The sequence below is a fragment of the Calditrichota bacterium genome (genome assembly GCA_020637445.1).
Classification (GTDB): Bacteria; Electryoneota; RPQS01; order RPQS01; family RPQS01; genus JABWCQ01.
Window position 1 is genome coordinate 576,714 of record JACJVZ010000002.1, and the last position, 115,343, is coordinate 692,056.

General features: G+C 53.8%; 98 protein-coding genes and 1 pseudogene (2 of these 99 cut by a window edge). 25 read left to right on the plus strand and 74 right to left on the minus strand.

Annotated features, from left to right (window positions below):
• Positions 1-1,205, minus strand: the 5' portion of a protein-coding gene (locus tag H6507_10305) for a T9SS type A sorting domain-containing protein (GenBank protein ID MCB9369489.1). Its footprint begins 526 nt before the window's first position; only the first 1,205 of its 1,731 coding nucleotides appear in the window; it begins with the start codon at positions 1,203-1,205; its stop codon lies beyond the left edge, outside the window.
• On the opposite strand from H6507_10305, the gene H6507_10310 reads away from it, so the two are divergent.
• Positions 1,183-1,416, plus strand: a complete 234-nt coding sequence (locus H6507_10310; protein MCB9369490.1) for a hypothetical protein — start codon at positions 1,183-1,185, stop codon at positions 1,414-1,416. The two genes, H6507_10305 and H6507_10310, sit on opposite strands and share 23 nt — an antisense overlap.
• Before the next feature lie 38 nt (positions 1,417-1,454).
• On the opposite strand, the gene H6507_10315 is transcribed toward H6507_10310, so the two are convergent.
• The 25 genes from H6507_10315 to H6507_10435 form a co-directional block, all read right to left on the minus strand.
• The gene (locus tag H6507_10315; GenBank protein MCB9369491.1) at positions 1,455-2,495 is read right to left on the minus strand and encodes a T9SS type A sorting domain-containing protein; all 1,041 of its coding nucleotides are present in this window, start codon (positions 2,493-2,495) and stop codon (positions 1,455-1,457) included.
• 20 nt (positions 2,496-2,515) lie between these two features.
• On the minus strand, positions 2,516-3,298 hold the full coding sequence (locus tag H6507_10320; protein MCB9369492.1) for a proprotein convertase P-domain-containing protein: 783 nt from the start codon (positions 3,296-3,298) through the stop codon (positions 2,516-2,518).
• Positions 3,299-3,380: 82 nt separating this feature from the next.
• Positions 3,381-4,409, minus strand: coding sequence for a T9SS type A sorting domain-containing protein (locus tag H6507_10325; protein ID MCB9369493.1), 1,029 nt, complete (start codon positions 4,407-4,409; stop codon positions 3,381-3,383).
• A 25-nt stretch (positions 4,410-4,434) separates the two neighbouring features.
• The gene (locus H6507_10330) at positions 4,435-5,559 is read right to left on the minus strand and encodes a hypothetical protein (protein MCB9369494.1); all 1,125 of its coding nucleotides are present in this window, start codon (positions 5,557-5,559) and stop codon (positions 4,435-4,437) included.
• A 50-nt stretch (positions 5,560-5,609) separates the two neighbouring features.
• On the minus strand, positions 5,610-6,398 hold the full coding sequence (locus tag H6507_10335) for a dienelactone hydrolase family protein (protein ID MCB9369495.1): 789 nt from the start codon (positions 6,396-6,398) through the stop codon (positions 5,610-5,612).
• Complete coding sequence (locus H6507_10340) at positions 6,395-6,976, minus strand: inorganic diphosphatase (protein MCB9369496.1); 582 nt, start codon at positions 6,974-6,976, stop codon at positions 6,395-6,397. The genes H6507_10335 and H6507_10340 overlap by 4 nt, the downstream gene beginning before the upstream one ends.
• A gap of 12 nt (positions 6,977-6,988) precedes the next feature.
• Positions 6,989-7,849: an SDR family oxidoreductase gene (locus H6507_10345; GenBank protein MCB9369497.1), complete on the minus strand. Its 861-nt coding sequence runs from the start codon at positions 7,847-7,849 to the stop codon at positions 6,989-6,991.
• Positions 7,849-8,778, minus strand: a complete 930-nt coding sequence (locus tag H6507_10350; protein ID MCB9369498.1) for a TerC family protein — start codon at positions 8,776-8,778, stop codon at positions 7,849-7,851. The genes H6507_10345 and H6507_10350 overlap by 1 nt, the downstream gene beginning before the upstream one ends.
• Positions 8,779-8,781: 3 nt before the next feature.
• On the minus strand, positions 8,782-9,567 hold the full coding sequence (locus tag H6507_10355) for a methyltransferase domain-containing protein (protein MCB9369499.1): 786 nt from the start codon (positions 9,565-9,567) through the stop codon (positions 8,782-8,784).
• Positions 9,567-10,127: an META domain-containing protein gene (locus tag H6507_10360; GenBank protein ID MCB9369500.1), complete on the minus strand. Its 561-nt coding sequence runs from the start codon at positions 10,125-10,127 to the stop codon at positions 9,567-9,569. The genes H6507_10355 and H6507_10360 overlap by 1 nt, the downstream gene beginning before the upstream one ends.
• Complete coding sequence (locus H6507_10365) at positions 10,124-10,990, minus strand: NAD(P)H-binding protein (GenBank protein MCB9369501.1); 867 nt, start codon at positions 10,988-10,990, stop codon at positions 10,124-10,126. Before H6507_10365 ends, H6507_10360 begins: the two co-directional genes overlap by 4 nt.
• Positions 10,978-11,340 (minus strand): hypothetical protein, encoded by a 363-nt coding sequence (locus H6507_10370; protein MCB9369502.1) that lies wholly within the window; start codon positions 11,338-11,340, stop codon positions 10,978-10,980. The genes H6507_10365 and H6507_10370 overlap by 13 nt, the downstream gene beginning before the upstream one ends.
• A 6-nt stretch (positions 11,341-11,346) precedes the next feature.
• Positions 11,347-12,345, minus strand: coding sequence for an aldo/keto reductase (locus H6507_10375; protein MCB9369503.1), 999 nt, complete (start codon positions 12,343-12,345; stop codon positions 11,347-11,349).
• 62 nt (positions 12,346-12,407) lie between these two features.
• Positions 12,408-13,862 (minus strand): T9SS type A sorting domain-containing protein, encoded by a 1,455-nt coding sequence (locus tag H6507_10380; protein ID MCB9369504.1) that lies wholly within the window; start codon positions 13,860-13,862, stop codon positions 12,408-12,410.
• Between the two features lie 45 nt (positions 13,863-13,907).
• Positions 13,908-15,365, minus strand: a complete 1,458-nt coding sequence (locus tag H6507_10385) for a T9SS type A sorting domain-containing protein (protein ID MCB9369505.1) — start codon at positions 15,363-15,365, stop codon at positions 13,908-13,910.
• Between the two features lie 123 nt (positions 15,366-15,488).
• On the minus strand, positions 15,489-17,354 hold the full coding sequence (locus H6507_10390; protein ID MCB9369506.1) for a glutamate mutase L: 1,866 nt from the start codon (positions 17,352-17,354) through the stop codon (positions 15,489-15,491).
• Between the two features lie 40 nt (positions 17,355-17,394).
• Positions 17,395-18,360 carry a DUF4892 domain-containing protein gene (locus tag H6507_10395; GenBank protein MCB9369507.1) on the minus strand — a complete coding sequence of 322 codons (966 nt, stop codon included), beginning with the start codon at positions 18,358-18,360 and terminating at the stop codon, positions 17,395-17,397.
• 24 nt (positions 18,361-18,384) lie between these two features.
• Complete coding sequence (locus H6507_10400; protein MCB9369508.1) at positions 18,385-18,612, minus strand: ferredoxin; 228 nt, start codon at positions 18,610-18,612, stop codon at positions 18,385-18,387.
• A 109-nt stretch (positions 18,613-18,721) separates the two neighbouring features.
• Positions 18,722-19,969 carry a cytochrome P450 gene (locus H6507_10405; GenBank protein ID MCB9369509.1) on the minus strand — a complete coding sequence of 416 codons (1,248 nt, stop codon included), beginning with the start codon at positions 19,967-19,969 and terminating at the stop codon, positions 18,722-18,724.
• A gap of 150 nt (positions 19,970-20,119) precedes the next feature.
• Positions 20,120-20,785 (minus strand): phosphoribosylanthranilate isomerase, encoded by a 666-nt coding sequence (locus H6507_10410; protein ID MCB9369510.1) that lies wholly within the window; start codon positions 20,783-20,785, stop codon positions 20,120-20,122.
• Positions 20,782-21,291, minus strand: a complete 510-nt coding sequence (locus H6507_10415) for a LemA family protein (protein ID MCB9369511.1) — start codon at positions 21,289-21,291, stop codon at positions 20,782-20,784. The genes H6507_10410 and H6507_10415 overlap by 4 nt, the downstream gene beginning before the upstream one ends.
• Before the next feature lie 2 nt (positions 21,292-21,293).
• On the minus strand, positions 21,294-23,198 hold the full coding sequence (locus H6507_10420) for a DUF2207 domain-containing protein (GenBank protein MCB9369512.1): 1,905 nt from the start codon (positions 23,196-23,198) through the stop codon (positions 21,294-21,296).
• A 57-nt stretch (positions 23,199-23,255) separates the two neighbouring features.
• A complete protein-coding gene (locus H6507_10425; GenBank protein ID MCB9369513.1) occupies positions 23,256-24,077 on the minus strand; it encodes a hypothetical protein in 822 nt (273 codons plus the stop codon).
• Entirely contained in the window at positions 24,065-24,295 is a 231-nt protein-coding gene (locus tag H6507_10430; GenBank protein ID MCB9369514.1) for a hypothetical protein, read from the minus strand. Before H6507_10430 ends, H6507_10425 begins: the two co-directional genes overlap by 13 nt.
• A 36-nt stretch (positions 24,296-24,331) precedes the next feature.
• Positions 24,332-25,534 (minus strand): hypothetical protein, encoded by a 1,203-nt coding sequence (locus H6507_10435; GenBank protein MCB9369515.1) that lies wholly within the window; start codon positions 25,532-25,534, stop codon positions 24,332-24,334.
• Between the two features lie 539 nt (positions 25,535-26,073).
• On the opposite strand from H6507_10435, the gene H6507_10440 reads away from it, so the two are divergent.
• The 7 genes from H6507_10440 to H6507_10470 all read left to right on the plus strand — a co-directional run bounded on the left by H6507_10440 (position 26,074) and on the right by H6507_10470 (position 31,904).
• The gene (locus H6507_10440) at positions 26,074-26,460 is read left to right on the plus strand and encodes a hypothetical protein (protein ID MCB9369516.1); all 387 of its coding nucleotides are present in this window, start codon (positions 26,074-26,076) and stop codon (positions 26,458-26,460) included.
• Between the two features lie 404 nt (positions 26,461-26,864).
• The gene (locus H6507_10445) at positions 26,865-27,308 is read left to right on the plus strand and encodes a hypothetical protein (protein MCB9369517.1); all 444 of its coding nucleotides are present in this window, start codon (positions 26,865-26,867) and stop codon (positions 27,306-27,308) included.
• A 289-nt stretch (positions 27,309-27,597) separates the two neighbouring features.
• On the plus strand, positions 27,598-28,668 hold the full coding sequence (locus H6507_10450; GenBank protein ID MCB9369518.1) for a hypothetical protein: 1,071 nt from the start codon (positions 27,598-27,600) through the stop codon (positions 28,666-28,668).
• 366 nt (positions 28,669-29,034) lie between these two features.
• Positions 29,035-29,403 (plus strand): hypothetical protein, encoded by a 369-nt coding sequence (locus H6507_10455; protein MCB9369519.1) that lies wholly within the window; start codon positions 29,035-29,037, stop codon positions 29,401-29,403.
• 9 nt (positions 29,404-29,412) lie between these two features.
• On the plus strand, positions 29,413-30,237 hold the full coding sequence (locus H6507_10460) for a hypothetical protein (GenBank protein MCB9369520.1): 825 nt from the start codon (positions 29,413-29,415) through the stop codon (positions 30,235-30,237).
• Positions 30,238-30,240: 3 nt separating this feature from the next.
• On the plus strand, positions 30,241-30,501 hold the full coding sequence (locus H6507_10465) for a hypothetical protein (protein ID MCB9369521.1): 261 nt from the start codon (positions 30,241-30,243) through the stop codon (positions 30,499-30,501).
• Entirely contained in the window at positions 30,486-31,904 is a 1,419-nt protein-coding gene (locus H6507_10470; GenBank protein ID MCB9369522.1) for a hypothetical protein, read from the plus strand. The genes H6507_10465 and H6507_10470 overlap by 16 nt, the downstream gene beginning before the upstream one ends.
• Positions 31,905-31,957: 53 nt before the next feature.
• On the opposite strand, the gene H6507_10475 is transcribed toward H6507_10470, so the two are convergent.
• The 6 genes from H6507_10475 to H6507_10500 form a co-directional block, all read right to left on the minus strand.
• Complete coding sequence (locus H6507_10475) at positions 31,958-34,582, minus strand: hypothetical protein (protein ID MCB9369523.1); 2,625 nt, start codon at positions 34,580-34,582, stop codon at positions 31,958-31,960.
• A gap of 185 nt (positions 34,583-34,767) precedes the next feature.
• A complete protein-coding gene (locus tag H6507_10480; protein MCB9369524.1) occupies positions 34,768-37,185 on the minus strand; it encodes a hypothetical protein in 2,418 nt (805 codons plus the stop codon).
• 128 nt (positions 37,186-37,313) lie between these two features.
• Positions 37,314-39,920, minus strand: coding sequence for a hypothetical protein (locus H6507_10485; protein ID MCB9369525.1), 2,607 nt, complete (start codon positions 39,918-39,920; stop codon positions 37,314-37,316).
• A gap of 219 nt (positions 39,921-40,139) precedes the next feature.
• Complete coding sequence (locus H6507_10490) at positions 40,140-42,275, minus strand: T9SS type A sorting domain-containing protein (GenBank protein MCB9369526.1); 2,136 nt, start codon at positions 42,273-42,275, stop codon at positions 40,140-40,142.
• Between the two features lie 260 nt (positions 42,276-42,535).
• Entirely contained in the window at positions 42,536-43,771 is a 1,236-nt protein-coding gene (locus tag H6507_10495) for a T9SS type A sorting domain-containing protein (GenBank protein MCB9369527.1), read from the minus strand.
• A gap of 227 nt (positions 43,772-43,998) precedes the next feature.
• A complete protein-coding gene (locus tag H6507_10500; GenBank protein ID MCB9369528.1) occupies positions 43,999-45,264 on the minus strand; it encodes a T9SS type A sorting domain-containing protein in 1,266 nt (421 codons plus the stop codon).
• A 99-nt stretch (positions 45,265-45,363) separates the two neighbouring features.
• Between H6507_10500 and H6507_10505 the strand changes: the two genes are divergently transcribed.
• Positions 45,364-46,653: a hypothetical protein gene (locus H6507_10505; GenBank protein MCB9369529.1), complete on the plus strand. Its 1,290-nt coding sequence runs from the start codon at positions 45,364-45,366 to the stop codon at positions 46,651-46,653.
• 97 nt (positions 46,654-46,750) lie between these two features.
• On the opposite strand, the gene H6507_10510 is transcribed toward H6507_10505, so the two are convergent.
• The 6 genes from H6507_10510 to H6507_10535 form a co-directional block, all read right to left on the minus strand.
• Positions 46,751-49,261, minus strand: coding sequence for a hypothetical protein (locus H6507_10510; GenBank protein MCB9369530.1), 2,511 nt, complete (start codon positions 49,259-49,261; stop codon positions 46,751-46,753).
• A 237-nt stretch (positions 49,262-49,498) separates the two neighbouring features.
• Positions 49,499-50,110, minus strand: a complete 612-nt coding sequence (locus tag H6507_10515; GenBank protein MCB9369531.1) for a hypothetical protein — start codon at positions 50,108-50,110, stop codon at positions 49,499-49,501.
• 258 nt (positions 50,111-50,368) lie between these two features.
• Positions 50,369-51,571 carry a hypothetical protein gene (locus H6507_10520; protein MCB9369532.1) on the minus strand — a complete coding sequence of 401 codons (1,203 nt, stop codon included), beginning with the start codon at positions 51,569-51,571 and terminating at the stop codon, positions 50,369-50,371.
• An 8-nt stretch (positions 51,572-51,579) separates the two neighbouring features.
• A complete protein-coding gene (locus H6507_10525) occupies positions 51,580-52,638 on the minus strand; it encodes a hypothetical protein (GenBank protein MCB9369533.1) in 1,059 nt (352 codons plus the stop codon).
• A 188-nt stretch (positions 52,639-52,826) separates the two neighbouring features.
• On the minus strand, positions 52,827-56,174 hold the full coding sequence (locus H6507_10530; protein ID MCB9369534.1) for a trypsin-like peptidase domain-containing protein: 3,348 nt from the start codon (positions 56,172-56,174) through the stop codon (positions 52,827-52,829).
• Between the two features lie 236 nt (positions 56,175-56,410).
• On the minus strand, positions 56,411-58,489 hold the full coding sequence (locus H6507_10535; GenBank protein MCB9369535.1) for a trypsin-like peptidase domain-containing protein: 2,079 nt from the start codon (positions 58,487-58,489) through the stop codon (positions 56,411-56,413).
• Positions 58,490-58,627: 138 nt separating this feature from the next.
• Between H6507_10535 and H6507_10540 the strand changes: the two genes are divergently transcribed.
• Positions 58,628-59,296: a hypothetical protein gene (locus H6507_10540; protein ID MCB9369536.1), complete on the plus strand. Its 669-nt coding sequence runs from the start codon at positions 58,628-58,630 to the stop codon at positions 59,294-59,296.
• 98 nt (positions 59,297-59,394) lie between these two features.
• Here H6507_10540 and H6507_10545 read toward each other — a convergent pair whose 3' ends face one another.
• The 13 genes and pseudogenes from H6507_10545 to pyrF all read right to left on the minus strand — a co-directional run bounded on the left by H6507_10545 (position 59,395) and on the right by pyrF (position 70,157).
• Positions 59,395-59,790, minus strand: coding sequence for an MGMT family protein (locus H6507_10545; protein MCB9369537.1), 396 nt, complete (start codon positions 59,788-59,790; stop codon positions 59,395-59,397).
• On the minus strand, positions 59,783-60,679 hold the full coding sequence (locus H6507_10550; protein ID MCB9369538.1) for a hypothetical protein: 897 nt from the start codon (positions 60,677-60,679) through the stop codon (positions 59,783-59,785). The genes H6507_10545 and H6507_10550 overlap by 8 nt, the downstream gene beginning before the upstream one ends.
• 90 nt (positions 60,680-60,769) lie before the next feature.
• On the minus strand, positions 60,770-61,177 hold the full coding sequence (locus H6507_10555; protein ID MCB9369539.1) for a type II secretion system protein GspG: 408 nt from the start codon (positions 61,175-61,177) through the stop codon (positions 60,770-60,772).
• A 303-nt stretch (positions 61,178-61,480) separates the two neighbouring features.
• The gene (locus H6507_10560) at positions 61,481-64,468 is read right to left on the minus strand and encodes a hypothetical protein (GenBank protein ID MCB9369540.1); all 2,988 of its coding nucleotides are present in this window, start codon (positions 64,466-64,468) and stop codon (positions 61,481-61,483) included.
• A 200-nt stretch (positions 64,469-64,668) separates the two neighbouring features.
• A complete protein-coding gene (locus H6507_10565) occupies positions 64,669-65,259 on the minus strand; it encodes a peptidylprolyl isomerase (GenBank protein MCB9369541.1) in 591 nt (196 codons plus the stop codon).
• A gap of 167 nt (positions 65,260-65,426) precedes the next feature.
• Positions 65,427-65,735 (minus strand): annotated as a pseudogene (locus tag H6507_10570) (GIY-YIG nuclease family protein).
• Positions 65,736-65,832: 97 nt separating this feature from the next.
• Positions 65,833-66,594, minus strand: coding sequence for an MBL fold metallo-hydrolase (locus tag H6507_10575; GenBank protein MCB9369542.1), 762 nt, complete (start codon positions 66,592-66,594; stop codon positions 65,833-65,835).
• 35 nt (positions 66,595-66,629) lie between these two features.
• Positions 66,630-67,145 carry an RDD family protein gene (locus H6507_10580; GenBank protein ID MCB9369543.1) on the minus strand — a complete coding sequence of 172 codons (516 nt, stop codon included), beginning with the start codon at positions 67,143-67,145 and terminating at the stop codon, positions 66,630-66,632.
• A 111-nt stretch (positions 67,146-67,256) separates the two neighbouring features.
• Positions 67,257-67,574: a zinc ribbon domain-containing protein gene (locus H6507_10585; protein MCB9369544.1), complete on the minus strand. Its 318-nt coding sequence runs from the start codon at positions 67,572-67,574 to the stop codon at positions 67,257-67,259.
• 9 nt (positions 67,575-67,583) lie between these two features.
• On the minus strand, positions 67,584-68,147 hold the full coding sequence (locus tag H6507_10590) for an orotate phosphoribosyltransferase (GenBank protein MCB9369545.1): 564 nt from the start codon (positions 68,145-68,147) through the stop codon (positions 67,584-67,586).
• Positions 68,144-68,818: an RDD family protein gene (locus H6507_10595; protein ID MCB9369546.1), complete on the minus strand. Its 675-nt coding sequence runs from the start codon at positions 68,816-68,818 to the stop codon at positions 68,144-68,146. Before H6507_10595 ends, H6507_10590 begins: the two co-directional genes overlap by 4 nt.
• Positions 68,815-69,213: a DUF559 domain-containing protein gene (locus H6507_10600; GenBank protein ID MCB9369547.1), complete on the minus strand. Its 399-nt coding sequence runs from the start codon at positions 69,211-69,213 to the stop codon at positions 68,815-68,817. The genes H6507_10595 and H6507_10600 overlap by 4 nt, the downstream gene beginning before the upstream one ends.
• 149 nt (positions 69,214-69,362) lie before the next feature.
• Complete coding sequence (pyrF, locus tag H6507_10605; GenBank protein MCB9369548.1) at positions 69,363-70,157, minus strand: orotidine-5'-phosphate decarboxylase; 795 nt, start codon at positions 70,155-70,157, stop codon at positions 69,363-69,365.
• A gap of 178 nt (positions 70,158-70,335) precedes the next feature.
• Here pyrF and H6507_10610 point away from each other — a divergent pair, with 178 nt between their 5' ends.
• Together H6507_10610 and H6507_10615 are read left to right on the plus strand one after the other, a co-directional pair.
• Positions 70,336-71,589: an SO_0444 family Cu/Zn efflux transporter gene (locus H6507_10610; protein MCB9369549.1), complete on the plus strand. Its 1,254-nt coding sequence runs from the start codon at positions 70,336-70,338 to the stop codon at positions 71,587-71,589.
• 127 nt (positions 71,590-71,716) lie between these two features.
• A complete protein-coding gene (locus H6507_10615; protein MCB9369550.1) occupies positions 71,717-72,688 on the plus strand; it encodes a hypothetical protein in 972 nt (323 codons plus the stop codon).
• Between the two features lie 13 nt (positions 72,689-72,701).
• Here H6507_10615 and alr read toward each other — a convergent pair whose 3' ends face one another.
• From alr to H6507_10630, 3 genes are all read right to left on the minus strand, one after another.
• Complete coding sequence (alr, locus tag H6507_10620; protein ID MCB9369551.1) at positions 72,702-73,820, minus strand: alanine racemase; 1,119 nt, start codon at positions 73,818-73,820, stop codon at positions 72,702-72,704.
• A gap of 117 nt (positions 73,821-73,937) precedes the next feature.
• Entirely contained in the window at positions 73,938-74,546 is a 609-nt protein-coding gene (locus H6507_10625) for a hypothetical protein (protein MCB9369552.1), read from the minus strand.
• Positions 74,543-75,136 carry a hypothetical protein gene (locus tag H6507_10630; GenBank protein MCB9369553.1) on the minus strand — a complete coding sequence of 198 codons (594 nt, stop codon included), beginning with the start codon at positions 75,134-75,136 and terminating at the stop codon, positions 74,543-74,545. Before H6507_10630 ends, H6507_10625 begins: the two co-directional genes overlap by 4 nt.
• 279 nt (positions 75,137-75,415) lie before the next feature.
• Here H6507_10630 and H6507_10635 point away from each other — a divergent pair, with 279 nt between their 5' ends.
• From H6507_10635 to H6507_10660, 6 genes are all read left to right on the plus strand, one after another.
• Positions 75,416-76,024: a MotA/TolQ/ExbB proton channel family protein gene (locus H6507_10635; protein ID MCB9369554.1), complete on the plus strand. Its 609-nt coding sequence runs from the start codon at positions 75,416-75,418 to the stop codon at positions 76,022-76,024.
• Between the two features lies 1 nt (position 76,025).
• A complete protein-coding gene (locus tag H6507_10640) occupies positions 76,026-76,469 on the plus strand; it encodes a biopolymer transporter ExbD (GenBank protein ID MCB9369555.1) in 444 nt (147 codons plus the stop codon).
• Positions 76,466-77,563 carry a hypothetical protein gene (locus H6507_10645; protein ID MCB9369556.1) on the plus strand — a complete coding sequence of 366 codons (1,098 nt, stop codon included), beginning with the start codon at positions 76,466-76,468 and terminating at the stop codon, positions 77,561-77,563. Before H6507_10640 ends, H6507_10645 begins: the two co-directional genes overlap by 4 nt.
• Positions 77,564-77,630: 67 nt before the next feature.
• On the plus strand, positions 77,631-78,071 hold the full coding sequence (locus tag H6507_10650; GenBank protein ID MCB9369557.1) for a DUF559 domain-containing protein: 441 nt from the start codon (positions 77,631-77,633) through the stop codon (positions 78,069-78,071).
• Entirely contained in the window at positions 78,064-79,386 is a 1,323-nt protein-coding gene (locus H6507_10655; protein ID MCB9369558.1) for a hypothetical protein, read from the plus strand. Before H6507_10650 ends, H6507_10655 begins: the two co-directional genes overlap by 8 nt.
• Positions 79,386-81,080 (plus strand): hypothetical protein, encoded by a 1,695-nt coding sequence (locus H6507_10660; GenBank protein MCB9369559.1) that lies wholly within the window; start codon positions 79,386-79,388, stop codon positions 81,078-81,080. Before H6507_10655 ends, H6507_10660 begins: the two co-directional genes overlap by 1 nt.
• A gap of 91 nt (positions 81,081-81,171) precedes the next feature.
• On the opposite strand, the gene pgl is transcribed toward H6507_10660, so the two are convergent.
• Genes pgl through gnd form a run of 4 tightly spaced genes read right to left on the minus strand, consistent with a single transcriptional unit; the run spans position 81,172 to position 85,371 of the window.
• Positions 81,172-81,894, minus strand: a complete 723-nt coding sequence (pgl, locus tag H6507_10665) for a 6-phosphogluconolactonase (GenBank protein ID MCB9369560.1) — start codon at positions 81,892-81,894, stop codon at positions 81,172-81,174.
• Positions 81,891-82,946: a glucose-6-phosphate dehydrogenase assembly protein OpcA gene (locus H6507_10670; protein ID MCB9369561.1), complete on the minus strand. Its 1,056-nt coding sequence runs from the start codon at positions 82,944-82,946 to the stop codon at positions 81,891-81,893. The genes pgl and H6507_10670 overlap by 4 nt, the downstream gene beginning before the upstream one ends.
• Complete coding sequence (gene zwf / locus H6507_10675) at positions 82,943-84,475, minus strand: glucose-6-phosphate dehydrogenase (protein ID MCB9369562.1); 1,533 nt, start codon at positions 84,473-84,475, stop codon at positions 82,943-82,945. Before zwf ends, H6507_10670 begins: the two co-directional genes overlap by 4 nt.
• Entirely contained in the window at positions 84,472-85,371 is a 900-nt protein-coding gene (gene gnd / locus H6507_10680; GenBank protein MCB9369563.1) for a decarboxylating 6-phosphogluconate dehydrogenase, read from the minus strand. Before gnd ends, zwf begins: the two co-directional genes overlap by 4 nt.
• Positions 85,372-85,575: 204 nt before the next feature.
• On the opposite strand from gnd, the gene H6507_10685 reads away from it, so the two are divergent.
• The 3 genes from H6507_10685 to H6507_10695 are packed head-to-tail and all read left to right on the plus strand — an operon-like array spanning position 85,576 to position 90,795.
• Positions 85,576-87,081, plus strand: coding sequence for a glycosyltransferase family 39 protein (locus H6507_10685; protein MCB9369564.1), 1,506 nt, complete (start codon positions 85,576-85,578; stop codon positions 87,079-87,081).
• Complete coding sequence (locus tag H6507_10690; GenBank protein ID MCB9369565.1) at positions 87,078-88,847, plus strand: glycosyltransferase; 1,770 nt, start codon at positions 87,078-87,080, stop codon at positions 88,845-88,847. The genes H6507_10685 and H6507_10690 overlap by 4 nt, the downstream gene beginning before the upstream one ends.
• Entirely contained in the window at positions 88,819-90,795 is a 1,977-nt protein-coding gene (locus H6507_10695; protein MCB9369566.1) for a tetratricopeptide repeat protein, read from the plus strand. Before H6507_10690 ends, H6507_10695 begins: the two co-directional genes overlap by 29 nt.
• A gap of 72 nt (positions 90,796-90,867) precedes the next feature.
• On the opposite strand, the gene H6507_10700 is transcribed toward H6507_10695, so the two are convergent.
• From H6507_10700 to H6507_10745, 10 genes are all read right to left on the minus strand, one after another.
• On the minus strand, positions 90,868-92,052 hold the full coding sequence (locus H6507_10700; GenBank protein MCB9369567.1) for a T9SS type A sorting domain-containing protein: 1,185 nt from the start codon (positions 92,050-92,052) through the stop codon (positions 90,868-90,870).
• Positions 92,053-92,808: 756 nt separating this feature from the next.
• Positions 92,809-94,521 carry a choice-of-anchor J domain-containing protein gene (locus tag H6507_10705; protein MCB9369568.1) on the minus strand — a complete coding sequence of 571 codons (1,713 nt, stop codon included), beginning with the start codon at positions 94,519-94,521 and terminating at the stop codon, positions 92,809-92,811.
• Positions 94,522-94,591: 70 nt separating this feature from the next.
• Positions 94,592-96,343, minus strand: a complete 1,752-nt coding sequence (locus tag H6507_10710; protein MCB9369569.1) for a proprotein convertase P-domain-containing protein — start codon at positions 96,341-96,343, stop codon at positions 94,592-94,594.
• Positions 96,279-96,764, minus strand: coding sequence for a GNAT family N-acetyltransferase (locus tag H6507_10715; protein MCB9369570.1), 486 nt, complete (start codon positions 96,762-96,764; stop codon positions 96,279-96,281). Before H6507_10715 ends, H6507_10710 begins: the two co-directional genes overlap by 65 nt.
• Before the next feature lie 98 nt (positions 96,765-96,862).
• A complete protein-coding gene (locus H6507_10720) occupies positions 96,863-98,065 on the minus strand; it encodes an acetyl-CoA C-acyltransferase (protein MCB9369571.1) in 1,203 nt (400 codons plus the stop codon).
• Positions 98,066-98,190: 125 nt separating this feature from the next.
• Positions 98,191-98,775 carry a VTT domain-containing protein gene (locus tag H6507_10725; protein MCB9369572.1) on the minus strand — a complete coding sequence of 195 codons (585 nt, stop codon included), beginning with the start codon at positions 98,773-98,775 and terminating at the stop codon, positions 98,191-98,193.
• Positions 98,776-98,781: 6 nt separating this feature from the next.
• Positions 98,782-99,657: a hypothetical protein gene (locus tag H6507_10730; GenBank protein MCB9369573.1), complete on the minus strand. Its 876-nt coding sequence runs from the start codon at positions 99,655-99,657 to the stop codon at positions 98,782-98,784.
• Complete coding sequence (locus tag H6507_10735; GenBank protein ID MCB9369574.1) at positions 99,657-100,703, minus strand: hypothetical protein; 1,047 nt, start codon at positions 100,701-100,703, stop codon at positions 99,657-99,659. Before H6507_10735 ends, H6507_10730 begins: the two co-directional genes overlap by 1 nt.
• A gap of 6 nt (positions 100,704-100,709) precedes the next feature.
• A complete protein-coding gene (locus H6507_10740; protein ID MCB9369575.1) occupies positions 100,710-101,822 on the minus strand; it encodes a patatin-like phospholipase family protein in 1,113 nt (370 codons plus the stop codon).
• A 102-nt stretch (positions 101,823-101,924) separates the two neighbouring features.
• On the minus strand, positions 101,925-102,782 hold the full coding sequence (locus H6507_10745) for a class I SAM-dependent methyltransferase (GenBank protein ID MCB9369576.1): 858 nt from the start codon (positions 102,780-102,782) through the stop codon (positions 101,925-101,927).
• Between the two features lie 164 nt (positions 102,783-102,946).
• Here H6507_10745 and H6507_10750 point away from each other — a divergent pair, with 164 nt between their 5' ends.
• Positions 102,947-104,071 (plus strand): aminopeptidase, encoded by a 1,125-nt coding sequence (locus tag H6507_10750; protein MCB9369577.1) that lies wholly within the window; start codon positions 102,947-102,949, stop codon positions 104,069-104,071.
• Between the two features lie 71 nt (positions 104,072-104,142).
• Here the strand turns inward: H6507_10750 and H6507_10755 are convergent, their stop codons facing one another.
• The 4 genes from H6507_10755 to H6507_10770 all read right to left on the minus strand — a co-directional run bounded on the left by H6507_10755 (position 104,143) and on the right by H6507_10770 (position 109,273).
• Complete coding sequence (locus H6507_10755; GenBank protein ID MCB9369578.1) at positions 104,143-105,711, minus strand: T9SS type A sorting domain-containing protein; 1,569 nt, start codon at positions 105,709-105,711, stop codon at positions 104,143-104,145.
• Between the two features lie 686 nt (positions 105,712-106,397).
• Complete coding sequence (locus H6507_10760; protein MCB9369579.1) at positions 106,398-108,011, minus strand: T9SS type A sorting domain-containing protein; 1,614 nt, start codon at positions 108,009-108,011, stop codon at positions 106,398-106,400.
• Positions 108,012-108,138: 127 nt separating this feature from the next.
• The gene (locus H6507_10765; protein MCB9369580.1) at positions 108,139-108,375 is read right to left on the minus strand and encodes a hypothetical protein; all 237 of its coding nucleotides are present in this window, start codon (positions 108,373-108,375) and stop codon (positions 108,139-108,141) included.
• 271 nt (positions 108,376-108,646) lie between these two features.
• Positions 108,647-109,273, minus strand: a complete 627-nt coding sequence (locus H6507_10770) for an NADPH-dependent F420 reductase (GenBank protein MCB9369581.1) — start codon at positions 109,271-109,273, stop codon at positions 108,647-108,649.
• A gap of 160 nt (positions 109,274-109,433) precedes the next feature.
• On the opposite strand from H6507_10770, the gene H6507_10775 reads away from it, so the two are divergent.
• The 3 genes from H6507_10775 to H6507_10785 all read left to right on the plus strand — a co-directional run bounded on the left by H6507_10775 (position 109,434) and on the right by H6507_10785 (position 112,833).
• On the plus strand, positions 109,434-109,985 hold the full coding sequence (locus tag H6507_10775) for a LemA family protein (GenBank protein ID MCB9369582.1): 552 nt from the start codon (positions 109,434-109,436) through the stop codon (positions 109,983-109,985).
• Positions 109,982-110,938 carry a M48 family metallopeptidase gene (locus H6507_10780; GenBank protein MCB9369583.1) on the plus strand — a complete coding sequence of 319 codons (957 nt, stop codon included), beginning with the start codon at positions 109,982-109,984 and terminating at the stop codon, positions 110,936-110,938. Before H6507_10775 ends, H6507_10780 begins: the two co-directional genes overlap by 4 nt.
• 134 nt (positions 110,939-111,072) lie before the next feature.
• Positions 111,073-112,833, plus strand: a complete 1,761-nt coding sequence (locus H6507_10785; protein ID MCB9369584.1) for a T9SS type A sorting domain-containing protein — start codon at positions 111,073-111,075, stop codon at positions 112,831-112,833.
• An 80-nt stretch (positions 112,834-112,913) separates the two neighbouring features.
• On the opposite strand, the gene H6507_10790 is transcribed toward H6507_10785, so the two are convergent.
• Both H6507_10790 and H6507_10795 read right to left on the minus strand, forming a co-directional pair.
• Positions 112,914-114,578, minus strand: coding sequence for an SMP-30/gluconolactonase/LRE family protein (locus tag H6507_10790; protein MCB9369585.1), 1,665 nt, complete (start codon positions 114,576-114,578; stop codon positions 112,914-112,916).
• Between the two features lie 313 nt (positions 114,579-114,891).
• A protein-coding gene (locus tag H6507_10795) for an SRPBCC domain-containing protein (protein MCB9369586.1) crosses the window boundary here: on the minus strand, positions 114,892-115,343 show its 3' portion. It continues 43 nt past the right edge of the window; only the last 452 of its 495 coding nucleotides appear in the window; its start codon lies beyond the right edge, outside the window; it ends in the stop codon at positions 114,892-114,894.

Genomic DNA, 115,343 nt, shown 5'->3' on the forward strand with positions numbered 1-115,343 from the left:
CTGGCGGGCACACCGAAAATTTCTACGGTGTCGTACGACGCATGTGTCGTCGTGAACCCGAGCGGCGGCAAACGATTGTCTTTCAAGTGCTGAGACGCGCGTAGCAGCGTCCACGTGCGGTTGTTTTCGTTGTCGCCCATGACCGCTTCGTACACCTGCACTTGATTGGGTTCCGTGATGACGTCGTGATGAGGTTCAAACGGCAAATCGTAACCGACTATCTCTCCGTCGTCACCCCATGCTCCCGATTCGAAGACGACGCGGCCTTGACCGTCTTCCGCGCGCACGTCAAGCCACATCCGGCGCAGCGGAATTCCCGTCGGAATCTTGTGACCTGTCAAATTGATTAACTCGACATTCAGGTAGACCGAATCGTTGGCCGTCGTGACGTCGAGATGCATGTCGACCGAACGCTGCGACAAACTTCGTTGTGTTTCGGCGATGGTGGAATCGAAATGCTGGGCAAGCGCGGTGACGCCCAACTCGTCCGCGTAGTCGCGCAAAATCCGCAGCATCGTAATATTTGCACCGACAAACATATGCTGCCGATAGGGGGAGCGCAGTTCTTGGTGCCACGGCGGCATCAAAGAAATGTCCTGGGCGCTCTGCGCTTGCCGCATGTGGCAGTCCTGACAAGACGTCTCGCCTTCCTGACCGTAAAAACTGTTCTTCCATTCGACGTAGGGAGTCTGCTCGGGGAATTCACCGATGATGTTGCCCGCCGCATCGAGCGACGGAGTGAACAGCGTGTGGCACGTCGCGCAGAGCTCGGATTGATGAACGTGTGCGCTGTAGACCGGATCAAACCCCGTGTTGTTATACATCGGCCAATTCAGCGGAAGTTCAAACGGACCGAAGATTAGCCGTTCGTCGGTAATTTCGTAATGCCCGCTGTAACTCTCCGGCGTACCGAAATTGTCCGGCTGAACCTGATGACAAACCGTGCAAGTCACGCCGTCACGCGCAAGCGCATCAGAGTCGAGCATTTCAAACGTGTAATTCTCGATGCTGTCGTAGTGCGCCTGCGTGAAGCCCGCGGGTACGTGGCAAATCGTGCAGCGGTTTTGAATCAAGTCGCTGTGCTGCGGGAACGCGGCGAGCTCCGTCGCGACCTTGGCCCGCCATAGCGGATCTTTAGCGCTGTTGGCCATCATCGTGGACCGCCACTGCGAAACGGGAGAGATGTCGGTTCCGTTTTCGACCATGATTAGGCCGTCGGATTCGTGGCACATCACACATGTGCCGGAGCCGCTGAACAATGTGGTCTCATCGGACGGCAGATTTTGTGCATTTCCGGCCGACGTAACGGCCAAGAGTAAGAAGATAAAGATTCGCATTAAATTTGACTTGAACATGATTCAGAGTATACGAGTTTCCGTGCAGCTTAGCAATCCGGTTGCGGCGATGCGTGGCTAATTTGAGTCGTTTACGAATTGAGCGGGCTTAATTACATTCTACTTCACGAGCCGCATGGGAATATTTTGGACGGCGTCGCCAGTGCGCACTTGGGCAAAATAGGCTCCGCTGCTCCAACTTGATCCGTCGATTGGAACAGAATAGTCGCCCGCCAAAAACTCAAATTCACGATGGCTGACGACCTGTCCCAGTTCGTTGAATACCGTCAACTCGAGTTTGCCGGGCTTTAATAGTTGGACAGGCAAAGTGGTCGTTGGGTTGAATGGGTTCGGATAGTTCTGCCGTACGGCAAGTTTTTCGGCAAGCGGTCCGCGTGACGGATCGACGGCCGTCGTCGTGTTGCGCACGATGCTCAGATCGCCGACGGTGAATCCCGGGCCGCAATTCTCCGTGCACGTGAATTGCACTTCCAAGCCGGCGGTTTGACTGATCCAAGAGAACGAGTACTCCTCACGATACTCGATCAACGAACCGTTCATGTACGTCTTGTGCGTCTCGTAGAAATTGTCGCGCAGCGTTTGCGCGTCCCAAAACGGAGTAGCCATCATACCCCAGCCGTCGATTTCGTGAACGGACGAGTCACGCTGCTGTATAACGACTCCTTCTTCCGGCTCGATTTCGAGAACGGATAAGGTTGTCCATTCCGATCCAATCATCAACGGCAGCGGCAAGAGCAAGACGTCGGACTCGGTGTGTACCGTGTAGCTCGAATCGCCTTCAATTACGCCGATTCCCAAACCGAACGCGCCGTTGTGTTCGATACGCGCATATGTGAAGAGTTGCTCTTCTGCGTCGATTTCATGAATACAAAGAGTCGCCGACGGAAACTCACTTCCGAACTGAGTTTCAGACGGTGGAATCCAATACTCGTCGGACGTCGGAGCCAATTCGTAAGACGCGACGTCCCATGCCCTGTTTGCTCCTCCGTCCCCAGGATTGAAAGTCACGTCGTAGGCTTCGTAGTACGTATAGTGCGTTCCCATCGGCGGAAGATCATCCGCCGTTAGTGTAATTTGCGAGAACGCCGTCGACAAAGTGCTTAAGAGAATCACTAACGTGAAAAACATACGCCTTAACATATATACCTCCCTGACTTGACCTACTTAAGTAGAATCAACCGCGCCCGCCTTTCGTCGTTTCCATTGCGAATGCGCGCAAAATATACTCCCGTACTCCAGCCGGATCCGTCGATTAATAGATCGTGCCGTCCGGCCGCAAGCGTATAGCGGGAGTCTGCAACGGTTTGTCCCAGTTGGTTGTAGATGATTAACGAAATCTCGGAAGGCCGCGCAAGCTCGACAGGAAGTCTCGTCGTCGAGTTGAACGGATTGGGATAGTTTGGCAAAATCAAGAAACTCTCGGCGGCAACCGGTGTGCGCGCACTTGCTGCCGTGTCGACCAACACTTCCATGCGCCACGCCTCGATCACACCGACGTCGCCTGCATGATTGTCAGTGACCCTGAGCGTCCACGTGCCGTGCGTGGACAGCCCGTCAAACAAAGTCAGAGCCCGGTCCGGAATATAGTCGCCGGTAAAAGGCGGCGAACCGGAACAAATCGGAATACTTGCTTCGTCATCGAAGCGGGTGTCGATGTAGTTATTTCCGGACAGACCGCACTCGTAGGCCAATCGCACGACGTCATCCCCGTTTGGCGCTTCGATGTACAGCCGCAAGTCTTGATCATACGTGTGCGTAATCGTTACGACCACGTTTACATCGAGAATTACATACCACGGTTGAATCATTAAGTAAGATTCCACAATGCCGACCGGACCGTCGGGAATCGCGACAGGCACGTCGTCGGATTCAAAAGTCACCACGGACTGCGAGTACAGATTCGAAACTAACAGCAAAACTAAAATCAAAAATAGGCAACGCATCCTGTCCTCCATTCCAACATGCGTCCGAGCGGAAGATAAAAGGGGCGGCACGGCGCTCGCGTGCCGCCCCTATGATAGAGTACTACTTGACCAACACCATCCTCGTGGACTGCACTTCGTTTCCAGCCATGACCTTCGCGAAGTAGCTGCCGCTGCCCCACGCACTACCGTCAATCGGAAGATTGTGCTGACCTGCGGAAAGGTCCATAGACTGCGAATAGACGGCTTGACCCATTTCATTGTAAATCGTCATCTCAACTTTGGCAGACTTCGCCAATTCGACCGGCAACACCGTCGTCGGGTTGAACGGGTTGGGATAATTTTGCGACACGCGGAAATTCTCCGCAACAGGGCCGCGCGGTTCGTCGGCATTTACCGCACCTTCCGACGTGTAGATCAAATCGCCCGTCGTGTAACCGGGGCCGGTCGCGCCGGAATTTGAGAATGACATTCCGCGCAGTGGATTCGAGGTGATGAATTGATAATCCCACGTTTCCGTTGTTGCGCCGATCTGCTGGCCATTCAGGTACGAGGCAGTGAAACCGTGACCCAACACGCGCAAAGCGGATTCCGTCCAAGACGGCGTTATCAGATTGCCCCACGCATTTGCGACATTGTAAGTACTGTCAATCGTAACAGTCACAAATCCGGGAACCGGTTCCAAAGAAATACGAATCACAGATGACCACGTCGTGTTGTAGGTACACGGAAACGGAACAACAAGTTCATCGTCGTCGGGAATGTTAATAAAGCCGCCGCCAACTTCAGTAGCGAACCCGAGGTACCACATACCTTCGGAGGTAGTCCTCATGTAAGACCATGATCCGGAACCGTCAATGGTCGCGGCCACTTCCGCCGAAGGAAAACTTGCGGCAAAAGGCGTCGATGAAGGATCAACGTACTGAATTCCGTCGGCTGATCCGAATGCAATGGGAGTAATATCCCAATTGATGTTTCCGGAGCCTGACGTGCAATCGAACGTCAGAGTTCCGCCAGCATGATCAGAAGCGGTTTGTCCCACCACGGGGGCGCTGCTTTGGTTAAGTGTGATCTGCGCAAACGCGCTTACGCTCAGGATCAGCAACACCACATAAGTTGTAAAAAGTTTCATTCTTGTCTTCCCAGTCTTTTTGTTTCTATGCTTCGATTTTTTCGATATTCGCGCGAGGCAGCACGACGACTTCGCCCGTGCCGTCGAGTTTCACTTTCAACACTCGTACTTTGGCTTCGGTCTCGAGTGCGCTTAGTTCCGGCGGCAACTCGCTCACCGTGCCGATTTTACCGAACCACGGCTCGCGAATGACACGAACCAGATCATTCAGTTCGAGACCCGCGGGTTCGTGGTCTTTTTCTTCATGATGCGACACGTCTTTCTTGGCAATAATGATTTCCGGACGCATCACACCGGCGCGGATTTGAGTCGCGCCGCTCACTGAAGCGCTGTGGCCTTCGTTCCGTTTCAACAAGTCAAACGTGCGCGCGGCCATCGCGATCTTCCCGAATCCTTCTGTCAATACGAGCGTAATCCCTATCTGCTCACCGCCGGTAATGGCGACGCCTTGCTCATAGCCCAACAGCTTCTTCAGGTCGAAACTGTCAAAACCACCCACGACCAGTGCCGCAGCGCCGCCCGCGATGGCCTTCTTGACGGCCTCAAAGGAAGCGAACGCTCCGCCAACCAAGATCGCATGCTTGCAATCGGCCGGAATCTTGCTTTCGTCAATCACCTCATCAGGAGAGTTTGCAATCATCTTGAGCTTGCCGTAGGTTTCGCCTCCGATGCCGAAAATTCCCTGAATGAATGCGCCGACGGCTTGCACTTCGACGCCCTCTTCGGCGAAAACTTCCGTTACGCGCCCGTCGATGTACGATTCGATTTGGACCGGAATCGGCGGATCCCGAAAGATCAACTGGCCCGTCACGTCGGATACGGATTCCAACGATCCGGTCACAGGAGACTTCAGTTTGTTTTTAAAGAGACCGAAAAACGACTTCGCTTCGGCGATGATTTGGTCCTTTTCAACTTTGTCACCTTCCTTGATCGTCAGTGTCCCCCGCACGTCGCCCGGCAAGACTCCCAGCAAGTTTGCCGCATTCAGTGGTGTGACATTGCCCGGCAAATCCGTTCGCGCGACGGTTTGGTCGGCGGCCAAGTGTTCGCCGATCTGGACGGTCACGTGACCCTTAAGCGGCAGAATTCGATCCTTGGTGATAACGGTGGTTTCAGAGACCCGCAGTCCCGGTGTAAATGATGTTGCCATTACTCTCGCTGTTTATTTCAATTCTCAAAAAATCGCAGGAAGTCGAAAGGTCACTCTTTCTTGTCCGCAAAAACGCCGCTCAAGAAGACGCGCATTTCGTCCATCGAGGCCTTTTCCGCTTCGGCATTGTAGGAAACGCCGTCCAGACCATACGTATCTGCTTTCGGATTGGTGAAGGCATGCTTCGCACCGGGGAAAATGACCATTTTGTAGTCGACACCGGCGTCTTTCATTTCCGTTTCAAACTCTTCGACATCTGTCATCGGAGAGAACGGATCGACGTCTCCTTGGAAGGCGAGCACTTTGCCCGTGATGTTCTTGGCCATCTCGGGATGCACAGTCTTCAGGCCGCCGTGAAACGAAACGACGCCCTTCAAGTCCGCACCGTTGCGGGCAAGCTCTAATGCGCATGTTCCGCCGAAACAAAATCCAATGGCTGCGATCTTCGATGAATCGACATGCTCTTGTTTCAAAAGCTCGTCGTAACCGACCTTGGTCATTTTGGCAAAGTTATCAAAATTCTGATAGAACTGCCCCGCAAGTTTGCCCGCTTCGTCGGCTTTGTCGGTCACAACACCCTTGCCGTACATATCCACGGCAAACGCAATGTAACCCAACTGCGCCAATTCACGCGCACGCTGTCGCGGATAATCGGTCAGTCCCCACCACTCCGGAAACACCAAAACTCCCGGCCGCAAATCTTTAATTTCGGAATCATAGGCCAGATAGCCCTGATACTCTTTGCCGTCGACCGTGTAGTCAATGTACTTCCCCGTCACGGAAGCCTGTACGGAATATGCACAGCACATGAGTGTCACCCAAAACAGAATTTTCTTCATTTGGAACCCCGCTTGCTTGTTTTTCTGACGGCCTTCTTGGCCGCCGTCTTCTTCTTCACCGGCTTGCTATTCGCGTGCTTGATGCAATCCTTAATGGTCTGTTCGGCTTCCCAACGGTCTTTCCAACCCATCGAAGTGACGTGCTTGCCCTCAAGCTCTTTGTAGACCCTGAAAAAGTGGTCCATTTCCCTCAAGAAGTGCGGCGGAACGTCCGACAGGCTGTGATAGGTTTCAAATGAAGGATCAGTCGAAGGCACGGCGAGAATCTTTTCGTCTCCGCCTTTTTCGTCCTGCATCATCAACACTCCCAGCGGACGCGCGGCTACGACACAGCCGGGAAACGTGGGAGTCTTTACCATCACCAAAACGTCCAGCGGGTCGCCGTCGTCCGCGAGGGTTCCGGGCACAAATCCGTAGTCGCCGGGATAGTGCACGGGCGAAAACAGCGGCCGGTCGAGCACGATCGCGCCCAGCTCACTGTCATATTCGTACTTGTTGCGATGGCCGTACGGCACTTCGATCACAACGAAAATCTCGTTAGGAATTCGCCGCCCGGGTGGCAGCTCATGCAGCTTCAAGGGATGCCTTTCTTAGAGTTGAGGTCTTTTTGGCAAGCGATGCTCAAGGTTCATTCCACGCAACAGCGCGCCCTGAACTTCGCCGCAGATTTGGTTAATCATCTTCAGTCCGCCCGAGTCTTTTCTCAAAGCCACGCGCAGCGGACGTTCTGTACGCGGCATTTCAATGACTTTCAACATGGCCCGCGTCACGTCATGCGGATCAGGAGCCATTTCGCTTTGGAGCATTTCGCTGATGTTCCGGTGGATGCTCTCCGCTTCCGCTTGCTCCACGGGATAGTCTGCGAGTCTGTCTTGATCATCCGGTTTCAAAATGTTCCCCCGAAAACCGGACGGATAAGCTCCCGGCTGTAAGATCACGGTGTCAATTCCGTGCGTCGAAAGTTCATAGCTCAGCGTTTCCGCGTAGGCTTCAAGCGCGTACTTGCTCGCGCAATAGGCCGACATGTACGGCAGCACTGTGCGGCCCAATCCGCTTGAAACGTAAATCAAGAGTCCTGATTTGCGCGCGCGCATGCCGGGAAGTACCGCGCGGTTCAGTCTATGCACGCCGATCAGATTCACTTCCATTATATAGGAGAGCTGTTCAGTCGTGCTGCCTTCCGCGACTCCCGTGATTCCAAGGCCCGCATTGTGGATTACTGCATCCACGTCACCCGCAAGTTCCGCCGCTTTCGAGACGGAATCGTCTTGTGTGACATCCAGTTCAAGCACGCGCACGCCGGAAAGTTCTGCAAGCTCTCGGGCTGCCTTCTGATTGCGGCCCAGAGGATCGCGCATGCTCGCGACAACGCTGTGTCCTGCGGCCGACAGTTCGCGTGTTGCGAGATTTCCAAATCCGCTCGAGCAGCCCGTGATAAGTATGGTTGCCACTATTTTGTGTTCTTTTCAGGAATTGCCAATGAAAGTAAAACGGATATCGTCAGCACGCCTGCGACGACTCCCAGCGACCAACCGATGGGTATCGCGTAAGCCGTGTGGCCGAGCAGCATCTTGACGCCAACAAAGGTCAGCACGACGGACAAGCCAAACTTCAGGTAGCGGAATTTGTGCATCACTCCAGACAGCGCGAAGTACAAAGACCGCAAGCCCAATATCGCGAACACATTCGACGTGAACACGACAAACGGATCGCGCGTCACCGCGAACACAGCGGGAATCGAGTCCACGGCGAACAAGACGTCCGAAACTTCGACGACCAGCAGCGCCACGAGCAAGGGGGTGGCATGACGGACGCCCTTTTCCACGACGAAAAAGTTTTTGTCGTGGTACTTAGTCGTGACGGGCATTACTTTGCGAAGGATACGCACAGCCGGGTTTTTTTCAGGATCCACTCCATGTTCGTCGGATATGGCCATGCGAATTCCCGTGAAGATCAGAAATGCTCCGAAGATATAGATCACCCATTCGAAATGTGTGATCAGTGCGGTGCCCACGCCGATCATGATGCCGCGCATGATCAATGCGCCCAAAATTCCCCAAAACAACACGCGGTGCTGAAGATGAGCGGGAACTTTGAAATACGAAAAGATGAGAATGAACACGAAGATATTGTCCACCGAGAGCGAAGCCTCGATGATATATCCCGTCAAAAACTCAACCGCGGTGTGCTGGCCCTTCCACCACCATACGAATCCGCAGTAGCCCATCGCCAAAAGAAACCAGAACACGACCCAACCCAAGGCTTCTTTGTGATTGACGGCGTGCGGGCGTTTATGAAAGACTCCCAGATCAAGCAGCAGCAGCGCGAGGATGCCGACTGTAAAAATGATCCACTTGATCGTTTCGAAATCAAAGTGCAACGTCTAACCGGGCCTTCTGCAGATGACTGCGTGGAATGAATTCCCCAACGTAAATTTGCCTTGCGAGTCCGCGAACTGTTCTACCGCGCGGGCCATCGTATCGCGGACAACGGCTTCTCCCAACTCGCGGATCGTGAATTGAGTCGCCGACGTGCCCGATTGACCCCTCCAAAACTCTTCAAAAGAGCCGTAGGTACGATCCAGCCAAATATCTTCGGATTCCAAGAGTTCGAGCTTCGCATCCTCTAAAGCCTTGTGCAGTTTGCGCGGCGGAGAAAGCGAAAATGGTCCTTCGAATTTAAACGGCTTGTCGAAGAGCTTGCGCACCGAAGAACCGACCGCGGCAAACGTCGACGTTTTCGGGTCGCCGAACACAACGATGCCGAGCGGCGAGCCGGATTTGGCCACGCGCGCGAATTCGCCGAGCGCTATTACCGGAGATTCCGTGAACTGCAGAGAGTTCAATGCCATCACTGAATCGAACGTCGCATCGGCAAACGGCAGCGCTTCGGAATCTGCTATGTGATATGCGGCCTGTGGTGCGCGCTGCTTGCTGATTGCGAGCATTTCTGGGGAAACGTCCGTCCCCGTGACTTGCGCTCCGCGGGCAAGCGCTTTCACGATTGATCCGCCCGATCCGCAACCCGCATCCAAAATATGCGCGGGGATTCCGTTCACGATTCGATCTAAAACCCAATCGGTCAGCGGCAAACTGTACGACTCATGTTCGTCGGCCCACAATTGCGCGCCGGCACCCCACAATGCCGCTTGACGAATTCCCGAAGCCATCAGTTCAAGTAAACTGCTTCAAACTCCATCACACGCTTGCCGCCTTCGGTCAACCACAACTTGTCTTCACCCTCCAAACTATAACCGTCGACGGTGGTGAGGCCCTGCAGGAACGGTTTTTCGATCTCCATCGCGTTTTGGCACAGCACTTTTGTCGAGGCAAATCCGTTAAAAGAAATCTTCGGTCCGTCGAGCTTGTATTTACACCCGAAGCGATTGCAGCCGCCGCTGCCCGTCATCTTGTCCGTCATCGCGGAAAACGATATGTAGGGGTCGCTGCGAAAATCACTCGAAACTTCCACCCGTTGACCGTTCAGCCGCACAAGTTTCCAGCGTTTGTTCTTGATTGGATTCGCGTCCGCGATCTGTCCGGGTGCGGGAAGGTTTGTGCGATCCAGCTTTCTCGCAGTGTCCGGGCGGCTCGCTGACAGTGTGTCCTGTGCGGAATTTTGCATTTGTTCTTGCTTGGATTCCTGCTGCGGAGCCGTCTTATTATCGTCCGCCTTTTTGCCGCAACCTATTAGAGCGACTGCGAGCACGAGTACAATTGCCCACCTCATGGCATCTGCTCCTTTGTCCAGTCTTCCAAAGTTAACATCGGTTCTCCCAGCAGTTCCCACGCTTCCGCCGCGTCGCCGGTTTCACCGTAGGTCTCAAAGTTGGACATGAACTCCGCGAAATCCTCAAGCCAACCGTTTTCCTCGTCTTCTTGCGCAAATTTCTTTGTTTCTTCAATTGACATCTGCTCGACGGGCAGGCCCGGCCGCAGTATCTCGCAGTAGCGCTTCAGCGCGTCGAACATCTTATATCCTTGCGGACCGTGAACGGTGTAGCGTTTGTGTCCCGCAAAATCGTAATCCTGCATGACCGCCGACACCATCTTGGCGTAGTCTGACGCGGCGACGAAGTGCCACGTAAGCGGCTGCATGCCAACCATCAGCGCGCGGTCAGGCAGCACAAAGTAGTCCAAACTCTCGAGAAACCAAGTGCAGCCCCAGTTCACGGTCGGAACTTCACCGGCTTCGAGCGCAAGTATTCCCTTGGAAAATGCCGCACGTCTTTCCCACGGGTGGTCCGGGTCGGGCTTCCAATCGCCGGTGATAATCGAGATCTTTTGCAGGCCGCATTCCTTTGCGGCTTTGGCTATGTTGACGAGTCCTTGGTGCAGGACGTCGTCGGGCGACGCTTCGTGATCCGTTCCGAGATTGACGTGAACGGCTTCGCAGCCTTCAAAGCCGTGAAGCAGCGACTCGTAGTCCGTCACGTCCGCATGCGCGTATTCGGGACGCATTCCCAACATTTCTTTGGCGTAAATCGGTTCGCGGCTCAACACGCGCACGGCGAAATCATCTTCGAGCAATTGCCGCACGACGGGACCACCCAGCAGTCCCGTCGCACCGATCACGGCGATCATTTCTGACATACTGTATCCGGTTTCATCTCCGTTATCTCTTCGATCACTACTCCCGCGCGCACGTTTCCGTCAGTCGAGTCATCCTCCGTCCGGCCGAAAAACTCGACGTAAACAGGCTCGCCGTTCTGTCGCATGTTCACGTATGCGCGTTCCACTTCCAGCCAATCGCCTTTGAACTTCACGGCATAGCGGTCGCCCGTCCCGCATTCGACGAACGATGCCGCGTCCGCCATGTAGCTCATCATGCCGGTCATCGGTACTGCTTCCGCGCGATGCTGTTTCATCAGCTCCCGCGCTTGCTTGCCGCTCTGACAGCCAAAGATGAAGAGCGAAATTGCAAAAACGACGACAAGCCGCATGGCTGACTACAGACTCTCCGCCATCGTTGATTTCATGCTCGCTTCAGGATAGCGCGTTCCCATGATTGAACCCGGCTGCGACATCGTATCGAGTTCCGACATATCCTGAGCCGAAAGTTTGATATTCAGCGCGGCAAGGTTTTCTTCCAATCGGTAAATCTTGCGCGTTCCCGGAATCGGAAGCATGTCTTCACCTTTGGTCAAAACCCAAGCCAAGGCGAGCTGCGCCGGTGTGCACTTGTGCTCCTTGGCCTTGGACTCGATCTTGGCCAGCCATTGATTGTTTGATTCAAGGTTTTCACCACTGAAACGCGGGTACATAGAGCGAGCGTCACCCGGCTTGACAATATCTTTCGCACTCTTGAACTGTCCTGTCAAAAATCCGCGGCCGAGCGGGCTGTAGGGAACCACGGCTATTCCTAATTCGCGGCACGTCGGGATTACGTCGGCTTCGATATCGCGCGTCCAAAGCGAATATTCGTATTGCCCGGCGCTGATCGGATGCACGGCGTGCGCGCGGCGAATGGTTTTCGGTCCAGCTTCAGATATTCCAAGATAGCGAACCTTGCCCGCGTCTACCAGTTCTTTCATCGCACCCCAAGTGTCTTCGATGGGGACGGTCGTATCGATACGATGCTGGTAGTAGAGATCGATCACGTCGACGCCAAGCCGCTTCAGGCTCATGTCACACGCTCGCTTCACATACTCCGGTTTGCCGTTTACGCCGAGAAAGGTGCCGTCGTTGCCGCGCACGTTGGCGAACTTCGTCGCCAGAAACACGTCGTTGCGGCGGTCTTTCAGGACGCGTGAAAGCAGGACTTCATTCAAGCCCACACCGTACATATCTGCCGTATCCCAAAAGTTGCAGCCCAATTCGAGCGCGTGATTCAGGACTTTCAAATTTTCTTGTGTGTCAGACGCTCCGTAAAACTCCGACATACCCATGCAGCCCAGCCCCAGCGCCGAGACTTTGGGTCCGTTCTTTCCTAATTGGCGTTGTGAAATTGCCATCCGTTCAGTTCCTAATGGAGTTGGTTTCGTATTTTGCAGCTATCAGATTCGTGAAGTCACTTGAGAAGCATGGTCTTGACAACCTTGCTTTCTTGTCCGGCTTCAACACGAATGAAGTACGTCCCACCGGCAAGCCCGGTTCCATCGAAGGTCAATACGTGCTTGCCCGCAGCAAATTGGCGGTCCGCCAAAACTCTCGCTTGCCGGCCAAGCAAATCGTAGGCAAGCACTTTCACTGGCGAGCTGCTGGGAATATCAAAGGAAACGCGTGCAGCACTGTTGAAAGGATTCGGATAAACTTGCACGTCGAAGTCTTCCGCTATGAATCGGTCATTCTCAGCGGGATCGGTCACCGACAGCGCTGCGGTCTTGAAAACAAATGATCGTGACGGTGCTGTGCTGCTCCACCCCGTGCCGATGACGTGCAAGTCGTCGGTCAGCAAACATCCGTAGTTCCAATAGTTTTGCGCGTAGACGTCATGCCAGCGCACGTTGCCTGCCGGGTCCAAGCGGGCGATAAGCAGTGAAATCTCGACGTACACCAGTGGTTCGACGCTGCCGACCATCACAATATCCCCGTCGGGAAGCTCTTCGATCATGTGCACCGTTTCCCAATTCGGAAGCTGCAGCGGAAGATTGTGATCGAGTGTTCGCGTCCATAGTTCGTGTCCCGCCGAATCAAGCCGAGCCACGAAGAAATCGCGTCCGGTGGCCTCGTGATACACCGCGCCGCCGACCAAATATCCTCCGTCCGCAGTCAACCCGACCGCCCAACCTTCGTCAGTCAAACTCGGATTGTCGAACGAATAGCCCCATTCGATGTTTCCGCCCGCGTCGATCTTGACCGCTCCAACGTCATATTCTTCCGGTATGTCATTCGTGACTAAGGACGCGAAGCACCCTCCGTCCGGAGTTTCTATGATGTCGTAGATCGGCGTGTACCGAACTCCTCCGATGGAAGTCTCCCAAACCACTTCACCGTCCGAAGTCGTCTTCACCACGCGGCCAAAGGTCGGCGCAAAATTCCCCGGTGAAGAGACCTCGCCGCCCAGCAAGTATCCTCCGTCCGCGCAAACATCGAGCGCGTACATCGTGAAATGTGCCGTGTCAGAGCTGAACTCGAATGTTCTCAGCGAATCGCCGAATTCGTCGAACTCCATCAGCACGGTTCGCGCGAAGGTGTCAGGCACGGCCCACATGGTTCCAACTACGACGAGATTGCGGTCGTGGTTCTCGCGGACTTGATATATGTCAATGTTGATTCGACTGTGGATTTCACTGTACCACAGCGACGTTCCGCTCGAGTCAAGTTTGCGCAGACTGCAGAAATAAGAATCGTCGCTCTGGTGTGTTTCAGGAATCACACAACCGTTGTCGTAAGTCTGACACGGCATGTACGGCACATCGACAAAACCGGCAACGTCGAAAGTGCGTGTCCATTCAACTTCCGGCGGCTGCGCAAAGAGCTGCAAAGTGCAAAGTAGAATTGTAAGAACTGCAAGACGTGTCACGATTGCTCCTGTAACCTGGGTGAATTGCCAAAAAGCAGTGCTGGGTTACTTAAGCAGTATTGTCTTGAGAGTCTCCTTGTGCGGTCCCGCGCTCAACCCTATGAAATAAACTCCGCTGGTAAGTCCGCTGCCGTCGAACAGAAGTTGATGTCGTCCCGCCGAATAGAATTGATCCGTAAGCAGCACGGCGCGTTGTCCCAGTGTGTTATAGATTGCCGCTTTGACGTTGGATGCAATTGGCAAATCAAACTGAACACGCGCAACTGAATTGAACGGATTCGGGTATGTCGTCGCGGCGAAATCGTACGGAACGGGAGGTGCTTCCGCGTCGTCGACGGGAATGAACACCCGGTCGAGCTTCTGAACATAGATTTCAGTCTCACTGCCAAATCCCGTCCAGCCCTGCAGCACGACGTAACCGTCGTCCGTGACAATTCCTCCCCGCGATTGCTTGCCGCGCTGATAGCATTCCTGCCAATCGATTTCTCCTTCGGAGGTAAATCGCGCCAGCACAGAGCAATATTCTCCCCCTAACAGCGTTTCCGCAGTTCCAATCATCAGCGCGCCGCCGTCCGGAAGTCCCGCAAGCGTCCACGGTAGTTCGTAGTCCGGGATGATGACCTGTCCCAGATGGTGAAATGTGTTCGCCCATTGCTGAATACCGTCCGAGTCGAGTTGTATGACCGTGAAATCGTAGCCGGTGCTCATATCATAGGACATGCCGCCGACAAGATAACCGCCGTCGAGAGTTTTGGCTACGGCAAATCCTTCGTTAACGGAAGTTGTATCTCCGTATTTGAAGTCAAACTGCGGAGCTCCTGCGGCGTCAAGCTTCAGTGCCCGGATTTGCGTGTCAAACGTGACCGTATCCGTCCACGACCCCACGAGAATTGCGCCGCCGTCCGACGTGGATTCCACGTCCCAAAACGGACTATAGCCCGCAGAAAATACTTGCTGCCATACAATTTCGCCATTCGCGTCGGTTCGGACAACAAGTCCGTCTTGCCTCGACGTATGCGCCGGTCTGAACGAGCCGGAGATTACGAACCCGCCGTCTGACGTAAGACTGAAATTGGTCGGCCAATAGTACGTGGAAGCAGCTCCGATTTCGAAGCTGCGCAGCGAGTCTCCGTCCGCGCTCAGAAAGATCATTAAATAGCTGGTCGATTCCTCAGAAGGATTCTGAATATTGCTCAATAGCGCAATCTCATGAGTAGCCAGCTCATGGACGGCTGCTACAACCATACTCTCCGTTGGATCGAGCGTCGTCTCCCACACAAGATCGCCGTCGGAGCTAATCTTGCGCACGGTGCAAAAGCTCAGTGAATCCTGAGTATGGTACCCCGGAATTAGATAGCAATTGTCGTGCGTCTGAGAGGCCTCGCCATCCGCGAAATCTCGAAAACCGGCATTGTCATAAACTCTCGTCCAAAGCGTGTCCGGCGGTTGCGCCGAGGCCACGGAGAAACCAAGCAGAAAAAGCAAGCAAGCTGCGCGTGTCATGTTCCCTCCATGTGTCCTTGTCAAACCAAGAACAGTTTCGTGAAAACTCCCTTTTCAAACCGTTATTCAAAGAGCAAACTTCGCCCGGCATGGAACAAAATTGTCCATGCGAATTACAAGCAACTATTTCCTAACCGTCGCCACTCCGTCGTCATGCGCGTCGGCCAGGATGAAGTCTTGAATCTTCGACCACTTCTGAATCTTGGCGACGCGGTTTTCAGTTTGCGGAGTCAGGTCAAGCGGACGGCCGCGCGTGTCGATAATGACTCCGACAACTCCGCCGTGCAATGTGGTTTGAATTTCTTTGCCGGAGCCTGCGCCGACGTCAAATCCTTTTTCGGGTTTGATCGTGGCTTTAATTTCTTCGCCCGGTGCGAGCGGATAGAGCAGCAGTTCGCCGCACGGCACTGATTCGTTGAACGCTTGGCCGTTCGGCAACGTGCCCGTTACCGTCACGCATGGTTTGCCTTCTTTGCTTTTACCCACCGGACACACGCACGAGCCCAAACGCACGAGGCAATCTTTTTCGAAGACTTGAATCGCGGCTTGCTCGTGAACACTGGCCAGCACGCCGAGATGCGGCATCATGAAAATCGAATCGACGGCGAGTTCGGTGACGCCTTCGGGTTGGAACGCGTCAATCATCATGTGCGCGGCTTGCGAACGGCGCGGCGCATGCGACAACACGCCGCCAGAGCCGACGATGATGTTCAGATCCATCATGTTCACGACAGTTTCGCCGGAACCGCTCTGATCAAACGTGTCGGAAATCGTGCGTTCTTGCTGCACACCTTTCAATGACGTCGCGAAATTCTTGTGCTGCACGAAGGCCAAGCGCAGCGCTTCACGCGAAATGGCTTGCTCGATTTGCAGTTCTTCCTTCGTCTGCGGAATCGTGGTCGGGCGAATCATTTTGTTGGCGATACGATTGCGCAATTCGCGTTCGTCGATATCAAACGGCACCCAACGCAGGATATTTTCGATTCCGGCTTCGGCGAGTACGTTCATCACGGAATAGCTCATACCGAGATTGGCCGACACCGTGCGGTTGAAGACGGTTTCTTTGCCGTCGCCGCCGGGAACGCGGAAAATCGAGAACACGTCGGTTGTCGCGCCGCCGATATCGACACCGACGAGCGTGATGTCGCGTGCTTTTGCGACGCGCTGCATGATGTCGCCGACCGCGCCAGGCGTCGGCATGATCGGGGCATCGGTCCACGACATCAATTTTCGATAGCCGGGAGCTTGCGCCATCACGTGTTCCATGAATAGATCGTGAATCGCATCGCGCGCGGGGCCTAAGTTTTCGCGTTCGAGTACCGGTCGGAGATTTTCGACAATCAACAAATCAACTTCATCGCCGAGCACCTTCTTGATTTCTTCGCGCGCGACTTTGTTGCCCGCGTAGATCACCGGAAGTTTGTAGGATGATCCCAAACGCGGACGCGGACGCGCGGCTTTCAGAAGCTCCGCGAGTTCGATGACGTGTTTGGTCGTGCCGTTGTCGACGCCGCCCGAAAGCAGAATCATGTCGGGACGCAGTTTGCGAATGCGCTCGATTTTTTGATGCGGCAATCTTCCGTCATTGCTGGCGAGCGTATCCATGACGATCGCGCCTGCGCCGAGTGCTGCGCGTTCGGCAGATTCGGCAGTCATCGCTTTCACCACACCGGAGACCATCATTTGCAAACCACCGCCCGCTGACGACGTTGAAATATAGATGTCGCAACCGCGATTGCCGTTCTTTTCTTTGATAACGCCGTCCTTTTCGGTGAATTCGCGGCCCATGATTTCGCCGATTTCGGAAAGCGCGTTCAATACGCCTTTCGTCACGTCTTCAAACGGCGCTTCCACGGTCGTCGGAGCTTCGCCGCGACAAACCAAACGGTATTCGTCTCCCTGCTTTTCAATCAGAATTGCTTTGGTCGTCGTCGAACCACAGTCCGTCGCGAGAATCGTCGTAATCTCAGATGGTCTTTTTGTGCTCATTACTCAGGTGTTTATGGTGAAGAAAGAAAAAAAGTCTTGGCTACCGCTTGACCAGCTCTACTCTGCGGTTTTGGCCTTTGCCGTCGTCTGAGCTGTTGGCGGCGACGGGGGAGAGCGGGCCTATGCCGTGGCCTTCGAGGCGGTCGCCGGCGATGCCGTGTTTGGTGGTCAATTCGGTGACGACACTTTTGGCGCGGGCTTCGGAGAGCTGCATGTTGTGATCGAGTGATCCCGTCATGTCCGTGTGGCCGACGACGTAGAGTTTCCACTCTTTGTTTTGTTTCAGCAATTCCGCAATCGCGGTCATTTCGTCGGCGGACTCAGGCTTCACGTCAGATTTGTCGGTGTCGAAATAGATACCGTAGAGGGCGACGTGGCCGATGCGGTCGATTTCCGATTTCAAATAAGCGGCATCGACTTTGATCAATCCGGTTTTCATCGCCTCAGCTTCGATGATGTCGACCTGCGCATTGACTTGCTCTTCGCTGCGCTGGTTGACCATCACCGTTACATACACATCGCCCGTTGCGGACGCATGCTTGGCTGCGACATAGCGGCGACGCTCGACGAATCCGTAATTTCCTAAGCCGTTGCCAGCGACCGGGGGAAGTTCACGATAGATTTTGTTTGTCCAATTCGGTCCAGCGACGTCATTTGATCCTTTTTCTGCTTTGCCGATAACCAGAATTTCAAATCCTGCGGCTTCGAGCGCATCGGTGTAATTCTTGAACACTTCTGCCGACGTTACAGTGCCGTTGACTTGGTAGGCTAACCGTGTGATCTTTCCGCCGACGTCGATCTGCGTTTCAAATTTCCAATCCGCGCCGCCCGTGAAAACGATCGGGCCCGTGATGACTTTGTAGTCATTGTATTGCTGTTCGCTGCAATAGATTATCTCAGAGCCGGGATAGCGGGTGATTAACGGATGATCTTTACAGCCATCGGCATCAGCAGCGAAACTCAATTGCGCAAACATGAAAACAATCAGTGACATGATCAAAGTCATGCGGAACCTCCTGGATGAATGTTGTTATCTCCTCGGCCAGACTTGCTCGCCTGTCTCTTTGTCGATTAGAAAAATCGCGTTCATCGGGCAGGCGCGGGCGGCATCGAGCAGGCCTTCATCGTCATCGGTGTCGGAATCGACGACTTGGGATTGATGTTCGGCATCGAGTTCGAAGACGTCGGGTGCCTGCATGATGCAGAGGGTTGAGCCTACGCAGCGGTCTTTATCAATCGAAATTTTGTATTTGGACATAGGCGGCAGAAAGTATGAAATAGGAAATATGAAATATGAAACCTGCATTCGCCGAGCGGGGATTTAGCGCGTCAGCGCGGTTCCCCGCCGGAATCTGAATGGCGCGATGTTAAACGTTATGAGCAACCGGACATTTTGCCCAGCTTACCGGGAATTCGTTTAGGGCGCGCGACACAATCGCGGGTTGGTATTCGAGCATGTTCGCTTCGAGTTTCGGCAAGTCCATGCGCTCGGCCATGATGCGAAAGGTTTCCGCCGCTTCCAATCTCGCCAGCGGGCCGCCGACGCAGACGTGAATGCCGTGCGCGAAGGCGACGTGTGGATTCGGATTGCGCGTGATGTCGAGCTTGTCGGGATCCTTAAAGATTTCCGGATCGCGATTCGCCGCGGTCAGAGCCAGGAGCACACGTTGATCTTTCTTGATCATCTTGCCGCCGACTTCTTGATCATACTTCGCCCAACGCACGGTCGCTTTCACGGAGGTGTCGTAGCGCAGAAGTTCTTCGACCGCGCTTTCGGCCAGTGACGGGTCTTTCTTCAAGAGTGCCCACTGATCCGGATTTTGAATGAAAGCAAGCGAGCCGTTGTTAATCAAGTTCGTCGTGGTTTCGTGTCCGCCGAAAACCAACAGCACGACGGTCGCAATCACTTCATCGCGGTTCAAGACGCCCTCTTTTTCCGCTTCGGTCAACAGACTTATCATGTCGTCTTGCGGACGCTGACGGCGCTCTTCGACCAACGGAGATAAATACTCGACAAACGAATTGATGCCTTCACAAGCGATTTCGCGGCGGCGCGGTTCGTCGGCGCGAATAAAGAACAACATGCCGATTTGTTCCGACCAATACTTGATGTCGTCACGATCTTTGTCGGCCTCGGGAATTCCGAGCATGTTCAAAATCACGGTCAGCGGAATCAAATACGAAAACTCCTTGACCATGTCGTACTTCTTGCCCGCTTCAATGCGGTCGATGACGGAGTGCACGATCTGCTGAATGCGCGGCTTGTATTTTTCCAACGCGAACGGCGTCAGATGCGGATTGAGAAGTCGGCGAATACGCGTGTGATCGGGCTGATCTTTGAAAATAAACCAATTGGCCAGCACGTCGAAGATCGGTTTGAAACGAATTTCGTCGCCGGGCTTCATCTCTTCACCGAGATACTTGATGCGCTGTGACGACCATCCCGCCGGATCGCGAAGCACTTTCACGATGTCATCATACTTCGTGAGCACCCAGCCGCCCCATTTTTCGTTCCAATAAACAGGGTCGTGCGCACGCAGCTTGTGATAATAGGAGTGCGGATCGTTCATCACGTCCCGCGTCATCATGTCATTAAAGTATTCGGTAGTGTGCATGTGAAAATTCCAAATTGAAAATGGAAAGTTGAAAAATCAGAATGTAGGGGCGGATGGCAATCCGCCCGTGCTCGTAGCGCGCACCTTGGTGCGCAAAATCCCCCAAGAAAATCACGATTCCCAGCGCGTTGTCATCCCGTAGGGATCTTGTTAAGCGCAAGAAGACGTCAAGGCGTTTGTGACAAATTTGCCTAATTTGCGATCTTGGAGCGTTCCACCCGTCCTAACGCCACTGCACACGTCCACACCAAATGGCCGAACTTTTCGCACAGCTTCCGCGACATTGTCCGGATTCAGGCCGCCTGCTAAGAAGACTGGAATTGGTGCACGCTCGCAGATCGTTTTGCTTAGCTGCCAGTCGTGGATTCTGCCTGTGCCGCCGAGTTCCTTGACGGCGAGATTCGGTCTGCCGGAATCGAGCAGCAGGTAGTCTACATTCTCGGCTGCGGCGAGCGCTTCGTCGATGCTGGACTTATCTTGCACGTGAATTACTTGCACGAGTTTGACCTGCGGAAGCGCCTTGCGAATATCGGCGTATGTTCCGTTTGTCAATTCGTCGACGATTTGGATGGTCGTTGTGCGCGTGCGGTTGGAGTGTGCGATGATTGAGTCCGCGCTCTGTTCGCTGGTCAGCAAGAACGTTTCGACTCTGCCGCGAACGTGCTCGGCGATTTGGGCAATCAATTCATCCGGAATCGGCCCGGGCCCGCTGGGCATTTTGCCGACCAGACCGATGGCCCATGCGCCTGCCGCGATTGCAAGTTCGGCTTCTTCGATTGATGCGATGCAACAGATTTTGACGCGTGTCAAAGCTATCTTTCTCCGAAGAGCAGCTCATGGGTAAACCCAAACCACTTTCCCACAAGCGAATCCGGGAAACTCTCGAGCGCGGTGTTGTATTTCACGACCGTGTCGTTGTAAAACTGGCGGTCGTAGCGAACCTTTTCTTCGGTGTCGATCAGGCCGTCGATTAGCTGCGCGGTCAGGTGTTGCTGCTTAAGCACAGGATACTTCTCCGCAACGACGAGCATCGTGCCCAACGCCGCGCTGAGTTTGCCTTCAGCGGCCAAGCGTTCGGCATGTGACGATGCATTGTCCACCGCGGTGCGCATCTGCGTGACGTGTTCGAGTGTACCTTGCTCGAACTCCTGATGAGCTTTGATCACCGTCACCAACTGCGGAATCAACTCAAACCGGCGTTTCAGCATCACGTCGATTTGCAACCACTGTGTTTTGCATCTGCGGCGCAGCGTGACCAAACGATTGTACGTCACAATCACCCACGCTCCGACGACGAAAACGAGAATCCAAAACCAATTCATCGTCAACTCGCGCCGCTGAATCCGCCGCCGCCACCGCCGCCCCCGCCTCCGCCGAAGCCTCCGCCAAATCCACCGCCTCCGCTGCTTCCGCCGCCACCGCCAAAATCCCAATCGGAAGCCGAGTTTCCCAAGAAATCTTTGGTCATGGAGTGAAAGTCAACAGCCGTGTCGCGAAGCGAGGTGCTTATCGAATATCCCAAATCGCTCAATCCAAAATCTGTCAAAGAGCTTCTCGACAACGAATGAGTCAAGTCCGTGCCCCAATCACCGCTGCCGAACGTCAGTTCAAATTGCGGCGCTTGCAGCAACGCCTTGCTAAGTTGCTTGGAAAATTCCTTTGAAACTCCCAACGCCGTCGCATATACCAAATACTTGTCCCACATCGGCAGCATCTTCTCCGATGCGCGATCCAGACTCGAAAAGTCCGTCAAAAAATTGCGAAACGCTTCCCACTGGTACACTTCCCGCGCCCCGCGCAGAGTGCGTTTGGACATGACCGGCGCGAGAAAATGCCCCGTCAAGAATACGGACACCGGCATCAATGCTGTGAGAAGAGTCAGTCTTTCCATAAATACCAGCAGCATGAAAAGCGCTAACGCAACCAAAAAAGACCCTGTCGACATGCCTTCTCGAATCGACGTGCTTTCCGAATCATCCAAAGCGAAACGGTGCCGTTCGAACCAAGAACGCATGCCAACTCCCCAACTCCACGCAAACGCGCGAATCTCCGAGCCGTTCGGAGTTGAAATCGCCGCCCACGACTTGATGCCGCGCGTCGTCACGTGGTCATTCGAGCTGGCTTCCCGGAATACTTTTTTCAGGACTTCAATCTCGTGGGTCGTGATCCCGCGTTCACCCGGCAAATGCGTGACCTGCTTGTCTTCAAGGAGCGCTTTCCCGGACTCGGTGAGAATGAACTCGGTATCTTCCGGGTCGTTTGCCGGTTTAATCAGAACATATCCAAGTCTTGCGCATTCCAGCAGCGCCGCCGCGAATCCGTCCACAACTTTCTTGACGTCCACTTCTTCCTGCGTCATAATTGCGGGAATCATGCACGGAGGTATGTCGCTGGGAGGCTGCCGCAAATACTTGCCAAGCTCAATGTGCGGCTCTTTCCCAAACACCCAAAACAGGATTAATGCCGCGATGCCCAAAACCACAAAATAGAGCAGCGTCAAAAGTTCTGCCGTGTACCGGGCCGCCAACTCACCCCAACTGGGATGCATAATCTTGCGCTCGTCTTCCAAAAGCGACGCGCGGCCTTCGCCCATTTGCACTGTGGCTTCGGGAAACAGCTCCGCGTCGGTCAATATCCGTGCTTCCACAAAACTCGTCGTGGGAATATATCCCATGTGAATCCGAACGGACGTCGAATCTGGCGAGAACTCGCGCTTGCCTTTGCGCGTTTTGGAATGAACGAACGCCCCGAAGAGCGTCGGCGGTTTTCCGGGCAGATGAACCGTTATGTCGACGTCGCTAATCGCCGCGTGCTCGTCTTCAATACACTTCCAGTAGAACTGCGCTGCGTCACGGTATCTCTGCACGGCCCAAGATATCGTGTATCGAATGCGAAACCGCTTCGTTTCGTCACGCGCCGAGTAGTTCCAATTGAGCCGCGCGTTGCCGTTGCGCTGCGACTGAGACCAGCGAAGCGATTCGCCGGAATCGTCGTCCCACACGCCTTCGTACGTGATCTTGTAGTTGCCGTATTTCCCGTGCGGCGAGCGCTCGATGACCGCGCTGCCGAACTGACCCGAAAACTCAAACCAGCGAACTTCGTCGACCTCCGCCGAGCCGTCCGGCAAGAGCCATATCTCCTGCTCGATTTTCGGATGCGAGTAGTGCTTCGCGTTCGCGGTTGACACGAACGCCGCAAGCAGAATCAGAATCAACAAGGTTTTCCGCAAGGAGTTCCTCGCGCGTTCAAAGCTGAACGCAATTTGAGTGAGGAGTGGGAAAGTTCGTTATCGTTTGTCGCTGAAAAGCGTGCCTTGATTCATCTCGGAGATCGCGGGCCAATAGCGGCTCAAGCGCAGCGTCGCCAACAAATCCAAAATGTATTGGTCTTTGCCGTGAATGATCGGCGGCCACGCCGTTTCAACAAGCTCCATTCCAATCTTCGCGTTGCCGGTATAGATCAGCTCCACCAGTCTCCGGTGCAGTTCCGCGTGCGACGCCGGTAGAAATGCGTCTTCGGGAAGCACGTCGTAGTCGCGCCATGCGCCCGCTTCTCGAATTGCGCGCACCGCTTCCAACATCTCGCTCGCCGAAGGTTCCGGCTTGCGAGTCAGATCAATCGCCGGAGCAAAACCTTTCGCAGAGGCTTCCATCACAATCACCGGCATCGGCGAATCACTGTGCGGCAACTTCCAGTAGTCCAGCGTCAAATCCGCCACCAACACATCGGCAAGACCGTCATGGTCGCGGTCGCCCCACTTCCCCGCGTGATTCAAGGTGTCAAAAACTTCGAACGTCGTCCCCAACGACAGCACATAATCTGCAAAACAGCAATGTGCGCCGCCGGAGTACGTCTGCACGATCACGTCCTGAACTTTGTCGCCCGTCAGGTCTTTTGGCAGGCCGAGCGAATCGCTGTCCACAAGTTTTACCATGAAGTCTTCGAGCGTCCAAACGGCTTTGTCGCGGCGAAAAACATTCAAAGTGTGCGTCATGCCGTAATTTGACGACGTGATGACGAATTTGTAGTTGCCGATAACTCTGGAAATAGTCTCGTCGTCGGCAAAAACAGAACTCGCCAGAAGCAACAGAACGATCAACCGCCGCATGGTTCCGATCCTTTGGGGCCGAAGCTCGCGTAGATCACGCCGTCCGTGCCTTGCACGTCAAACGTTTCCCATTCGGCGCGCACGACCCAATCGCGCACGACGATGTTGCGCTCGTCCTGCGTGAGCGAATAGAGTTCGTCCAGCGCCGCGCGCGTGGGTTTCGCTCCGAACGCGGCTTCGTACAAATCCGTAAAACTGTAAGCGCAGTGTGATGACATCTTGAAAGGGTAGGGGGGACGGCGTCCGCCCGGATATTATGGCCAGAGAGTCTTTGACCAGTCGAGTGAAAAATCCGGATAGAACTTAAACAACTTGCCGTAAAAGCGTTCGTCCGGTCTGCCTGAATTTGTGGATACTGCGACCACGAATCTGCCGTCGACGTCCATATCCATTCCTGCAAGATAAGTCTTGTCGGACAAGTCCAATGTCGAGCTGCCAAGCACTTCGCCGGCGCGTGTCACGAGCGTCAAGCGAACGACTTGCGGCTCAGCGCAATCGGGACGCGGGCGGCTGGCGAGAATCAATTGATCGTTGAACCGGCTGTACATGACGTGCACGGAATCGTCGCAGCCTTCGCGCGTGATTGAAAATGAATCCTGCACGACACCTTCTGAATTTGTTTCCCAAACGATGATGTCGGTTTCGAACGTTCCCCGGACAACGCTGCCCGCGAAAAACAAAGTTCCATCCATGCCGTTCGTCGCCGAGTAGACCGTCGTGCTTGCTTCGTCGCCGATAGACTTGCTCCATACTTCGTTGCCGTTCGCATCGATCTTCGTGATACTCGTGCCGCCTGTCAGCATAAGTTCACCGTTGTCGAGCGCATAAATTCCATTGGGAAACGGGAATTCGCCGGACTTAGTCCACAGCACTTCGCCGAAAGCCGAAATCTTTTTGGCAATCGTGCCGCCGGAGAGCTGTGTGCCGTAAAAGAGAAATGAGTTGTCAGTCAAAGCAAGCACGCGCTTGCTTTCTTGCGGAAGATCGTATTCTTCGCCGAACGGATCGTCTTCGACGAGCGCGTAGCGAATCGTCTCAAGACTGTCGTTCAAAGTGTAGACTAACGGAAAGTACTTATAGTCGCGGCCGACTTGTGCTAATTGGTATCCCGCAAAAACAGTCTGTCCGCCGTCGAATAAGACGGCTTGGTTGATGGCGTTGCCTTCAACTTGCGCATAGCTGTTACTTCTATTCCAGAGTAGTTGCCCGGAAGGACTAAACCTGTGGGATGTGCCCCCAAAGCCGCCGGAGATACACGAACAATCGAGTGGCGTATAGCTATCGTACTCGGTATGGGAGTAAACCCATGACATGACCTGCACTCCACCGTCCGGTGCAATCGTTGCCGTAATAGCATATAGATCTTCACTAAGATCGGGGCACGTACAAATCGGGCCGGGGCATCCTGTTATTCCCCACATTACTAAGCTCAAACCTAAAAGCTGGAGATAACGCATAATCCCTCCAGATTGTTGCGCTACGGGCAGAAATTCTATGGAACAGAGTCTATATCACCAGAACCTTAAAAAATACACATTCTGCGCCCCAAAATCAAACAAAACGGCCCCTAAATCCCAGCAGGGAGAGGAGTTACATTTCACCGGCAAAGGTGGAACATTCATTTCACACCTACTTCATTCATAGCCAATTTCCCATACTTCGCACTTTAATGTAGTGTTGTCTATAGCCAACATGTGACCCAGCAACAACGCAAAACCAAATATTTATGTATCACCTTATTTTTAAATGTTTTAATTATAAGTCATTGTTTCTCGAAAAGTGCAAAAGAGAGGTTGAATGCCTCCCATTTCGTAAGTTCAGTATTTTATAATTACTTTAAAATAATAAATATAAAAAAATAACACCCCTCAAGATTTGAACATTCGGGCAGTTGATGTGCAGCGAAAACAGCAATTTGTGCTATTTATACAGAAAATGCTTGACAAGCGGTCGTTAATATCATATATTAGACCTGTCCACAACGGAGACCTACCTCATGACAAACACACCTGAACAGCCCCTCATCTCTGCTCAGAACCTGCTTTCTGATCCCACCAACTTGGATTTGGACAAATTGTCCGGCCATTTGTCCATCGCGGCCGTCGAAGCCGATGCCCTGCGCGCACTGATTTCACTCTATGAAGATGAACTGCGAAGAGAATTGCGCGCCAAGGTCGATCTCGCCGGACCTATCCCCGCGTGTCCCGATCCCGAACTTGCCTTCACCATGAGCGGCGAACAACTGCTCGCTGCCCGCCGCCAAGCATCTCTCCACTTCAACCGAGTCTTCCAGCTCGCACCCGTCTCCCGGAGCGCTATCCCCGCAAACAAATCCCGCGTGCCGCAAGACCTGCTGCTCCGGTCAGGCTTAGGCACTAACTGATTTCCTGCATCGCGGCGGCACCTGCCGCAGGTGCCCCGCAACCCTTCCTACGTCCTGCGGCGGCATCCGTTGCGGATGCCCCGAAATCTCCTCGCCCCCTCTCGCAGACTCTCCCGCTCAAAACCCACTTCCAAGCTGAAACAACTGACTCATTTCTGAGTCAGAACGCACGGTCGTGCGGCACTACACTCAGCATTCCTATTCCGGAGCGTAAAACGTCTCAGATCCCTACCATTTTTCTCAGAAGAAATGGTAGGGATTAAGGGGGGTGTACTCGAAATCTACTACCTCCCTGCCTCCGGCAGGGGAAGCGCTTGAGAATCGAATATCTCAAGCAACATTTCACCCTTCACCCACAACTCCAAAGCACCCGCGTCAGCGCAAGAGGTGCTTAACAAGCACACATGGCAACATCTTACAAAGTCAACAATGAGGGCGCAGGCTCAAACCTGCTGCTCACCTTCGAAGTCGATACCACCGCGAACAAAGATTTTACGTGGACGGATATCGATTCCAATCTCACGGCCGCCGCAATGTCCGGCAACAACACGGTCGGCATGGGATCCACCGGCTCCCGTTTGATCGGCAAAGTTATTTCTGTCTCCGACGATCTCGTCAGCGGCACCGCCGTTCCGCAGCTCTGCACCGTGCAAGTCACCGGCGTCGCCCGCTTCCTGTATTCGGGCACCGCGCCAACGGTCGGCAACAAAGTTGAGTGCGACGGCACCGGCAAAGTTCGTAAAGCGGTCACTCTCACCGACGTTCCCGCTGGCGGTACCGCGCAGCGCGGTATGGTCATCGCCGTAGATACCACCAACACCACCTGCGACGTTTTGCTCGACGCTTAGCGTGTCGCACCTTGAACGCCGAGCGGGGATTAAGCGCACAGCGCGGTTCCCCGCCGGAATTCGCTACTGACTCTTCATTCCACTACTTCCCTGCCTCCGGCAGGGGATGCGCACGAGAATCAATGAATTCTCGGTAACGACGGCCAGAGGCCGACGGTAGTATCTGAGAAATTCTCGGTAACGACGGCCGGAGGCCGACGGTAGTAGTAGAAATTTCCATCCTTTCTCGCGGAGGCATCCGCTGCGGATGCCCCGCCTTCATCCTTTATCCTTCATCCTTTTCCAAAATATGACTCTCGATTTTTCCCAAGCCTATACTCTGCGCGACAAAGTTCAGGAACACTCCCGTTCCGGCAATCTCGCGCTCTATTCCGAAGCTCAAGAACGCGGCATGACGTTCACCGAACTGCTCGAAGAACTTGATCCGTCGCCGCGCAAGCCTGATGGCTCAATGGACGCGCCGCTCGATGCCTTCGAACGTCAACTCTATCTCGCCGATATTTCTTTCGCGGGCCGCAATGCCACCACGCTTGAGCAATTCTTGTCCGGTCCCGGAATGATCCTCGCTCCCGAATATGTCTCGCGCGAAATTCGCCGCGGCTACAAAATGGTGCAGGACCCCGAAGAGCTCGTCGCCGCTGTCGTCCCCGAACGCGGACCGACCGTGACGCCGCTCTATATCAAAACCGATTTCGCCAAAAAGTCCCAGCGGCGCGGAGACAGCGCCGCCTATCCCGTGGTCAAGCTCGCGTACCGCCAGAAAGAGGCAAGCATGATTGACCGCGGGCGTCAATTTGATTTCAGCTACCGCATTCTGAAAAATCAGAAGCTCGCCGAGTTCCGCGTGTTCTTGTGGTGGATCGGCGCACAACTCGCCAACGACGAAATTTCTGAAATCTACAATATCGTCATCAACGGTGATGGAACCAGCGCCGCGCCCGCCAACTCGTTTAACGGTTCCGCGGGCACATTTGCCTATTCTGACTTGGTGCATCTTGCTATGGCGTTCGACGGCCCCGCGCGCATGACGCACTTGCTCGGTGCGAAGTCCGATATCGAAAAGGTGTTGAATATCAGCGAGCTGCAGGATGCGCAGGCGTTCCAAGGCGGAGCGTTTCAAAACACGGGCGACTACCGCACGTTCCTTCCGCTGAATACTCACCTCGTCGCCGTCGAAGGCGCAACTGCAACGAAATTCGCCGCACTGGACCATCGTTTTGCGATCCGTGAGTCCGTGGCGCAACCGCTCTTGATCGAAGCTGAGAAAATCATCTCGCAAAAACTCGAATCAGCCGTCGTCTCAAAAGAATCCGTCTACACCATCATGGTCGACGAAGCCGTCGCCACCAGCGACTACTAATTCAGATTTCCCCCCGGTCTTCCGCGGGACTAAGAACCTATCTCAAAAAAAGGGAAAGACTCGCCGAGCGGGGATTTAGCGTAGCGGTTCCCCGCCGGAATCTGAAAAATCCCGGTATGCGGGGCAGGTGAAGACACCTGCCGCCGCGATTCTTGAATCTCTCGTTGTTTCAAGATTAGGACTAAGGCGGGTCAAACTCCCAAGCTCTCGAACAACACTTCGCTCGAATGTAAAATGTCGTCATTCTGAACGAAGTGAAGATTCCCTCTGGTCTCCCCCCATTCGTGTCTGCGCGAATGGGGGGACGAAGGGGGCTTCCGAAATTACATCCCCCATCCCCCATCCCTCACCCCTCATCCCCTCCACATGCCTAAGTCCACACTTTCCTACGCTCTCGCCAGTCAACCGCTGATGACACTCGTTTTCAGCGGCACCACCGGCACGAGCTCACAATATCTTCCGGCCGCCGGAGGAATTGCCGGTGACGGAATTCCCATTCCTTTCTCCGGCACTCTGCACAAGCTGACAGTCTTTGACGGCACAACTGTTCATGCGGACACCGACGCCATCACGTTCTCGGCCAACGACCGGATCAGCCTGTACTGTCAAAACGTCGGCGGTTCGTTCACAGTCAAAGTTCGTCTAAACGGAGCTTCAACCGTTCTGCAAGTGGACTCCGTGCCGCTCAGCTCTACCTTGCAAGCATCCCTCTTCATTGCCATCAACCGCGTCTAAGGAGAGAACATGCCATTTACAGATCTTGCGACGGTTCGTAAACATCTCGTCGCATCCAATCTTCCCGAAACCAAATTCGAAAACGTCCGTGTCAGATTGGATGGATTAATCGAAGTTGATCTCCCGCACGCGAACTTGGAATCCGCTTCCGAACGCGTGAAGAGAATCGCTTCCAACTTTCCGACTGTCGAAACCGGTGTTCTGATGGTCGATGAAAAGGAAGTGGCACTCACGGAAAAACTTCTCATTCGAGACACGCTGACGATGGCTTCAGATCGTGCGGTCAGCGCAGTCTATACAGAAGAGCAGGACTATCGAGTCGACCACGACGCCGGAGTCGTTACGCGCATGTCGACCGGGACAATTCCCAATTCCTTTCCCGTTGTTGTGTGGTATGACTACTATGAACTCTTCTCTTCGAGTGCGGATTACGTCATTGACTATGTCGCCGGAACGGTGCGTCGATCCTCAGGCAGCAGCATTCCGGACGGCGGCGCGGTGCTCATCGATTACTCCGTCGCCGAAGGTTGGGCCGAAGACGCTTTAATAAACCAAGCCATCCTTGAAGCCCAAGACATTATCGTACGTGCTTTGCGCGAAGGATATAGCGCTGCTTCGACCGATCAAGGACTGCAATCCGGTGCCACCTATTTGACTTTGGCCATCGTTTCTCGCGGCATGGCGGCGCTGATGCTCAGCCGAAACAAGGGATCCGACGCGAATTCCCGCGCCCGCGAATGGAGAGAACTCTGCGACAAATGGAGTGAAGCCGCGTGGAACGTCCTCGCGCCGTTTGTCAACCCGCACTCACTTCGCTCTATCGTCGTGGAGTAACAAGTGAATATCTTCTCCGACGACAAGAAACAGCAAGTGCTGGACGCGTTGTTTGAACTTGCGACGAACACCGACAAAGGCAATGTGCCCGCAATCAAATTGTATCTCGAATTGGCCTCCGAGCAGCTTCCGCAAGACACATTGACGCTTGACAAAGCGATCGACGTCATTCGTGAATTCTCGAATGTCGAGGAATCGCAATCAAACACTATATGTCGTCATCCTGAACGAAGTGAAGGACCCCACTGTTGTACAAAGCCATGACTCAAGACCAACTTCGCGATCTCCTGCTCTGTTCGCGCGATCCGTGGTATTTCCTGACACGTCACGTGAAAACTCTGGAGCCCACTCGCGGCGTACTCGACTATCCCGACTTCCCATACCTAAAAGGACTCGTCGAAGATGAGCTGTGCCACCGCTATCTGCTCGTCCCCAAATCGAGGCAGATGATGGTGACGTGGACGATGATCGCACTGTTCTTATGGCGCGCGATGTTCAAACAACCGGGAGTTTACATCTTCTTGTCCCGCAACGAGCGTTGTGCCGAAGAACTGTTGGAACGCGCGAAGTTCATTCTTCAACATCTGCCGTCGCACTTGCGGCCGCGACTGACGACGAACAACAAATCCGAACTCGAGTTCGGAGGACTTCAGTCACGCTTGTTGTCGCTTCCGGCAACTCCGGACGGCCCGCGTATGTATTCTCCGACTGCTGTGTTCTGGGATGAAATGGCGTTCACTCCGTTCGACTCGCAAATCTGGACGGCGTTGAAACCTGCACTCTCCAGCGGCGGAAGTTTTGTCGGTGTATCCTCCTCCGGAGGTGCGCTGAATTTGTTCGCGAAACTCGTGCAAGCGGATCGTCATGCTGAACGGAGTGAAGGATATCTCTCCGACGCGGAGGCGTCCGCTGCGGATGCCCCGCAACTTTTCCACATCCATAAAATCCATTATTCGCAACATCCCGACCGCGACGAACAATGGAAAAAACACGAATCACGCGGTCTCTCACTTAACCAATGGAACCGTGAGCAAGAAATATCTTTTGAGCACGCCGATGATCTCGTCTATTCCGAGTTCGATCCCGTCGTGCACATCCTCAAAGAAGAGTTCCACCCTCGAAGAGAGTGGGAACTCTATCGAAGCATTGACTTCGGATATCGCAAGCCCTTTGTCCTGTGGCTGCAAAAACTTCCTTCCGGCGAATATGTCGTATTTTCCGAATGGATTGGTCGCGACGCCACCACTGAAGCGATGCACTCGGCCATCGCAAAAACGGACATGGTCTTTGGCCTGAGCGAATCGGACTTCACTTGGAGTTCCTGCGATCCCGCCGGTGCGCAAGCGCAGGACAGCGGGATTTCTCCTGTCGACTATCTGTCTCGCAACGGCATGAAACTGCGTTATCGGACGTCGCGAATTCTGTCCGGAGTCGAGCAAGTCAAAGCGGCGTTACGCGACGCCGCGGGAAAGGTCTCTCTGTTCATCTCGCCCTCGTGCAAGAAGCTCATTTTGGATATTCACCGCTATCGCTGGAACTCCACCAAGGACGAGCCCGTCAAAGACGGAGACACGGATCACTCGCTGGATGCGCTGCGCTACTTTTTCGTTAATCTTGAATCTTACGAAGACAAGGCTCCTGCACTCCCGAGGTTCGCAAAATGGTAAAATGAAAGCGGCCCGGTTGCCCGGGCCGCTCAACGATTCAATTCGCTACTCGCCTATTTTGCAACAGGAACGAAGAACGGACTTGGTTGATTGACAACAGTCGCTGCCGCTGGAGTTCCGCAATCCAGAATCAGCACGACGTTGACATAGTCCCAATTTCCGGCGACGTCTGTGAAATTGTGACCACCGGGGGTAAAACCGATGTTGCCCTGATCTACATAGTCCGTCGGGAAGACGCCGTTCGGATTCGTAGTCGTCCAGAATTCGACCACGCCGCCTTGAGTCTGCCACCAATCCATTCTGGCCAAGCTCGGGTTATTCGTCGAGATGATCGTCACGCTGTCCACAATGCACGGCGCGCGATCTAAACAAAACGCAAGCTCGAAACTGTTTTGGAACGCTCCGCCGCCTGATCCGTTTGTCTCGAATGACAGAATCCCGTCACCACCGACGGGCACTGACCAGAAGAAGTCGCAACCAGGACTGCCCGTACCTGCAACACGGACGTATCCCGTTGTGATTTCACAGGCGGGATTTAGCGTAGCCTCAAACTCGCTGAGGTTGTAAAGACCGAAGTAGATCGGATCCAAAACTGTCGGCGTGAGTGTCACGTTGTAGACTTGCTGCACATTGTTCACACTGTCAATGAATGTGATTTCGAAATCTTCCGTCGGATTGAAGCACGGATACACCGCACTGTCGTCCGCCATCACGCCCCAGAACTTGATTGAACCGATCGGGCCTTGAACTGAGTAGTTGTCGTACAACAAACGGTTCTGATTATAGTCAGAGCGGAATGCGTTCCAAGATTCATCGGGCAACGACGGTACTTGACTGAACATCACGTCTCCGTCGCCGCAGTCCGGACGCGTGTAGCATGCTCCCGACGAACACGGCTCCATGAAGGTCCACAAGCCGCCGATACTGTCGCAGAAGCTCGGAGAGACATACGCGCAGTTTTCCGCACCCGGATCACCGTAGCAGCAAGAACCTATGCACTCAAAGACACGCAAATTGAACGGCCCGCAATGAACACTCTGCCATCCTTCCACAGTTAGGTAGTAATTACCGGCAGCAAGAGTTTGGCAGTCGATTACCGACAACGGATAGCTGCATCCGTCATCGTTAGAAGCAATCACACCGGCATTGCACTGCGTGGAAAGATAGATGTAGCTATCCCAAAGACTGTCGTCGTTACAAAGCGAGAAGGTCCAGTCTCCGTCGTTAGGAATATTGACACAAAAAGTGTAGTCCTCGCTCGGACGCAAAGAATTGTCGTTTCCTGCGCCGCACGTATGCCAGCCGCCGCTGCCCGGAGCTTGCAAAAATGCGTCGATCCGGCAGCCGCTGCAAGGAATCAGATCAAGTCTGAGGCGATATTCGCGGAAGTCGTTAATTCCCGTGTAAGCGTTCGGAACTATGACTATCGAGTATGTGCCCGGCTGAAAACACGGAGTCACAAAGGTTGCCGTCGAGCATGCATAGGCGTATGACGTACTCCACACGAAATTCCACGGACAGGCTCCCGAACTCACTAAGACGGAGTAGCCCACTTCCGAGCGCATCGTGACAGAAAGCGAACAGGCTTCCGTAAGAGTAAAGAGGTAAGCGTCCACGTCGCGGAAGTTGGATCCGTTCGGACCAATGTACGTGAACAGTCTGCCGCACACTGATTGACAAGGCAAAATATCCTGCCAAGACTCTACGCCGCCGAAGCTGGGATTCTCACATCCGCCGTTGCAGTTGTTTTGCGCGTGCGTCGAGTCGCGGACTTCGGCACACTCTATGACGTCCGTCGGCTGACAATCAACCGTGCAATTGTCAAAGATACGCAAAACGTATGCTCCGCTGCTTGTGCTGTATCCGTCCACGAAGACATAATACGTTTGCCCGGCGTTCATAAAGACCGTGATCGAAGACAGCGTTCCCGTTCCGCCGTCGTCGTCACAGGCAACGTGGGTGATGCCCGGGCAAGATCCTCCCGTCGTGACATAAAGGTAGGTATCGTAGCTGCTGCCTTCGGTATCGATCGTGTAATCTTGCGAGGAAAACGGAGTGAAAGCGTAAACGACATCCGGACCGTTGGTGAAGTTCGGGCATGTGGCCGTTGAATCTTCGAAATACTCATTGCCCATGCCTACCGTCGTGCCGCTGTCCGTGTAAGGAACTCCCGATACGACCGTGCCCGGGCAAACCGCGGCTCCTTGATCCAGAGGATTGCGGCGCGCTTGGTTTTCCAACCGTTGTGCATACAGAGGACGCAGTTGCTCTTTCAAACTCAATATATACGTTTCGTCCGGCTGGGCCGATGACGCTCCGCCGTCGACTTCGAATTCCAAGTCGCGAATCTGCTGCTCAAGCGGCGACAATTCCTGCGGACGAATGACAACCGGCGTGCCGTATCCGTCTTCTTCAAGCGTGCGGAATTCAACGGCGTGCAAGCCGTCGACATTCTGATTGGCTGGGTGGTTTTTGACCAGCGGAATCAACTGGCGAACCTGCTCCTGCCACGCTGGGTCAACAGTCTTGCCTGCTTCTTTGGCAGAGGCAATCATCGCTTCAAGCTCTGCAAGCTCAATTTGGGGTGACTTCGGGCCGTACTCGCCAAGCCTAAATTGGGCATTGTTGGCAAATACAACTCCAACCATCACAAACACTAAGATCAGCACTTTCTTCATACTTCGACTCCCCTATAGTTATATGTCTCCTGTTCACAACAAGGAGTCAAATCTTACCACAAGAGTCAAGTTATTATCACAAATAAAAACAACCAAATTCAAGTGAAAACACATTTCGTCACAAAGTTCGGCAAAACAAAAGAGCGGCCATTTCTGGCCGCTCTGATGGGTCATATAGTCTAAAGTTACTCGGTCAAATGAAAAGCACCAGAATTCACGGCCAATATCGGCGGCGGCCCGCATTGCGCTGTGAGCAAGTAGCGGCGCTGGGCGATTGCGGTGTTGTCCGTGTACATCCAATTGCCCGCATTCAAAGATCCGGCCGTCAATTCCACATAGGTGTTTGGGAAGACCGCGTTCACGTTGTCGCTATAGTAGAGCCGGACGTATGAATTCTCCGGAAGGTGAAACAAGACATCATACGTATCCGGTGCGGCCAATCGAATCACGACGCTGTCAGGTTTCGGGCAGCCTTCGTTCAAGCACACGGCCATATCACGAGACAGCAAAGTCGATCCGCCAGAATTTACCAGAACGACGTTGCCGTTACCTTGCGGCGACGTCAGCCAATGAAACACGCACGGATCGCCGTCGGATCCTGCGATATTGATCCGTCCACTCAGGATGCCGCAATCCGTCGGAAGATCGGCATAGTATTCGTACATAGGATAATTCGCGCCGTAGTTTTGCGGCAAGAGCCCTCCGGTGATATTCATGTTGTAGCTCTGAACTGTAGGACCATATGAACTGTCGACAAACGTGATTTGAAACGATCCCGGCTGTTCGGTGCACGCAAGCCCCGTATTGTAGTCGAGACTAACACCCCAGAAACGCACGCCCGAAATCACTCCGGACGCGGAGTAGTCTTCCCACACACGATTCGGTAAATACGTATCCGTGGCCAATGCGGTCCACGTTTCAGTGGGAAGATGCGGCTGTTGACTGTACTGCGAACTCATGTCGCACTCGGGTCGAATGCCGCACACATCCGGTGTGCATTGCTGTCCGAGTGTAAACTCTCCTGCCATCTGCGCACACTCGGATTGAGAGACAAATGCACATTGCAGATTGAACGGATCGTTGCCGTAACAGCACGACCCCGTGCACGGTGTAATATTCATGTAAAACGACGCGCAGTCATCTATGTTGAAACCCTCAATTGTGAGGTAGTAATTTCCCGGGAGCAAAGACACACATTCGATTCTTGCGTGACCTCCGGGCGAACACCCGTCGTTGTCCTGCGCGATGATCCCGCCGCTGCATTCCGACGTCAAATACAAATAGCTGTTCCACTGCGGTCCTGTGCCGCACAAGTCGAACGTCCAATCTGAAGCAAACGGAATCACGACGCAATATGTCGCTTCGTCGCTGGGACGCAAGCTGTTTTGCGATCCGACTCCGCAGCCGTTTGCGGAAAATGAAGCCGGCGCAATCACGCTCGCGTCAATCCGGCAGCCGGAACATGGAATCGGATCCAGTTGAAAAACGTACGGCTGCGGAGTCGTCATGCCTTCGAAGAAGTTAGGTGAAATCTCAAAAGCGTAGGTTCCCGCCGGAAGACATTGCGTGATGAAGGTTCCACCGTTGCAGGAAGGAATATTCAACTGCGAGTAGTAGAGATTCGGCAGGCAAAATCCATAATCTAAGATCAACACGTTATAGGAAAATGTCGAAAAGGTGCTGATCATCAAACTGCACGGCTCGGTCAACGTAAAAGAGTAGGTGTCGATATCGCGTGCGGTGAAATTGTTTTGGTCGATGTAAGTGAAACACTCGCCGCGTTGAAACTGACAGAGATTCAACTGCTGCCACTGCGGAAAGCCGCCGTTAAACTGGTTGTTGCAGCCGCCGTTGCAATCCCACGCCGCGTGAAACGGATCACCGACCGACTCCGCGCACTCCTGCTGCCATTGCGGGCTGTTGCCGATGTTACACTCGACGGTTAGATGCAAGACGAAATTCCCCGAGTAGTTCTGAAATCCGTCGACGATGATATAGTAGGCCTGTCCGGCGTTCATCAACCATTGCACTTTGGACTGCGATCCGCCGAAATCGTCGTTACAAATCAAAGCCGTCGTTCCCGGACACGCGCCGCCGGAGCGAATATACAACTGAGTATCGAAATCGGAACCGAACGTATCAAAAGTGTAGTAGCCCGAATTCGCGGGAGTGAAACGATAAATCTTGTCCGGTGCCGTTGATGCGCCGCACGGTGAAAACGAACTGAAATTATTCGTCGCGCCGACCGTCGTGCCGTAGTCCGTCCACGGCTGAATATTCGAAGGTATGTCGACCGCCGGACAGGCGTTTGCACCGTCATCAAGTGGATTGTGCTCGCGCGGAAGTTGTTCGTACAGCTCAGCCAACTGCTGTTTGACGCGCATGTACTCTGTTTCTTCGAGCGGCATCGAGCGGCCGTGGTTTTGGAGCTCAAGTTCCAATTCTTGAATCTGCGCTTCGAGCGGAGTCAAATCATGCGGACGAACAGCCTCGACGTTCGAGAACAAGTTCTCACTCTCTTCGCTTGCGACACAATAACCCTGACCCATCGAAATCAATACGAGCGCTGTCAGAGCGCAGTACAGGACCCAGTTTCTGTTCACGGTTTTCTCCTCGATTTGAAGTGAATCAATGTAGTTCCGCGGAAATGCAGAGTCAATGGCTGAACACTCGAAAAGAAAAAGAGCGGCCATCACGTGGCCGCCCTTCTCAACTTATCCTCTGATGCCGGTTACTTGTCTGCGATTACCGGATGCATCACTCCAATTTCGGAACGATCCGCCGGAACGGCAGCCGAACATTCATTCGTTACAACGTAGAGCCTCTGTGGGTCGTAGTCATAGAAAGAATATCCCGAAAAATATCCGGCAGGCAAGAAGCCCTCAGCAGTCACCGAATACGTGTTTGGGAAGACTGCATTCGGACTTGATGAACCATACACTCGGACGTATCCACTCTGGGGAAGATACCACGTCATCGTGTAAACATCCGGTGCATTTGTAATGATCGTCACACTGTCAATCGGATCGCACTGGGGGCTAAGACAGAAGGCATAGTCCCATTGCGCAACACCTCGCAAACCGGCATTCTCATAAATTGAGTAGCTGTTTCCGAAGGGTGACGTCGCCCAATAGAAATCGCATCCCGATCCGAGCACACCCGCGATCCTCACGTAGCCGCCCAAAATTGAACATGGAGGATCCAGCCGCGTTTCATATTCCATAATTGTGTAGGGTGCGTACGCATACGGAACCGGTGTTCCTGTCAAGGCCACGTTGTAATCCTCTATGTGTCCTCCTCCGACGCTGTCGAGGAAAACGATCTCGACCAACTGAGGGTCTTCGACACAGGGAGTGGCGGAAGGATAGTCGGCGGTCAAACCCCAAAACTTAATGTGGCCAATCGGAGCGGGCACATAATAGTCGTCGTATTCGAGGTACGGAGACTGGAAGTCTGACACAAAAGCATTCCACGCTTCGTCGGGCAGATAGGGTTGCTGACTTTTCATTGCAAAATCGCCGCAAGTGGGCCTTTCAAAGCATGCTCCCGAGGAGCACGGCTCCATAACGGACCACGCTCCGCCCAAACTGTCGCAATCCGCTTGACTGATAAACGCGCAAGATGGATTTGCAGGGGTACCGTAACAGCACGCACCGAGACATTCTTCAACACGCAAGTTGAACGGCCCGCAACTGCCGCTGCTGAATCCTTCGACCAACAAGTAATATGTTCCCGCAGTCAAATGCTCGCAGCTAATCACGGACAAACCGACTCCGCCGCAGCCGTCGTCGTTCTCTGCGATCACGCTCCCGCAGCATGTGCTCATCAAATAAATGTAGCTGTCCCAAATGCTGTCGTCATTGCACACCGTAAACGTCCAGTCGCCTTCGTACGGAATGTTCACACAATAGTTGAAGTCCTGACTCGGGCGAACGGCGCAGTCGTTACCTCCGACGCACGTGTGCCAACCTCCGGAGCTCGGCGCGGTTATCGACGCATCAATCCGGCAGCCGCTGCACGGCAAGATGTCGAGACGTGCACGATAATTTGCTAAACCATTCAGCCCTGTGAAGTTGTTCGGCCCAACCCACAGAATATAGTCGCCGGCGGGCAGACACGTGGTTTGGCTAACGGTCGCGTCGCAAAGAATATTGGTCGTGAAGATGTGCAGTACGTTGGTTGTGGCACAATTGTCGTCAGAAAGAATTTGACACTTGGCCGCGAACTCCGACCAGAGAATCACCTTTACGGAACAATCTTCTGCCAACGTGAAGCGGTACCAATCCGTATCGCGAAAAACAATGCCACTCGGTCCAGTATATGTGAACGCACGTCCGCACACCGTTTGAAATGGAGCGATCGAACCGAATGTGTTCACACCGCCGTAGTCGTCGTTGTTGCAGCCGCCATCGCAGTCAAGACGCGCATTCGAAGAATCGATGGCTTCACCGGCACACTCGAGGATGTCCGTCGGTTGACAAACCACTTCACAAGCTCTGGTCAGAGCAAGCGTATAGTTGCCGGAAGCCGTGTTGAATCCGTCTACAATTATAAAGTATGTCGTGCCCACAGTCATGTTGACGGTGACCTGAGACTGCAGGCCGCAGAAATCGTCGTTGCACGCGACTTGGATCGTACCCGGACAGATGCCCGTCGTGTTCACATATAGATATGTGTCATATGACGAGCCGCAAAGAGAGATCGTATAGCTACCGCCGGCAAGCGGAGTGAACTGATAGATTACGTCAGGAGCGAGGGACGTGTTGCATGGAGTAATAGGGACAAAATTATTGGAGTCACCCACCGTTGTGCCTGAATCATAATACGGAACTCCCGTGATCACGGTCGCCGGACAAATGTCGTTGCCTTGATCAAGAGGATTGCGCTCGCGATTTTCAGGACGCCGTGAATACAACTCATTCAACCTGTCTTTCAAATTCATGCGCGTAATTTCGTCAGGCTGTTGGCTGCTCAAGCCGCCTGTCAACTCCCATTCGAGACGTGAAATTTCCTGCTCAAGCGGTGATAAGTCGAGATTAGTATTGACCCATACCGCTCCGTCAGGAGTCGAGAGCATTTCGGCTGTTGAGTATCCCGTGGCCTCCGCTTTGATCTGTCCCGGATGTCCGGACACCTGCGGAACAAGCTCACGAATTCTCGACGACAATCCCGGGTCGACAGCCTGTCCAGCTTGCTTGGCTTCGGATACCTGCTTTTCAAGTTTAGCAATTTCAACCTTTGGCGGATTCACTCCCGCGTCTTCGGTAAACTTCTTTGCGACGGCGAAGCCTAATCCACTAACCACTGCCAACACCAAAATCAAAACATACTTCTTCATCTTTAACTCCATAATTAGGTTTCATAAAGTTAGCTTGAAACGCCAGGATAGTCAACAGATTTCTACGACCTTGAAAATTTGTTAGAACCTTGGCTGGCGGGACAGTACAATTCAGAAAAAATCCGTTTGGCTGAGGTAAAAAGAGCGGCCATCGCTGGCCGCTCTGATTCAGACTTTCCCCCCTGACTTCCGAGGAGCAGAAGGTGGTTCGCAGTCGTGCTACTTCAGCAAAACCGCTTTTCGTACCGCGTGGAAATCGGGAGTCTCGAGCTTAACGAAATATGTTCCGCTGGACAAACCATATCCGTTGAATTGCATTTGATGCGAACCAGCAGAGAGCTTTCCGTCGAACAATGTGTTTGCCACTCTTCCGAGCACGTCATATACAACGAGCTTGCCCGTCACTTCATGCGGCAAATCAAACATGATGTTCGCTGTGTTGTTGAACGGATTTGGGAATACCGGATTCAGCCTGAACTCTGTTGCAACTGACGCAGGGTCGTCGACGCTTACTCCGTTGATCAACGCAATCGCTTCGGACACGTCGTAGATCGAGAAGGCCGCATCTTCCGCAGAGTAGACAAAGTCTCCCGCCGCGGCAACGTCATTGGTCGTGAAGTCTTCGACATAGTAGCCTGTCTCGACAAGATTCATCGGATCGGTCGCATCTACAATGCGCATTCCGTATTCGCCTTCGGAAACATACATCACGTTTCCAATCAACGAAACACTCTTCACCGGATACGGTGTCGCGTATTGTCCTATTGACGTCGGATCGTGCGGATTCGTGATGTCCACGGTGCGCACGCCCCAGCTCTCGGCAAGATAGGCAATGTTGCCCGACACGGCGACGTCATAAACAAAGGCGGGTGAATCATAGGAACCAACTTGCAGCGGCACCGCCGGATTGGAAACGTCAAGAACGCGAAGGTCGTCAAAGTTGGAAAGATACGCGTAGTTCCCGCTAACGGCAAGACTGAATGCGCCAAGCAGCGAGTTGATCGTAAAGACCAGCTCAGGATCCGCCGGATTGGAAATATCCACGACGAACAGCTTTCCGCTGCTGGGTAGGTAGGCGTAGTTGCCGATGACCGTTGCGCTCATGGGATAGTCCGTCAAAGCGAGCTCGCTCAAAACGACTGGATTCTCCGGAGTCGAAATGTCCAACAGAGTAAAACCGTACCCGCCTGCATCCGGCCGCGTCCCCGGGAGCAGCAGCATGGAGCCATACACAACCACGTCGTTGGCTCTGTTCGTGTACTGTGTCAAAGACACCAAAGTCGGTGACACAGGATTGGCGATGTCAAAGACTTCCAGCTCGTTGACCATGCCCACGACGTATGCGTAGTTGCCTGAAACGGCCACGTCCGTCAACTGGTACGGAACAGAAAACGAACCGAGCAATGTCAACTCGGTTGGCTCGGAAATGTCCAATGCGAGAAAGCTGATAATGTGGTCCGAAGCAAACAGCGTATTCCCCGAAACAGTCAGTGCCGCGACGCTGCCTCCGGTGGAATAATCCGCGATTGGCCTGGGGTCATTGGGCATGGTTGCGTCAAACACGTAGACATTTGCGCTGAAGGCCACGTAAACAAGATTGCCTGAAGCCGCGATGTCAGATGCTCCGAGCGCGTTGAGTATGGTGGCGCTGACAATCGGATTCGCGGGATTGCTGATGTCGAGAATCTGCAGCCAATCGCTTGAGCAAACAATGTACGCGTTCGTTCCGGAGAGTGCCACGCGCACCGCGCCGTCGAAGCCCGTCAGCGAACCGACCAACTGCGGCTCCGCGGGAGACGAAATGTCCAAAACAGCAAAGCCACCACCGGTAACTACATAAGCATAGCTTCCGCTGACGGCAATGTCTTTGGGATTAACGATATCAAAGTGATTCAGCGGCTGAGGATCCAGCGGAGACGAAATATCGAACACCTGAATTCCCAGTAGCTTGTTGACCGCGTAGGCGTAGTTTCCGTTGACTGCGATTCGTTCGTATTCGCAATTCGTGGGACACGACTGTGCGACCAAGTTGGGTGACTGCGGTGTGCTGATGTCCACGACGCTCAAGCCCGCGGTTCCGTCGGCAAGAAAGGCGTAGCCGCCCGCGACCGCGACGGACTGAGCGTTACCGCGTGTCAAACAATTTCCGACCTCGTGCGGAGTTTCGAGATCACTGACGTCTACGACACGCAGGCCGCTTATTCCGGCCGTGACGTAGGCAAAGTTGCCTTGGACTTGGAGGTCATGGACCTCGTTCCACGTGCTGATGTTCTGTCCCACTTGCACAACATTCAGGCTGTCGCGTCCAAGTACGACAAGCGGCAAGCAAAGCAATACAAAGACCAAGTTTCTCATAGCCAATCCCTCCGGCGCTAATTAAGTGAACCGTACATTTGACTGAGAGCGCTGCAAAGTTTCCGGGCTCTGCAAAGGACCCTCCGCGTACAGGCGTCGCCCAGCGGCGGGGAGTCACTTGCGTTCTTATAATGTACTGCTCGTTTTTAGCTATGTCAACAGATTTTCTTTACTCTCTAACATTGCTATTTAAGTGCTTAATTATAAAAAACAAGGGCTACCGAGGCAGCCCTTGTCGAAATACTCAAAACAGCCAAACACTACTTCAACAGCACGGCCTTCTGTACCGCATGGAAATCAGGAGTCTCGAGCTTCACAAAATATGTTCCGCTGGACAAACCATTTCCGTTGAATTGCATTTGATGCGAACCAGCAGAGAGCTTTCCGTCATACAACGTGTTTGCTACTCTTCCGAGCACGTCATAAACAACGAGCTTGCCCGTCACTTCATGAGGCAAATCAAACACTATGTTCGCCGTGTTGTTGAACGGGTTGGGGTAAAGGGGAAAGAGAGAAAAAGTGTTTGGAAGTGTGTTTCGTTGATCGGGAGCGGACGTCGCAATGGAGATATCAAGAATCAACACTTGGGCCTCTTCCGCAAGACAAACATGGCGGCCATCTACGTCGACTCCCCATGCATTGTCGTCTGTGTAGTAGTAGCCGACTTCAACGGGCAGAGTTGGATCATCTACTCTGATTACACGCAGGCCGGTGCCATAGTCGGCGAGGAATACGTAGTTTCCGGAAACTGCCACGTCTTCAGTCTGGCCGTCTGTGTGAAATGATCCCACGATTTCCATGGAACTGGGATCGGAAATATCGACGATCTGCATGCCGCTCGCGTAGTCCGCTACATACGCGTAGTTTCCTTGCACCGCAACGTCCCTCCCGAAACCCGGAGTTTCCAGCGACGAAATCAATTCCGGTGCCGAGGGAGTCGAAATGTCGATGGCAATCAAGCCTGTCGCGCCATCAGCGACATATGCAATGTCACCGGACACGGCAAGGCCTTTCGAGTATGCAGGCGTAAGATACGTGCCTACTTCAGTCGGCTCCGCGGGATTTGAAACATCGATCACTCGAAGGCCGTCCCATCCGTCCGCAATATAACAGTAATCTCCGACCACCGCAACGCTGTGCGTGGCGCCGGGAGTATCGTAACTGCCAAGTTCCGCGGGTTCAGCAGGATTGCTCACGTCGATGATTCTTAGTCCTCCCGCGTCATCCGCTTCGTAAACCAAGTTTCCACTCAGAATCACATCGCGCGCATGTCCGCCCGTATCAGAGTTGCCGAGAACTACCGGATTGGAGGGATCGGACAAATCCAGAATAAAAAGCCCATCACCGCCGCCGCCAACGTAAGCCATCGTGCCGTTCATGTCCACCGAAGTCGTAACCCCGACATTTGTAACTCGACCTAAAAGGGAAACATTAAGGCTGTCTTGGCCCAGTACGATAACCGGAATGAACAAAAGTAAGCAAAGTAGTTTAGTCATAACTAATCCTTCAGAATAAAACAAAATTTTCACAAGATAGCTCATTTCACCGGTTTGGTCAATATTTGCGCAGCATAAATTCAAATTGGTTCATTGAGCCAAGAAAAAGAGCGGCCATCAAGCGGCCGCTCCGATTCAGATTTTCCTCCCGGTCTTCCGGGGGGACAAAGGGGGACAAACTTCTTGTCGCGGCGGCAGGTGTCTTCACCTGCCCCGCTATCGAGAATTCACTTCAGCAGCACCGCCTTTTGCACCGAGTTGTAGTCCGGCGTTTCGAGTTTGACGAAGTAAATGCCGCTCGAGAGATTGTTCCCGTCGAACGCCATCTGATACGTTCCGGCCGAAAGTCTTCCGTCGAACAAAGTGTTTGCTACTCTTCCGAGCACGTCATAAACAACGAGCTTGCCCGTCACTTCATGCGGCAAATCAAACACGATGTTCGCCGTGTTGTTGAACGGATTGGGGTAGATGGGGTGGAGGGAGAAGGTAAGAACAAGCGGTTCGAACCCCATGATTGGCAGAAAATGTGAAACGTCGAGTATCGTAAAATTGGCGAAGTCCGTATCGCCCCAGATCGATGCAATCACATAGTTGCCATACACAGTAACTCCAATCGGCCAGCCGACCGTATTGCCGACGTAATAGCCAACTTCGACGGGATTCGACGGATCAAACAACTCCACGACTCGCACACCTTGTCCGCCAATGAAGGCATAGCCATCTTTGAAATCAACACTGACGTTCATTCCCGGCAGTGCAAGAAATGATACTTCTGTCGGATGCTCACCATCTGATATGCCCACGATGCGAAGGCCGCCGCCGTCGGCAAGATAGGCCATATCCTCTTCAACATGAATGTCGCGCGTTTGTCCGGGAGTATCAAAAGATCCGATTTCTTCCGGCTCTGCAGGATTGCTCACGTCAATGATTCGCATGCCGCCCTCAGTATCCGAGACGTAGGCGATGTTGTTTTCTACAACAACATCCCACGCGCTGCCCGGCGTATCAAAACTGCTGACAAACTCCGGCGATGATGGATTTGAAATGTCGATAATCCAAAGTCCACTGTCTTGAAACGCCACGTATGCATAATCTCCCGAGACATCCAAACCGCTTGCATAAATGAACTGAGCATCGCCGTCTGGTCCGTGAAACGTGGACAGCAAAGTTGGCGACTCCGGATTGTGTACTTCATATATGACAAGTCCGCGAAACCACGTTGCCAAGTAGGCTATGCCGTCCCGGACAACCAATTCCATCGAGCCGCTGCTGCTGTCAAACCGCGCGTTGCTAAGAATCGGCGAGCTCGGATCATGAATCGTAAAAAGCTCGATACCGCAATCTTGGGCACAAACGAAGGCATAGTTGTCGAGAACCGTCACATTCTCCGGCGAGCAGACTGTTCCGTTCCATCCCACCCTTGTAATATTGATACTATCCTGTGCAAACGTGAAGAGTGGCAAACAAAGCAAGGCAATCCAAAGCGTGGGCATGGCCGATTCCTCCGTTCAGTTTGTCCGAGACCTACCGTCAATATACCTCCGAAATCCCCGAAAGTCAACCTATCCATACTTCTTCAGGAAACCCCCACCATGTTCTCCTTCCTCCGCAAAAAAAGTCAAAACCTGCCTGCGCGAATTTCCACGATGCGCACGACAAATCAACAACCCGTGGTCATTCCCAGCGAGCGACCCGATCCGCCGCGCAACGTGACGGGAAATCTCTTTTCCGCGACGCTCGACGGCAACGAATTCGTTTGGACCGGAACCAACCGGAGTGAGTTCTACCGCTACCTGCGCGATCACGTGCCGATTATTTCGTCCGCCGTGTGGGCGTGGGTGCATCTGTGCGCGACGCCGCAAAGCTATGCGCTGTCCGGAAGCGAAACAGAAAAACGCAGCGCCGAAAAAATTCTCGATGCACTGGACAAACGCATGTTGGAAAATCCGCTCGTGCGACGCAGCGGGCTTGCGCATCTGACCGAACAGTTTTTTCTCGAGCTGTTCACCACGGGAAGATTTTGCGGTGAAATTATTCCGTTGCCCGACGGAAAAGGGATCGATTACTTTCACACAATTGACGCCGATCTCGTGCAATGGGAGCGCGACGGGCGATGGAAAGCGTTTTTGGAAGACGACAAGGGTAAGAAACTCTATCTGAATCCGCAACGGTTCTTCTTTGCGTCACTCGGTGCGGACGTCTCAAATCCGCGCGGCATCGAACCGCTCGCTTCCATTCCGTTCGTCGCGCAAATTCAAGAAGCGATGCTCTCCGACATGGCCCGCAGCGCGCGCATGGCCGGAACACCGCGATTGCAAATCAAAGTGAAACCGCCGAAAGCCTTTCAACACGAGACCGACAAGGAATATCAAAACCGCGCCAACCGCTATTTTGACGACACGGTGTCGCAATTTCGCCAGCTTGATCCCGACGACAATATCTTCACTTGGGACGACGTGGAAATCACGATGATCGGCGGCGACAGCAACCGCAATTTTACGTGGCGGCTGAACCGCGAGCAAGTCATCGAAGATGTCGTCACGGGACTCAGACTTTATCCGTGGGTCGTCGGACGCTCGCACGGCACCACGAAAAACTGGGTCGAAGCGCAATTCAATCTCTTAATGCAAATCGTCGACTCCGTGCAAAATCTCGGCGCGTCGCTGGGAAACTTTCTGCGCAACACCGAGCTTGCCATGCAAGGCAACCTCTGCAAATCCGAACACATTTTTGAACCCAACCAAGATCCGTTTCAATTGACGAGAATGCAAGCCCGCAACATTGAGTTCGACACAGTTGACAAGAAAGTCAAGCGCGGCTATATCTCGAAAGACGACGGGGCGAGAGAGTTGGGATATGCGAAAGCGTTTGACAATGCTTAACGTTCGGGGCGCCCGCAGCGGGTGCCGCCGCAGGAAAAGCAACAACAAAAAGGCGCCGCATGCGCGACGCCTTTTCGAATAGACTTGCAAAGTCTCTTTACGGACAGTTCTGAATCACGACATAATTTCTGTAGTCGCTGCTGACGTTCGTGTCTGTCCAGAGAGCTTGGCCTGCCGCATAAACTTGCGAAGAACGCAACGTCCATTGCGGATCGCCGCCGCGCGGATCGCCGTCGTTGTTGGGAATGTCCGAACTGTAAATTTCATACGTGCCGCCGGCCGAGATGAAACGAATTTCTGCCTCAGAGGACGTATTCCAGTGAATCGTCACATTGTCAGGCGGCAAACAAGGAGCGTCGCATGTGACCGACACGTTCATGTCGCCGCAATTGCTGTTGGCAAAGGAAACATGCAAGTAGTACGTGCCCGGATTCAGTAAAACGGTACCCGTTTCTTCCCAAATCTGTCCGGTCGGTTGTTCGGCGTAGTAATTCTGATCCTGCGCATAGACACACGTCGTGCGCGGCAATTCGCAATCCGTGAAGATCGAGAACTGCACGTCACTCTGCTGCGCGTCGTCGGCGACGTGAACCGTGTAGTTCGCCGCCGAAGAAACATCCAATCGATAGAACTTCTGCGGTCCCGTATACCCGCCAATACCGCTGTTGCCGTTGCGGTACGTCTGACAAATCGGCGAAGAACAGCCGTCACAAGTATTGACCACGACCGGAGTGCCGCACGCAATGGGTGACGCCGTTTCGCAGGCGACGGGATCACATGCGTCTTGAGGGGCGGGCTGTGGCTCGGAAATCAGCAAATACGGTCCCGTGTAACAAGAACCCAGTCCCGCGACTTTAACGCCTTGCACTTCCGGTCCGCAGCCGATTACCCAACTGCAATTCGTACACGGATCCGCGACGCCGCAGTAGAAGGCGTTGACGTATGAGATGCCGAGATCGCCGCTTCCCGGTGAGCAGTTCGGACCGGCTTCGATTCGCACGAGACTCCATTCGTCCTCATTGGCCACGACGTAAAAGAAGTCTTCGTCACAGGGATCGCAAATGATACCCGCAATCGTGTCGCCCGGGAAAAGTGTGTCTACGTCGAATTGCAGCGGCGAGCATGAGTTGTTCGGTTCATTCTCGACGATGGGATAGTCGCACAGATCGCCGGAGTTGCAGGACTGAACACTCGTTTCGGTGATGTCAAGCGTAAACGGGCCTTCCGAATAACTCCAAGCGCCGTCCACCACAATACAATATTCGTGTCCGACTTCAAACTCCACGCAATACATTGCAGCGTTCGAATAGTAGTTGTCGGTAAACGTGTAGCACGCGTGAATTCCGCACGGACCGAATTGCGCAAACGTGTCTCCGTCGCGGAAGATATACAAATTCGATTCGAATTCCGTGCTGCCGCAAGTCAAGATATCGGCCAGATGAGTGTGGGTTGGAGTGTAGCTGAAAACGATGTCCGGTGCGCCGAGGTCGTATTGACAAAAATCGTAATCGTTGGTCATGCCCGCCGTCGACCCGCTGTAGTGATAGGGTAACGAGTTTACGCTGATCGCGTCCGCGCAGGTTTCGCCGCTTCCGTTTGACGTAGAACATGTGTCGTAGCTGCAGCCGCCGCCTTCGTAGATGTTCAAAGTGTATTGGCCGTTGCCGCCGCACTCGTGGCCGTCCACGAAGATGTAATATTGGTAGCCCGCGTACACAAACACGCCGGAAATACAACTGTTGCCGCCCGAGTTGACGTCCGCGCATTCATATAAATAGCGATCTACGCAATCCGTTCCCGATTCGTCAATCTCCACGTGCGGTTGAAATTCGCTCGACGCCACCGAGATTCCGAGAAACATGTCCGTCGCAGGAGAAAATTCGTACACGACGTCTTTCTCGCCGCACGCAAGAGTGTTGCAATCCGGAAAGTAGTCGTCCGCGTAGTCATTCGTATTCCGCGTATCACAATAGGGTATCTGACCAACCGGGAGCGCCGTCTCACACGTTTCTCCCGACGCGCTGCCGCACACAGAATTTGGGCACGACGCGCCGGGCACGACGTGCAATGTGTAATCTCCCGACTCTCCGAATTCTCCGTCCACCACAATGTAATAGGTGTATCCGGAGTAAATCCAAACATCTTCGATACAGCTTTGAGGCGAGCCGCCGCTGGAGGCGCAATCATAGCTGAAATATGAGTTACAGTCTACATCCGACTCGTAAAGTGCGACGTGCGTCGCATAGCTGGAGCTGTTCAGTGAAATAGAAATTGCCCGGTCAATCGGCGGAGAATATTCGTACACGACATCCGGCGCAGAGAAGGTCGCCGCACAGTCTTCGGGAAAATCATTCAGATAGCCCACTGTGGTTCCCGTGTCGCAAAAAGGCAAAGTAGTAATCACGGCCGCATCACAAGACTGTTCGCCGCCTTGGTCCAAACGTCCGCCCGTGTGATCACGCCGGTTGTCGCCGGTTTCCGGATGCTCGGATTGGGTTACGATTTTCCTTGTGCCATCCGGCAAAGTGCGAATTTGCTTCGAGACTGGCGGAGTGTTTGCCCACACCAGCGAAAGAGTAAACAAAATTCCAAGAATCAGACGTGCCATGCTTGCCCTCAACAGTCTTTTAGTCAAACGCACAAAGTCGCACCTTGTGGTGCGACCCGACCTTCTTGTTTCCCATCACCGCTATTTTCGGATATTTAAATATAAATCACGATTCTTCATCAGTCAAGGCATTTGTCGATATTTGTCAACATGGCCATTTGTTTGCGCATAATTGTAACTCTTTGAAAATAAACAGCCCGACCAAAGGCCGGGCTGTCTTAGCGATCCTTGTGTGGGTCATCTGCCGTTTCGACTCGCAATGATGTAACGGGAGAAATGATTGGTCTCGACTGTTAGCCAAAGGTTAAGAAAACCCCAACTGTAGTCGGCAAGCTCGGTCGTGCCGTCTTCGTGAACATAAAATGCTGCGATGTCATTTGGATTTAGCGGAACGTCGCTGAAACGAACTTGCGGCAAGAGCCACGTTAACTCCACATTGCTGTTGAATTGAAAAGGACTCGGATACAGATCCACGACAGCCTGACACGAGTTAGGCATCACCATCGTGATCGTCTGGTCGTGCGGAAGATCGCGGCCCTGCACGACGAGTCTCGTCAAATCGAGAATACTCAGAACATTCGAAAACGAAAAGCGGCGGCACAATTGACTAACCACTACCGAGTCGCAATCGTCCAGCGCATTGGCGGAACTCAACAACTGATAGCCTTCGGGCAGTTGAATGTTCTGCAACTCAATCGGAGTATGCGGAATTCCCATCGCAATTTCCGACGACTCGGAAACAGGCGGCGCTACCGGTGAAATGTCAGAGCAGGAAATTGCGAACAGAGCAAACAAAGAGAACAAAAAGGGAAGTGATCTGCGGCTGCGGGTCATCAAAGTCGTCAACATGTGCATCCTTGGGAAAGTTGGTTCATCGTTGTCTTCAAGCAACGCAACACCTATGCCGAGTGTGGTAAGTATATTTAGATATTGGAAGTCATATTTTCATGTCCCTTTCATTGCACTATGATGCTATGTTTCGTGGTGCAAATGAGCGAGTCAAATGAACCACAGTCGAACAAATAAACAAAACGGACTGCGTTGCGGCAGTCCGTTTTCGGAAACTTGTTTATTGCGCGGCCGTGCCAAAGAGTCGCCCTGTGTTTTCTACTTTGAGTGCTGCTTCCGCAAATCGGGCAGGCGAAACATGTTTTGCGCGCCGGGCTGAAGTTCAAAGGTGACGTTGTAGTACGCTTCCGGCAACGTGTTAACAATTCCGGCATCGGTGTAGGTGGCTTCCGTCGTGGAGCCAATCGGCGAGAACCCGCTGCCCGATACCGCAGAACGATTCACTGTGAAAGAGTGCGGCTCGGGAGAGTCTGTCCAACTTAGCACCACGTCATTGCCCGAAGTTTGAATCACGAGCAGCGGGCCGACCGAAATCGTATCAAGTTCGACGTTGCTCCATTGTCCCGCATCGTCGCGTACGCGAATTCCGAGCAGGTGAATTCCCATGGGAATACTGTCGGTCAAATCGACGTAGGCAGTCTCAGTCAGTTCGTCCCAAGTTCCGTCAGACGGCAGAAGTGCAATTCCGTTGCCTTCGCCGGGATCGACATTGATCCAGCATTCCGCTCCGGCGATGTAGCCTTCGTTGGAATTCGAAGTGCCGGGAATCACGAAGAAATTTCGGCAGTCGGGTGAACTCCACACGCCGTGAGTGTCTTGAAAACGAATGCACGCTGCGTGAACTCCATAGCCGATGGAATTTGCCGCAATCGAGGCCGTCAACGATGTTTGCGAGTCGTCGGTGACGTCGAAATAGAGCGGAGTCTGCGCGTCGATTTGCACTTCAGCCTGCACAATCAGCAAGCTGTCGTCAACGGGCGGCGCAAACTTGTACACCCATTCACTCTGCGCCTGTCCCCATTCGCCGTTCTGATGACGCGCACGAACGTTCAGAACATGCAAGCCGTAGGACAGTGAAGCAACCGGAATGCTGCGGATCAATTGCGCGGTCGCCGCGTCCGGCACGTCGTAAACCGCGCGCGTGCCGTCGTCAAACCAAACTTCGAATTCGGCGACGACCCGTTCTTGATAATTTTCAGACGCGAATTTGTACACCCATTCGCCCGCGACTTCGCCCCAGCCCGTCGAATCATCCAGAGCGCGAATGTAGAGAGTATGAAGTCCATTCGAGAGCGCGGCGATGGAAATACTCTGAACGACTTGCGGTTGTGCGCCGGGAACAACTGTCAGCGCGACACCGCCGCCCGGCGGAGCGGGAGTGTCCCAGGAATACTCAAGAGATGTAATCGTGTTCGCGAACAGTTGCGTGGCCGCGAAGACGATCAAGAGAATGTATTTCATAGGCCGGCTTAGTACCTCGGGCCAACACGGCCAATGGTGTTGATAGTCAGCGAATCGCCGGAAATAATTGCGGAAGGAGCGACGACTGAAATTACAAACGGATAGTCTGGCGCGCCGTTGTCGACGAACTCATAAGGTCCGCCGTAGACCCCTAAATCGGAGCGCGAAGCGTCGCGGTCGAGCAGGCTCGGCACTCCGGCATCCACGAGACCCGACTGTGGAGTTAGATGCAAATCCGTGGTGTCATCTTGAAAGTTGGCCGTTTCATCGTAGTTCGTGAAAGGATTCATTGTAAGCAGCGCCGCGTCTGTGCCGGGAGGAGTGATCACCGAGGAGGCATTGTATTCGAAGGTCGCCGTGGGCGAGTAGGTTCCGAATGTCGCGCCGTTGTTCCAATCGTAGACGATATTGTTTGCAAAGTAGAAACCGTAGGTGCCCGTCGTGTTCAGCAACTGACTCCAGTTCGTGAACACACAGTTCGTCACCGACAAGAATGCAGGATCGTTGATAAAGACGTTTTGGTTCGTGCTCGAGCCTTGCCAACCCTGAACGTAGCAGTTGCGAATCACGCATGAGTCTTGATTGAAGTTAAATCCGTCATTTGACCCGCTGTTCTGATTGGAGATCATTACACAGTCTTCAAAAGTAATCCAGTTGCCCGAACCGGACGAGCGCGCCCAAAAATATGTTTGATAGTTGGATTGCAGATAGCAGCGCTTGATGGTGACCGAATCCGAATTATAGCTGACCAATGGAGCAACGGTACCGGTGGTCGAGACTTTGACGCCTTCGAGCGAAGAACCGGTCGAGGCATTTTGGAAATACCAATTGCGAATCCGGGTGTTGTCCCAGCCCGCGCCAATGACCCGCAGCCGCTTCGTGGAGACGATGTTCTCCAAATATGTGCCGGGAGCAATTACAATCGTATCGCCGCTTGCGGCGGCGTCATAGGCATCCGTGATCGTTGCATAGGGCGCGCTGCCGTTGGGATTGATGCGCAGAACGGCGGCATTTGCTGAACAAATTAGGGTCAGAAATGCTATGCACAGAAGCGAAGTCTTGTTCATCGGTTCGTATCGTCTTTCTAATTGTTGACCATTTTTATCTGATAAGCCGTTAATAAAACAAGCTGAACGCCAAGATGCAACCCTTTCATGGGGCAGTTGTGATAAGTTGTCTGCGAAATTCGTGCAATCGCGGACAAAAAGAAGGGCGGTTCATTCAGAACCGCCCTCTTAGGCCCGCAGATGATGTGCTATTTGTTAGGCGCCGCCTGCTCTTCGTTTTCACTGGTCATGTAGATGTGCGGGTTCTCGATGATCTGGCTTTGAACCGCATCGGCCTTTGAATATGCGGACAAGGCAGCATCCTGCGATTCCGCGTCCCCGGCAGTGACTGCTGGAACGTATTCGGCCGTGACTGCAAAGAAGACGCGCTCATCCGATTGATTCAGACAGCCCGCGCAGTTGAACGAATTCGTATTCACACCGGCGATCAAGTTGCCGGGACTGGCGATGTTGTCCGGCGTGAGGGAGCGATAGACCCAATACGTGTTCGCATTTTGAACGGCGGCCCATCTCAGCTCTGCCGTGGACGTTACCGGATCAATATGAATCGTCAAACTGTCCGGCGCGATCACAACGGGCGGCGGACAGGGAACGCTGGAAACATTCAGAGCGTAGTTGCCGCATTCGGTACTGTAGCCGTGAACGAGAATCTGATAGTTCGTGTTGGCTTCGGCGGTGAACGTCGCGGTGCTTTGCCGGGACCATAGGCCGTCGCAGTAGTTGTCGTCGTTGCACACAATCAGCGGCGCGATGTTCGGACACACACCGCCGTAGATTCCCAAGCCCGTGTCGTAAGTCGAACCGCAGAGTGAAACCGTGACCGTTTGGCAAGTCGGAAGCAGCATGTCGTACACGACTTCGCGCGAATCAGGACCGACACACGGAGTGTAATTGTCCGCCATGCAGCAGGTATTGCCGTGATCGGTAAAGGGCAGCGACGGGATCTGAATCGCCGTATTGCACACATCGCCAATTGGCGCTCCTTGCGATGCTCCACCCGAGAAATAGACCATAAACTGTCCGGCATTCGTACCGTAGCCGCAAACAATGATGTAATACGTGCGGTTCGCTTCCGCATTGAAGAGCAAATTGCTTTTCAGGCCGTCGCTGCCGCAGGCGTCGTCGTTGTAGGCTACCAGAGTCGAGCCCGGACATGGTCCGCCGGTGCGGACTTCCAGTCCGGTGTCGAAATTCGTGTAGTTTTCGTCGCACGTATTGACCTGAATCGTTTGACAGGTCGGCGACGTGTATTGGAAGAACACTTCTTTTGAACTGGGACCGACCACGGTTGCAAAGTTGTCCGAAGCAGGCCGCGTGTCGCCTTCATAGTTTGCGGGAAGGCTGGGAATAACGATCGGACTTGAACAGTCGTCGTTGGAGACTCCAAGTTCGAGCGACGCGATACCTTCGGCGCCGTTATAGCCGTCCATGTGAATGTAGTAGGTTATTCCCGCGACGGCGTTGAAGACTACTCTGCTGGCCAAAGCGTCGCCCTGGCAAGCGTAGTCGTCATTACAACCGACACTGAACGAACCGGGACATGCACCGCCGTACTTCACTTCGAGAATCGTGTCGAAGCTGTTGTAGCAGGTTCTGGCGCGCATGGATTGATTGTAAGGTGAAGTCCAATACCAGTGCACGTCCTGACCGTCATTGGATTGGCAGGTCGGATTCACGTCGTCGCCGCCGCACCACGTCGCGCCGTAGGTGAAGTAGGGCAGTGTCGTAATCTGATAGCCCGGACATTGCGCGTTGCCCTGAGCGCCGCTCGCCGATCCGGTCACATTCAAAACGAAATTTCCCCAAGCGGTGGCATAGCCTTCAAGGACAATCATGTAAAGTTGGCCACCCGTCGCCGTGAAGGATACCTGACTTTGAGTGCCGCAAAAATCATCGTTGCATCCGGCAAGCCAAGCGACGCTCCCACACGAATACGCGCCATAGACAAAAATCTGTGTGTCAAAGTTCGATCCGCAACTCGACACGGTAACCTGATAGTCGCATGGAAGCTGCAGCATGTACACGACGTCCGGTGAATTGTTGGTGTTGCAGCCGCCCAACGAGTTATAGTTGTTGGCCGCGAACAGCGTGCTGCCTGAAACGGAAAAGGGAAGTGAAGTAATGGTCGTAAATCCGGGTTGCCCGCACGAGTCATTAGGCGGACCTGTCGGCTGCCAGTAGTTGCCCCATAGTGCGCCCGAGCTGTTTGGATCAAGCCAGTCACGAAGCCTTGTATTGGATGAGCCGCCGCCTTCCCATGCGCCCGAGAGTTTGCCGTAGACGGCATTATTCACGGTGTTCGGATCGCAGTCCCAGGTTCCACCGTGAAGCGGGCCAACAACATAGCCGCCGGAATTTATCATCGGCGAGCCGGAAGAGCCCGGTTCCATCATGCCGTTGTCGATATGTGTCAGCCAATGCGTGTTGGGACCTTGGCCGTTCCAGTCCGAGCTGGTCGCGGGATCGTAATCTTCATGTCCCTTCTTCACGTCTGCCGCCGGATGGTGGATGCCGTAAGAACTTCCCGCGGCGACATCGGCGCGGTACCAACCCATATAAGCCGGAATGTAAGGAGTATTTGGCCGCGGACGCGAAAGGCGCAGCAGTGCGTGATCCGTCAATGCATGTGACATGAGCAGCGTCGCGTTCGCCACGACAAAACTGCCACTGCCGTTTGTAGTCGGCGAACAAGCGGGGCTCTCATAGTTGAAATAAAAGAGCCAGTTGTTCTGATTTCCGTTCAAACAATGGTTCGCCGTCAGGAACAACGGATCGCCGTTTTGCAGCGTGTTGTTGAGCATCGTCCCCGAGCATGCGCCGCCCATCGGATCGATCACCATGGCCACAGCGCGCTTCTCTTCCTGCATGTAGCCGAAACAATTGATATTGATCATGCATGGCATCGAATCACCAAAATTATCGAGCGCGTCCCGGTCGCGCGCTTCACGGTCGTGAAAATGACGGTAGCCGTGCAGCACACGCATCACGGACAACTCGCCGATATCTTCCTGATCCGCGGGGACAACGTACTCGAGCGTGACCGCTTCGCCTTGCACAATCGGTGTGACATTTGTCCCGTCCCAGTTGTCGATAGACGTATAGGGACCGAAAACCATGGAGTGATCGTCGTTGTAGATATACAGTTCGCACGGTTTGACGATGCGCCATTGATCATAGACCAGCCACGTGTCCGTGGCGTTGGGTGAGACGATTCTCAATCTCCAAACACGAGACCCATCGGGAAGCGTCTCCCACGTGCCGGAATTGTTCAGATTGTAGCTGACTTCCTGCGGTCGCGCGATTTGCGCCGGAGGAATTGTTCCGTCCGCATTTTCTAAACGGTAGTTTGTTTCGTCTTCAATCAAGAGCGACCGGTTGTCCATCGACGGAAGCGTCACAGTTTGCGGAGCGGGTACTGAATACTGTGAGCTTGGCGGCTGAACAGGCTCTTGAACAGATTGCAATTGAGCAAAAGTTTCAGGCAGGGCAAGACACAGAAGCACGATCATGACGAAAACATGAACCAACTTTTTCATACCTGCTCCATTCGGCTTAGAACGCACGAACGCGCCGCCCAAAAGGGACGACGCGCTATCCAAGAAAAATTACTCCAACCAATATGACAATTTACGTCAATTTTTGTGTCCGGTCAATAATCCACTATTCTTTTTAATATTTCAGAATTCCGACTTCCGGCTCTTAACTATTTGAAAAAATTCACCGAGCGCTCTCGCTCACACTTCCCAAACCGAGTCTTCCTCCATCCGTCCGGTTATGGGACATAACCTGCCCGAACTGCGAAGAAGGCCAAGTCCCCGGGCAGATTCAGGCAGCCTGCGCATGTGAAAGAGGTCGTACTCACCTCCGCAACCATGTTTGCCGCGTCCACGATGTTGTTTCCGTCCAATGACCTGTACACGTAGTAGGTGTTGGCATTTTGAACGGGATACCAGCGAAGTTCCGCCGTTCCGCTTGTTGCATCAAGGCTGATCGTGAGTCCGTGCGGCGGAACTATGACAAGCTCAGAACATGGAACTCCGCTGACATCCAACTCGAAATTTCCGCTCGCGCTGCCGTAGCCCTCGAGGATGATGGCATAGGTCACTCCCGCAAACGCAGGAAACACCACTTGGCTTTGTGCACCGCAATAGTCGTCGTTGCAAGCGATGTTCGCGATATGGTTCATGCATGAGCTGACTTGAAAAACGAAAAGTTCCGTGTCATAGTCCGAGCCGCATGCCGATACGGTTATGCTCCGGTCGCAAGCAAGCTGCAGCAAGTAGATAACTTCAGGCGAGTTATTTGTCGCACAGCCTGCCGTGTTGAAATTATTGGTCGCGAAGACCGTGCTGCCAGACGTGTGAAACGGCAACGTCGTAATCGTTTGAAAATCCGGTTGGCCGCATGAATCATTCGGCGGCGCACTCGGTTGCCAAAAGTTTGTCGTGGCTGCGCCTGAGTCGTTTGGGTCGAGCCAATCGCTCAACCGGGTGTCTGACGTTCCGCCGCCTGTCCAGGCATAAGCAAGTTTACCATAAACGGCCTGAAGACTCCGGTCGCAGGCCGGTGACGATCCGCCGTGCAGTTCTCCGACGACGCGGCCCTCTTGATTGAACATCGGCGAGCCCGATGAACCGGGTTCGGAAACTCCACTGCTGACAAAGGTCCGCCAATGTGAATTGGGCCACAAGCCGTTCCACGTGCTGCTGAGTGCCGCGCCGTTAGCTTCGAGGGCCTTTTTCACGTCGCCGCGAGGATGATGTATTCCGTAGGAACTCGTCGCCGGAGCGTCGCTGCGATTCCATCCCATGAAAGCTGGAACAAAGCCCGCAGCGGGGCGAGGTGTCGACAAACGCAACAGCGCGTGGTCGGATTCTTCGTGAGACATCAACAAACTCGCGTTGGCTACGACGTTGGCCAGCGTGCCGTTTTGATTGGGAGTGCAAGTTGGGCTTTCGTAGTTAAAATAGAACAGCCAATTCGACACGTTGCCGTTGATGCAATGAAAAGCCGTTTGCAGCAAGGGATCACCGTTCTGCAACGTGTTGTTCAACAGAGTGCCTGTACAGGTGCCGCCCCACGGATCGACGATCATCGCCACGGCGTTCTTTTCTTCCTGCATGTAGCCGAAGCAGTTGACATTGATTTCGCACTCGAGCGCGTCGCCGAAACCATCCAGTGCGTTGCGCTCGCGCGCATCCGGATCGTGAAAATACCTGTAGCCGTGCAGCACTCGCATGACGGACAACTCACCGACGTCTTCTTGATTTGCCGGAACAACATATTCGAGCGTGACGGCGTCACCTGCGACAATCGGTGTGACGTTGGTGCCGTCCCAGTTGTCGGTACAAGTATAAGGTCCGAACACCATAGTGAGGTCGTCAGTATAAACAAAAAGCTCGCAGGGTTTCGCGATGCGCCACCGGTCATACACGAGCCACGTGTCCGTGGCGCCGGGTGAAACGATGCGCAACCGCCAAATCCGCGAGCCGTCGGGAAGCGTTTCCCACGTACCGGAGTTTGTCAAAGAGAAATTTACTTCCTGCGGTCGCGCGATTTGCGCCGATGGAGTAAGACCTTCGGAAAAGGCCGCCTGATAATTTGCTTCATCTTCAAGCAGCAGCGAGCGATTGTTCAGTTCAGGAAGTGTCGCGGTTTGCGGAGCGACAACCGCAAACTGAGAACTGGGCGGCAACACGGGTTCTTGAACCGAACTAAACTGACCCAATGAAACCGAGAAACACAGGCACAACAGCACAAACACAGTCATCATTCTTACAAGCGTAATCATCATCGCCCCTTTGTCCATCAGAGAGCAAACGCGCCGTCTCACAGGACGACGCGCTGCCATAGCACATTACTCATCCATTCATATAATGTAGTAGAATTCTGATGAGCGGTCAATCATTTCCTAACCTTAGCAATTGTTTCGATTCTCCAACACGAAAACTCTAACCCCTTGATAACAGTTCACTCGGAGTCCCACCTCATGATCCTCCAAACTCGATCCCACCCCGTTTCCCTCCTCAGTGCTCCCGACAAGTCTACTCAGCTTGAGTTGATCAACCACCTGCCGAATCCGCCACTGGTGCCATTGACCGCCGAGCAAATTCACGTGCGCCGCTGCCGTCTGGCGGGCGATGCCGTCGACGGCCATTTCGGATGTTTTCGCACAAGCGATCTCGAGCACGTGCTCGAGTTGACCAACGGTGCGCCCGCGCTGATCGGACACAACCGCTATTCGATTGCCGTCGCGAGATTCTTCGGCGGCACACTCGAAACTCATTTGAACAGCCGCTACATCGTGCCGAATTTCTACTGGCCAAAAGCGCACAGCGGCGCGGAGGATTTCCGCGTCCTGCTCGACAGCGGCATCATCACCGAAGCCTCGATCGCGTTCACGTTTGAAAAACCGGCGTGCTCAGTGTGCGGTCACGACATCCGCGACTGCGAGCACGACCCCGGCACGATGTACGGCAAGCAGCTCTGCCACTACTGGTACGACGGCGTCGACAAAGTGCTCGAAGGCAGCTTCGTCTATCGCGGCAGTCAGCCCGGCACGGGCATTCTCTCCGAAATGAAAAACGTCACCCGCCTTAAGAACAAGCGAATGACGATGCGATTGGGAGGGAAGGTGTACGAAATTATGCCCGCGTAGCGTGCCTCTGGACTGATTGCGCTTCGCAGGCGGCTTTAAGTTATTGCGAACGACGCCACAATGGAACAAAAGAGCCGGTCATTTGACCGGCTCTTTCTTCATTTCTTCCACCCGAACTTCTTGAAATCTACTTTGTCGCGATGGTCGAACTCTATGCCTTCGTGTTCGAGCAGTTTTCTTTGGATCTTCGCGGCCATCGGATTGCTGCGAATCGAGATGTAGCCTTGCGCATTGATGACTCTTTGCCACGGAACTCTTTCGACGTCTTCTTCATTCAGAGCATGGAGCGCGTAGCCGACCATGCGCGCATGACGTTCGAGTCCCGCGACGCGTGCAACTTGGCCGTAGCTGGCGACTTTGCCGCGCGGGATTTTCTTGACCGTGGCATAGATGCGTTTGTAGAGAGAGTCAGATTCCGGCGGGGAACCGCGCTTCGCGCTTAATCCCCGCTCGGCGATTTTGCTCGGTCGCTTCTTCGCAATCTTTTCAGACATCGTAGTTCAGCAGCTTGTAGATCATCAGGGCGCGGACGGTTAGTTCCGCGTCTTGTTTGTTCTCTTCGAGTGGATAGTACCACGACATATGTGCGGGAGTTTCTTCAAGCGTGAAGTGCCACATGCCGTCGGCATCCTGCTGTACTTCAAGTTCGTCGTAGAGCCAGCGCAAATGCTCGACTTCGCCCAAAACTCCCGCGCGCGCGCCATGCTCCAAGTCGAACAACATGCGCACGGGTTCGGCCAGATAAATTTGCTTGTCGGGAATCACAAGTCGGGAACTCTCCGGCAGCAAAACGTCCGACTGAGCTTCGGCTTCATTGAGCAGCTTTGCGACGAGCGCGCGCTTCTCGAGCGTTTGATCCGCCGGAGGCTGCCACCACGCCATAGCACAATACGCGGGCACCGAGGGAGACGGAGACTTCTTGTCGGCAAACCAATGCTGCCACTCGATCTTGATCAACTCAAGATAGGCGTCCAACAGCGGATGCGTGCCGCGGGTCGCGCGCGCAAGCAAATGCAAACAGATATCACGCACAAGCGAGCGCTGATTGGCCGCGAATTCCCACGTGGCCGGCTCCTGCGCGAGCGTGGGAAGCACAACCAACTCTACGGCTTGTTTGACCGCGGGATGCTCACTGGCTCCCGCTTCGCACAGCCACAGCACCGTCGCGGCAGTATGCGAGAGACGTTCGCCGAATGAGCCGTTGGGAAGTTGCTGAGAGGCAAGTTCAACCACGCGCGGATGTTTGAGCACGAGCGCTTTCGCGTCGGACGTTTCAATCCAGCTTTCGTCGCGGCCCATCACGTCGCGCAAAATCCGGTAACGCAATACCGGTCCGCAAGACTTATAGAGTTCTTGAAAACTCGGAGGAAGATCGGGTATCAAAGTATAGCAAAGTCTGAGTTATAGAGAGGAGGACGGGGTGCCTGATTCAGACACCCCGTGAGACATGGGTACAAGCAATCAAGTCAGGGTCTAATTTAACATTGTAATACCGCTCAAATCAACCTGAAATCTCGTATGATTCTGGTCGTTGGCAGTCACGAATATCATGTATTCCTGTCCGCCGTGGCTTGAACGGTACTGAAAATCATCAAAGTTGTCGCCTTCCGGGTACACCATGTAGATGTTGCCGTTGGGATCTTCAAGATCGGCGGAAAGACGAGCCACGCTGTTGCGAGTCGCATTCGGAAACGCGCCGTAATCAATCTCGTAGATAGAAAGCGCCGAGCGAAACGTCTGGACGTCCGCGATCGCCGCGGCGACGCGGGCGCGGTCCGTGGCTCCGAAAACTCGCGGCACGATAACCATCGAGAGCACGCCGATGATAACGCAGACAAGCTGCAATTCAAGTAATGTGAATCCTCTTTCAATCCTACGCATACTAACCTCCGTGTGGCTTCCGCAACATGAAAGAGCAACATGCGTACCATAGTAGGTATGGCGAACCTATTGAGTATTCGGGGCTAATTCAGCCGTTTTCGGGAATCATTTTTCGCAGTCGTTGAATTGAGCCAACACGTGGTGCAAATCAACCGGTCAAATGAACCAACTGAAGCGCGAAGAATGCTCCATATGAACGAGGAACCCACAGGCGAGGGGCAGACCGAATATGCAAACTCCCGAGCGGAAATGCAAACGGGGCCGCGTAAAACGGCCCCGTTTGTTCGTTAGCGCTCGGTTTTGTTATTCTTTGGGAACAACAAGACTCGGTGTGATCGGTTTAATAGCCGCGGCCGGCGAATCTACGCACGGCGGATGATTGTAGCGGCAATAGGCCACCACCTGATAAATGTAGACTTCTTCCACTCCGAAACTCAGAATGTTCTGGTGAATGAAGAACGTATCCACCGTGGAGGCGATGTAGTTGGCCGGAGTGACAATCACCGGGTTGTTGTTTTGGCTCGTACGATAGATGCGGTATTCGTCCGCTCCCGGAACCGGCGGCCAATAGAGCACGACGTTCACGAGCGAGTCGGCTCCCGAAAGCGAGTCCGGATAGTGAATCACCAAACTGTCCGGCGCTTCACAAACCACGGGTTCACACGGCGAGCATGCCGCGGCGAGAATATAGTTCCAGCAATTCACCAGAGTCAATCCGGTCGGTGCAAACGACACGTTGTATTCTCCGACCGGCAAGCAAACGGAGAGACACTGTGTCCCTTGGCAGCCGACGATTAACCTGCAATCGACGATGTCGCGCGGATGACACGGATCGTCCAGACTCGGACCGCGAGTGAAGATCGTCAGATAGCCGTCGAATTCACTGGCGACACACAGGCGCACCTGCTGCGGAGCGTCTTCAATTCTGAGGTGATACCAATCGGAGTCCGTGTAGTTGGGATCAGAGTAGCCCGTTCCGCAATAGATGTCTCCGCAGCGCAACGGCAGGAACTCTGTGTAACGAGAATCGCAGCCGCCATCGGTCGTGTCGACAAACGAAGGACACGGTTCGTTTTCGTGCAAGGCATTCGTCGGACATTCGAGCGTGCACGGAGGTCCGCACTCACACTGTTCACATCCGATTAACAGAATGTATGGCCCTTGCGAGCCGTTTTCGCCGTAGACTCTTATGAAATAGAGTCCCGGTTCGAGGCAGGCGGTAACCAATTCGGGGTCTTCGCCTGCGCCGCTGTTCAGATCGACGGCAAGCTCAGTCAAGCAGTCGCCGGTCCAAAGTTCAATCGCGGGATTCAGACCGTGACCGAACGGATACCAGCCGGGCGTATCGTCGCCGAAGACATTCAAGAAAAGCTGAGTGCATTCTGTGACCTGCAGCATGTACCAATCTTGATCGGGAGCCGCGGCACCGACGATTTCGCCGCAGACTCCGTCACCGCAGTGCAAGAGTTCGTTGCTTGTTCCGCAGGTGTTATTCAACGGTTCCACGTCGAGATCAGGATAAGGACAGCTCGCGCATGGTTCGCACGATGTTGCCAGAATATATGGACCCGTTGTGAAATCTTCCTCTTGAACCATGATGTGGTAGATTCCCGGAGCCAGACAGATTTCGAGATGCGCATCTTCTCCGACGCCGCCCGCAGTGTCGGTCGCGAGGATATTCACACAACCCAAGTCCGCGACGCGTACCATCGGATCTAAACCTTGGCCGAAGGGATACCAACCCGGCGTGTCATCACCGAAAACGTCGATCTTTAGAAGCATCGAATCGGGACCGGGGACGGAGATTAGATACCAATCGGCGTCGGTGACGGCACTGATGTCGCCGCATAGTGTGTCGCCGCAAACCATCTGCGGATTGTTGGTTCCGCAAGAGTTGTTGATCCCTTCGTTGTCACGGTTCTCATAGTCGCAGGTCGCGGGGCACTCGCAGGGCTCACACGAGGTCGCGATGATGTACGGCCCGGAATTCCCCGCGGGGAATTCGCTGGTCACCAGCAATCTGTAGAGTCCCGGCTCGAGACAAACTGTTACACGCGGGTCGTCGCCGACTCCGCTGTTCAAGTCCGACGCGACAAGTGAGCTGCAATTTATGTCGTAGAGATATATCGCGGGATCCAACCCTTGGCCGAACGGATAGTAGCCCGGTGTACTGCCGCCGAAAATGTCGATGGTGACGTTTTGACAACCGTTGCCGAAGACGTCAAGATAGTAGTAGTCATTTCTGGCAAGTTCGGCGAATCCGCACAACGTGTCGCCGCATGTGACTATGCCGCCGCCGCTTGAACAGACGTCGTTGATTTCGATGTCTTGACTCGGATACGGACACTCGGGACACGCACATTGCGCGCACCACTCCCACAGTTCGTACGGACCGGACGTGTTGACTCCTTCGACGAGAATGTAATACGTTCCGGCAGGCAGACACGTTGACTCTATGTATGCATCAAAGCCGCCGGGGATCCCTGTTTCATCCTGCATCAGCATCGTCGTGCAATCGGAATTCCATAGTGAAACTCTGGGCTGCAAACCTTGTCCGAAGGTGGAATGTCCCGCTGCGTCATTTCCGGCAATGCCGATGTTTAAGATTGCGCATGGGAACTGCGTGAAGCTGATGCGGTACCAATCGCGGTCGCCGGGATCCGAAATCACGCCGCAAAGGGTGTCGTTGCACGTGATATTCGCTGTCGTCGTCGCGCAGGTGTCATTTGAAGGCTCGTAGTCGCGACTTTCGAACGGACAGCTATTGTCACAAAGAGTGTTGGGGCATACGTCCGCGCCCTGAACGACATTCAAGACGTAGTTCCCGAAGTTGTTCGGCCCGAGACCGCCGTCGACCACGATGTAGTATGTGCTGCCGGGCGCCACGGTAACACCGGAGCAGCAAGCATCATCACCGCACACGTCATCACTGCAGCAGACCAACACGCCGCCTTGACTGGGACAACCTCGCCAAATAGTGAGCGCCGTGTTAAAGGATGATCCGCACAGCGAAAAGGTCAGAACAGACGTCGTGTTTGGAGTCATGGTATACACGACATCGCGGGCGTTTGAGTTTGGCTGACACTGAACAGGGTAGTCGTTGTTGTATCCGGACGTTGTGCCCATGTCACAGAAGGGAAGGGACGTGATCGGAAAGGCTGTGGAGCACACATCTCCGCCCTGATCCAGAGGGTCATTCGGATTTCGTTGATCTTCGGTGTTTGCTGCCATTGCTGACATGTTCAGACACAGGCAGACCACCAGCCCCCAAAAAATTTGACATCGTTTCATCTTGATTTCTCCCGATTTAATCACAATTTGCCGTTTGTACACACGATGCTCGTCTATAATACATAATAAAACAGCTTGCACCAATGGTGCAAGCTGTTATCGACAATAAAAAATATTACAGATTCAATCTGTTTTCGGCGCCAATACTCTTAATAGAGTAGGCATCTGGCAAGAGACCTAAGCCCTTGGACGTGCTATTCTTACAGACCGGCGTCCTTGCGGCTCATGATCTTGACGGATTTCATGTAGACCTTGTTGACCGGAGCGGAGCCCTGAACCGGGGTGTTGGCGATCTGATCGACGATTTCCATGCCTTTGATGGTCTTGCCGAACACGGTGTACTGTTTGTCGAGATGCGGTGTTGCGACGTGGCAGATGAAGAACTGCGAACCCGCGCTGTTCGGATCGGGTGTACGTGCCATCGAGAGCGTACCGGGTTCATGATGACGATCGTTGAACTCCGCATTTACATTCCAGCCCGGACCGCCCTGGCCCGTGCCCGTGGGATCGCCGCCTTGGATCATGAAGCCTTTGATCACGCGGTGGAAAATCACGTTGTCATAGTAGTGGTGATCGGCCAGCCACTTAAAGTTACGCACGTGGTTCGGAGCGACGTCGGGATAAAACTCGCAAACGATCGTGCCCTTGATCGGGCCGCCATCTTGTTCGATTTCAATCACGGCGACGCTGTCGCCATCCACCGGGTAATCGGCGGGCCACTTCTCAAGTTTCGGGGTATCAGACATCGGCTTGGCTTGCTCCGTTTCGTTCTTGACTTCGTCTTTTTTCATTTCAGTTTTAGCCGCCGCGTTGTCCGCGGTCTTGTCGGCCTTGCCGCATCCCGCGAAGGCAATGCCCGCGGCGATCAGCACGATCATCAAAGTTTTCATGGCGAATCCTCTGTTATGTTGAGTTGATGAAAATTCTGCTCTGAGTTTCTGTCATCCTCTGTAAGGATCTATTCAAGCGGCTCGCTCAATTGTGCTTCAGTGAACCAGCTTTCCGCAAAGTCAATCCATCCGGGATTAAACTCATCAATCATGCGCAGTTTTCGTTCCCGGTAGAAGGTCTTGATTTCTTTTTCTCGTGAAATAGCGTCTCATGCGTATTGATATCGCTCGTAGTACACCAATCTATTGATATTGTACTTGGCCGCGAAAATACTGCCTATGCCGCGTTTGTGCCGAAACATCCGATTTCCGATATTGTTCGTTATTCCGGTGTAAAGTCTGCGGGAATGACTGGCAATAATGTAGACGGTGAACATCTTGTCGGAGACTCTCCGGTCTTCGAGTGCTTTGAGTAGTTCCTTACATAGGATGACAGAAGGGGAGAACTCCTGACTGCACGGTAATCAGTGAAAACTAAACCAACAGTATCGGTCCCACGGTCTTTTGTGCGGTGAGGTGCACGGCGATTTCGGGATTGTCCAGTGCCGTGCGCGCGCTGTCGCGGGCCAGATCGGGATGGTTGTTTTCCTCGGAGAGATGGGCAAGCACGACGTGTTTCATTTGCCGTTCTTGACAAGCACGCAATACTTCCGCCGTTTGCCGGTTGGAAAGGTGGCCCGTGCTGCCCGCAATGCGAATCTTCAGAAGCTCAGGATAGGGACCCGTGCGCAAAAGCTCTTCGTCATGGTTGCTCTCAATGACCGCAATCGTTGAATCCGTGAAGGCCGTGTGAAGTTCGGGCGAGACTTCGCCCAAGTCCGTTGCGACGGTGACGGTTTCGTTGCCGCAATGAATCGAATAGGCTACGGGTTCGGCGGCATCATGAGACACCGAATGCGCACGCACCGTGAACGGTCCGACGTCGACCGTGCTGCCGTTCATGGGAAAGGCTTTTTGCTTGCGCATGAATCCCGGCGAAAGCGCGGTCAAGGTACCCGCCGTAGCATACACCGGACACTGAGCTTTTTTGAGCAAACTATCGAGTCCCCGAGTGTGATCCGTGTGTTCGTGAGTGATGAATACGGCGCTGATCTGCTCGGGCTTTTCACGGAGTTCGTTCAGGGCAAAAATCAGCCCGCGAATGCCGAGACCCACGTCAACCAAAATGCGAGTCTCGCCGTCGCGAAGAAAAAGGGCGTTGGCTTTGGAACCGGAAGCTAATACCGATATCTGCAAAAGAGGAAATTGGAAAGAGGAAAGAGGAAAACGGTCTACTTTTGAACGACGAGCGTATCAGCCAGAATGTCGTGCAAGGCTTGCTTCTTTTCGGTGAAGGCTGCCATCAGGAAGCCGATGCCAAGAATGATCGCGCTCAAATACTTTCCGAAATAGCGACCCGAGGCGCGCGCAAAACTGATGCGGCGGTAGCTTTCATCCGTGACCACAATTCCAATGGCCATCTTGCCGATTGTGGCTTGCCTAAACGAACTTTCAAACAGTGAGAAGTAGAGCCACTGGATGATCATACCGAAACCGTAGCTCAACGTGAAGCCATCGAATTTGAATTTCCATGTCAGCGGAACACTGACGATGGAGATGATCAGGCCGTCTATGATCACCGCCAAAACACGCCGCCAAAATCCGGCGTACTGAACGGGCGCGACGTTGAGCGACTTATTTTGCTCCTCTTGGGCGGCTTGCTGTGCCGGCGCATTTAACTCGCGCCCACAAACGGAGCAGTACTGCGCGTCGTCGGGATTGGGTTTACCGCAATGTGGACAGAACATGGGTCAAACTCCAAAATTGAAAATAGAAAATGGCAAAAAGAGAACGAAAGGTCGCGACAACTTTCAGATTCCGGCGGGGAACCGCTGCGCTAAATCCCCGCTCGGCGAAAGCTATTTTTTGTAGGGATTGCCGGCGTAGGCGTTGATGATGCAGATGAGATGTAAGATCGCACCGGGAATCCAGAGCATGAAATATCCCACCGCGACGGCGGCCATCCAAATCAAGCCGCGCAGAATTTTGCCGCGGTAAATTTGGCCCACGCCGGGAAAAAAGAAACTTAGGACCGCCGCGACGCCGGGATTCCACAACCGCTCTTGCTTTTGTTGTACGACAACCACGGGACGGCCGCTGGAGTTTACTTCTACGCCGCACTTAGAGCAGAAATTTGATCCTTTGGGAATTTCGGTGCCGCAGGTTGTACAATGCATGATTAACTCTTACGTTCTGCTGCCGCGCTTGGCGAGAGGAACGTTTCCCTTGCAGAGCGGACACTCTTCGGCTGAATAGGAGTCGAGCGAGAGCGTCACGACGGCGAAAGGAGTCGGAGCAAGGTCGGTGTCGCCGCGTTGAATCAGAGCGCCGATGCCTACGACGTTTCCGCCTTCGCGTTTGACGGCTGCCACGACTTCGCCGACCGAGAGTCCGGTGGTGACGACGTCCTCGCAAATCAGCACGCGCTGCCCGGATTTGATTTGAAACCCGCGCCGCCACTCCATTTTGCCGTCGACTCTTTCAGGAAAGGCGATGGGAAGTTTCAGTGCTTTGGCGACTTCATGCGCGACCAGCACTCCGCCCGTCAACGGTCCGACGACAATCTCGGCATTTGCTTCGCGAAAATGCTCGGCAATCGCGCCCGCGATTTGCTCAGTTAGGTCGGGATGTTCCAGCAATCGAAACTTTTCGACATAAACTCCGCTGTGCCGGCCGCTCGAAAGCAGAAAATGTCCTTCGAGAAACGCGCCGCAGTCGCGCAATAGTGCGAGTGCCTGGTCTTGGGTCATTCGTAATCGAGCGTGTCGCGTTGATAGACCACAAAGGTGTCGCACATGATGTCATGCAAACCTTGTTTCTTCTGCGTGAAGCCGATCATGAAGAAACCGATATACAAGATAAATTTGGAGACGATCTTCGAAAAGTAGCGGCCCGTGGCGCGGGCGAAAGATATCGTGCCGCCATCGCGGCCGATAACCTGCAGTCCGAGCGCCATCTTGCCCAGCGTGCCGCGAGAAGCGGAGCTTTCCATCAGCGCATAATACAACCATTGAGCAACCGTCGCGATGAGCCCGATCAAAATCCACGGGAGAATCACGCTCATGATAATCTCGGGATCGGCATCTTCCAAGTCCGTCAGGTTGCTTAAGGCCATGATGCTGCCCGCATTGAGAAAAAGACCGATCATCACGAAGACGAACAGCACGACTCCGATGACAAGTTGGTCAATCAAGAAGGCAAGGTAGCGAATCCAAAAGCCGCCGTAGTGATATCTTTTGGTTTCAGGTCGTACGGCGGCCGGTGCAGCTTGCGAAAGGGCTGCCGCAGGAGCGGCCGCGCCGATTGCCGACCCACAGGCCGGACAAAATTTTGTGTCGTCGCTAAGTTCTTTACCGCATTTTGTGCAGAACATATTGGGAAACTCCACACTAAACGAGTTGATCAGAGTTTTTATTCTCATCTCCCCCTGCGCTGCGGGGGGACTAAGGGGGGTTCTTTAAGCGCTTCTACGATTTGATCGAGCGCCGATTCGATCGAACGGTGAATTAGTCTGTTGCCGATTCTTAGAATTCGGAAACCATATCGAGCGAGAACCGCACTTCTGGTTTCGTCGTATGCGTGAGTACTGTCATCCGCGTGCGTATCGCCGTCAACTTCAATGATGAGCTTCTCGTCAAGCGAGACAAAGTCGACGATGTACTTTCCGATAGGGTGCTGGCGGCGGAATTTTGTGCCGAGTTGATTCCCGCGTATTTTCTTCCAGAGCGCTTTTTCGGCGGGCGTTTGATTAGAACGCATCGCCCGCGCATTCTTCCAGTTCTTGTCGGGTATATCTTCGTAGTATCGGTCAGCCATAAGACCCCCCTTATTCCCCCCGCGCGGCGCGGGGGGAGACCAGCGTGCCGCTGGACTGATTGTGCTGACGCGTTGCGCTTTGAAACAGTGGTGCGGATTTCAAAGACCCCCCTTATTCCCCCCGCGCGGCGCGGGGGGAGACCGGAGTGCTACGCCATGCTCTTTCGCAACTTCTCCACTTCCGTCACCGCGGCATCGATGCAATCGTTTCCGTTCGACGCGTAAAGCACGGAACGTGAGACGTTGATCAGTGCCGTGCCGTTGGCTGCTTGAACTTTTTTCAGGACGTCCATGCTGCCGCCTTGTGCGCCGCTGCCGGGCATCAGGAGCGGAAGTTCGGGAGCGATGCTCAAAACACTTTCCAACGCTTCGGGTTTTGTGGTACCTACTACCAAGCCCATATTCCCGTTCAGGTTGGCGGCTTTGACTTGGTGCGCGACTTCCTGATAGAGCAGGCGTTCGCCGGTGTCCAACTGTTGTATTAGAGATGCGCTTGCGTTGGAAGTTGCGCAGAGCACGAACACGCCTTTGTCTTTGTGCCGCCAGAACGGTTCGAGCGCGGCCATACCCAGATACGGCTGAACGGTCACTGCGTCCGCTCCAAGTACGTCGAAGATCGCCTTCGCGTAAAACTCGTTGGTATGTTCGATGTCGCCGCGTTTGGCATCCACCAGCCAGACCACATCTGGGGGACAATCAAAACGCAGTCTTTCGAGCATCAGCCAGCCGCCCGAACCGTAGGCCTCAAAAAATGCCGTGTTCGGCTTGAAAGCTGCGACTTTCTGCCACGTGGCGATGATGATCTCTTCGAGAAACTTCTGCGCGCCGACGATGCCGCCGCCGAATTTTGCCGGAATCTTGGCCGGATCGGGGTCGAGCCCCAGACAGAGCGGGGAACCAGCGCGGTCGATAGAGGCTTTAAGACGGGAGAGGAAGTCAGTCAAGGGAAGTGCCGGAATTCATGGAATATCTATGAAATATAGCAAATTCAAGTCTGATTTGCAACCTCGAAGTTGACCTATGGCTTGGTGGGAGTTGAATTTACAGGGAAGATTCTCTACCTTGAAAGTCAAAATATGAAGTTTGAAATATGAAATATGAAGGCAGAACGCCGAGTTGCCCGTGCTAACTGAGTATTTGCGAGAAACTTGGGTGCTGTATTTGGAAATGGCACCGTATCTCTTGCTCGGGTTTATGCTCGCGGGAATTTTGCATGCGCTCGTGCCGCGCAAGGCCGTCGGCCGGCATCTGGGCGGGGAGAATCTGATCTCGTCGTTCAAGGCCGCCGTGCTCGGTGTGCCGATGCCGCTCTGTTCGTGCGGTGTGATTCCGACAGGTGTTGGCCTGCGCAAGCGCGGAGCTTCGCGTGCGGCGACGGTGTCGTTTTTGATTTCTACTCCGCAGACCGGAGTTGATTCGATACTTGTGACCTACGGATTTTTCGGTTGGGCGCTGGCGATTTTTCGTCCGATTGCGGCATTCATCAGCGGCGTGCTCGGGGGACTCGCGGTGATGCTCGTCAAACCCGGCGCGCGCGAAGAAGAGTGGATGAAACATCATTTGCACTCCGAAGATGCGCTGGCCGAAGCCGATGCGAAGCGGCCAATGCGCGAAAAACTCAAAGATGCGTATCACTTCGCCTTCAAGGAACTGTTGGGCGATATTGCGTTCTGGCTCGTCGTGGGAATTTTGGTGGCGGGAGTTATTTCGACTGCGGTGCCCGATGATTTCTTCGCGGGAAAACTGGGCGGCGGCATCGGTGCGATGCTCTTGATGATGCTGTTCGGCTTGCCGCTCTATGTTTGCTCGACGGCCTCGGTGCCGATTGCGGCCGTGCTGATGACGAAAGGGATTTCGGCGGGCGCGGCGTTTGTGTTTTTGATGGTGGGACCCGCGACGAATGCCGCGACGATGCTCGTGATTGCGCGCGCGCTGGGTTCAAAAGTGCTCGCGGTTTATCTGACGGCGATTGCGGGCTTCGCGTTGCTGTTCGGGCTGGGGCTTGATTTTCTTTTGGCAAATACTCCACTCACCGTGAACCTCCCCGCGCAATTGCACGACCACGGCGCTAAGTGGTGGCAGCTGGCGGCGACGGCGGTGCTGACTTACTATGTGTTACGACATTTCTTCTTCAAACTTAAACGGCGGTTCGGAGCCGCGCCTGTGACTATGAGTGACAAACTGCAATTGAATATCGAGGGCATGAACTGCTCGCACTGTGTGAAGAACGTCAAGGATTCGCTGGAGAAAGTCTCCGGAGTGAGCGGCGTGGAAGTGAATCTGGACAACGGCACCGCTGTGGTCGACGGAGATAAACTGGATCGCGCGACGTTGACTGCGGCTGTGGAAGGCGCGGGGTATAAGGTCAAAGGATGAAGGCTGAAGCCATTGCGGGTCTGGAGACCCACAACGGCGGACAGAAGTCAGATTACATTGCGGGTCTGGAGACCCACAACGGCGGAAAAGAGGAAAGAGGAAGAATTGCGCGTCAACTCTTTTAGACATGGCGTTTAACAGAAGTCGCTTCAGATCGCCGGAGTATGATCCCGGACTTTCGCAGAAGGTGGACGGGGAGCTGCGTCGCGCGATTGAGCATGACGGCAGCTTCAATGTCCGCCGTTTCGGTAAACGGTTCGAGGGACTGCACCTCTATCAATATCTCGTCACCTGTTCGTGGCGGGACTTTTTATTGTGGACGGCGGCGTTCCTGCTCGGAACCAATCTGCTCTTTGCGTCCATTTATTTCTTCACCGGTACGGGCCATTTGCAAGGTGTTCCCGAATGTCCGCCGTGGCAGGCCTTCTGGTACGATTTCTTTTTCAGTGTGCAGACCTTCAGCGCGGTCGGATATGGAGCAATTGCGCCGCGTGATCTCTTGGGCGGTTTCATTTCGTCGGCGGAAGCCTTGTTCGGCTTGTTGTGTTTCGCACTTGTGACGGGACTTTTGTTTGCGCGGTTTTCCAGACCAACCGCGCGAATTTTGTTTTCGAGCATGGCGATTGTTTCGCCCTATCAAGACAAAACCGCGCTGATGTTTCGGGTCGTGAACCAACGCTCGAATGTGATGATAGATCTGACGGCGGATGCGATTATGAGTTGGGTGGAAACGGTCAACGGAAAAGTCATGCGAAGATTCGCCGCGCTGCCGCTCGAACGTCCTTCTATTTTCTTTTTTCCGCTGCCGTGGACGATTGTGCATCCCATAGACGAAACAAGTCCCTTGTGGGGACTTGACAGCGATGCGCTTGCGGCAAAACAAGCGGAAGTGATGATTCTGATTCGCGGCTACGATGACACGTTTTCGCAGACCGTGCATACGCGCAACTCATACCGTTTCGATGAAATCACGTTCGGGAGAAAGTTCACACCGATTTTCCATGTCGATGATTTCGGCACCGTGATGGTCAATGTGGATTTGATTGACCAGACGGAAGAAGCGGTGTTGGCAGTTGAAGTCAATCTTGAAGAGATGTGACGCTTGACCCCCCTTAGCCCCCCCGGAGGACCGGGTGGGAATAGGAGCGCGGAACTTTGGGATTTAGCCACGTTGTCAGTTCATAGGGAAGCGCGTCGATGAAGGGGGCAAGTTCGTAGAGATAGATTGTTTCATCTCCTTGATTTCCCCAATAGACCACTTCTTCACCGATCTTGGGTTTTTCTCCGGTGACGAAGGCGTACGAATTTGTGCGCGACATCACGCCTACTAACGGCACATGCTTTCCGCGATAGAGAACACTCGCTGCGCCAACCATCGTGCGTGGATAGCCGGTTTCAAAACCCACATCGGTTTCGATGCCCCAGCCGTCGTAGTGCGCCTTCCAAAAATGCGGAGACGGAAATCCATGACCGCGTTTGATGCGGCGAACATTGGTGATGCTTCCACATAACGTCATCACGGATTTCAAAGGGAGCATATCCGCGACCGTTGGAGATGGTGGCTGTCCATAGAGCGCGATGCCGGTTCTCACGAGATCGCCCGGAACTTCAGGCAATGCTAACGCCGCGGCAGAATTTGCGAGATGTGTCACCGCCGGATTGAGTCCGGCGGTTTTTGCATTTCTTATGATCTCGTTGAAGATTTGAATTTGTGCAAGACCTCGTTCGCGGTCGTGCGTCCCGCCATAGGCCAGATGCGAGTAGATGGCATCGAGCTTTAAGTGTTTTAGCTTGGCGATTTCGGCAAGTGTCTCGACATTTTTCTTGTGGTGAATGCCGACTCTGCCCAAGCCCGTGTCGAATTTCAGGTGAGTAGAAATTGCTTTGCCGGTTTTTTTCGAGAGCGCTTCGAGATACTCGACTTTGTACCACGACGTCGCGGCGAACGAGAGATCGTAATCCGTGAATTGCTTTTCCGGTTTGCCAACCCAGTCGGTCATCACCAGAATAGGCTTGGTGATTCCAGCCTTGCGCAATTTCACTCCGTCGGCAGGAGAACTCACTCCAAAGCCCCACGCACCCGCGTCATTCAAAACTTTGGTACACTCGAGCAAGCCGTGTCCGTAAGCATCCCACTTCACGACCGCAAGCACTTGCTTGGGCGCAACGCGAGCAGCGAGCGCGGAAAAGTTCTGCGCGAGGGCGGTTAGGTCTATGCGGGCGACGGGCACGGGGGAATGAAGGATAAAGGATAAAGGATTCGGAAAATCCCCAATTGAAAATTCTAAATTCCAATGGCAGAAAAAAGGCGACCCAATCGGGCCGCCTTTTCTATTTTTCAATTCAAATCAGTAGTTGCCGAGGTTTTTCAAACCGTCCATCTTGGCGAGATCTATTTGTGCTTGCGCCGCAGGTCCGGTACCGGCGTAAAGCGAATTTGCAATGAACTCTTCGAGAGCGGCGTGTCGCTCCTTGGGACTCTTGAAGGTGTTTATCCGCTCGTATTCGGCGCGAGCAAGTTCGTCACGCGCCCGCGATCCTGCCGGAGTTTGCGGATAATCACGTGCCGCCTCACTAATACGCCCCGCGTCGAAGAGCGCTTGCGCCGCCTGTTCGCGAGCTTTGATCGCTGCCGGAGTATCCGAGTAGTTGTCCAACACTTCTTCGAATTTACCGTCTTCCACGAGCTTTTCGGCAAAGCGGACGCGAGCTTCGTAGGCCATCGGCGTATCAGCGAAGTCCTTCATCACGCGTTCGTAGTCACCCTCTTTCAAGAGCTTCGTCGCGAGAGCTTCCTTGGCCTTGCCGGCCGCGGGCTCTTGCGGATAACGCTCCATGACTTCCTCGTATTTGCCTTCCTTGAAGAGCTTCTCCGCACGCTCGGCCGGAGTTGCGCAGCCCAACACAAAGAGGAAGAGGATTAGGAGCGCGAGGTAGTGCGTCTTACGCGAGGTCATTTCTTGCGGACGTCACGCATTAGATTCGCCGCTTCACGATAGGCCGCGGTCTGAGTGTATTTCCGCATAATATCCTGCAGGGCCTCAACCTTCTTCTCGCCGCGAAGTTTCTTGGCCGCTTCCAACGCTTCCGTGGCGCGAGCCTCGTTCACTTCTTTCCCCTTGGGAGAATTCGGGTAGGTGGCCACCAACGAGTCAAACATCGTGGGACCCTGATTGTACAGGTCTTCCGCCAAAATCCGCTCGGCGTCGGTTGCCAATTGACTGTTGGGGAATTTATCAATCACTTCCCGGTACTTTTTCTCATTGAAGAGGTTCTTAGCCTCTTCTTCGTGTGCAAGGAAGGCCGCACGGGTATTGGGGTACTTCTCAAGTACCTCTTGGTATTTGCCTTCTTCCAGCAAATTCTCGGCAATCATCGCACGAGCCCGGCGCGCGATTTGAGTGTCCGGGTACTTATTCATTACCTCTTGGTACTTGCCTTCTGCAAAGAGCTTTTGCGCGCTGGCCTCAGGGCTCTGGCATCCGGCAACCCAAAGGGTCGCAAAGAGGGCGAGGAGTAAACCGGTGATCAGTCTGCGGGATAACATGATTTCTCGTTCGGGTTTTGGTGCTTTGTCTTGTGAACTCAGGAAGTTAAGTATTCCCTTGTGGAATGTCAAGTAAAGTCAATGAAACTTGTGGTGAGGTTCAATCATATCAAGAGGTTGCGAAGTCACAACCTATTAGGTCGCGGCACGGGGAGTGCAAAGAGCTTAAAAGTTCCGCTATCCGAGTGTTGACACTTCCTTGAAACGATGCTATATTACTTGTTATATCAAAGGTTTACCAGTTCCCCCCGACCACCCAAACCCTCAGGATGTTATCGGATGAAAACTTTGCAACGCATGAATAAATCCGCTTTTGGCTATGTGACTTTGGCAGCCCTCGGCATGACCCTGCTCTATACGGTCATCGCCGCCGCCCAGCCGCAAGCCGCGCGGGAAGTGACGATGAGTGAAAAGATCGGTTCGCAGATTGTTTTGTACGGCGCCTTCGACAGTTTGATCTACTTCTTTCAGGGTCTGCTGCTCTTTATCGGCCTTGGAATCACGATCTTCTATTATATCCGTTACAAACGGCCCGGGTTCCAGACCGAATTGCGCAAGAAAGTCAGCCATTTGGCGGACGAAGTGACCCTGCAATCCGCGATTAACTTCGAAATCGAGAGTTTGCAGAATAAGTACATCTTCTTGGATCTGGTGATTGCCGCGGCGCCGATGTCCGGATTGTTGGGAACGGTCGTTGGTCTGGTGCAGGTCTTCAGCGAACAAACTTTCGTCGAACAGGTTTCGATGCAATCCATCGCCGGGGGTATGTACGTCGCGATGGTGACCACCGTGTGCGGTCTGATCGTCGCGCTGTTCGGCGTGATTGGACGCCACATGCTGAATAGCTTGTTGGCGAACGTGCGTGAAGACTTGGCCGGGGGAAAATAGCGTGCGAAAATCAGAACCGTTTGCAGAAGCGACGACGTCGCTCATTGATATTGCCTTCATCATCATTCTCTTCTTGATTGTGACGACCGTAATCGCTCCGGAAGAGATAGTTCCGCTGAAATTGCCGAACAACTATGATCAAGGCGAACCGTATCTTGAAGTGGAGAAAGAGCTCATCATCCACGTCAAGCGCTCGGGGATGGTGGAAATTTCCGGAGAGCTCTTGGCCGACTCGCTGGAAGCGGACTCCGTGCTCTTCAAGCTGACGGACGCATTTGTCGAACGTTACAAGCAAATGCAGCCGGACGGCAAAGTAATTTTACGCGCGGACAGCGGCGCGGTGTGGGATCGTCCCGTTCAAATTTTGCAGGCGTGCGGCAAGCACAACATTCCAGTTTCCATCGCGCTTGAGCCTGCGCAGCTTGCGGAGGACGTCATACCGTGACCGAACGCCATTATCTAATCGGCATTCGGGTGCTCGCGGTGCTTCTGACAACCGTGCTGCTGCTCAATCTTCCGGGAGTTCCGCTGCGGGAACTGGCCGAGAAGTATGACTGGCTCATGTATATTGACCTTGAAGAAATTCTGGTCATGCGCGAAAAGCCGAAGCCTAAGCCGATTCCCATTCCCATTTCACAAGCGAAAGTCGCTCCGCGTGCGACGCCGTCGCCCGTGATTGCACCGACGGAAGTGAAATCAAAACCGTCGCAAATTGTGGTCAATGAGCCGTCGCTCGACAAACCGGAATTTGGGATGGTACACGAACTTTTCGATCCACCGCCGGAAGATCGTCCGCAAACGAAGCTCTCGCCGACGGCGTCTCCGCTGCCGAATATTATCACGACGCGCGCCGAGGCCGGGGAGTCGCGTCCTCAGGCAGCTATTCCCGCTCCGACGGAGCAGGCGGGACGTGTCTATAAAGGAGCGGGTGCGCCCAATCTTCAACCGGCTCTGACTCCCAGCTACACGGGACCCGATTTGAATTTGCCGAGCGCGGAACAGCCCGCGGTCGGCTTGTCGCGCGGTGACGAACTTGCCACCTCAAAAACTCCGGGCATTGCGCGCGGTGAGCAGGATTTTCAATCGTCGGTCGGTCGTCAAGCGGGTCCCGGCACGAGCGAATCGATTACGTTCGGCAATGACCTTGTGGGCGAGAGCGAGCTTTCCGGTTTGCTCGATTGGCTGCGCGCGAATCCGGGATCGTTTTCGCCGGTGTTGATGGCCTATATGGAGAGTGAAGCGGGCGACTTGAAGGGCATCACGACATACGGTGGTTGGGATATTTTCATTCAGTATTCCGAAGTCGAAGGACAGTTGAAAGTATTTTTGTCGCGCGGTGATCAAGGAATTTTGCTGGCTGACTCCGACTTCAAGCGCCGTTCGCAGCTCTTCGGCTTAGGCAGCGTCACCCGTGTGGGACGCGAAGTGAATTCCATAACAGCAGTCCGCGACCGCCCCACCGAGCAAACCACGAGTAACTTCTATTCGGTCTTTCAAGGCTGGATGAGCAGCAAGGGGATTCAGCTCGCGGGACGGTAGTTCCGGTCTCCCCCCATTTTTGTCTGCAAAAATGGGGGGATTAAGGGGGGCTTCTGGAGAAAGTTTAATGCGCCGCAAATGGGCTGACATACAAAAGGTCACTTGGGACCGCGCAAGCGTTTTACGGCACAGTCTTACGCCGTTTGAAAAAATTCTCTGGAAGAGACTGCGCGGAGGGCAACTTGGTTTCAAGGTGCGACGTCAACATCCAATTGGTCCATATGTCGTAGTCTTCTTTGTACAAGACGCTCAACTTGTAATCGAAGTGGACGGCGACACGCATGCTGACGAAAAACAAATCGAGCATGACCAACGAAGAACAGAATATCTTAGGCAAAAAGGAATTCGCGTGATTCGATTTGGGAACAGACATATTGCAAACGACATAAACTCTGTGATTGACAACATTTTGATGGAAACAGGAGTGGCTTTGCCGGAAGCCCCCCTTAGTCCCCCCAAAACTGCTACGCAGATTTTGGGGGGAGATCAGAAGGATGACTATGAATAGAACGATGACATACCTGCTCGCTATCCTTATGGCGGGCTCGCTGGCGTTGGCGCAGGATCAGCAGTCGCAGCAGGAAGCGGACTCGCTGGCGAAACTGCTATTCGGGAGTGAACGCACCGAGGATCAGGCGACCTCTTTGTTCGAGCACGGCAAGGAAGATTTCAACGCGGGCGAAGAATTTCTGAAAGAAGCCAACGCGATGCGCTCGTCGGGAACGGATACGACGATGAAGTCGCGCGGCGGAGTGTTCGGATTGATCGGTCAGGCGATGGGGGATACGACGAAGTCTTCCAAAGAACTCGACACGCGCAAACGCGCGATGTCGTCTTTCAAGTCCGCCGCGAAAAATTTCGAGCGTGCGCTGGCCAAACAGCCGGAGATGAAAGAGATTGAATTGTGGTTGGTGGCAACTTATGACAGAATGGAAGATTGGGACAAGTCGCTGCCGCTCTACCGTGAAATTCTAAACGAACGTCAAGGCGAAGACAATCTGTGGTTCGCCTACGGCTACGCGGCGTTTCAAGCCAAGCAATATGACAAGGCGATCACCGGATTCGATCAGGCGATGCGCATCAAAGAGCTTGTGACGGGTACGCAGGATTCGATTCCGAATACGTACAGGCTATATCTTGCCGAAGCGTATCTGAAAACCTATCAAGACGGCAACGCGCTGAAGATGTACACGCTCGCGCAAGAAAACGCGACGCCCGAAGATTCCGCGGAAATCCAGAAGACGATTGACTGGATGAAGTGGGATGAAGGCGGAATTGCGGCGGCGGAGTACCGCGACGCGGCCTATGCCGCGGAAGCGAAGGAGGATTGGAACGCCGCGCGTGAAGCCTACGTGGGTGGAATTTCAGCAGCGCGGACGATCAAGGCGCGCGACTATCTGACGTGGCGGCTGTCGCTTGTGACGTACAACCACGGCAATAAAACCGAAGGTATTCAAAGGCTCGGCGAAGTCGTGAACCGTTTGGGCGCGGAATGCCCGAAAGACTATCAGGACAGTTACGGGCGCATGCTCTACGCTTACGGACAAGATTTGGTGGCCAACGGTGACCGCCGCGGAGCGCTGGAGTATTTCTTGAATAGCACGAAGGTGCCGTGGGAAGGACAGGGCGGAGGATTTGTTTCGATTGCACAGATCGCGTCCAATGACTTGGCACAATCCATCGAGAACGCCGAACGCGCGCTGGCCTATCCGCTTACGCCGGACCAACGCAAAAAAGCCTATGAGATTTTGGTGACGTCTTACCGTTCAAAAGGACAGTGGGACGAAATGAAAAAATATCAAGCCCTGTTAGGGGGAGAATAGTGAAGCAACTGAGATGGCTGTTAGCCGCGTACGCGGCGTTGATGATGACGATGAATGTGTTTGCCGAGGTGGACTTCAAACTCGTAACCCAGCAAAACGTGACGGATCCACGGCAGATTCAAGTGATCCGCGACGAGTTGTTCTTGGGAAGTGAGACCATTGAACGTGTGATGATTACGGACCTTTTGAATGACGGGTTCGATCAAAATGACGCTCTCGTGCTCTATCCGACGGGCAGAGTGCTTAGGCTTGAGCCGATCAGCGAGCGTCTCGATTCGCTCCTGCGTTCGTTCAAACTTCCGCCGAACACGGAGGTTTATGAAGGACGGCAGTACCACAGCGTGTTCGATTCCGTGGCGATTATCAGCCGCGGCGGAAAAGCGCTCAGCTACGGACTGCTCGCGGGACTGCAAGAGAGATTGACACGCGGCTACCGCGGCGATATGGTGGAAGGATATTTCAAGTTTACGAACAACGGCGCGCAAATCCGACTGTGGAATTTTGATTCGACGCGCGTGAGTTTTCCGCGACCTGAACCGTCGAAATATGATACGGTGATTATTTATCAGCGCGACACGGTGTTCGTGCCGGAAATCGTAACGGTGGAAAAAGACCCCGTCGTGATTCACGACACGGTGTTTGTGCCGAGCGAACTTTTGGAAACTCCGCGCGGACTATACTACCGCGACGCGCTCGGAATGCTCGGCGGCGGATACTCCATGTCGCATCGCGAGTCGTCGCGCGGACGTCTGTCGTTTGCCGCGGGTAATGAATGGGAATTCGGAGTTTGGGACAGATGGATCGCCGGACGGCAGGAAATCAATTCGCGAGTGGGTTTGAGATTCACCGCCGACATCGCACCGTGGAAAACCGATTCGCTTTCGGCGAGGTTCCTCGCGACGTCGGCTGAAGTGATGTACATTCCCGCATGGGACCGCTCGCTTTTTGCTTTCGGCGGTTTGCGCGCGTACTATCAAGACAATTTGTTTTGGGATCGCGTACGAGCGGGGTGGAAGGATGACAAGTTCGATGAATCGTCCACGCAGGACTTGGGACACTACGAACTCGCGGTGAAAGCGGGTCTCGACAAACTTGCGCCTTACGGTCCGGGGAAACGCATCGGCGTGTGGGGACGCGCGGCGGCGATTTGGCCGGGACCGGATAAAAGCGGTTATCAGTTCACGCAAGACGTGTTGTCGCAATCAGGACAGCCCGTGACCGATCAGTGGAATTGGACGATGAACAGCGCGTACGAACTCGACGGCAACGCGAACGTGAAATTTTCCGATCAGACTCAGTTGACCGTTGGCGCGGGGCTGCACTTGGAGCCGGACCTGTCATATGAATACAAAGCAAATCCGGGTGTCACGGCCATTGCAGACAACACGATGAACATGACCGTATTTCAACAATCTATTGCGCTGCGCTGGACAATTTTGAGCGGACCGACCTACCGCTTCCGTGTTGAAGGCGGCGCACGCAACCACATCGTCAACGCGACCTTTGACGACAATACGCTCAAGTCTTTGGTCAAAGATCAGTTCTTCCCGTACTTCGAAGCGCCGATGTTTGACGGCAATATTCAACTCGACGTCGACATCGTGCAAGTGAATCTCGGCGTCAAGGCGTACATGCCGGACGGTGAAGACGCGCAGATTCGTCCGTGGGGCGGAGTGTACTTCCTCTTCAAATAGCAAATAGAAAATAGCAAATAGAAAAGAGGCGGCCTTGCGGTCGCCTCTTTCGTTTGCGCATTGCGGGCGGAACGCCTTCCGCCCCTACACTCTAAGTACTTAGTTCGCTCGCGGCGGCTTCGTCGATGATCCAAATCAGGCTTCCGTCGCGGGGTTCAATTCTGGTTGCCGGAAGTTTGTAATTGTTGTCGATCAAGACTTCGCGCAGACGGGCGGCTTTGTCTTCTCCGGTGACCAAAAAAATCACGGCACGAGCGCTGTTCAATACTCTGAGCGTTAAAGTCAAGCGTTTGGGAATTGAGTTGCCTTGCACTTCCACGGCTTCAACCAACGCGCCCGATTCGAGCACGGGTGTTCCGGGAAACAGCGAGGCCGTGTGTCCGTCCGTGCCCATTCCCAAGAGCACCGCGTCAAAAACCACGGGTTCCGGCAAGAATCTGCTCTTGAGTGTGCGCGCGTATTCATCGGCGGCTTCTTGGAGGTTCGCGTGTTCGCCGTTCATGCGGAACGCGTCGCCGATATTCACTTTGCTCAAGAACAAATCGTGCGCGAGTTTGTAGTTTGAGTCTTTGTGTGTCGGCGGCACCGCGCGTTCATCGACCCAAAAAACTTCCCAGTTAGGATAGTCCATCTCTTCGGACCAATCGTTCTCCGCAAGTAATTTGAAGAGCGCGGCGGGAGTTGAGCCGCCGGAAAGCGCGATGCGAAACGTTCCGCGCTCGGCAATCGCTTCGAACTGCAATTCCTGCAAAAGCGCCGCCGCGGCTTCGGCGACGTCTTCGGGATATTCGCAATAAATAACTTCTGGGCTCATGAGAAAAGCAGTTCTGGCAGCCAATCGTGAGCCATGCGGACACTCTTGTCCATACGCGGATCGCGTCCCCACGCGTGAAGCTCATGCGCCAACAATGTCAGCATGTCCGCTTGACGCGCGTGCGCCGCGTGTTTGTGTCCGGCGCATGTGAGCGTAAACAAGTCGTCTTCGCGGATCACGGCGGCCGCTATGTCATTTTTGAAGAGAAATTCGATACCCGCGGGAGCGCTTCCGCCTTCGAGATGAAAGACGATTCTTTTGTCATTCTGGCAAATGATCGTAGGCCGGCTGCCGAGAAGGGAAACACTTTCAATCTCCCAGTCCAAAGTCGAAGCAATCCATGCGGCGGTCAAGAGCGCGCCGCACGTGAGCTTCGTGCCTAAAGAATGTACACGCACTTCGCATAGTTCGCCGTGCGGAGGACATTCGTCGAAGAGTTCGGCTACCGCACCACGCCATCCGGAAAGATGCGCCCACAACAAATCCGTGACGACGCAATCACGCGGCACGCTTTCGTAAAGTTCAAACCACTCTTTCAGTGTGGAGGCGGGAGCAAGGTGGTCCGTCGTGCAAGTGATGACGCGCTCGGTCGACGTGCAGAGAGTTTTCAGAAGTTTGTGAGACAACGGAAGCGAATGGTGCCAGACCACCGCCGTGGCGAGGCTGCCGAGCGAAAGCGAATGAATCAACGACGACGCGCGCAGTTCCGACTCGCCGTCGATCTCGAGAATAATCGCTTCCGAACAAATTTGCCGGTTCTCGCCTTCGAGTTTGCGGCAGTGCGCTGTCACCCACGCGCGCTGTGCCGTCGGCGCGGACTCGTTCAGCAATACCAAAATCGTACGCGTCGGATGCACGAGCGCAAGCTCCGGTATCAACTCGCGGGCTTCTTCATGCGAAGCGTGATTGCACACGATGACAAGATTGAAAGCGGTCGCGCGCGTGATCGGTTGATCGGTGGACTCGGCTTCTTGCCATAAGAGTTCGAGTTCTTCTTCGATCTTCGCCACGTCGACGACGTGCTGAGGTGCGAGCGGAGTGATCTCGCTCATAGCTTTCTCCATCTGTGATCTTCGGCGGCGAGCAAAACGTCAGCTTCGCTCGGCCCCCAGCTGCCGGCCACGTATTGCGGCAGCGGATCGCTCGTGTCGTTGGCCCATGCGTCAAGCACGGGCTGCACGATGCGCCAGCCTTCTTCGACGGCGTCGCGTCGCGCAAAGAGCGTTTGATCGCCGATCATCGCGTCGAGCAACAGTCGTTCGTACGCGTCCGACAGCCTGCCGCTGAACGACGAGCCGTAACGAAAGTCCATGTCCACGGGACGCACGTGCAGCGCGTAGCCGGGAAGTTTCGCCTCAAATTTCAGGCTGATGCCTTCATTGGGTTGAATGCGAATCGCCAACACGTTTTGTTCGAGCCGGTCAACCGGAGACTGATCGAAAACCATGTGCGGCACTTTCTTGAATACGATCGCGACTTCCGTGGCGCGTTTGGCCAGACGTTTTCCGGTGCGCAAATAAAACGGCACGCCGCTCCAGCGCCAGTTGTCGATATTGAGTTTCAGCGCGGCATAGGTTTCCGTGCGTGAATTCGGATTGACTCCGTGTTCGTCGAGATAGCCCGCGACCGGCGCTCCGGCGACGGCTCCGGCGGAATATTGAGCGCGTACTGCGATATTGGGCACGTCCTTTTCGCGAATCGGCCGCACGGATTCGAGCACTTTGCGCTTCTCGTCGCGGATCGCTTCGGGTGAAAGACTGGCGGGACGCTCCATCGCCACCATCGCCAAAATCTGCATCAAGTGGTTCTGGATCATGTCGCGGAGTGCGCCGGACTCTTCGTAATACTGCGCGCGTTCTTCGACGCCGAGGGCTTCAGCGGCGGTGATCGCAACATGGTCGACGTAACGCAAATTCCATATCGGTTCGAACAGCGTGTTCGCAAGACGCAAAACTAAAATGTTCTGTACGGTTTCTTTGCCGAGATAGTGGTCGATACGGTAAATCTGATCTTCGCGAAAAACCGCTGCGGCGGCAGAGTTGAGAGCTTCCGCGCTCTCGAAATCACGGCCAAACGGTTTTTCGATAATGATCCTGCTCCATGCGCCGGGCTCCGGTTCGGCCATTCCGACTGCGCCCAACGCCGCGATGTTCGATTCGTACGCGGTCGGAGGAATCGAGAGATACATCAAGTGATTGCGCGGTCCGCCGGCGCCTTCCATTTCGCCCAGCCGCCAGCGGAGTTTGTCGTACTTGCCGTCCTTCGCCGAATCTTCGACGACAAAAATTCTCTCGGCGAATCTGCGAGCAAATTCGTCGTCGGGAATCGACCCGGGTGCGAGCTTCTTGGCGTTCTCTATGACTTCAGTACGAAACTCGTCGAGGTTCATTTCCTTGCGCGACACCGCGAGGAATTGAGTTTGCTCGGACATGCGGCCTTCGCGCACGAGATGAGCCAAGGACGGAAACAGCTTGCGCTGCGCCAAATCACCCGTCGCGCCGAGAATGATCAGCACACACGGATCGGCGGGATGTTCCATCAGCATCCCGCTGCGGAAAGGATTTGTTTTCGTATCGCTCATTTTTCCAGTTTCATTGCATGACCGCCGAATTGATTGCGCAGCGCGCTCAAAAGTCGCAATCCAAAACCCTCTTCATCGCGTGAAGCGAATCTCGCGAAGAGTGCCGCGGAAATCGTGGGGGCAGGCACCGCATAGTCGACACACTCGTGCACCGTCCACCGTCCTTCTCCGCTGTCGGCGACCCACGGCTTGACTTTTTCGAGATTTGGATCGTCTTCGAGCGCGAGTGTAGCCAATTCCAACAGCCAAGAACGCACGACGCTGCCGTGTTCCCAGACCTTGGAAACAGCGGGGAGGTCAATCGGGAACGGCCCGCGGTGCATCAATTCGAATCCTTCGGCGTAGGATTGCATGATTGCGTATTCGATGCCGTTGTGAACCATTTTGACAAAATGTCCCGATCCTGTTTCACCGCAGCGTAAATAGCCGTTTTCGGGAGCGAGTGTCTTTAGAGCGGGCTCTACGACCGCAAAGGCTTCTTTGCTCGAGCCGACCATCAAACAATATCCGACCTGCAAACCCCACACTCCGCCCGATGTGCCAGCGTCCATGAAGTGAATGCCGTGAGCTTTCAGCTCCTCGCCGCGACGCATAGAGTCGCGGAAATTGGAGTTGCCTCCGTCGACTATGACATCGCCGGGCTTGAGTAGTGTCTTCAGCTCGGCGATCGAATCATCCACGGGCGCGCCTGCGGGAATCATCAGCCAAACAACTTTCTGACCTTCTAACTTGCCGACCAAGTCAGCTAAATCTGTGGCTCCAATTGCCCCCTTGGAGACAGCCACATCGATGGGTGCCTGTGATCTGTTTGAGACGACGCAGGAGTGTCCCCCAAGCAGCAGCCGTTCGACCATATTGCCGCCCATTTTTCCCAGTCCGACGAATCCAATTTTCATGCTAAGCCCTTATTTGAAAATAGTTTAGAAAGGAAGTGCCGAGAGTGTTGAACCTACTTCATGCTCTACAATAAACCGAATTTCTCATGTGATTGCAATTTACGGCGCACTTCGCCTTGAGATTCTGCGCTGTAACATGTACTTTGTGAAATTATATGACATGGAATCACGAGAACTCGGGAAAAACTATTCATCCGGTGACAAATGCTGAGATCTGAGGCGGAACGCTCGCGCTGGATCTGGTTCATTTTGCTGGCCGGATTTGCGTTGAGAATGTATGGGCTCGGCCAAGAGAGCTTGTGGCTTGATGAAATCATGACCGCGGTCCGAGTGCACGAATCCGTTCATGACATTCTGTTCGGCTGGGATTCCGGGAATCAAGGTCCAATCTACTTCTTGTGGACCAAAGCGTGGGCGCTGTTGGCCGGTACGAGTGAGTTTTCACTAAGATTCTGGTCCGCGATTTGGGGTACTCTGACGATTCAACTGGTCTACGTACTCGCTCGACAGTTTTTCAGCGGTACAGGCTCGATTCTGGCCGCGCTGTTTTTTGCGGTGCACCCGTTCGCCATCTATTACTCGCAGGAAGCGCGTCCCTACGCGCTCTTCTTGTTTTTGGCCGTGGCGGCGTTCATCCTGCTGTTTTCGCTGATGAGGCAATTTCGCTGGCTGTCCGCGATTTCGTTTGTACTCGTTTCCGCAATGACTTTCTATACACACCCTTACGGCGTGTTTGTCATTCTCAGCGAAGTCATACTCTATTATTCGTTCAAGGGAACCGGAAAGTTTCGCGGCGCGGCACGCTATCCGCGTCCGTATTTCATCACGTTTATCATCCTGTTTCTGCTGTGCGCTCCGGGAGCAATTCAACACGCGATCGCGCTTGCGGACAAGATGTCAGGATTAACCGCGACGTCATGGTTGGAAAAGCCCGGCTTGTACAAACTTCTGACCACGCCCGCGAAGTATTTCATGAATGCGCAAATCGGCGCAGTTGTGATTCTGCTCACGTCCGTGCTGGCCGTGCTTAGATTTTACAGCGAAACCAGATTGCGTCCGGGATTCAGGTTTTTGCTGATTCTTGCAATATCGTTTTGGCTGGTTCCGTGGCTGATTGCTGTGACGGTTTCTCCGATTTACGATTTGCGCTACACAATTCCTGGTTTGCTGGTTGTTATCTTTCTGATGGCAACGGCTTCGGCGAGCTTGCAAGCCCTCCCCCGGCAACTCTTTGTGGCCGTCGTACTGGGATTGACCATGTATCCGCTTTGGAATTACTACACAAAGACGGACAAAGATCCGTGGCGCGAAACCGGAGAGTATCTGAGCGCGCGGCTTGAAGCGGCGGACGTCGTCATTCCGTATCCGCCGTTTACCAACGAGGCCGTTCAATATTACTTGCTTCCGCATTTGCGCGATCAAGTGATTCGCGTCGATTCGGTGCAGGCCCTCGTTCCCATCCTCAACAGCACGAACCGGTTTTGGGTTGTAGAATCCTATTCTCCGCTCGCGCAGCACTATTTGGATATGCTTCCGGTTATCGAGACTACCGGACGGAATGTGCGCACGGTGAATATCACTGATATGCTGGACGTCGACCCGAACGCGTTCTGGGTATGCCCAATCAGGGTTTCGCTGCGCGAGAACTTCATTCTCCACGAGCAATTCGGACCGGTGCCCGCTGACACGGCTTCACACGCTGCCGAATGATTCTTTCGATCCTAATTTATGCGATATTCGTGGGCTGCTCGCTGGCAGCTCTGATTTTGCTGGGCTACAAACCCCGCACAGAGATTAACCACGTCTTCGAACAATACCGCCGGTCCGCTGCACTGCGGCGCACGGTGACGGCTTGGTTCTTTGTACTCGGATTGGTTTTTGTTGTTGTGCAGACTCTCCGATGGCCGTTCTTCAAGTACGTTTTCTATCAACTTGTGCATCTTGCTTCGCATCATTCGTCAATTTGGGAGCCGATTCACGCAATCGGCTTGTTTGTGTTGGTGGTCGCGGAAATGCTGGTGATGACGCATTGGTTTATTTATGTGTTCTATAGCTGGCGCGCGACACACAAATACAGGCTGCCGCCCACGCTGCCACTCGGCGAGAACTCACCGGAAATTCTCGTGATGATCGCGTGCTGCGACGAGGACCCCGAAATTCTCGAACGGAGTTTGGGCACGGTCACAAAACTCGACTATCCGAATTACCGCGCGTATATGATTGAGAACTCGCGCACCAAAGAGAACAAGGCCGCGTGTACGGCGGTGGCGGAACGACTCGGCGTCGAGGTTTTGCATATCCCCAATCGCGGACACAAAGCCGGTGCGCTGAATGACGCGCTGCCGCACCTTAAACGCAGCGCGAAGTACATCGCCGTGTTTGACGTCGACCACGAAATCAAGCCTGAAACTTTGCGGGAACTGGCGCCGCTGCTGGAGCAAGACTCCGGGTTGGCGTTCGTGCAAACGCCGCAGCTTTATGCGAATGCAGAAGAGACGTGGACGACACGCGCGGCAGCGATGCAGGAAATGCTGCTGTATGATTCGGTCTTGGAGGCGAAAGGCGCATCTGAACAAGCTCTGTGCTGCGGTTCAAATTTTCTGATGCGCATCGATGCCTTGGAAAGCGTCGGAGGTTGGGACGAGCAGACTGTGTCGGAAGATCTGATGACGTCGTTTTGGCTGCACAAAAAAGGCTGGAGGTCGTTGTATCACCGTAAGACCTACGCCGTCGGTATCGGGCCAAGCACGGTGTACGGATACTGGAAGCAGCAGCAGCGCTGGGCAACGGGAAATACCTCGGTCGCGAAGATTGTCTGGAAGAACATGTGGAGCAAGGAACGCGCACCGTTCCGCATGAGTATCAATTACCTTTGGTCGAGCGGCTACTACTTCATTACGCTTGCGTTGGGATATCTGGCTACCGTTCCGATGCTGCTTCTGTTGTTTGTCCGGTTCGGAATGGGCGGAGCAGAATGGTACTTGCAGCATGCGATGCGCCCGATCGATTATGTTTATCTGTCGGTTTATCCTCTTTATGTTGCCGTGGCGCTGTTTCCGTATGTGCATATGCGGCTGCGCGGATATGCGATTCGCAATCTCGTGCTGCTGCAGGGACTCTTGGCCAATACGGTTCCTGTTTACGTCGCGTCGGTGCTGCGCGGATTGTGGAGAGATGAGAAGTTTTTCCAAATTGCGCCAAAGAAGGCTATGAATCTGCACCGAGCCTTTTGGAAAACTCCGCAGAGCTATATTTTTGCCGCGCTGGTCGTCGTGGGCGGCTTGCTGTTTCATATGACGCGGACGGAAAACGTCGCGACGTTTGTTTACATACTCTTGTTCTGGACGTTTGTCTACACATTGTCTTTCGCTCATTTCTTTATCTTTACGCTGGAAAGCCGGCGCGTGGTTGCTCAAGAACGCGCCGAGGCGTTAGCTCGCATCAATCATGACCAAGCGCAACCGGCACGAAGCTAAGTCAGCACCTGCGCCGGAGCCGCGGCAACGTGCGGGCTCAGGATTAGTGTTTTCCGTGCGCGCTGTCGCGATTGGGACGCTGCTGTTATCGGTTTTGGCGATGTTCAAACCCGAGTTGAGATTGTGGGCCGTGCATCAGTTGGCATTTTTGCCGATTGCGTTATCGTGTATGCTGCTGCTCTTCGCCGCGCTGCTGCTGTCGCCGTTCGGAGTGAAGATCGTTTCACTGAATTTGTTAAACAGAGTAAAGCTGCCGCCTGTAGGTTGGGCGGCAGTTTCTTTTGCTCTGTTTATGCTGCTGAGTGTGTACGGAAATCTTCTGGGTGACGGCCAGCTTGCGATTGCGAGGCTCGCGCATTTGGGTGAGATGCTCGAAACCGGGCAAAACATTCCGCCGGGAAGACTTTTTTCGCAAAAGGAACCGGGCACGATGCTCTTGCATGAAGGAGTGTTTCGCGTCGCCATGCAAGTCGCGGGGCCGGACATCCAGACTGCGCCGGGAAAATCAGTTCAGGATGCGCGGGTTGAACGGCAATTCGCATATCGCGAGATTGCGGCATGGTGCTACAGAATTTTATCGTCACTTGCCGGAATGCTGCTTGTCTTGTTGTTGATTCAGTTTGTGCGTGCGCATGGTGACGTCGATCCGAGTGTGTTTTGGCTGATGCTTTTGACGAGCGGCGCGTGGCTGATGTTCTTCGGTTACGTAGAAAACTACGCGTGGGTGTCACTGGCGATGGTTGCGTTCTTGATTGCCGGTCTGAAGTCCATCGAATCGCCCGGCAAGATTCCGTTCGTGCCGATTGTTGTTTTTGGTATTGCGGTAGCGATGCATTACCTTGCGGTGGTCCTGTTTCCCGCACTTGTGTACGTTTTGTGGACGATGCATTTTGAACAGCGGGAGTCGGCAGCACAAAATTTGTCTGCGCAGTCGAAGCGGCTCAAGCTGCTCATAGCGATTTTGGGGGCCATCGGTTTGGCGGGATATGTTTATGTGAAAGGCTGGAACGGGTGGATCAGCGTACTGCCGCTGCTGCCGCAATGGGTGAGTGACGGATATGCAATGCTGAGCATTAAGCACGCCGTCGATTTGTTCAATCTCATGATGTGGGCCGTGATCGCCGGCGCATTCGCGCTGTTCTTTTCGAAAAGACTGTCGGGTTCCATCAAGCGCAACAACCAAGAGAACTTTTTGTCTATCGCGGCGGGCGCGAGCGCGCTGTTTGCCGTCGTCTTCAGCCCGAATCTCGGCATGGCGCGTGATTGGGACATCGTCAGCGCGGCTTTGTGGCCTGCCGTGTTTTATGCCGCATGGCGAACATCGCAGCTTGAATTTGATTCCGACTCGTCAGCCAAGTTACGCGCGAGCTTGCTCTCTTTAGTCATTTTGATTCTTGTACCGGCCGTGTTGGTGCAGTCGCAACAACACACGGCGATTGCGCGCTACCGGAACTTGTTGGTTTTGGATCACTCGCGTTCGGCTTACGGATGGGAGAACCTCGCATTGTATTATCAGCGAACCGGAGAATTGGACAAACGAATCGACGCGTGGGAACATGCGGTCGCGGCAGAGCGCAATCCGCGTTATCTGTTCAATCTTGCCGATGCCTATAAACTCGCGGATCGCATGGACGCCGCGGACACCACTGCGATTGCGGCGGCGAAAGTGAACAAGGAGTATGCGGGCAATCTGTTCTTTTTCGCGGTTGCGCAAGCGAGACGGAACAAACTTGACCGAGCCCGCGTGCTTGTGAACACCGCGCTCGAACTGGATTCGACCCTCGCATACGGTGAATCCATGAAGTGGTGGGCCGAGAAGGCTTTTGAAGTGGATTCCATTGCGAAGACGGGAGATTTGGAGACTGCGCGAAAATTGCTTTCCTATTACGCACAAGTGGATTCGACGAACTCCTATTGGCGGGACTACGAGATGAGACTTGGAGAGTAGAGTTGAACGGTGCAAAGCAAAAGCGCCCGTCCTGTTTGGGACGGGCACTTTTCATTTAGTGATTGTAGCAGCTTATTTTATCAGCATCATCTTGCGAACGGCGGAGTAATCGCCGGCCTTGAGCTGATAGAAATACAGTCCGGCGGAGAGGTTTGACGCATCAAAAATCATGGTGTGCAAGCCTGCCCCGAGCGAAGCATTCGCAATCGTCGCAACTTGGCGACCCAGTGCGTCAAACACAACCAGCGAAACATCCGAAGCCTCAGGCAACGAGAAGGTTATTTGTGTGCTGGGGTTAAACGGATTCGGATAGTTCTGCATCAAAGCATATTGAGTCGGCAGAACGGACGCTGTTCCCGCTTCCACTGTTACGATGCGATTCATCACCGTACGGCTGCCGTCGCGCGAAATATCAACCAAGCGGTAGGTGTAGGTTTCGCCCGCGGAAACGGAGTTGTCCGTGTACACATAGTCGTGTCCGACCGGGCTGTCACCTTGACCGACCACGCTTCCGACAACATGCCAATCGGCAGACGTCGTGCGTTCGATCTCAAAGCGTTCAATGTTGTGTTCGGACGCGGTGCTCCAAGTCAGTTCGATAGAACCACTTTGCCCTGTCGCGACGAAGGACGTCAATTCAGCAGCCAACTGAACGTCGCAGTCGAGATGGCCGAGGTCTTGCGTTCCATCGTCGAAGTTCTGATTGATATGGTCGATCACGTCGTTCAGGTCCGACACCGTCGCGCCAAACGGAAGGCCCGACAAGTCGCCGCCGAGAACTTGATTGGCAAGCGCGAAAAGTTCGTTGACCGTCATGCCGACGAAAGGATCGTCGGAATCGTCGACGTCAAAGTAATACAAAGACCCAAGATCGCAAAAACCGCTGACGCCAATTTCCGAGAATCCAAGCGAAAGCGCGAGCGCCGCGACTTGGCCCGCAAACACACCGGCGGTCGTAGACGTCGGATTGTTGTAGCTTGCTGTCAGCGCATTCGGTGTTCCGCCCGCCGGAAGAAACGCGTTAACTGCCGCGGAGGTCGAAAAGTGGATTGTGTAGGTTCCGCCGATGGTCAATCCGGTTGGAAATGCCGTTGCAAAATTCGCGTCGCGCAGGCAGCCGTTGTTGTTGCCGTGGCAATCCGCTCCCCACCCGCCTTGAGTTTGCGTGCGGCAGCCATTCGGATAACATGGGTTCTGAGCAAAAACAGTCGTGACAGCAAATATCGCCGAAAAGAAAAAAAGTCCAAGTGTTTTCATACGTCCCCGTTGCTTCGTTGTGTGGAGTTTCCCCAATTGTGCTTCACATAAATATACGCCCTTACGTGTGTCAGCAGCAATCGTGTCGAAGGTTCGCAACATCTTCTCGCCGCTTGAAGTATATGTAGCATACTGCATGGAGTACAAGCCAAGCTGTTGAATTTTGGACCAATCAGTCAATTGACTGTGATGACACGTGATACGAGGTTTCGCTCTGAGAGTATTGATGAAATTCCAATGCATGATGGTGTGTCCTCAATTCTTCTTTCACGTTTCATAGAAAGAAGCAATTGACGAGAACGAGAGGAATGCAGTTGATCTGCACAATGTCTAATCGACTCAACGGAGATTTTTCGTGGCATCACGGGCTGATTAACTCAAAACAAAAAGCCCCTGCTTGCGCAGGGGCTTCATGGTCTCATCCGGCTGGGAGGTGACCGGATGACAGGGAGGTCATTAGTATGGTGTTGCGAGTTTGCAACTCACATAATATACGCTCGACAATCAGCCTGCGCAAGACCTTTCGCGCACAGTTCATCCGTGGGTTCGTTGTGTAAGCAATTAATTCACGATATTTCGTGAAGCATTCAACAACATGGGAAGAGGCATCGGAGGGTCAGCACAATTAGTGACTATCTCACCGTATGTCTTCGTGTCTTGCAATTTGCAATGCCAAACAATACAAAACGGCGGCTCAAATTGAGCCGCCGTTTTTATGTCATACGTGTCGTGACTTGAAGTCACAATGAGACAAAGTTACTTCATTAGCACGAGCTTTTGCGTCGATGTGAAGCTGCCGGAATGAAGCTGCGCGAAGTAGAGTCCTGACGGCAGATCATTGGCCGCGAACTCAACCGTGTACGAACCCGCATTCATCAAGCCGTTCACCAGCGTGGCCACTTCCTGACCCAGCGAGTTGTAAATCTTCAGCGAGACGTCGGCAGTCACGGGAACGTCAAACTTCAACTGCGTACTCGGGTTGAACGGATTCGGGAAGGCGCCTTGGAACGCGAAGTCCGTAGGAACACCCTCGACGCCGTCATCCACGGCCGAACCCGCAACGGTAACCGTCAACGTGCCCGTGCCGCTTTCCGTGCCATAGCCACCGACGCGCAGCAGATAGGATTGACCTTCAACCACGTCGACGACAAGGCGCGACGTGAAATCCAAGCAATCTACTCCATTTTCGTCGACGCCGTCGTCGTTGCAGCCATAGAAGTCGTCGTTAGTCGTGGGGCAATCGGCGACCTCAGAGGTTCCATTCGTGTAGATGGCCATGCGCGTGTCATAGTCAGCCTGACCACACAGGGAGAACGATGCTTCACCGGTCGTCGGAGCAATAAAGTTGAACCAAATGTCCGGGCCGAATGCGACGCCGAATCCTTCGTTGCAGGAAGCGGGCAGTGCGGCGATAGACGCATCAATGGTCGCTTCCAACGTGCTGTAACCCGTGTCGCCAAGTTCAAGCATCGTCGGCGAATCGCAATTGTCGTTGCTTGCGGGCAATGCCGTCAACATGACGTCCAGCGTCGTCGTGCCGCCGTCCGTGACGTTCACGTCCTGCTCGACATAGGTTTCATAACCGGTCAGCGAGAACGTGATGTCCTGCATGCCGACGTTGGCTTCCAAAGTATAGGCACCGGTGCCGTCCGTCGTCGTGCTGTGGCCGCCGCCGGCAACCATGACACCCTGAAGCGGCGAGCTGGTTTCACTGTCTTCAACCATTCCTACGACAAAACCCGTCGGGCCGGCTTCACCGGCTTCGAGCACCACGTCGTCGACGAGGATCAAGAGCTTGTCATTGGAAATGTGGTGGATCGCAACATAGAAAGGCGATCCCGCGTAGGCGGAAAGATCAAACGTATACTGCGTCCAAGTCGCCGGAATATTCAGGTGCTGCGTACCGATCAGGTTCGAGAAGCTGGCCGGTTGAGTGTCGGTCGTGGAGACCTTCACTTCGAACGACTCAAGCCAGCTCGAGCTTGCCGAAGCCGCCCAAAACGTCAGAGTGATGTCGCCCGTGAGATTTTGCTGCGGAAGAACCAGATAATCGTCGTTGGCGCTCGCAGGTACGTTGTAGATGTTGCAGGCGAACTTCGTTCCCGAGTGACCCGGAATCGCCGGAGCGACCGTCGAGCCGTCGAAGACCAGCCATTGAGAAAAGTCAATCGGCCAAATTGTTTCAACGGTGTTTTGACCGCCGTCCACGTCGATTTGAACCCAGCCTGCGGGAAGCGAACCGACTGGAATCGCATCAAAATTCTCGGACAGCACGATTTCATCGAGCGTGCCCGCACGGCGTGAACCAACTGCCGGAAGTTCGTAATTCGAATTGGAACCGGTGACGTCAATCACCGCGCCGTTCTTGACAACCAATCTCGCGTCAGGTCCCTTCACCTTGCCCGCGAATGCCGTCCCGACGACAATCAGACACAAAGCTAAAACAAACAATTTTGCAAATTTTTGCATGTCTCTTTCTCCAAGTTGTTCTTTCCTCCCGCCCGGGGTGCGGTACGGAAAATATTGAAATGGTGAATTCTTATTTCAGTAAAACGATCTTGACGGTTTGTTTCAAGTCGGTCGTCCGCGCGCGCACGAAATACATGCCGCTGGACACGCGGTTAGCCGTCCAGAAAAATTTATGACTTCCCGCGGTTAATTTGCCGCTGTGCAAAGTCTCCACCAACCGTCCGGTAATATCGAAAACTTCCAGAGTCACGGTTTGTTCGCGCAGAACGTCCAGCGACAGATTCACTGTCGAGTTGAACGGATTGGGGTAAGCCGGATGCAGCTTGAAGGCTTGCGGCAAACCAATCCCGCGGTCGTCGGCGTCGAGCAACGGAGTTTGGAAATGCAGGGTGTAGTTGTTCACTTGACCTGAATCCAACTCCAAAAAGTCTTCGACGTGCAAGCTCCACGTGCCGTTCGCGGCGAGGCCGTTGAACGTCGATAGAGGCTGCTCCGGCACAAACGAACCGGTATAAGGTCCCATGCCGCTCCCGATCGGCGTCGCCGCTTGATCGTCAAAACGGCAGTTCACCATATCCGCTCCAAGCTCTACGCCGCCCGGCGGATTATAGAGTGTGATCGTATCTCCGTTCGGATGAGCCAGAGAAATAATCAAATCCGACATAAACGTGTGAGTGATGTTCACCGTTACGTCAAGGTCGAGAATCGTCGAGTCAATTCCGGTTACTTCGAGATCGACTTCTGCACGCCCCGCGGCCGCATCCGGAATCGTCACGGCTCGTCCAAAATATGTAACATCCGTGAACGTCAAGGTCGGAACCATCTGCAGGTTCTGCGTGGTTGTCTGACCTTCCATCACCGTTACTCCGTCGACGATTGCGTCAAGGTAATTCGTCGCCCGCGCCGCCATCCGGTACGTGCCGTCCGCAATACGGGATAAGACATATTCACCGTCGGCATTCGTTGTCGTCCGGCCAATCGTGTCGGCTCCGGTCGTGTCGACAATGGATGTGTCAATGAGAAAGACCGTCGCGTTGGCAATTGGACTGGCGGTGACGGAGTTCGACACCGTTCCGGTAATCGCGGGCGCGCCGTTGATTTCCAAGCTGAAATCCAAAAGCTGCCCGACGTCTCCGGCAAAACGGTCATAGACTACCAGCCGCCACTGACCTTGCGCGTCATGTCCGGCAAAAACAGTGTCGATATTTCGCAGCGGCTGAAATCCGCCCGTGAACGGCGGAAGTCCGTCATATATAGACGTGAGTGCCTGATCGTCGAACCACGTTCCCGTCATGTTGACGATATTGTCGGCGGGAAACAGATCCAAAAGCAAGACACGCGCCACGGAATCGATCGTCGTATCGCGATAGACGTTGAAATACTGGTACGTCGTATCGTGAGTTACCGTGTCGATACTTTGTATCGTCGAATCCTGATGATCAAAGACTGAGTCGTCATACGTCGAATCGCGCTCAAGCCAAATGGCCAAATCGCGAACCCACGTGTGCTCAAGCGTCACGCCCACGTCCACGTCTTCAACGTTGTAAGATTCGGGAATCTCGATGACTGCCACTGTCGTGTCGAAGTCTTGGATCGGCATGGGCAATCCCGTTGCCGTGTAAAGACTGTCAAGCGAGACGTGCGGCGTCCTCACGTGTTGTTGACGCGGCAAAGTGCGACCGGCGTGTTTGCGCGGCTCGACACTGGTTTTTGCCAATGCGAATCCGAACACCAACACCAGCAAGATGAAAGCGACGTTAGTCTTTCGTAAGATCAATGGAATAGTAGACTCGGCCGGCTGAATCGGCCTTGTAATAATCAAAGAGGTACTGCGCCACCATGTTCATGTTTTCCACGGTGCAGTCAATGTGCGAGTACTTTGCCTTTGTCGCCCAGCGGATCGCATGGTCGAAGAGCTGACGCCCGAAGCCTTTTTCGCGCTGACTTGGTCTGACAAACAGATCCAGAATCGTCGGGACGCGATCTGCTTCCAACGTGGATGGAGTTAGGTACATGAGTAGAAATCCTACGGGAATTCCACTCGATGTGCGACCGATAAAGATTGAACCCAATCGGTCGTTGTCCAAAATCTCCTTCAAATATTCCTGATTGACATCATCAGGATGAGCTTCGTATTCTTCGCCATCGGCTTGATATTCGGCGACCAGCTCGAGCAGCTGGGCAAGGTCCGCAGTCGTCGCGGTGCTGACAATCATCGGATTGAGGACGGTGCCCCGCGGCACCCAATTTTCTTTCTTATTGGCTGGTTAAGGATTTACCGAAATACAAAGCGAACATTATGCCAACTTACGGTAAATTTGGCAAATTCGCCAGACCCAAATTAATTCATGTTTTCCAATAGGATAGCCTGACCCTGACCGACCCCGACACAGAGACTGGCAATTCCCCACCTCGTCCCGGCATCACGCATGCTGCGTGCAAGGGTGCCTAAAATGCGCGCCCCGGACATCCCGAGGGGGTGGCCAATGGCAATGGCGCCGCCCTTAGAATTCACACGGTCGATATGAGGATCAAGTTCCGCCAGAACTGCCAGAGCCTGCACCGCGAAGGCTTCGTTGATCTCCCACAAACCAATTTCAAACTTGGTGACTCCCGTCCGGGCAAGCAACTTTTCTACGGCGTCCACCGGTCCGATTCCCATGTAACGGGGATCAACTCCCGCCGAAGCCGAGGCGACAATCCGCGCCAATGGCTTTAGATTGTGGTCTTTGATGAATTTCTCAGAACAAATCAGCAGGGCTGCTGCTCCGTCATTCAAGCTGGACGAATTTCCCGCCGTGACCGTGCCGCCTTTGCGAAAAGCCGGCCGGAGGGTGGCAAGTTTTTCCAGTGTGGTGTCTTTGCGCGGGCCTTCGTCGCGGTTTACGACGATCGGGTCGCCTTTGCGCTGGGGAATTTCGACCGGAATGATCTCTTCTTCGAATAGTCCGCGTTCGTGAGCCATGACGGCCTTCTGGTGCGATTCAAAGGCGAATTGATCCTGTAACTCGCGGGGAATTTTCCAACGTTCATAGATATTCTCCGCCGTCTCGCCCATAGACTCCAGCGGGAACAGCTCTTTCATCGCGGGATTCGGATAGCGCCAGCCCAAAGTCGTGTCCCACGCGGTCAAGTTGCCGAAATCGAAACCACCCGCGAGTTTCGGCACACTGAACGGAGCGCGGGTCATGGACTCCACTCCTCCTGCAATGTAACAATGTCCTTCACCTGATGCAATGGCCCGGAAAGCGATTGCGGCGGCTTCCATTCCGGACGCGCACAGCCTGTTGATGGTCACGGCGGGAACGGAGTGGGGGAGGCCCGCAAGCAGGACGGCCATGCGCGCGACGTTGCGGTTATCTTCACCCGCTTGATTGGCGCAGCCCATGTAGACTTCGTCGATCAAACCGGGGTCGAGTTCGTTGCGTTCGACAATTCTTTTCAACACCAGCGCGGCCATGTCGTCGGGCCGGACTGCTTTCAGGATACCATTGTGTTTGCCCACTGGAGTGCGGAGAGCGTCAACGAGAAATGCTTGGGTCATGTGATGGGGGTTAAAAGTGAAATATGAAATAAGAAGTCAGAACAAGACAAACTGCCGTCGGCCTCTGGCCGTCGATGCCAAGGGATACCTATGCCTGCGGCAGGGAGGTCATAGAGAAGTCCGGGTTACGTTTTGCGTTCAAAGACTTTCAGCCGCCAAGTCAGGAACGCGCCTAACGCGAGGAGGAATACCGCGAAGATGGTATGCCGGACAACTTCCACGACGGCGAAGAGTTTGAAAATGGTCGCGTGAAAATGGTAGCCCAAAAACAGCAGAAGGGGAACGTAAATCAATACTGCTGCAAAGTCCGTTGCGATGTAACTTGCCGCGCGCATGTTGCGAATACCCGCGAAGAGCGGTCCGAAAAATCTCAAACCCACGACGAACCGGAACGCAAACACCGCCCGCACGAGTCCGCTTGTTCCGGTCGGCAAGGCTTTGGCAACTCGCGACCGCTCGACTCGTTCGATCAATCTGGAAACGCGCGGAGAGCGCAGGCTTGCGAGCCTGTACAAAACAAAATCTCCGCCGAGAATTCCCAGCATGGCCGCGATCGTCGTCGGTACGGAATGCAGTTCGCTGCTGCTGATCAGATAGCCGAATCCCAACAGCAGTACTTCTTCCGGCAAGGGCAGCAAATAGCCCGAGAACAGCAGCGCCAATACGATGCCAACGTACGAAACATGCTCAAGACTCGGCAAATACTCCATGAGATTCTACTCGCTGCCGAACAGCACGATACGGAGTCCCCAGCCCCACGTAAATTGCTGCTTGAATTCCTGCAGTCCTTTTTGGTTTCCGGCCATCATCGCCGAATAGAGTGCGAGGTCGGCGTGCTTGCCGGGCAGGACTATTCCAACTAAGCTGCGATAATATTGATTATCGGGAGTCTTGCGCTTCAAACGATACGAATAGGGTTCGAGTTCGCCGATCAAATACTCCCAGTAGTGGGACATGAACGGATAGGCTCCTTTGCGGAATCTCCAGCGTGCAATCAACTCGGCGCCGGGACCGTGAGTATACGACTTGTCATACGAATCGCCGAAAAAGACTTTGTCCTGCGCGCGAAGATCAAAACTCGCCTTGCCCAGCGGGATGCGAACGGCTGCTTCGGGCATGACGAAATTGCCGACGTCCGGCGGGCCGAAGATGTGAAACCAAAGGTCGTCGTAGCCGTGATCGGATTCGTGCCGTACGGAAAACCCGAATTCGATGTTGCCGCCTTGGCCGAAGGTCTTCTCGCCCAAGCGGTCCAGGGCAAACATCGTGGAAAATCCAAACACGCCGCGCCACAAATTTACACTGTGATCTTCTCCGGGATACGGCTCGACATGATCGTTGTCGGATTCAAGTTCGAGCATTCCGTGAAACCCCAGCCGGAGCGTCGTGCGCTTGCTGTAAATTGCTCCGAAGCCGAAATCCGCTCCGCCCGTGCGGGTTTCGCGCGGAAGATATTGCCATGAAGGAAACGTCGCATCTCGCGACGCGCTGAGGCCGCTGTTGATTGCACGCGACGCGCCGGGCATAGTTTCCCACGTCGCGGCAAATGAGCTCGCGCAAGCTAACAGGACGATGAAAAGAACTCGAGACATCATTCGTAAAACTCGAATTCTACTAAATGAAGTCCCGCACCGCGATCTTCCTGTTGACTCCAATAGCTAATCAGAATCTTGCGGCCGCCGTCTCGCTTGTACTCGGGATGCTGGTAGACGCGGCTGATCCAGAACTCGCGCGGAGAGTCGCCGGTGAAGAGCAGCAAACTGAACGACCCTGATATGAGATTCGGGTCCCAAGTTTGCGAAAGATAGACGTCATTAGTTTCGTAATACGTGCGGATATAGGTGTATGATCCGATCCAGGCATTGTCGTCGACGATGACGTCCGATACATAGAGGCTGCGGTCGGTGTAGAGATACGACGACCATTCGTAGATGTCGGTTCTGAAGTAGCTGTAGCTTTCGATGTCTTCGATTGCTTCGGGACGCACTCTGGCCGCAAACCCGTTGTCGCTTTCGCCGTTCCACGCTAAACCGAACAAATAGACATACCCGTCCTCGTCCAAACGGGGGCTGTATCCCATGCTTTGGGTAAACAGTTCGTAGCTTCGCTCTGCATTCAAATCTTGGTCGAGCCGAACTAAGACCGTGCTGTAATCCCGAATAGAGGAATAGCTGTAGAAGCGGACTTTCCTGACAAAAATGTAAACCGTTTCACCAATCTTTAGTCCGCCGATTGGCCAAAGCCTGAATTGATAGGAACTGAGCGTGTCGCTGTTCCATTCCTGTTCGTACTCCGTATACGGAATAATCTGTTTCAGATTCCCCGTCGAGTCCGTAACCCACTCGAGGGCGTTGCCTGTCGGTGCGCCGCGGCCGTGATGAATGCCTGCACTATTCGAAAGAGCATGAAAACCAATTTCACTCGTGTCCGAGATCAGCGTTTCGCCGAAAACCCACAGCGATTCGTCGTCGTTTAGCGGAATTGAAAAGGCGCCTTCTTGCGTCAGCGCGCCGGGAAACATGTTCATGACGCCGACTTCGTGCGCTTTGCCGAACGTGTAGTCGTCCTCGCCCCAATTCTTTAGACATCCTGTAAGAAGCAGAGCGGGAAGCGAGAGGATGAAGAAGAGGGCGCGCATGTTCGTTTATCTCGGCAATTCCGGGACGTCGTCTTGAAAGAGAACGACTTCGAGCAAATAGTCTTCTTTGTGTTTCAGAAAATCGGCCATGCGTCTGCGGCCAAGTTTGATGCCTTCGCGAACGGCCGACTTGGTGAAACTGCGCGCGGAGTCGGAAAACTTTCCCATTTCACTTTTCGACGGGCCTACGACAAACACGTCAATCACCGCGTATTTCTGATGCCACGCGATAAACTCGTTTTTGACATGCGTGTCGTCCGAAATCTGCGTACAATGCATCTTACCCGCGAGTTCATTGATAAACGCGACGCGTTCGAAATCTTCGCGATCTGTGTTGTCAACGAAAATCTCCAGCGTGCGTTCGAGGACTTTCGTCACGCGATCAAAGGGCCCTTGATGCACCAAGGGAAACGACGACGCGCGCAGGACGTGCAGCTCCTGTGATTGCACGGGCTGGTTGCGCGCGGCGCGTTCTTCGCGCACTTCGCGGAAATGCTGAAACAGCGAGCGCAAGGGAGTAACGTCCGTCACTCCGCCGTCAACAAAGCCGTGAATGGGCGGAAACACAATCGGAATCGCGGCCGAGGCCATGACGGCGTCAATAGCACTCAGCCCGGCAAGAGGCTTGTGCAACGGAACTTCAAGGAAGCGTCCCGATTCCAAATTCACCGTACCTACTTCGACGGCGCGCGGCCACTTCTTGCCCGCGAGATTCTTTTCGAGCAGTTTTCGCAGCGGCATTGTGTCATAGACTGCGGGTTGCTTACGCAGCGTGGCCACGGCCATGTCGCCGAAAATACTCTTGCCAAGCAATCTGCGTGCGCCTTCGGTCAGCACTCCCGTCGAGCGATGCGGAATGTATACTGAGCTGTCGCTGGATATTTCCGTTCGCCAAAGCTCGGCGAGTTGCTTGGCATTTTCAGGCTGCTGACGAATTGCGGCGTCGTAGGTGCCGCTCTCCGTGCCAAAAAGCTGCGCAACATTCAGCGCACCAACCGAGACTCCATAGCCTCCGTCATACGGCTGCCCACTTGTTGCGAAGTACTCTTCGAGCATTCCGGCTTGATATGATCCATAGGCGCCGCCGCCTTGCAGCGCTACGAGAAGATGAGGGAGCACGTGCTTCTGAAAATATGAAGTATGAAGTATGAAATATGAAGTCAGAAAGGTAAGAGTTATGAGGTAAGAGGTATGAGCCCTGAGTGTTTCATCCTTAATCCCTTATCCTTCAAGAATCGCTTCCATCGCAAAGATCAGCGGAATCTCCAATTCACCGTCAGGCAGACGGTACATATCTTGCCCGCATTCGACCATGTTCGCGAACGGTTTGAAACAGCACGTCGGATATTCTTCAAACTGTTTCACCGTAAGTCCCACGCGAGTCAGCGAACGAAATACGTCCGCCAGCGTCCATTGCCATTCGAGGGTCGAAAGCTCGGACGTGTACGAATTGTCGGCATAGTCCGGCGACGGAGGCAATTCAATTCCATTCTCGCAATGAAAGTAGCCGAACTTGCGCTCGATTTTTCCGTCTATCCACTCGAACATCATCATCGTTGGATGAATTTCAACAATCACAAACCGTCCGTTCGGAACGAGAAGTTTTTTGATCACTTCGCCCCAACGATAGAGATTCGATAACCACGTGATCACGCCGTAACTCGTGAAGATTACGTCGAATTTCTCATTGAGGATCTCGTCGAGCTTCAAAACGTCGGTTTCGATGAACCGCACGCGGTCTGCGACGCCCGTCTTCTGTGAAAGTTCTTTCGCTGTCCGGATGGCTACGGGTGAAAAATCCACGCCTACGACCTCGGCGGCACCGCGGCGGGCAATCTCAATCGTGGACTGTCCGAAATGACATTGCAGGTGCAATACCCTCTTGCCCGCAACATTCCCGAGCCAATCCAGCTCCAATCGGTCGAGAGCCGACTTGCCGTTCAGGAACCCTTCGACGTCATAAAACTTGCTGGCGGCGTGAACGGGAGTCACTTCATCCCACCACTTCCGGTTCACGGTGTGACCCGGATGTGCAAGAGGACTGGTCAAGTCCTGTTCTAAGTGTCTGTTAGTGGTCATCTTATTCTTTCCTTAAAGCTCGAAAATTTACGAGTTTTTGAGGAGGGTTGCAAGCGGATTTGCGAGCGAATTGTCTAAATATTTTCAGTTGAATTACTGGCGGGAATTCGCTAAGTTTACCTAATTATTTCTGGGGAATAACGACGAAACTCTGAAAGGCTATCATGTTTGATCCTCGTCACAAGAAACTCGCGGAAGTGCTCATCAAACACAGCACCAAAGTCAAGCCCGGCGACAAAGTCCTCGTCGAGTGCAACGACGTACCGCATGAACTTGTCTCCGCGCTCGTAGAGGAGATTTACGCCGCGGGTGGAATGCCCGTGCTGGAATACAAGCATCAGGCGGTCAATAGGAAACTGATTATGCTCGGCAATGAAGAAACTTTCAAGCTCAATGCCGACGCCGAACTTTACCGCATGAAGCAGATGGACTGCTACATCGCTGTACGCGGAATTTTCAATTCGAAAGAGATCAGTGACATTCCCGGCGACAAGATGTCGCTGTGGGAGAAGAACTGGCTGAAACCCGTGCATCTGAAGCAGCGTGTCGAAAACACGCGTTGGGTGGTTCTGAGATACCCGTCGCCGCAGATGGCGCAGATGGCCAAAATGAGCCACGAAGCGTTCGAAGACTTCTTCTACCGCGTTTGCACCGAAGTGGATTGGAAAAAGGCCAACGAAGCGATGGTTCCGGCCAAGGCATTCTTGGAGAAAACCGACAAAGTCCACATCAAAGGCCCGGGGACGGATCTGCAATTCTCCGTCAAAGGAATTCCGTGGAAACCGTGCGGCGGCGAAATGAATATCCCCGATCTGGAAATCTTCTCTGCACCCGTGCGTACGTCCGTCAACGGCAAGGTCAGCTACAACTCGCCGTCGACTTACCGCGGTTTCACGTTTGAAAATGTGGTCTTGGAATTCAAGGACGGAAAAGTCGTCAACGCCACGGCCAACGACACGAAGCGCATCAACGCCATTTTCGATTCGGATGAAGGCGCACGCTACATTGGCGAATTTGCGCTCGGATTCCATCCGTATGTGCTGCATCCGATGGATGACATCCTGTTCGACGAAAAGATCGCCGGATCGTTCCACTTCACGCCGGGTCAGGCCTACGAAAACGACGCCGACAACGGCAACCGCAGCCAGATTCACTGGGACCTCGTCTGCATTCAGCGTCCCGAATACGGCGGCGGCGAAATCTGGATGGACGGACAGCTCATCCGCAAGGACGGAATCTTCGTGCACGAAGCCTTCCTGAAGATGAACCCGGAAAATTTGACGAAGTAATTTCGCGCAAGCTGCGAATACGAAACGCCCGCTCGGATGAGCGGGCGTTTTCTTGTTGGAGAAACAGAAAACTATTTCATCAAGAGCAGTTTGACCGTTCTCGAATCAGTCGGAGTCGCAATCCGCGCGACGTAGACTCCGCTTGAATATTTGCCGCCGTCGAATTGAAGGCTGTGTCGTCCGGCCTTGAAATTATCGTCTGTCAGCGTTGCAACTTTGCGGCCCAACAAGTCAAAGACTTCCACGCGTGCGCGCGCGGTTTGACTGAGCGTGAACGAGATTGTCGTTGTGGGATTGAACGGATTGGGGAAAGCCGAGAGTGAAAATTGATTGGGCAACTCAAATTGTTCGTTCGCGGCTGTTCCGGTCGTGTCGGGCAGTGAATCCGGCGGCGCAGTCAGCCACGGAACAAACTCCACGCCGTTGCCCACTTCTGTTCCCTGTCCGTTTGGATTGAAAGTGGGACTGTACGGCCCGGTGGAATCGCCCCACCAGTTTTCGCGAGCGTCAAACATTCCGCCGCTCGTCGCCGCCGCCAATCCCGGCGGCAAAAATTGATTGTTGCGAGACTGCGCACTTGCCTCAGCAATAAGGTCAGTGACATAGACATCAGCACGATCTGCGGGGAGCAGGTTTTGAAACGTATTTCTCTCCAGCAATACCATAGAAGAGGCAAATATGCCGATTCCAGAGCTGTTTTGCAAAGCTCCGTTGCGGAAATCACATTCCATAATACGACCGGCTATTCCGTCACCTTCTTGACATGTGATTGAAACAGCCGTCACGCCAATCTGCGTTTCGTTCATGGAGTAGTTTTCAAACACACACTCTCGAATCGTCAGCGGTGCAAGTCCATTGTCTTCACATCTACCATTGACCTCAAGCAAAGCCGCGGGTCCGCGAATTCCGGTAAACAGACAGCCGCGAATTACAGACCCTTCCAAAGCCCACATGTACACGGGCGAAAGTGTCTCTGTGCAAGAATCGAAGACGCAGTCGGCCAGCAACAGCGATTCTCCATAAAGCCCAAGACGGTGACCGGTCGGATTGCGGCCGAACTTGCAGTTTACAATGGTAGACCTATCATATGCAAGTACTCCAACTTGGCTCGTACATTCAAATGAACAATCCTGAAGATTAAGTCTGCCCTGAGGTCTGGGCCAGATGCAATGGCCCAAGTTGCCTTGGAATATTGTACTGGTAACTCGAATATCGTATCCGTGGTCAATGGCTGCCGACACTGAATCAAAACGGCACCTATCGATCACCAAGACATCCGCCTCATTGCGGATTCCCCCGCTTCGATGAGTTGTTCCTGTTTCCCGCATTTCGGCACGATTAAAGAACACGAAGTTCTTAACCCAAACGGTGTCCTCAGTTATAAGAAATGCCGAGGGCGTGTCTGCATCCGGCAAGGGAATTGGATCGAGTACCGTCCAAAGCTCCGGTTCAACGCTGTCCGGCGAGTGAACTCCGCTGAGTGTGAAAGAGTGCGGCGGTCCGGTCAAGAACTCGTGATAGGTTCCGGGGGATACCAGCACGGTATCTCCGGCTTGAGTGGAGTCCAACGCCGCCTGAATTGTCCCCAAGTCATTCGGAACGTGCAGCACTTCTGCCGTTCCGAGCTTCTGATGGATCATTAGCCCCAGAGCGCAACCCAAAAGTAATCTCGTTACGGCGTACAATTTGTGCTCACTATTCCGTATGACAAACAAGCGATTGCGCCGCAAGACTGTTTGCATTCGCCGCAATCTCCGGCTGCACCCGGGCAATATACTTTGCAAACGTAGAGGACGCAGGTTGTGGATGAATCCAACTCGATCTGACAATCTTGGCTGCATCCCCCAATGTTGCAGTTGTTGGTTTCGCAAGAAGTCAGAAAGTATTCGTTCCCACCGGCCAGTTTCCAAACAGAAGCACAAGATTGGCAACCGCCGCAGTAGTCCCCTGCGCAATTGGTTGATACGTGAAACGTGTACACCCCATCACAGGCGGGTGAGAATTCAAGCCGTGAACAATTTGCAGTCGGATTACTTCCACACATGTCGTTTGAGCATGTGCTGTCCGTGAGGCAGATACAGTCCGAGCAAGCCCAAAGTTGCGTGGTCATTCCGAGACATAAAAAAACCGCAAATGTGATAATTGCGGTTGTAGCGGAAGGTGCATGCTTCATGGCGATCCTCCAAACTCTTATGTTTCCCCGTGATGCACCGACTTTCTCGGTGCACCGCCTTGTTGGGTGCACCGCCTTCAATGTACGGCTTCGGAAACATCTTGTCAAGAGTTTAGCAGATCAAAAGTGATTTTGTTAAGAACGCCGTTGGGTCTATTTCAGCAGGAGCAGTTTAACGGTCTGCGAAGCGCGCGTTGACGACAGTCTCGCTAAATAGACTCCACTGGCAATATTTCTGCCGTCGAAACGAAATTCGTGCTGCCCTGCAGTCAATACCCCATCGTTCAGCCTCGCCACATTTCTTCCCAGAAGATCGAACAAATCAAGTTTCACGATTCCTGATTCACTAAGTGAAAACGTGATTGTCGTTGTGGGATTGAACGGATTGGGGAAAGCCGAGAGTGAAAATTGATTGGGCAACTCCATCTGTTTGTTCGCAACTGTTCCGGTCGTGTCGGGCAGTGAATCCGGCGGCGCAGTCAGCCACGGAACAAACTCCACGCCGTTGCCTACTTCTGTGCCTTGTCCGTTTGGATTGAAGGTGGGACTGTACGGCCCGGTGGAATCACCCCACCAGTTTTCGCGTGCGTCAAACATTCCGCCGCTCGTCGCCGCCGCCAATCCCGGCGGCAAAAATTGATTGTTGCGAGCGACCAAGCCTCCGGTTGTACCGCTGTTGGAAACGTAGACATCCGGTTGGTTGGTAGGAGTTAGATTCTCAAAAATGCTGTTTCGCACAAATGCCGAACCTGAAATACTCATCGCTGTGCCGGGCAATGTCGGTGCGTCTCCATTTCGAAAGCAACAGCTTGAAACTTCTCCAGCAATTCCTTCTCCCTGCAAACACCTCAATTGCAGCGCGACTATTCCTGATCGCGGAGGTGTTATGAAATAATCATCAAAAGTACATTCCGATATGACAATCGGAGTCTCGCCTTGCACCTCACAAGCAACACTAATTTCAAGGATCGGCTGTACGTTGTTTATTCTCGTAAAGGTACAGCGAGTGATTTCAGATCCCCGCAACGGCCAGAGATAAAACAATGAGAGGCTGTTCGAACAAGAGTCAAAGCGGCAATCGGTAACACGAAGTGCTTCTCCGAATAGTCCCATGAAATGACCCTGCGGACTTTGTTTGAACGTGCAGTTTTCGACCAATGAGCCGTCATAGCCAAGAACAAGTACCTGGCCAGTACCACTAATTGTACAATCACGCAACTGTATTCGGCCTCCGGTCGCGGGCCAAACGCAGTGAAGGGGACATGCTGCAAACGCGGACCCTGTTACGCGAATATCGTAACCCTGATCGATGGCTGACGAAACTGAATCAAACCGGCAATGTTCGACTATCAAAACGTCTGCTTCGTTGCGAATCCCTCCGCTCCGTGTCGGCCAAACGGTTTGCCTCATCTCGCGGTTGTTAAAGAACACGAAGTTTCTCACTCGCACGGTGTCCTCTGTCACAAGAAATGCTGAGGGCGTGTCTGCATCCGGTAAGGGAATTGGATCGAGCACCGTCCAAAGCTCCGGTTCAACGCTGTCCGGCGAGTGAACTCCGCTGAGTGTAAAAGAGTGCAGCGGTCCGGTCAAGAACTCGTGATAGGTTCCGGGGGATACCAGCACGGTATCTCCGGCTTGAGTGGAGTCCAACGCCGCCTGAATTGTCCCCAAGTCATCAGGAACGTGCAGCACTTCTGCCGTTCCGAGCTCCTGATGGATCATTAGCCCCAGAGCGCAACCCAAAAGTAATCTCGCTATGGTGTGCATGGCGTGCTGGTAGTTTCAGAATACAGGCAAGCAACTGCTTCGCAAGTAGTTGAGCACTCTCCACAGTCGTTTGCCGCACCGGGGCAAGGCAGCTTGCAGACATACAAAACGTATTTGTCGTCCGCGCTCAAAATTGCGCTGCATGAGTTTTCGCATGCGTTGACGGTGCAGCCGTTTGTTTCGCAAGAAAGGACAAGCTGCTTGCGGTCTCCAGAAAGTTTCCAAAGTGATGCACAAGATTGGCACCCGCCGCAAAACTCTCCGTCGCAGTCCAGCTCAACTCGTAGGACATAGGCACCTGAGCACGCGAGTGTGATTTCTCGGCGCGCGCAATCAGCAGTCGGGAAAACGGAACAATAGCCATTGGTGCATGCGCTGTCAGCGAGACAGAAACAGTTTTCACCGGCGAACAATTGCGGCACGCCGAAGCAAAAAAAGGCCGCAAGACAAAGTATTGCGGCTAATTTAGAAGGTTTGTGGCTCAACTGTTCTCCTCCCATCCCCTGTATATCTCTCTGCGCACCGGCTGATGCACACACCTTATGATAGGGATTTGCGAGTCCGTTGTCAATGGGAATCACGATCAAAAAACAATGGATAAGTCAGGTGTCGACAACCCCTTTTCATTTGGCAAGTTACCGTCTCAGCATCGCGAAGGCAAATTCGCGTCCGTGACCTTCGGCGTAGGCCAGTTTGATCCAAAGCATCGCCAGCGACTCAAGGTGGCGTGCCATCGACAACGGCCCGGCGTCCACGGCGTCAAAACCCAACTCTTCGGTCAAGAGTCTTACCGATGCTTTCGCAACGGCGTCGCCCCCGCAGTAAAACATCACCGATTTCTGCTTGCCGTACACCGGATTTGACATGTTGTTGAAGCCCGTCGAATTGAAACACTTTACGACATGCGCTTGCGGCTGGAGCTTCTGCAATTCTTCGGCGCCCGACGTGTTTCCGGATACGGAAAGTCCCGCGAGTCCCGGAGCAATCGGATTGGTCGCGTCGATGATGACCTTCTGTGCACACGGACCACAACTGCTGGCCATTTCTATTGCGGCTTCATAGGGCAGCGCCAACACGATGACTTCGCCCCACTCGACGGCTTCGGCAATCGTTGCGACGCGAACGGGTTTGTGTTCCTGATCAACCACGAATTTGTCAGACTTGGGGGCGCGCACTCCGTACATGACTTCGTGCGGGCCCTCGTTCCAACGAAAACCCAAGGCCTTGCCGACGTTGCCCATGCCGATTATGGAGATCTTCATTTTATTCCTCCGGGAAGTATGTGCTTAGAAATGAGGGAGTTGCCTGTATCTATGACACGTTTCGGACTCTATTTTGTTCCGAATGACGATGGCCGTTTGCAATTGACCCCGCCGCAACGTAAATTTGTGATTGATTTGCCGCAACTAACGGGAGAACCGTATGGGTTTCTTAGTAATTCTCGGCCTGATTGTCGTGTTGGCAATCTGGATCATTGGCCTTTACAATGGTCTGGTCACGCTGCGCAATCAGGTCAAAGGCGCATGGTCCCAAATTGACGTCCAGCTCAAGCGCCGTCACGACCTCATCCCCAATTTGGTCGAAGTCGTTAAGGACTATATGTCCTACGAACAGGAGACGCTGGAAAAGGTCATCAAAGCCCGCAACACCGCCGTTTCTGCAACCGGTCCCGCCGACGTGTCGGCCGCCGAAAACCACTTGACCGGTGCGCTGCGCCAGCTCTTTGCCGTTTTCGAGAACTATCCCGACCTGAAGGCCAATCAAAACGTGATGAAACTTCAGGAAGAATTGACCTCCACCGAAAACAAGATAGCATTCGCGCGGCAATATTACAACGACACCGTGATGACTTATAACACCAAGCAGGAACTGTTTCCCGCTAACCTCTTCGCCGCGTCGCTTGGATTCAAGAAGGAAGAATACTATCAAGTGCCCGAAGAAGAGAAAGAGAATGTGAAGGTTGACTTGAGGTGAGCGACTACCGTCGCGATTTCGCCGCTGAAATTCGGTCTAACAAGCGGAAGTCGATGACTTTGTTCATCGGGCTTCCGCTTTTGTTATTGATCTTGTGCTGGGTGATCGGACGGTCGTACGGGTTCGGTGATTTAGGATTACCTGTCGGATTCATCGTCGCCGTTTCCGTGATGCTGATCTCGTATTTTCTGGGTGACGACATCGTGTTAGGTTTTACCGGCGCGCGCGAAGCGACTTGGGAAAACGACCAGATGCTCTTCAACGTCGTTGACGAAATGCGCATCGCCGCGGGTTTGCCGATGCCGCGTGTGTACGTCATCGATTCCTTTGCGCTGAACGCTTTCGCGACCGGATGGAGTCCGGAAACCGCCGCGGTTTGCGTAACGCGCGGGCTCTTGGAGAAACTCAACCGCGAAGAACTGCAAGGCGTGATCGGCCACGAAATGGGACACGTCGCGAATCTCGATATTCGCTACATGCTGCTGGTGTCTACGATGGTCGGAGCGATCGCTTTGATTGCCGACGGCTACCGCCGAAGCATGTGGTACGGAAGCGGACGCATGGGAAGATCTGCCAGCAAAGGTTCGTCGCGCGGAGCATTTCTGATCATCGGAATCGTGCTTTCAATTTTGGCTCCCTTTGCAGCGCTGGTCATGCAGGCGTCGATCTCACGCAAGCGAGAGTACCTCGCCGATGCGACGTCAGCTCGACTCACACGCAATCCGTTGGGCCTTGCCAATGCGCTGGCGAAAATTGAACAATCGATGTTCGTCAATCCGCTGCCGTGGATCAATCGCGCAACCGTGCATCTGTTTATCATCAATCCGCTTCGCAACGACGAGATGTCCAAAGGGCTGATTTTCTCCACCCATCCACCCACCAAAGACCGCATTCAGCGCCTCCGCGCCATGGCAAACCTACAGGGAAGTGTGCAAAATCAACAAGTTGAGTGAGTTGGTTACAAAGTTGCGCGGATGAGCTGAAAAGGATTGCGAGCCGGAGTATTTGAGGCTATATTGCTATAGCTTGGTGGAGCAGGACTTCGTGTCGGAAAACTAATCAAACCCTGACAAGGGGGAGGTACAACATGCGTGGGATGCTTGGAATTACCTGCTTTTGCTTGATTTTGGGTTGGACAATTGGTGCGCAGGCGCAATTTCCTTTCGTGGAAGTTGGCGCACAAGTGGGACTGACGGAGGCGGGTTCGCCCGGATGTCCGCGTTGGGTGGACATGGATGGAGACGGCGACCTCGATCTTCTTCGAACTGTTCGTTTTTACGGCGCGGTGGAATACTACCGCAATGACGGCGGGGCTTTCACGCTCATGGACAATGTCGGTCTTCCGGACGACTGCGACATTCAGAGCCTCGTTCCCGTGGACTTTGACCGCGACGGAGATATCGATCTCTTCTTGGGCGGGTACCACACGGATCTGCAATTTCTGGTCAACGAAGACGGCCAATTCGTAAACCGCGCCGCCGAACTTGGCATTGACGTCGACAACGGTGTGCGCGACTACTTCTGGCTTGATCTTGACGGCGACGGTTGGGTGGATTTGATGATTCAGTTCATCGATTACTGGGCGCTCTATCACAATGACGAAGGCGCAGGCTTCACGGACATCACTCAAGGGTCAGGCATTCCGAATACGCACGACAATGCGAACTTCGCCTTAGGTGACTTCGATCTCGACGGCGACATGGACATCTTCATGCCGCGCATCAGCGGGAGTGATTATTTCTACCGCAACGACGGAAACGGCGTGTTCGTCGACGTCACTGCCGCCGTGGGCTTGGCCGGAACTCTCACCGACGCGGGCAGCATGTTCGTCGATATCAACAATGACAAGTATCCTGACTTGATCATGCCCGGCGACGGCTCGCATGACGTGTATCTGAATCAAAACGGAGAGTATTTCGAGCAGGCAAGAGTGCACGGTGCCGACGCCGATTTTCAAGCCATGGACTGGCCGTGGGGCGCGCATTATGCCGCCGGCGACTATGACTTGGACGGCGACTTTGATTTTATGGTCGTCTGCCCCGGAGGTACCGGCATGCTTCACGGCGAAAATCAATTCTTGCGCTGCGACAGCGTGTCTGGATTGGACGTCTATTTCACGGACATGGCTCCCCAATGGGGACTTAATTCGATGGACGACGGTTTGCCCCGGTTTGCCGACTATGACAATGACGGCGATCTGGATTTGATTTTGATGCTGAACGGTTTGCCGCCGCAGTTGTATGAAAATACGACGAACGGGACGGACCGTTTGGAAGTCACTTTGATCGGTCCGAACGGCGAGGAATTCGGTTGGCACCGCCGCGTTGAAATCTTCCCGCACGGCGGTGACGCGGCGCTTTGTGCCAATGTTTTGGGTGAAGACGCGGTCGGTGTGAACGGCATGAACAACTATTTCGCCGTCGACGAAAACGGCGCATACGACGTGTATATCTACTTGGAAGACGGTACAATGCTGTCTCCGGAGACACATCCGCAATTGTCGAATGTCGTGCCTGCCGCTATCGGTCACAAACTTTCGGTGCAGCTTGATGCAACTTCGGCCGAGCCTGATCCTGTCTTTGTCTATTCCTTCGAGTTGCATCCGGCTTATCCCAATCCGTTCAACCCCTCGACGACTATTCACTATGAGTTGGCGGCTGCAAGCGACGTAGAGTTCCGCGTGTTCAATACGTTGGGCGAGGAAGTCGCGTCTTTTGCGCTGGGTGCAAAAACTTCGGGCGAACACACGTTCGAATGGAATGCGTCCGCGCTGCCGTCCGGTGTGTATTTTGGACGAATCGAAGCAGGCACACAAGCGGCGACACAAAAACTTGTGCTGCTCAAGTAGCATCTCGATCTTGAAAATGAGCAACGGCCTCGACGAAATGTCGAGGCCGTTTTATTTTTTCTCGTGTCAACTTGATTGCTTTACCAGCCGTCCCGTTCTCCGCGCGCTATCCCGTCTTCAGGCATAAAACCGTTCCAGTGCGAATGGCAGTCTAAACAATTGCTGCCCGGATAGTGTTCCAGCCCCGTCCCGTTGCTGCGGTAGTAGTCCGTTTGCGTATGACAGATTTCGCAAATGCCGTCGAAGTTCGGCGCGCCGTGAATAAAGTCCGTCGCATGGTTGAACAGCATGTGTTCGCTTTCGTCCACGGGGTTTCCGTTGCGAATGAAATAGCGTTCATACTGCGGCTGATGGAAATGCGGGTTGTGACAAATGCTGCACGTCAAGGTGTCCGTGCCCAAGTGCGACTGAACGGGTGTCGCAAAGCCGGTTTCCACGTGACAGCTCTTGCACATGTGGTCGCTGGTCCACCACTCGGGTTTTGGAGAGGGAATAACGGGTGGGCGTGTGTGACAACTGTTGCAGCTTATGCCCTCCGAAACTTCGTGCGGATCATCGTGGGCTTGGTCGAGGTGGCCGTCGCCCGTACGAACTTCCAAAGTTGACAAGGCTGGAGTTTCGAGACCGGATTCCACGATGATACGGTAGTAGCAAAGATCGTAGAGATTCACCGCTGTGCCGTCCGTGAAACTCGTGTCAATCGTATTGCCGATAACTTCAACAGAAATTTCGGGAAACTCAAGGTCAGTACTGCGCTGCACGATGTAGCTCCCGGCACCGAGTTGAGGATTCCAACTAAGGTGCAGTCCGCCGTCATCGGCCAAGATAGTCAAATTAAGCGGCAGCGGAGGAGTGGGAGTCACACTGCCGGTCACGGTGTAGACATGAACACAGCCCGTCGACGGCGAGGTCACATAGAGCGTCGTGCCGTCCAGAGCGATGTCGACTCCGCCGCGCAGGGCAAGCGTTTGCAGCCGCGCCGCGTTAAGATATGCTCCGTCCGTATCGTAGATTTGAACCAAGTCCGTGATCATATCGAGCAGCCAGATTCTTCCTGCCGCGTCAATCTCGATTCCGAACGGCCGGAAAAATTTCCCGTCGATTTGCAGGCCGTTGCCTTCGGAGCCGAACCGGAACAACGAATCGCCGTTCAGAGCATATGATTGAATCCGGTAGTTGTTCTGGTCGTTTACAATCAGATCGCCGGTAACAGAATTATAGACCATGGCGACGGGTTCGTCGAGTCTGCCGAAAAAATAGCCATGCCCGGCAAAAACAAATAACGGCGCACCCGAAGCGTCGAAAACCTTTACAAAGTCATCTTCATCCGACACGTACACGCGGCCATCCGGAACCCAAGCCACGTCGTGCGGATCCGTGAACGTAACCCCCGTCATTCCGTATGTGGTCAAGACAGTGCCGCTCATGTCAATCTTATAGACGGCGTTTCCCACGGTGACAATCAGATTGCCCGGGTCGGCCAAACAAATCGCTCCGGGAACTCCATTGATTGGAATTTCGGAGATCACAGTTCCGGCAGCGTCGAACACGAGAATCTTTTCGTCCAGCGGGGACGTCACAAAGACGTGATGCGACACTGTATCACAGACAACCCGCGTGGGGTTGTTTATTCCGCACCATGTACCAGACGGAACGAATTCCAAGGCGGAAACCGGGTCAGAGAAACTCAAAGTAAGCAAGACGGCGACCCAAAACCAAACACCAAATTTACGGTCGGATTCCATCATTAACTCCTGCGCCCAGATAATTCTGCGCGGCTGAATTGCGTTGCTTTCCAGATGTCATAGCAAGTTAATACAAAGTTAATGGAGACTCAACTACACGAATTATCCAGACTTTTTTTCATTTTTTGTGTGTCATTAGCGCTAAAGTGAACGTTTCTACAATGTAGCACAATCATTCAGGAACTTTCGATGTGAAAACCTTCACAAAGAGAGGCGTGCCTATTCATTCGATAAAAATATCGCCAATCAAGTTCACTGAAAACAAAACGGACGCACATTGCTGCGCGCCCGTTTATCGAGTGTGAAGTTAATTTCACATTGCGGTGAGCAGGTCGTCCAGTTTTTCGAACATTTCCGCCCAGCCCTGCGAAGATCCCAGACTGATGATTCTGTCGCGGCCTTCGTTCGTTTCGAATTTCGAGATCATCGTCAGTTTGGTTTTGTTGCCGAGATCTTCGAAAAGCATCGTGGTCACACTGCTCGGCGGCGGCCCCTCCGGTCCCCAAAAATCTCCATCAATGACGTTGTCTGTCCAAACGATCTTCTCAATCGGGACGATTTCGTCGTAGATGAAATGGCACGGATACTCATTGCCCATCCCGACCATCGTATCCAAGAATGACCCACCCGGTTTCAGGTCGACGCTGCAATCTTTGTTGGTGAAGTTGTGCGGTGCCCACCATTTTTCGAGATGCTCCTTCCTTGTCCAAGCGTCCCACACCAGTTGTCGCGGCGCGTCAAACGTCCGTATGAATACGATCTCAC

What these genes read in the sequence shown, in the direction of transcription:
- H6507_10335 (MCB9369495.1), bottom strand. Translation starts at nt 6,398, where the DNA reads ATGAAGAAAATTCTGTTTTGGGTGACACTCATGTGCTGTGCATATTCC.
- H6507_10370 (MCB9369502.1), bottom strand. Translation starts at nt 11,340, where the DNA reads ATGCGGCTTGTCGTCGTTTTTGCAATTTCGCTCTTCATCTTTGGCTGT.
- H6507_10365 (MCB9369501.1), bottom strand. Translation starts at nt 10,990, where the DNA reads ATGTCAGAAATGATCGCCGTGATCGGTGCGACGGGACTGCTGGGTGGT.
- H6507_10460 (MCB9369520.1), top strand. Translation starts at nt 29,413, where the DNA reads ATGCCATTTACAGATCTTGCGACGGTTCGTAAACATCTCGTCGCATCC.
- H6507_10685 (MCB9369564.1), top strand. Translation starts at nt 85,576, where the DNA reads ATGCTGAGATCTGAGGCGGAACGCTCGCGCTGGATCTGGTTCATTTTG.
- H6507_10635 (MCB9369554.1), top strand. Translation starts at nt 75,416, where the DNA reads ATGAAAACTTTGCAACGCATGAATAAATCCGCTTTTGGCTATGTGACT.
- H6507_10540 (MCB9369536.1), top strand. Translation starts at nt 58,628, where the DNA reads ATGATCCTCCAAACTCGATCCCACCCCGTTTCCCTCCTCAGTGCTCCC.
- H6507_10475 (MCB9369523.1), bottom strand. Translation starts at nt 34,582, where the DNA reads ATGAAGAAAGTGCTGATCTTAGTGTTTGTGATGGTTGGAGTTGTATTT.
- H6507_10320 (MCB9369492.1), bottom strand. Translation starts at nt 3,298, where the DNA reads ATGCGTTGCCTATTTTTGATTTTAGTTTTGCTGTTAGTTTCGAATCTG.
- H6507_10495 (MCB9369527.1), bottom strand. Translation starts at nt 43,771, where the DNA reads ATGACTAAACTACTTTGCTTACTTTTGTTCATTCCGGTTATCGTACTG.
- H6507_10690 (MCB9369565.1), top strand. Translation starts at nt 87,078, where the DNA reads ATGATTCTTTCGATCCTAATTTATGCGATATTCGTGGGCTGCTCGCTG.
- H6507_10585 (MCB9369544.1), bottom strand. Translation starts at nt 67,574, where the DNA reads ATGCATTGTACAACCTGCGGCACCGAAATTCCCAAAGGATCAAATTTC.
- H6507_10730 (MCB9369573.1), bottom strand. Translation starts at nt 99,657, where the DNA reads ATGTCTCGAGTTCTTTTCATCGTCCTGTTAGCTTGCGCGAGCTCATTT.
- H6507_10440 (MCB9369516.1), top strand. Translation starts at nt 26,074, where the DNA reads ATGACAAACACACCTGAACAGCCCCTCATCTCTGCTCAGAACCTGCTT.
- H6507_10555 (MCB9369539.1), bottom strand. Translation starts at nt 61,177, where the DNA reads ATGCGTAGGATTGAAAGAGGATTCACATTACTTGAATTGCAGCTTGTC.
- H6507_10490 (MCB9369526.1), bottom strand. Translation starts at nt 42,275, where the DNA reads ATGAGAAACTTGGTCTTTGTATTGCTTTGCTTGCCGCTTGTCGTACTT.
- H6507_10580 (MCB9369543.1), bottom strand. Translation starts at nt 67,145, where the DNA reads ATGTTCTGTCCACATTGCGGTAAACCCAATCCCGACGACGCGCAGTAC.
- H6507_10785 (MCB9369584.1), top strand. Translation starts at nt 111,073, where the DNA reads ATGCGTGGGATGCTTGGAATTACCTGCTTTTGCTTGATTTTGGGTTGG.
- H6507_10535 (MCB9369535.1), bottom strand. Translation starts at nt 58,489, where the DNA reads ATGGCAGCGCGTCGTCCTGTGAGACGGCGCGTTTGCTCTCTGATGGAC.
- H6507_10595 (MCB9369546.1), bottom strand. Translation starts at nt 68,818, where the DNA reads ATGAGAATAAAAACTCTGATCAACTCGTTTAGTGTGGAGTTTCCCAAT.
- H6507_10755 (MCB9369578.1), bottom strand. Translation starts at nt 105,711, where the DNA reads ATGATCCATCAGAAGCTCGGAACGGCAGAAGTGCTGCACGTTCCGAAT.
- H6507_10725 (MCB9369572.1), bottom strand. Translation starts at nt 98,775, where the DNA reads ATGGAGTATTTGCCGAGTCTTGAGCATGTTTCGTACGTTGGCATCGTA.
- H6507_10745 (MCB9369576.1), bottom strand. Translation starts at nt 102,782, where the DNA reads ATGACCACTAACAGACACTTAGAACAGGACTTGACCAGTCCTCTTGCA.
- H6507_10310 (MCB9369490.1), top strand. Translation starts at nt 1,183, where the DNA reads ATGTCGGTTCCGTTTTCGACCATGATTAGGCCGTCGGATTCGTGGCAC.
- H6507_10400 (MCB9369508.1), bottom strand. Translation starts at nt 18,612, where the DNA reads ATGTCCAAATACAAAATTTCGATTGATAAAGACCGCTGCGTAGGCTCA.
- H6507_10545 (MCB9369537.1), bottom strand. Translation starts at nt 59,790, where the DNA reads ATGTCTGAAAAGATTGCGAAGAAGCGACCGAGCAAAATCGCCGAGCGG.
- H6507_10650 (MCB9369557.1), top strand. Translation starts at nt 77,631, where the DNA reads ATGCGCCGCAAATGGGCTGACATACAAAAGGTCACTTGGGACCGCGCA.
- H6507_10385 (MCB9369505.1), bottom strand. Translation starts at nt 15,365, where the DNA reads ATGACACGCGCAGCTTGCTTGCTTTTTCTGCTTGGTTTCTCCGTGGCC.
- H6507_10775 (MCB9369582.1), top strand. Translation starts at nt 109,434, where the DNA reads ATGGGTTTCTTAGTAATTCTCGGCCTGATTGTCGTGTTGGCAATCTGG.
- H6507_10625 (MCB9369552.1), bottom strand. Translation starts at nt 74,546, where the DNA reads ATGACCTCGCGTAAGACGCACTACCTCGCGCTCCTAATCCTCTTCCTC.
- H6507_10670 (MCB9369561.1), bottom strand. Translation starts at nt 82,946, where the DNA reads ATGAGCGAGATCACTCCGCTCGCACCTCAGCACGTCGTCGACGTGGCG.
- H6507_10425 (MCB9369513.1), bottom strand. Translation starts at nt 24,077, where the DNA reads ATGCGGCGGTTGATCGTTCTGTTGCTTCTGGCGAGTTCTGTTTTTGCC.
- H6507_10765 (MCB9369580.1), bottom strand. Translation starts at nt 108,375, where the DNA reads ATGGCTATTGTTCCGTTTTCCCGACTGCTGATTGCGCGCGCCGAGAAA.
- H6507_10415 (MCB9369511.1), bottom strand. Translation starts at nt 21,291, where the DNA reads ATGAATTGGTTTTGGATTCTCGTTTTCGTCGTCGGAGCGTGGGTGATT.
- H6507_10735 (MCB9369574.1), bottom strand. Translation starts at nt 100,703, where the DNA reads ATGCGCGCCCTCTTCTTCATCCTCTCGCTTCCCGCTCTGCTTCTTACA.
- H6507_10515 (MCB9369531.1), bottom strand. Translation starts at nt 50,110, where the DNA reads ATGTTGACGACTTTGATGACCCGCAGCCGCAGATCACTTCCCTTTTTG.
- H6507_10520 (MCB9369532.1), bottom strand. Translation starts at nt 51,571, where the DNA reads ATGAAATACATTCTCTTGATCGTCTTCGCGGCCACGCAACTGTTCGCG.
- H6507_10430 (MCB9369514.1), bottom strand. Translation starts at nt 24,295, where the DNA reads ATGTCATCACACTGCGCTTACAGTTTTACGGATTTGTACGAAGCCGCG.
- H6507_10705 (MCB9369568.1), bottom strand. Translation starts at nt 94,521, where the DNA reads ATGCAAAAATTTGCAAAATTGTTTGTTTTAGCTTTGTGTCTGATTGTC.
- H6507_10330 (MCB9369494.1), bottom strand. Translation starts at nt 5,559, where the DNA reads ATGGCAACATCATTTACACCGGGACTGCGGGTCTCTGAAACCACCGTT.
- H6507_10485 (MCB9369525.1), bottom strand. Translation starts at nt 39,920, where the DNA reads ATGAAGAAGTATGTTTTGATTTTGGTGTTGGCAGTGGTTAGTGGATTA.
- H6507_10790 (MCB9369585.1), bottom strand. Translation starts at nt 114,578, where the DNA reads ATGGAATCCGACCGTAAATTTGGTGTTTGGTTTTGGGTCGCCGTCTTG.
- H6507_10445 (MCB9369517.1), top strand. Translation starts at nt 26,865, where the DNA reads ATGGCAACATCTTACAAAGTCAACAATGAGGGCGCAGGCTCAAACCTG.
- H6507_10455 (MCB9369519.1), top strand. Translation starts at nt 29,035, where the DNA reads ATGCCTAAGTCCACACTTTCCTACGCTCTCGCCAGTCAACCGCTGATG.
- H6507_10770 (MCB9369581.1), bottom strand. Translation starts at nt 109,273, where the DNA reads ATGAAGATCTCCATAATCGGCATGGGCAACGTCGGCAAGGCCTTGGGT.
- H6507_10405 (MCB9369509.1), bottom strand. Translation starts at nt 19,969, where the DNA reads ATGCACACTACCGAATACTTTAATGACATGATGACGCGGGACGTGATG.
- H6507_10695 (MCB9369566.1), top strand. Translation starts at nt 88,819, where the DNA reads ATGACCAAGCGCAACCGGCACGAAGCTAAGTCAGCACCTGCGCCGGAG.
- H6507_10315 (MCB9369491.1), bottom strand. Translation starts at nt 2,495, where the DNA reads ATGTTAAGGCGTATGTTTTTCACGTTAGTGATTCTCTTAAGCACTTTG.
- H6507_10655 (MCB9369558.1), top strand. Translation starts at nt 78,064, where the DNA reads ATGAATAGAACGATGACATACCTGCTCGCTATCCTTATGGCGGGCTCG.
- H6507_10600 (MCB9369547.1), bottom strand. Translation starts at nt 69,213, where the DNA reads ATGGCTGACCGATACTACGAAGATATACCCGACAAGAACTGGAAGAAT.
- H6507_10700 (MCB9369567.1), bottom strand. Translation starts at nt 92,052, where the DNA reads ATGAAAACACTTGGACTTTTTTTCTTTTCGGCGATATTTGCTGTCACG.
- H6507_10590 (MCB9369545.1), bottom strand. Translation starts at nt 68,147, where the DNA reads ATGACCCAAGACCAGGCACTCGCACTATTGCGCGACTGCGGCGCGTTT.
- H6507_10530 (MCB9369534.1), bottom strand. Translation starts at nt 56,174, where the DNA reads ATGAAAAAGTTGGTTCATGTTTTCGTCATGATCGTGCTTCTGTGTCTT.
- H6507_10630 (MCB9369553.1), bottom strand. Translation starts at nt 75,136, where the DNA reads ATGTTATCCCGCAGACTGATCACCGGTTTACTCCTCGCCCTCTTTGCG.
- H6507_10395 (MCB9369507.1), bottom strand. Translation starts at nt 18,360, where the DNA reads ATGACTTTGATCATGTCACTGATTGTTTTCATGTTTGCGCAATTGAGT.
- H6507_10720 (MCB9369571.1), bottom strand. Translation starts at nt 98,065, where the DNA reads ATGACCCAAGCATTTCTCGTTGACGCTCTCCGCACTCCAGTGGGCAAA.
- zwf (MCB9369562.1), bottom strand. Translation starts at nt 84,475, where the DNA reads ATGAGCGATACGAAAACAAATCCTTTCCGCAGCGGGATGCTGATGGAA.
- H6507_10435 (MCB9369515.1), bottom strand. Translation starts at nt 25,534, where the DNA reads ATGCGTTATCTCCAGCTTTTAGGTTTGAGCTTAGTAATGTGGGGAATA.
- H6507_10355 (MCB9369499.1), bottom strand. Translation starts at nt 9,567, where the DNA reads ATGGCTTCGGGAATTCGTCAAGCGGCATTGTGGGGTGCCGGCGCGCAA.
- H6507_10560 (MCB9369540.1), bottom strand. Translation starts at nt 64,468, where the DNA reads ATGAAACGATGTCAAATTTTTTGGGGGCTGGTGGTCTGCCTGTGTCTG.
- H6507_10325 (MCB9369493.1), bottom strand. Translation starts at nt 4,409, where the DNA reads ATGAAACTTTTTACAACTTATGTGGTGTTGCTGATCCTGAGCGTAAGC.
- pgl (MCB9369560.1), bottom strand. Translation starts at nt 81,894, where the DNA reads ATGAGCCCAGAAGTTATTTATTGCGAATATCCCGAAGACGTCGCCGAA.
- H6507_10505 (MCB9369529.1), top strand. Translation starts at nt 45,364, where the DNA reads ATGTTCTCCTTCCTCCGCAAAAAAAGTCAAAACCTGCCTGCGCGAATT.
- H6507_10565 (MCB9369541.1), bottom strand. Translation starts at nt 65,259, where the DNA reads ATGAAAAAAGACGAAGTCAAGAACGAAACGGAGCAAGCCAAGCCGATG.
- H6507_10750 (MCB9369577.1), top strand. Translation starts at nt 102,947, where the DNA reads ATGTTTGATCCTCGTCACAAGAAACTCGCGGAAGTGCTCATCAAACAC.
- H6507_10760 (MCB9369579.1), bottom strand. Translation starts at nt 108,011, where the DNA reads ATGCACACCATAGCGAGATTACTTTTGGGTTGCGCTCTGGGGCTAATG.
- H6507_10360 (MCB9369500.1), bottom strand. Translation starts at nt 10,127, where the DNA reads ATGAGGTGGGCAATTGTACTCGTGCTCGCAGTCGCTCTAATAGGTTGC.
- H6507_10390 (MCB9369506.1), bottom strand. Translation starts at nt 17,354, where the DNA reads ATGAGCACAAAAAGACCATCTGAGATTACGACGATTCTCGCGACGGAC.
- H6507_10500 (MCB9369528.1), bottom strand. Translation starts at nt 45,264, where the DNA reads ATGCCCACGCTTTGGATTGCCTTGCTTTGTTTGCCACTCTTCACGTTT.
- gnd (MCB9369563.1), bottom strand. Translation starts at nt 85,371, where the DNA reads ATGAAAATTGGATTCGTCGGACTGGGAAAAATGGGCGGCAATATGGTC.
- H6507_10510 (MCB9369530.1), bottom strand. Translation starts at nt 49,261, where the DNA reads ATGGCACGTCTGATTCTTGGAATTTTGTTTACTCTTTCGCTGGTGTGG.
- H6507_10450 (MCB9369518.1), top strand. Translation starts at nt 27,598, where the DNA reads ATGACTCTCGATTTTTCCCAAGCCTATACTCTGCGCGACAAAGTTCAG.
- H6507_10525 (MCB9369533.1), bottom strand. Translation starts at nt 52,638, where the DNA reads ATGAACAAGACTTCGCTTCTGTGCATAGCATTTCTGACCCTAATTTGT.
- H6507_10615 (MCB9369550.1), top strand. Translation starts at nt 71,717, where the DNA reads ATGGCGTTTAACAGAAGTCGCTTCAGATCGCCGGAGTATGATCCCGGA.